The following is a 93236-nucleotide window of genomic DNA, read 5'->3' on the forward strand; positions in this document are numbered from 1 at the left end:
ATCGCAAAGGTACAAAATAAAAACGCCACGATGACAAAATAGCTCGTGGCGTTTTTATTTTTATTCTTCAGTAAATGGTCTACTTTCTTTTTTGACGACGTACCATTTCTTTCTTGATCAAGGTAAACTCGCGGCTTGCTTGTCCAGCAACAGAGGTGTTTTCAGCTGCACGACGGAACAGATAAGGCATAACTGCCTCTACAGGGCCATAAGGGACATATTTGGCAACATTATAACCAGCATGTGCTAGATTGTAAGAAATGTTGTCGGACATACCCAATAACTGAGCAAAATAGAAATGTTTGTCTTTAGCGTCAATTCCGTTCTTTTCCATTAATTGCGCTAAATACTTACAGCTATACTCGTTATGAGTACCTACACAAATCGAAATAGCATCACGGTTTGTTACAGCATATTCAACGGCTAGATTAAAGTCTTTATCTGTGTTCTCTTTTGTTTCATGAACAGGCTCACAGTAATTTCCCTCATGGGCACGTTGTCTTTCTTTTTCCATGTAAGCGCCACGAACAAGCTTTACTCCTAATAGATAGTTACTTTGACGAGCCGTTTCGGTTGCAGTTTTCAAATTCTCAAGCATATCTTTACGATACATTTGGAATGTGTTGTAAACGATACATTCTTGCTTGTTAAAGCGCGCCATCATGTCGTAAGTCAGTGCATCAATTGCATCTTGAATCCAAGATTCCTCAGCATCAACAAAAATACGAACATGCAGTTCAGAAGCTCTGCTACACAAATCAAACATTCTTTGGTGAACTCTTTCAAATGCAGAAGATTCTTCGGCAGTCAGTGGAACTTCACTTTGTACTTTTTCAAGTAATTCAGTACTGCTAATACCTGTTACTTTGAAAACGGCGAAGGGAATAGCGCTATTGTTCTGCGCTTTTTCAATAGTTTTAAGGATTTCTTCTTTTGTAAGCTCAAAACTAGATTCACTATCTTCTCCCTCCACGGAATAGTCCAAAATTGTGCCAATCTTAGCTTTGTCCAAATTTTCTATTGCTTTATTGCATTCCTGCAATGTTTCGCCTCCACAAAACTGTTCGAATACAGTAGATTTAATCAGCTTTTTGATAGGAAAATGAAGAAAAATGAACAGTTTGATAAAAAAAGTTCCTAACTTTACAAGCCAGTTCTGATTCATACTTGCAAAGATGAGATACATCTTCTTTAATTGTAAATCAGATTTGTCTGAAAATGCGATAGACATGTCCTCAAAGGATATTTTATCGGCCTTCATCATCGGTTGTGAAATGGATGTTTTAGTCATGTTCAAAGACGAAAAATCGACTAATATGTTGTTAAATGGTGATGGAGTTTTCAAATAATGTTTTAATTAAAAACCCGTTAGTATCACATTGTTAAGTAGTGTGTTAATTGCTTAAAATTAATTAAAACGTGCAAATATAGTATATTAGAATAATACAAAAATACATTGGGGTAGGATTTTTTTATCAATCCCTTGCTTTGTTAGAATTTACAGTTCTTTTGGTGTTAGAATTGGAACCTATCTCAGCTCAATTAAATTGTCATTATGAAGCAAAGATAATAGTAATCTTTGAAGTTGTGTGATGCTTTGTTGATATCCTAGTGTATCGTGTAAGTTTATATTTTTTTACTTGAATTAATACTGTTTGCCAATGAACGCAAATTTAGACGTAGTGCCGATGCAGGAATGGATTAATACTGACGGCAAACCCTTAATTATTGCAGGTCCTTGTTCTGCTGAAACAGAAGAGCAAGTACTTGAAACAGCCAACCGAATCAAAGCGGAAGGTTATGCACACATTATGCGTGCAGGTGTATGGAAGCCACGTACTCGTCCAGGTAGTTTTGAAGGCATGGGAGAACCAGCTTTACAATGGTTAGCTGAAGCAAAAAAACAAACTGGATTACCATTAGCCATCGAGGTAGCAAATCCTGAACATATTGAGTTAGCATTGAAATATGGTGTTGATGTATTGTGGATTGGTGCAAGAACAACTGTGAACCCATTCAACGTACAAGATTTAGCTGATGCCCTTAAAGGTGTAGATATTCCTGTATTAGTGAAAAACCCAGTAAACCCAGATTTAGCTCTTTGGGTTGGTGCGTTTGAACGTTTGCAAGGTGCTGGTATCAAGAAATTAGGTGCAATTCACCGTGGTTTCTCTAATGCTCAGGAAACAAAATATCGTAACTCTCCAATGTGGCAAATGGCAGTTGAGATGAAGCGTTTGTTCCCTCAATTACCAATGATTGGTGACCCGTCGCACATGGCAGGTAAGCGTTCGTTGTTGATGGAATTGTCACAACGTATTCTTGACTTGAACTACGATGGTATGATTATCGAAACTCACCGCGATCCAGATAAAGCTTGGTCTGATGCTTCTCAGCAATTGACTCCTGAAGCTTTAGGCGAAATGTTGCGTGAGCTTGAGGTGCGTAAAGCAAACTACGGCGTTGAATTTACAGACGAATTGGCTGGCTTGCGTGCTAAAATCGATAATATCGACCGTGAGTTGATGGAAGTTTTGGCTGCTCGTATGGCAGTAGTTGAAAAATTAGGTGAGTACAAACGTGACAACAGTGTTGCAGTATTGCAATTGGATCGTTGGAAACAAGTACATGCTGACCGTGCAAAACAAGCTTCTGGCTTAGGTTTGTATCCTGAATTTGTTGAAGAATTATTCAAACTTGTTCACTTAGAGTCTATCAGAAAGCAAACTGAAGTTATGCACTCTTCTTTGGCATAATTTAGCTCTGAGCAATAAATAAAAAAGTGGTTGTCATGAAAATGGCAACCACTTTTTTTTCGGCATTGATTATCTCGGGAAAAAACTCTATTTTGCTTTCTCCACACGATACCCGTATAGTCTATGAAAAAAGCCCTACTGATTTTATTCAATCTTCTGTTTTTTAACAACTTACTGACAGCTCAAATATCCAAAACTGACGATAGTAATGGTGTATTTTGGAAGCCTATTGTAGAAATGGACAATAAGCTTTATCCTTCTTATGTGCTTGCCAATGTCAATCGTAATTATTTGAAAGATAATGATACGCCTCAAGATAAGAAAACCTATTTTGGCGATAGTGAAGGGCAATTTGGGATAGAAATTACCTATTTAAAATTGGGGCCTGCTAATGTAAAATTGGTTATAGAATGCCCCCAAATAATGGAACCTAGCTCATTTTCTATTTACTTAAATGGTAAAAGTTCGAAATATCAGATTTTTCCAGAAATTGCCTACAAATGGGATGTTTTGACCAATATCTCGCAGCCTTTTCCTGTCAATGTCAATTACTATGTATATGTCAATGATGTACTAAAGGAAAAGCAAACCAAAATTGTGACTGTCCGAAGTATCAATGATTGTCCGTTTATTTTTATCCATAGACAGAAAGTTACACATGATATGAACTTCATGTATGCGGCTTATGTCAATGAAAATCATCCTGTAATTACGAATCAACTAATGCCTGAAATTATGAAGACAGGTATTGTAAATAGTATTACAGGATATCAAACAAATGATAGATTAGAGATTATTAGGCAGGTGTTTGCAGTTTGGAACGTGTTGCGACAAAGAGGCGTAAAATATAGTTCTTTAGTATCGTCGAATAACGAACCTGCACAAAAATATCCTTTGGTAGTTCATCAGTTTGTGAGAAGACCTAGTGAATCATTGGCTTCACAACAAGCAAATTGCGTAGATGGGACAGTGCTATTTGCTTCTATCTTATACAGAATGGGAATTCACCCATTGATTGTGACTACTCCCAATCATTGCTGGTTGGGCTTTTATACCAATGCTCAACATACTGACACTATGTTTTTGGAAACTACCATGATGGGAAGTTCTTTTTCTACAGATCAACTTGAATCAGCAAAAAACTTGGATGTATATAGCCCAACACTAGATCGATTATATTCGGATTCTTACAAAACATTTTTATTGGCTGTTAGAGCTGGGTTTTCGAATTATTCGAAAGATAAAAGTAAATTTTTAGTGGATTCGAAAGTGAAATTTTTACCCGAAAATGCGGATATCGAACCTTTACAGTACCAGATTTTTGAAATTGAACGGTATAGGAGAGAAGGACTATTGCCAATAATCTCAAATTAACTAAAAGTAAGTTATCAATTAATAGTATATCAGTTATTATAATGCACTAATAATCAGAAATATACAATCAATGTATGCCACAGATATATTATTAGAGTAATCTTTGCTATTGCTTATATCTTAGTCATTATTCAGCAGTGAAGAACGCAATACTTTGCGTCTTAAGCCGAGTCAAAAAAGCGGTCGAAAAATAGTTTTCGACCGCTTTTTTAATGAAAAGTTATGGAATCTTCCTAGTTTCAAAATTCGGGATGACTCATGTTTCTTTGATATCTATTTTAATAAATTTTTATTCATGTCTTACTACTAATTTTTCTACTACGGGACTCCCTACATTTTGACTTACACGAACGAAATACATTCCTGAGCGAAGGTTTTCTACAGAGATTGTAATGTCGTTTTGATTTCCTGCTAAAGCTTCTTGTTGATAAACAGTTCCATCCATTCCCATCACAGTCAGTTCATTTGCACGGGCTGATACCTCAGGGCTAAGGTTTACTTTAGCATAATTGGTAGTTGGATTTGGATATAATTGCAAACTAATAGCGCTTGCATTTTCTTGTGTATTTACCTTGAAATCAGTAACTGATAAAGAAGCATTATTGGTATGTGCTACAAAACGGATGTTTTGAGTTCCTCTTGGTAATTCACTAATGTTAAAAGACAGATTTTGCCAAGCGCTATTTGACTCTATGAACAGCACTTCTTTTGATGTTAATAGTTTTCCGTAAGCATCATAAGCTTGATAGCTAAATCCAGCATTGTCCGATAATGTTTTCGCTTGAAGATTCACCGTATAATTAGCGTTGTCGTTAGTCACACGATAATCAAACCAAGCACTAAAATGATTGGCGAAGCTCTGAGGATTTAGTATTAACGCACTTTTTCCTAATTCGCTTCTAAATTGGGTAGATTGAGCTGGTGTTGCTTTCCATCCAAACGTCTCTATTCGCTGTCCAATAATATTGATAGATGTTATTAGCGATAAATAAATGATAATTGCAGAATGCAATAAATTTTTTGGTACGATTATTGCGATTCTTTTGTACGAAGACGCATATTTGTCCGAATGGGATGGCGTACATGCAGATACACCAGACCCAGAGCTTTGACGAGCAAAGCTTACCAGTAAGTTTGTCATAAGTAGGAGCGGGCAAAATTGTTCAACAGGTATTAGTTTGTTTTAAGGGCAACTAATACACTGTACAGAATAATTTATTCAATAATGACCGTGCAGGGTCAAATTGATTAAGCATTCTGAAAAATTATTCTATACTCAGCTAGTGCATTCAGTTTGAGTGTGCAGCTCAAAATAATGTGCTAGTTGAGTTAATTTTTGTTTTTCAATGTGCAGTCGAAAAACGGTTATCATGGTTTTTGTGCAGAAAACCATATTTAACAAATATATCAAAACCTTTTAAAAGAAGAAGTACCAGTCTATTGGTTATTTATAAATAATTAAAGGAAGAAGCCAAAATACTTAAATTTAAGTATTTTGGCTTCTTCCTTTAACATTAATACACTAAATATAAGGTTTGATAGACTTAGAATCCAATAGACGATTATTGGTGAATAAGGGATTGGCAACGATGATAAAATGCTTATTTGGGAATACTTACACAATGATAATAGTAATGTTTAACAAAATTTAAGGTATTTTTAATCTACCGAAAACTCATCTAAGATTCTTGTATTGTGGAAAATAAATCCTAATAAAATTTTGAAATATATTGCTGTAAATGAGGTGTTTATGTATAATTGAAGTTGAAAGTGTCAATTGCTTTTCTATTTTTGCTGAGATTTTCCGAACTTTGTACGTAAAATAAAAATACAATAAAAGCAGGTCAAAGATGGTTAGAAACTTAGAAAACGTTTTGTAACTTTATTCGACCTTAAAAAAGCATTGCTTTTGTACAATTAACATCAATTTTATCATGAAAAAATTAGTTCTTTTTATTGCGCTACTACCTCTAGTATCGTCTTGCGTAAGCAAGAAAAAGTTTGCTGAGGCACAGGCTAAGCTTGTAGAACTTGAGAAAAGCAGAGACGAAGCTCTTGCTAAAATTAAATCTGACGCTGCTGATTGCGATAAAAGAGTAGGTGACTTGCGCGCTGACTTGCAATCAAAAGACAATGATTTGAATGCAAAAACTAAACAAGTGAAGGATTTGTCAGATCAAGTTGATTACTTGAAGAAGACTAACACAAACTTGTTAGATCGTTTGTCTGACTTGTCAGTGGTAAGTAAATCTGGTGCTGAAAGCATTAAGAAATCTTTGGATGCGTTGAACGATCAAAGCAAGTATATCCAAAACTTGAACTCTTCTATCCAACGCAAAGACTCTATCAACTTGGCATTGGTAATGAGCTTGAAACGTTCATTGGCTGATGTTAACGATGATGATGTAACTGTTGAAGTGAAGAAAGGTGTTGTTTACATCTCTATCTCTGACAAAATGTTGTTCCGTTCTGGTTCATCAGAAATCAATGCAAAAGCTGAAGCTGTGTTAGAGAAAGTAGCTAAAGTTGTAAACGATCACAAAGAGCTTGACATCTTGGTAGAAGGCCACACTGATAGTGTACCTATCTCTACAGACTGTGTGAAAGATAACTGGGATTTGAGTGCTAAACGCGCTACTTCTGTTGTTCGTTTGTTGCAATCTAAATTTAGCGTTGCTCCTGAACGTATGACTGCTGGTGGTCGTTCAGAATACTCTCCAAAAGAAAACAATGATAACTCTGCTGGTCGTAAGTTGAACCGTAGAACTGAAATTATCGTAACTCCTAAATTGGATCAATTCTTCCAATTGTTGACTAACGGTAAATAATTTTAATTACCATGTAAAAAGGGTTGGAAGTGATTCCAACCCTTTTTTATTTTTGTATGATTAGGTAACAATGCAAAATGAGATTGAATTGTTGGGCCTTCAGAAATCAGCTATGAACACTTGAAAAATACTTATTTCCCAAGAAACATGTTTACAGCTAAGTGCCTATTGCAGGTAAAATTATAGCTGTCATATTTTGATACTATCCTTCTGATTGTAAGAACCTCAATTAACAAATATACTAACCAATACCAATAACATCTTGATTACAAAAGCGCTGCACCAAAAACGCCAGCACTATCACCTAACAATGGTTTTACGATAGGCGTTGTGATTTTTTTATCATTAAAAATATATTTCTTAATTCGCTCATATCCTTCTGTGTAAAGCAAATCAATATTTCCTACACCACCACCAATCACAATTAAGTTAGGGTCTAAAACATTGGTCAATGTAGAAATCGCACGACCAAAATATTCAAGTAGTCTCTCGATAGTTGCAGTAGCGACTGGGTCGATACCTGCCTCGTGGCGTTCAAGTATTTCTTTGAGTTTTAATGGTTTTTCTGCATTATCGGCATAATACTTTTCCAATGCAGGACCAGCAATGACTTTTTCGACACAACCTGATTTGCCACAATAACATGGTTCACCATTTTCTTCAAGGATATTATGCCCCCATTCACCACCAATGCCGTGTTGACCTCCAATTACTTTTCCATGAACCACTAATCCACCACCGACACCTGTACCCATGATGACACCAAATACTACTTCTGCATTAGGATAGTCTTTACCTGCACCCATCAAAGCTTCTGCAAGTGCAAAGCAGTTGGCATCATTAGCAAGTTTGACTGGTATGCCCAACACCGCTTCGAGATCCTTATTCATAGGATTTCCATTCATGCAAACCGTATTACAGTTTTTCATAGTTTGAGTAGCGGGATCAAGAACACCAGGTGTGGCAAAGCCAATTTTCTGAGGTCTTTCGCCAAGTTCATCGGCTACTAAATCGACTAATTTTTTGATTTGAGAAATAATATGCTCATATCCTTTGTCTGCTTCGGTCGGAATCCTCTTACGAATCAACACATTCATATTATCACTGCTCTCTAGTACAGCACATTCGATTTTGGTTCCGCCCAAATCAATACCCCAAAGTTTCATTTTCTTAAATTTGTTAGAATAATTAGTTTAGATAGAAATTGAGTAATAGTCATTGTTAATAGCTAAGTATGAGTTGAATTATGAATTAATAGTATAGGAAGGAAAAACTATCTATTTCGGATATCGGATTGTGGAAATGTAACTTACTTTTTAAATTAAATTTTGTAAAAAATAACGGTATAATTCCATACTTCCGAAATCAGAAATCCAAAATCTGCGATAGCTTGAAATCCTTCGTACACTAACTACTAACTCACAATTCATCACTCAAAACTCAGCATTAATACTAATGAAGCTCTTTCGATTATCTTCTGTTGTCGTCGTCATCCATCATCGACAGATAACTCATATAACGACTTGCTGCTATTTTGCCCTCTCCAACAGCTTCGATTACAGCACATTTGGGTTCATTGATATGCTGACAATTGTTGAATTTACATTCTCCCATGAGCGCTCGCATTTCTGGGAAGAAATGAGAAAGTTCTTCTTTTTCAATATCAATGAGTCCTAATTCTTTAATGCCTGGCGTATCGATGATAAATGAATTGTCTGCTAGCTCAAACATGGTGGCAAAGGTAGTTGTATGAACTCCTTTGTTGGCAAAATTGGAAATCTCTGAGGTTTTCAAGTCCAAATGTGGAGCGATTTTATTAACCAACGTTGACTTGCCTACACCCGAATGACCTGAAACTAAAGAGATTTTGTCTTTCAATAATTCTCTGAAACCTTCTATTCCAATATTTTCTGGTACAGATGTGAAGATACACGGATAGCCTATTTCTTCGTACATTGCTGCCATATCTGCAAGCTCATCTTTTTCTTCTTCCGAAAGTAAATCTACCTTATTGAAAACAATCGTTACTGGAATCCTGAATGATTCTGCTGAGACTAAAAAACGGTCAATAAAGCCCTGTGATGTTCTAGGATAATTAAGCGTAGCAATAATAACCGCTTGGTCAAGATTGGCAGCCAAAATATGCCCTTGAGCAGTTTTGTGTACCGATTTACGAATGATATAATTTTCTCTTTGTTCAATTTCGTAGATAATCACCGTATTTTCAACGGTATCTTCGATAGTGAACATTACTCTGTCGCCTACAGCGAGTGGGTTTGAAGTTTGAAGTCCTTTGATTTTGAACTTACCCTTCAAACGACCTTTCCAGACGTGCTTGTCTGAGTCGGCCATTACCTCGTACCATGAGCCAGTTGAGCGTATGACTAATCCTCTGTGCATATATTAAATCGTAAGAAAAGTAATGCATTCGAAACGTATTTCTTCTTGCAATTACTTTTCAGTGAGTCACTTATTCGTTGTTTGAATAAGATTTTTTACAAAATTGATAATGGTTTGAGTGCTTCCAATATTACTTTTAACATAGGTTAAAATCTTGTCAGAAACCTCTTTTCGTTTGTTGAAATCTTGATATAAACTGGTGAAAATACTTTCAAAAGTTTGAGTGTTATCAATTACCTGAGCACCTCCTATGGAAATTAAATCCATGGCCTCTTGGAATTTTGTATATACGTTATTTCCAAAGAAAATCGGAAGTCCAAACGTTGCTGCTTCGAGCGTATTATGTAAACCTTTACCATAAGCTCCTCCAATCCAAGCATAATCGGCGTATTGATAAAGCGATGAAAGCATTCCTATATTATCGATAAATAGTACTTCGGCGTTACTCAGTTCTTTACCATTCATAGCTTCAGAATAGCGAATATTTGGCTTTTTGAGCTGTTTTTGCCACTGTACTATTTCCTCTGGGTGAATTTCGTGTGGCGCAATGATTACCTTTAAAGGATGTGCAAAGCTATTGATAAGAGGACAAATTACCTCAAAATCTTGTTGCCAGCATGAGCCAACAATTAAAGTTTGAGTATCGTTTTTAAACTGTTCTGCAATAGGAATTACTCTTTTGTTTTGAGCAATTTGAGTAACTCGATCAAAGCGGGTATCGCCTGCGATACTTACATTTTCTTGAATTTGAATACCTGCCAAAAGAGAAGCCGACTTTTCATTTTGTACAAAAATATGACTTAACAATCGTAAAATACTACGATTGAATTCACCATAAGATTTAAAGTAAACCTGATTTTCTCTAAATATAGTCGAAAATGAAATACTTGGAATGTTGGCTTGTTTGAGACAATTCAGGTAGTTATACCAAAACTCATACTTTACAAAGAATGCCACCGTGGGATTAATAAGTTCCAAAAAGCGCTTAGCATTACTTGGAGTATCGGCTGGAAGGTAACAAATAAAATCTGCCCCTTCGTAATTTTTTCTAATCTCGTATCCAGAAGGGGAGAAGAAGGTTAGTAATATGTGATGATTGGGAAATTCTTTTTTGTAAGCTTCAATCACAGGACGACCTTGCTCGAATTCCCCCAAACTTGCACAATGAAACCATGCAATAGAAAGTGGGCTTTGTGATTTTTGACGAGCTTGTGTTAGTTGATATTCGAGTTTTTCGAAAAGTCCCTCTCGACCCTTGAGCCATAGCTGAGCCTTTTGATTGAAAGGACTTACCAGACGAATTAGCCATTGATACAGCTCAATCGATAAATTATATAGTACTTTTGCCAATGCGTTTTAGAATTGTATCATGAAATTTGAATCAAATTTACTAGGATTTCGTTTAGCAATAAAACAATTATAAAAGACAAACAACAAAAATACCATAATCCTTGATAGAAAAATGATAATTAGGTCATAGATAGGTTATCATTTTGGTATCAGTAACACATATTTTACCCCATGAACTGGAATCAATTAACCACAGTAGAGCAATTACAAGCCATTAAAGAAGAGTCATTTAATCAACCAGTGTTGATTTTTAAACATAGTACTCGTTGTTCAATTTCATCTACAGCCTTAAGTCGTGTTGAGCGTAATTGGAAACAAGAAGCGGTTGGCGAATTAAAGCCTTATTATTTGGATTTGATTGCTAATAGACCTATATCAAATGCTATCGTAGAAGAATTTGGAGTAGAGCATCAGTCGCCACAAGTGATTCTAATCAAGGACGGAGCAAGTGTGTATGATGCTTCACACTTTGATATTCGTTTTGAAGAAATTGCAGAAACAGTCTAACGATTTCGGATTGACGATTAGAAATTAAATGGCTTTTGAGTTTAATCTTTGCAAATCGCTGACATCAGAAATTATAAAGGCTACCTAATGCAAATAGGTAGCCTTTATAGTTTTTATACCAAAAATATTTGGGTAAAATGGATGAATTTCTTTGAAAATTAGGCAAGTATGCCCTAAGAATACTTTCTAATAACGGCTACACTGCTAACAAATAACATTCATTTACCTATAGCCACTGAATATCAATTACTTGTTCAACCTCTGGATGAAGGCTCAACGATACAGGGCATTTGTGAGCTGTATTTTCTAATTTTTTAATATGTGCATCGTCCAAGGCAACATTTGTCTTCATTTTCAGGTTAATCTCTAAGCGAGCGATTCTGCGCGGAGGTGTTTGAGACATAATTTTGGTAACCTCAACCTCCGAGCCAGCTAATTCAATACCATCTCTTTGGGCAACGATTGCCATCGTTGTAAGCATACAAGTCCCCGTGGCAGTAGCTACCAAGTCGGTTGGAGAAAATGCTTCGCCTTTGCCCATGTTGTCGGTAGGAGCATCGGTAATGAGCTGATTGCCTGATTGTAAGTGAGTAGACTCTGTACGAAGTTCTCCAAGGTAAGTTGTTTTTACTGTGGGCATATTAATAGAGTTGTTATGATGATTGTAAGAAAAAGGTAATTTTAATTGAAAATAACCAAGCTCCAAAATAAATTGCTTTATATTTCGTATTGCTTAAGAAGCATTGGCTTTTGTTTTTCTTGAATACAAAGGTCAATATTTGTATTACCGAAATTTCCTGTTTACTTTTCCTAAAATTACTCAAAAACCTTGATTTTTGATGATTTTAGGCTAAAATGAAAAGTTTATCGTGAAAAAAACTACCCAATATTTAGCAATGAGTTTACTGTTGATGGCTTGGTCAAATTTGTCACAAGCGCAACGTAGAAATACTCCTGCCAACACAACAACAACAACAACAACAACAACCAAGTCTGCAGCGCCTAACCGTGCGCCTTCTGCCAAACCTAAAAAAGAGGTGGATGAAGAAAACTTTAACTCGATTTTCTCGGTGGGAATCACTACCAATACCAATTCTGGATTGTTGGGCGGTTTTATGGTACGCAAAGAAATCGTTATCGACAATGGTGCGGCACGTAGACAGATGCACTATTTCAACGTCGAATTGGTGAATGTAGATAATTACCAAGAAAGTACACTTCATGCTGGAGGCAACGGCTCAGGTTATGCTTATGGCAAAAAGAATTACTTGTTTGCTTTACGCCCGCAGTACGGTCGTGAAATAAGCTTGTTCCGAAAGTCTTCAGATGGAGGTATCAATGTCAACGGATTTATCGCTGCTGGACCAACACTTGGTTTCTTGAAGCCGTATTACGTAGATGTGTACTACGGAAGAGGCTATTTGGTAAGCGAACCTTATGATCCTAATGTTCATTCTATCAATAATATTGCTGGAAGTGGAGGCTTTTTTAAAGGATTTGGTAATATGAAATTTACACCAGGAATCAATATCAAAGCTGGTTTGAATTTTGAGCTAGATGCTTTCCGTCAGAGCAACATTAGCCTTGAAGTGGGCTTTTTAGCTGATATTTATAGCAAAAAGGTAGAAATTATGGCACTTTCTGATAATCAAAGTGTCTTTACTTCGGGATATTTGACAATTTTCTTCGGGGGTAAAAAGTAAGTTCGTATTTTTGCACATTGTTGAATCAAAAATAGGGTAGAGTTTGTTAGAAGTATAGATTACTTTTTCAACATACCTCAATTTATTGTAATGATAGAACTTCCAGTAGTAGCTCCTAGTGCTACCAAGCATAACAAAAAACCAGATTGGTTGAGAGTAAAATTGCCAATCGGTAAAGAATACGCAAAAGTTCGTAGTATTGTCGACGAATATAAGCTACATACCATCTGTCAATCAGGGAATTGTCCAAATATGGGCGAGTGTTGGGGAGCAGGTACGGCTACTTTTATGATTTTGGGTAATGTTTGTACTCGTTCATGTACATTTTGTGCGGTGGCTACTGGTCGTCCAAACGAATATGATGCTGATGAGCCACGCCGTGTAGCTGAGGCTATTAAGTTGATGGGAGTAAAGCACGCTGTTATTACTTCAGTAAACCGTGACGAATTGAAAGACCGTGGCGCTGAAATTTGGTATCAGACTGTAGTGCAGGTAAAACAAGAGTCTCCAACAACTACCATCGAAACGCTGATTCCAGATACTAAAGGTAATTGGGATGCCCTATATCGTATGATTGAAGGTGGACAAGAGGTGGTTTCGCATAACATGGAAACGGTTGAGCGCTTGTATCGCAATGTTCGTCCTCAGGCAAAATATGCGCGTAGTTTGGAACAAACTAAACGTACCAAAGAATTTGGTAAACGTACCAAAACTGGTATTATGTTAGGTTTGGGAGAAACTAAAGAAGAGGTTTTTAAAGCGATGGACGATTTAGTGGAAAATGGCTTAGACGTTTTGACTTTGGGACAATACTTACAACCAACTAAAATGCACCATGAGGTAATTGAGTGGATTCACCCAGATACTTTTGCCATGTATAAAGAAGAAGGTTTGAAAAGAGGTATCCAGTATGTTGAGTCGGGTGCATTGGTTCGTTCAAGCTATCATGCAGAAAGACATATCTAAGTATTAGTGCTGAATTATGAGTTGTGATTTTTTAATATTTCATGACTTTTATAGGTAATAACAATTGAACTATTGACCTAATTTTGATGGTTCAAGAACTAGATAAAATAGAAAAGCTTTACCTTCGGGTAAGGCTTTTTTTATTCATACTCCTGTAGTCAGCCAAGAAATATCTAAACAAAGCCACCTTCTTCAAGTTACTAAAAGAAAACGTTATCCATGAGTACAGCATCAGAATCCTATTCGTCAACGTATGATTTTATTATAGCAGGAGGAGGCTTGGCGGGTCTGTCGTTGGCTTATTATCTATCCCAATCTAGTTTAGAGAACGCTAAGATTCTAATTATTGACCAGTCAGAGAAAAAGGAAAATGATAAAACATGGTGCTTTTGGGAAGCTCAACCTAATGCCTTTGACGAAATTGTCAGACAAAAATGGAATGGCGTTTGGTTTCATGGAAGTAGAAATTTTAGTCAATTTTTACCCATTGACGAATACCAATATAAGCTAATTAGAAGTGCTGATTTTTACCAGTTTATTTATAAAGCTATTTCTCGAAAAAATAATATTAATATATTGATAGATAAAGTATTATCTGTAGAAAAAGATATTGATAATAAACCACAAGTTAAAACTGTAAAAGGTATCTATAAAGCCTCACAAATAGTTTTTGACAGTACTTTCCGTTCACCCTACACAGATACTCAATATAGCCAAATGCTTCAGCATTTTAAAGGTTGGGTTATCGAAACTGATGAGCCTTCCTTTGATGAAACCAAGCCTACCATGTTTGACTTTAATGTAGAACAGAACGATGAATGCCGATTCGTTTATGTATTACCTTATAGTAAAACCAAAGCCTTAGTTGAATATACTATTTTTTCAGATAATTTACTGGAGGACTCTGTCTACGACAATGAGTTAAAGGATTATATCACCCACCAGCTAAAAATAACTCATTACCGCATTGAGGAGGTAGAAAAAGGAGTAATTCCGATGTCTGATGAGCCTTGTATTCAAATACCAGATCATGGCATTGTTCGCATAGGTACGTCTGGGGGCTATGTGAAGGCGTCGACAGGATATAGTTTTACCCGTACTCAACGTATTTTGAAGAATCTTGTTCGAGATTTAGAGCGAGCAAAGGGCAATTTTGATTCTTTTGAAAAAGAAAAAAAGGCATGGCGGAAAGGTACATATATTCCCAATTGGAAAGCATTATTAGATAGTATTTTGCTAGATGTAATGCTCAAAAATCGCCATTCGTCAAAAGATATTTTTACTTGTTTGTTTAGTAAAAATCGACCAGTCCAAATTTTGAAGTTTTTGGACGAAGATACAAGTCTATTAGAAGACTTGGCTATAATGCATACTGTTCCGATAATTCCATTCTTAAAATCTGCATTTGTAGTTATATTTAGGAAAATAGGTAATTTTTTAAGATAATTTATCTATAATCTAGTAGTCAACTAAGCTAAATTGTCATTTAAAAATATTAGTTGTAGTTTTGTAATACAATTCTGACCCTTGGCTGTAAGCACTGAGCTAGATACAAGAATTTTGAGAGTTTTTCTTCTTATCCTTGTCGATAATTCTGCTAGTAGGCTTTTGTGCTTGGGTCAAATATTTCTGTAGAATTTCAAAAAAAAATAATTGTAGAAATGGCATATCTTTTCACCTCTGAGTCAGTTTCTGAAGGACACCCAGATAAAGTTGCTGACCAAATATCGGACGCCCTTATCGACCACTTCATGGCGTTTGACCCTTCATCAAAAGTAGCTTGCGAAACATTAGTAACCACAGGTCAAGTGATTTTGGCAGGTGAAGTAAATACTAACACTTACTTGGACGTTCAGAGTATTGCACGTGAAGTAATTCGTAAAATTGGTTATACAAAATCTGAATATATGTTCGAAGCAAATTCTTGTGGTATCCTTTCGGCTATTCACGAGCAATCTGCTGATATTAATCAAGGTGTTGATCGCAAGAACCCAGAAGAACAAGGTGCTGGTGACCAAGGTATGATGTTCGGTTATGCTACAAAAGAAACCGAAAACTATATGCCATTGGCATTGGATTTGGCTCACAAAATCTTGCAAGAGCTTTCTTACATCCGTAACAATGAGCCAGCTTTGATTGGTTATTTGCGCCCAGATGCTAAGTCACAAGTAACTATCGAATATTCTGATAACAACGAACCTCAAAGAATTGATACAATCGTAGTGTCTACTCAGCACGATGATTTTGATTCAGAAGAGGCAATGTTGGCAAAAATCAAAGAAGATATCATTGCTATTGTTGTTCCTCGCGTGAAAGCAAAATTGACTCCTGAGCTTCAAGCTTTGTTTAGCGATGAAATTACTTACCACATCAACCCAACAGGTAAATTTGTAATCGGTGGTCCTCACGGAGATACAGGTTTGACAGGTCGTAAAATCATTGTAGATACTTACGGTGGTAAAGGTGCTCACGGTGGTGGTGCATTCTCTGGTAAAGACCCTTCAAAAGTTGACCGTTCTGCTGCTTATGCTACTCGCCACATTGCGAAAAACTTGGTAGCTGCTGGTCTTTGTGACGAAGTATTGGTTCAAGTTTCTTATGCAATCGGTGTTGCTAAACCTTGTGGTTTGTATGTAAACACTTACGGTACTGCTAAAGTTGATTTGACTGACGGTGAAATCGCTCGCAAAGTAGAAGAAATTTTCGATATGCGTCCTTACTTCATCGAACAACGTTTGAAGTTGAGAAACCCTATCTATTCTGAAACTGCTGCTTACGGTCACATGGGTCGTAAAAATGAAGTTGTTACAAAAACGTTCAAGTCTCCAGATGGTAAAGTTGTAGAGAAAGAGGTAGAGTTATTTACTTGGGAAAAACTTGACTATGTAGATGCAGTAAAAGCTAAATTTGGTTTGGCTTAATACTTACATTTTCGATGAGGCTGTTTAAACTTTTTTGAAAATATATTTTATTGATTAATTCTTCGCTTTACTTTTTGTCTTGATACAAAAAGTAACAAAAAAATCAAGAATTTATAAACTCGCTGCGCTCAAACAGTATAAATTCATTGCTTACGCAAGCAATTTTATGAAAGTTTAAACATTTTCGATATTAAACATGAGTCATCCCGAATTTTGCATTGCGAAGTAGCACCAGAGCATATTTTGGATGGCAGTTCTCAATCGATAAATCGGTGTCAAAGCATTTTGGCACCGATTTCCTGTTCTATGGGCATATTGCCTGATGATTATCTTAATAATAGATGGCTAATTCCTGATGAGTTTCATCAAGAAGTCATAAATAAGCGTGACAATGGCTAATAATTTAAGGGTATTTTCGAAGAACCATAACCTAGGAGATTCAATAGCTAGCTCGGTTTTGGCGAATCTAAAAGCCTGTTCTACATTCCATCGGTGCATGTAGCTATGACATATTTCCCAAGCATCCTTAGCTGATTCTACAGGCAAGGAAGTTAATAAATATAGAGGTGATTGATGGTTTTTGGTATCTCTTACTATTACTAAAGACAAGTTAATATCTTCAAAACTAGGGTGTTGTACTTGAGCCCAAGCAATAGAAATGTTCTTGAGAATCTTTCTCTGAGAATCGAGAGCAATTTTTTTACTTCTGGCTTTAAAAGAGCGAGCTAGAAGATGGGTTTGCTTTTTACCTTTGGTTGAGTGTATAAGTAAATGATTCTTCTTCCATCGAACTAGGAAATCTTGCTTAAAGTGTGTAAACCGCAGCGGCGGCCGCCACTCGATAGTCCACTCATTAGCGTAACCACGGTCAAGTACATGCAGGATGCCTTTGCCTACTTGTTTTTGTAGTTTTTCTAGCATCCGAAAAATAATGTTTCGACCATATTCTTTGTATTTGCCTCTGGTAGTCCACCAACTCATCTGACATACACTTACAGACTCACCCAAAGCTGAGAGCAACGTACTTGTCCAATGATAACCAGGAACACAAATACGTTTATTAGGAGGAGAATAGTATCCTTTTTTAATCCTTGTTAGTCGTTTTGCTTTTGAGCTTTCTACACTACAAAGTCCCTCCAAAAACCAAGATTCAGCCTTTTCTAGCCGACTATCATCCCAAAGCATCAGCGGGCGTTTTCCTTGTTTTGCTAATGATTCAAGCCTTTTTCGAGTTTGATTAAAGAGAAAATTATCAATAATGGTAGATGTCCATTTTTTGGAGCGTAACAGATTACTGATGCGCTTTGTCCCAGCGGGAGCATGTGCAAAGCCACAAATGTATCCACCTAACTCGCTAAGTAATAGCCCCATAGAGTTGTGTCGATGTAATAAAATGGCAACTATTAAATCATAAAAAGTACGAACTAAACGCTTATCCAGAACAGAATCTAACGATAATTGGACATCTGAAAGATAAAGATCAAGTTTATGAAGAAGTAAATGAGAGAGTCTTGACTTACTGGATTTTATGTCATTATTTTGTAGAAATGCTTTATGCATAGAAACCTCCTGTTTGTTTGTGTTTGTCGTGATTCACAAAGTAAACAAGGAGGTTTCATTTTTAAAAATTTTCCCGAAAAATTCGGGATGACTCATGTTTTGTTATTAGTAGGTCAAAAAATTATCGATAGCTTTCTAATTTCATTAATGGTGTTTGTCCATTAAAAAGGGTTAATTCTCCACCGACGATATCAAAGCGATTAGCTTTGCCAAGTGCTTCAATAAAACGAGTTTCAGCTTGTAATTTATCGCAAGCCATTTTGGTACTTATAATTTGGCTGAAAGTAACGTTTGTGCCATTGGCCTCTAGGTCTCCTCTCAGTCTGTTGCAACCTCCTGTTCCTGAAAATCCTTTCAAATCTCTAGCAATTGTAAGATATGCTGACTTTGAATTAGTTCCTTCCCAAGCATTTCCAGTATAATAGGCAGACAAAATCCATTGTGATGCCAATGGAAGCTTTGGTAATTCGGGTTCTTGCTTAGATACTACTCTTACCAGTGTCCATTTGGTGTCAGGAGCATCGGCAGGAGGGTTTTTTAATTTAATTTCTTTTACCTTTATCTGATATTCAAACCCTTCAACAAACTTAAAACGGTCTATTGCACCTGAGTAGGTTTGCCATTCTTCTTCGGGACTATATTTTACTTGAAAACATTTGAGAAGTGCTACACCATTACAATCTACTTGATGTGGCGCAATCCACACAGATTTGTAATTGCCTCCTCCGCTTGAGCGACGCACTACACGAGTCACACGATGCTTACTACGTTTTGATTGATGTTTTTTACGGCGAGGACGTGCATCAACTAATAAGATGCTACTTAATAATAGCGATAAGGTTAAAATCCAATATTTCATGAAAATTTAATGGTTTAAAAAACCTTGTATCTTCACGATAGGGATGATACAAGGTTTTTGAAAGTAGTCGTATTTACGCAAATTAGTAAAACTCCTTTAGTTTATCGATAACAAATGGTAATTTTCGAGTCGTCTGGGTATAATATATTCAAGATGAGAGACAGTAAAATAAAAAAAAGAGGCTACCTTTTGGGGTAACCTCTTTTAGTTTTATCCTATTTCATCCAAATTAATGGGTAAAGTTCGAAGCCTTTTACCTGTCAAATTGAATATTGCATTACAAAGGGCTGGGGCGATAGGCGGTAAGCCTGGCTCGCCAACACCTCCTGGGTCTTCAGTGGAATCAATAATATGAATTTCCGTAGCTGGCATCTCGTTGATACGCATTACATTATATTCATGGAAATTAGTTTGTTCGGTAATGCCATCTTTGATTGTGATGCCATTTTTGATGGCAGCTGTCAATCCCATTACGATATTTCCTTCTGTTTGAGCTTTGATATTGTCAGGATTTACGGTCATACCACAGTCAATAACCGATACAACTTTTTCTACTTTAACTCCTTTCCCTTGTTTCGAAACCGTAATGGCATGAGCTACTATAGTACCAAACGAACGAGCGATAGCAATTCCAATAGCTTGATTGTTAGGGAGTTTCTGGTGGTAATTCGATTTTTTAGCTAAAGTTTGTAAAACTCTTGAAAAACGTGGTGAATCTGCTAACATTTCTAATCTAAATGCTAGTGGGTCAACTTGAGCAACATGTGCTAGTTCATCCATGAAAGATTCTTGTCCAAAAGCGGTAGTCGATGAATATACCGAGCGCCACCAAAGGATAGGAATATCTGTTTCTGCTAAGTTGAAAGAAAGCTTTCTATTGTTAATATCATAAGGACTATCTTCAAAGTTAGCTGTCTCGTGGGCCCAATCATCAGCTTTGTCCTTGAGCGGTACTCCAAATACCTGATGTTGAATAGAAGAGCCAACAATTTGGTGATGATGAGCCACTAAAGCACCTTTTTCATCAATAGCACCTTCTAATCTGTCGAGCATTCCCGGACGGAATGGCCCTTGGGTCATATCGTCTTCACGTGTCCAGATTACTTTAATTGGTGCGTTGAGTTGCTTAGAAATATGTGCAGCTTCCATCACGTAATCAAAATAGGCTTTTCTACCAAAAGCTCCACCCATAAATGGAACGTTGACCTTGACATTTTCAGGCTTAATTTTCAAATAAGCTGATAATTGCTGAATCAAACCATCAGGTCCTTGAATAGGAGCCCAGACTTCCACTTTGTCCCCTTGTACCCATACAGTTGCATTTTCTGGCTCGAGAGGGGCGTGTGCTAAGAAAGGAGTTTCATAAGAAGCCTCTAATTTCTTAGTTGCTTTTTGGAACGCACCTTTAAAATCACCTACTTTTTCTGGATAATCAATACCGTCATTTTGTGCCAATTGACGAAGATTAGCATAATAGGCGTCTGTCGAAATTTTGTTAGAGCCCTCAGCATCCCATTGAATTTTAAGAGCCTTTCTTGCTTTCAATGCTGCCCAATAGGTATCCGCTACAACAGCAACAGCTTCTACAGCACGATGAGGCATTTTGCGTTCGGTTTTTACGACCTTTTTCACGCCTTTCACCTTCATTGCCTCTGCGCTATCTATGCTTTTGACTTTGCCCAAAATCGTTGGAGAGCGTTGGATACTTGCATATAACATCCCTGGAACTTCAGCATCGATTCCAAAAACAGCAGTACCATTAATTTTAGAAGGAATCTCGGGTCTTGGTACAGATTTTCCTAAAAGTCTAAAATCTTTTGGAGCTTTTAGCTTGGGGTTTTGAGGTACTTCTAATTTTGAAGCTTCTTCTACCAACTCCCCGTAGGTATAAGACTTGCCAGAAGGCTTGTGATATACTTTACCTAACTGAGCGTAACAGTCCGTAGTAGGAACATTCCATTTTTTAGAAGCAGCCGTAATCAACATTTCTTTTACCGCTGCACCTGCTTTACGCATAGGTTGCCAACGTGTGCGAATAGAAGATGAACCACCTGATAACTGCGCACCATATTTACCTTGACCGTCGGTATTGCGGATTTGTACTTGAGATAAATCTACCTCCAGTTCTTCTGCCAACAATAGTGGTAAAGATTGATAAGTACCTTGCCCCATGTCTGGACGAGCATTGAAGAGAATAATCTGCCCGTCGTCATTAATTAAAATATAAGGGTTGAGTTCTAAACCCAATAATGAATTTGATGTATCAACTTTTGTGATAGTCGATGCTTGGCTTTCTTGCCAAGGTAACGAAAAGCCAATAGCCAATAAGGCACCAACTTTTCCCGTAGATTTTAAAAAGTCTCTACGATTTGAAGAATCCTGTGATTTAGTCATGACGGTTTACGAAAGTTTAAGATAGACGTGAGAATTTTAGAATGTTTTTGGATAAACCTCAAAGATTCGTTATTTGCCCGTCGAGTTACCAGAATCTTTCATCAACTCTGCTGCATGATGAATTGCTTTACGGATACGTGGGTAAGTGCCACAACGACAAATATTACCTGACATAGCCTCATCAATATCTGAATCGCTTGGATTAGGATTAGTTTTTAGTAAAGCCACCGCCGACATGATTTGTCCTGATTGGCAATAACCGCACTGAGGTACTTGTGCTTCAATCCAAGCTTTTTGTACTGCGTGGTCGGTATTGTTAGAAATACCCTCAATCGTAGTGATTTTGTTTGTAGTCTTTACTGTAGAAACTGGCGTTGAGCAAGACCGAATTGGTTGTCCGTCTAAATGAACAGTACAAGCACCACAAAGTGCCATTCCACAGCCAAACTTAGTTCCTTTCAAACCCACATAATCACGAATCACCCACAAGAGAGGAGTGTCGGGGTCTGCATCTACAGTATATTTTTTGCCATTTACGGTAAGATTGTACTTTGCCATGATATGCGAAAGTTTAGGAGTTGATTAGTATCTGGAAGCATTATCTCTAAAAGAGAACCAAGAAAATAGTTTTGAATAAAAGTGCTTTCTTGATTTTCAAATAGACCTTATTTATATAAAAATACAATTCTTACTTACTTTGTTCAAATTTTTTAGATGAAAGGTAGCGGATTCCAGATTGCGGATGTTTGATTGAGGATTTGTTACAATATTTCAAAACAAGAGTCATCCCGAATTTTGGGAAAAAGTACACAAAGGCTAGGTGTTTATTTACTGTTTATGAAAAAAGGCGGTCGAAATGAGTTTTTCGACCGCCTTTTTTCATGCTATATTTCAACATGATATCTCTTTAGACGCAAAGTATTGCTAAAATCCATACTAAAAATAATCACACATGCGCTCAATCTCTAAATTTAGAGTAGACTCATATTTGAAAACAATCACTCAATACTACCATTCGGGTGTGACACCCCCACGAACTCTCGAATTGAGAGAAATACGTATAATAGGAGTGATTCTTGAGGTTGGAGTATCTTTGGTAAATGTGCCATTTTCGAGTCTGTAGCCAAATTCTAAACGGAAAATACGAGCAATGCCATCGATACCATAACCAAATTCAGCATAGTGAAAATTCTTGTTGGCAGTGTACATATAGTTGGCAAAAAACTCCTCACGTAAAGCTAGCTTTCGAGCGATATTTAATCTTGAAACCAAAAACTTACGCATACCCACCATGGTCATAATATCGATATAAGCTCCGTTGGTCGAGTACAAAAATGGGTCAATAAATTTCTTACTCGCTCCCCAAATATAGTTGTCATAAAAACCAACCAATCTATGTGTTGTAAGCATATTTCCAATCGAAATCATATTGTTATTTCCATTAAAATGCTTGTAGTCGGCAAAGGTCATATTCTTTACGTCGAAAAATGTACCTGCTTGAGCGATATAATTGAAATTGGTATTTAACGAAATTGGGAAGTTATGTGTAATACCTAATTCAACGGTATGGAAGTCAATGTCTGTATTAAGAACTTCGCTGAATGCACCACGATATTTGAACATAATTAATGGCGACGAAGACAAATCGACCATTCGGATATTGTTACGATATTGCTTTTTGAGCGTAGGGCGATAGTTTACCTGAAAACTGACCGAAAAAGCGGTATTGGTCTTAAATTCTGTATTACCAATTTCTTTATTTTCTGGGTTATTAGGCAAATATGGCGTATTCTGGAAGTTAATCCAGTAATAATTGGTAGTGTTTTCTAAAGGGAATCTTCGAGCCCATTCTGCCGAACCACGAATAGCAAAAGTATTCGAAATACGTTCTACTAAGTTGAAATTGATAAACTCTTTCTCGTAAATTTTTACGTAGTTTTTCTTCAACAACAATGTTGATAACGAGTTTAGGTCGAATGCTATGGGTGTATCTACATTATATTGTGATACGAATTTCCCGCCAGTTACACTTATATCATCTTGCTGGGTTTTCCAACGAAGTTTTAGTGTTCCTGAAGACTTATTTAAGTTGTAGGAATATCGCCAAGTGGGGTCTATTTCGAACCAATCATAGCGAGCTTTTCTAAAACGGTATAAAGCGCCTGTATTTTGAACGAACCCTTCGACAGTATTGAAGTTGAAGTCTAAAACAGGAGATTTATAGTAAATTTCATGAGGGTAAAAACCTCTTGTGTTATCTCCCCAAAAATATGAGCGACTAAATAAAACACTTCCGATACCAAACTTAAGATTGGTTTGACGATAGGTAGAATACTCGTCAGGTTGTGGAGGCAATGTTGATTTTGAAATAGCCGAAATAGAAAGATGAGGAAGATAGGTTTTTGTTTGGTAAGATTTTTTCAGATTATCCCACCATTCTTGTGATTGTGATTCAGGTAAGACTTCTAAGTTTACGTTATCATATCTTTTTAGTCCAGTACCAATATTAGCATCACTCCAAGTGTTTTCCAGATTAGAGCCAAGCGTTCCCATGACTTGTTTAAACTGCTGAACTTCAAAGTTACGTTCTTGGATATTATAAACTTCACGAAATTGGTGTTCCGCAGGTCTTACAATGGGGTCAATATTTCCTAGTTGATAATTCCAAACGCGTGCTACGTATTGGTATTCACCCTGAAACCCCATGAGCTTACCAGTGGTAGATATTTGATATTTTTGAGGAAGAACCACAGATTGAACAGATTCAAAATCTATTTCAAAATGATACTGAATAGCATAATGATTGACCGAAACATCTAGTCCGACAATCCAGCCTTCGTCTTTGGACAAAGCAATTTTTCCAGAAAATACCTTTTCGTCATTATTGTGTCTGGGTGTAATTTCAAACCAATCAGCTTCTTTTCCAGCCAGAAATGTGTTGCCAATCCACTTGAAATCATAATAGTGAAAGGCCTTAGGCGAGAGTGGCGAAATAGCTTTGGGTCCTACTTCGGCCTTATAGAAATTGGGATTTACAAACTTGTCGGCACGTGCTTCTGCATGGTAATTGTTGCGAGCTGCCTTAAAATCAAACACATAGCTATAGGCAGAATCTACCCGAAACTTACCATAAGACTCGGATTGATATGCTAAATTTCCCTCTATACCTTCTTTTTTTAGAAGACCTTTCCAAATACTTGGAATTCGATTCCATTTACCAGTATTTTGAATAAAAATTTCAGCAGAAAAATTAGCCTGTTTTTTGTCATGCTGATTAGCAAACAAAATAGCTTTTTCTATAGCTTGATGAGCATATAATGAAGAATCAGTGGTATTGATTTGAAAGGCATTAGCAGTATAAACTTGGCAGCATATAGATAATAGTAATATCAGTGGCCGAATGAATTCTTTAAACATAAGGACTTGCAAAGCAAGGCTTTGCCTCAATGGTTGATATGGAGCGTATCTCCAAAATTTAATAAACGGAAAATTACCCTCTTTTAGTTTTGTTTGTCTGAAAAAAATGTGATATTTAATCTAAAAGAAAATTTAAGCAAAAAGGCTTATTTTTTCATGAAATAATACCATTACTCTTAACCTAGGACTAAATTACTAAATAAAAAAAGTCAAAGCAAATTTAAGTACTTCTTCGATAGTGGCCAATGAGAAAGCTCATAACAGGAACAAATTCTAATCTAAGATTAATGTCAGTCTCCCGATTGAAAGTAAAATAATAAGTAATTTTGTGCGTTCGATTTTTATTTAGATTCTTTCCAAACTGTTCGGACAAACTAACACTTTGTTGTTAGTGAACAATTAACCTTAAAAAACCAACAACCACATGCAAAGCACTCAGTTAAGCCTTATCGTTAAGAAACTGACCGAGTTTTACGGCACTGAATTTAACAATTTCACATATCAGTCACCGCTATCACCGACCCGAACCTACGCTAAGGATAGCATTTATGATTTTGTGAATGACCTTATCCAAGAAGCCAGAAAACAACAGTTTTTAGTCGTCGAAAACTACGCAGACGCCAAAGAGTTCCACGTTCTAATCGAGCAAAGCTCTCATCCAATTATATTTTTTGATGATTCTCATGGAGAGATTAGACCAGTTTTAGCATCCAGAAAGCTTAAAGATGATGCGCCTTTCTTTTGGCGTATTTTGGATAACGAAACAGAGGCTATTGCTTCGTCTTCCTCTTTTAGACCAGCCACTGTCTCAAAAGCTCCCGACAAATCGAATAACGGAAAGGTTAGATTTTTGAAGGTCTTTCCCCTCGAAAACATTTCGGAGGCTAATGCCTTCGAGCAGTTATCTCCTGTACAGAGGCTGTTTAATATGCTTCGTAAGGAGAAAAAAGATATTACCACTATCTATATTTACGCCATTGTAGTGGGTATCATTAGCCTAACCTTGCCACTTGGTATTCAGGCCATTATCGGGCTTATATCTGGAGGTCTTTTCTTTAGTTCTGTTTATGTCTTAGTAGGTGTCGTAATACTTGGAATTGTCTTTTCGGGTATCCTACAAATTTACCAACAAACGCTCGTCGAAATTCTTCAAAGAAGAGTTTTTGCCAAAGCTGCCTTCGAGTTTACCTATCGTATCCCTAGAGTCAAATCTGAATCCTTATTAGGGGTCTACGCACCAGAGTTAATGAATCGTTTTTTTGACATTCTCAATGTTCAAAAAGCACTTCCCAAAGTACTTATCGACGTTACAGCAGCCGTAATCCAAATTTTGTTTGGAGTTATCTTGCTATCGCTTTATCACCCTTACTTCATTGCATTTGGGGCTATTATGGTCATTGTTGTATCATTGGTAGTCTATTACAATGCACCCAAAGGACTCGAATCTAGCTTGATTGAATCAAAGTATAAATATAAAGTAGCGCAATGGCTTGAAGATATTGCTCGTACGTTATATGCTTTCAAATCGGCTGGTTCTACCAATTTGCCTATGCAACGCATGGATTATTTGGTTAATAACTATCTCAAATACCGTAAAAAACATTTCAATGTATTGTTAATACTTTTTGGGAATGCGGTATTCTTCAAAGCATTTATTACAGGTTTGCTCCTGATTTTGGGGACAGCCTTAGTTATTGACAGACAAATTACGCTTGGGCAGTTTGTGGCCTCTGAGATTATCATTGTACTAGTAGTAAACTCTGTCGAAAAATTGATTGGTAGTATCGAAACTGTATTTGATTTGCTAACAGCCGTTGAAAAAATGGGTACAGTTACCGACCTTCCTCTAGAGCGCCAAACGGGCTTAAACTACGATTTTAACCAGCACACAGAAGGAATGGCTATCAAGTTGCAAAACTTGAGTTATAAATATCCAGATGGAAATAAGAAGGTTTTGAAAAACCTGAATTTGGATGTTCAGCCCAACGAAAGCATCTGTATCACTGGTACCAATGGTTCGGGAAAAGAAACGTTGCTCAAAATCTTATCTGCTATTTTTACTGAATACGAAGGCTCAGTGTCTTATAATGGTATTTCTATTCGTGACCTCAACCTTAACGCAGTTCGTGATGCTATCGAGCGTAATCTTGCAATAGACTTGATTTTTGATGGTTCGTTAATAGATAACGTAGTTATGGGGCGCAAAAACATCACTTTCGAAGATTTGCAATGGGCGCTCCAAAGCCTCAATATGCAGGACATAATCGCTGAGTTGCCAGACGGACTCAGTACCCAAATGATTGCAGGAGGCAAGCGTTTTTCAGAAAGCTTTATAGCCAAAGTATCGGTGGCGAGATGCGTAGTCGAAAAACCAAAGTTGTTGATGATTACCGACATCTATCGCGAGCTACACAAGGCCGAACGTATGAAATGTATCTCGTTTTTGACCGACAAACAAAATCCTTGGACTTTACTCACTATCTCAAACGACCCAATGGTTATGGCAGCTTGCGATAGGGTTTTAGTAATGAACGAAGGTGAAATCGTATTGGACGGGCCATTTGATGAGCTTATGAAAAACGATAAGTTTATGTCATTGGTGGATTAGTTGTTGAACAGGAGGCTTTGAGCCAAAACAATTATTTCAAACGTAATTTTAAGAATTTACTCATGTTAAATATATCAAAACAAAAAGTTCACGACCGTGTTCATGAGGAGTTTGATTTATACTCTCTCAACACTTTACATACGCCACGGTCAGCGGTCATCTTAAAAAGATGGCTTATCGGAATTGGGGTTGTTTTGTTGCTTATTATGTTTTTGCCTTGGCAACAAAACATCAATGGAAAAGGCGATATTACAGCGCTTACACCCAAAGACCGCCCGCAAAATATTCAAAATATCATTGCAGGTCGAATCGAAAAATGGCTAGTTACAGAAGGTGACTTTGTCGAAAAAGGCGATACGATTTTAGTGGTTTCCGAAATCAAGGACGACTATTTTGATAAAAACCTTTCAGTAAGATTACAGGAGCAACTTGCTGCCAAAAAATCTGCTATCGAAAGTTATCATGTCAAAGTAAAAGCCCTTGAATCGCAAATTGTGGCTTTGCAACAAAACCAACAATTTAGTTTACAAAAAGCTAAAAATAAGGTAAAACAAAATCAAGCCAAAGTAGTGTCGGATAGTACCGATATGTTGGCAGAACAAGTACAAGTCAATATTGCTCAGGTGCGTTATGATCGTGGCGAAGACCAATACAAAAATGGCGGAATTGTATCGTTGAGCGAACTAGAATCTCGTAAGCTCAAATTGCAAGAAACAAAAGCAAAGTATGTTTCGGTACAAAATAAATTGTTGGTTTCTCGTCAAGAGCTCATCAATGCCCGTATCGAACTGAACTCTGTAAATGCAGAATATGCGGAGAAAATCTCAAAGGCTGAATCTGATAAAAGCACAGCCTTGTCGTCAGTAGCTACTGGAGAGTACGAATTGTCGCAATTACAAAACAAAATCTCCAATGTAGATTATCGCCTAGGACAATATGTTGTTCGTGCCCCACAAGATGGCTTTGTGGTAAAAGCCTTGAAAGCAGGTATTGGCGAAACCATCAAAGAAGGGGAGTCTATCTGTACACTTCAGCCGTCTAATCCAGATACAGCAGTGGAACTTTATGTAAAAGCCATGGACGTACCACTTATCCAAGAAGGTCGTGAGGTGCGCTTGCAGTTTGAAGGTTGGCCAGCTTTGGTGTTTTCAGGGTGGCCGTCTACTTCGGTAGGTACTTTTGGCGGTATAGTAAAAGTTATCGACCGAGTAGATAGCAAAGGTGGCGAATACCGTATGTTGGTAGTTCCGAAAAAAGGTGAGGGGCCATGGCCAAAACAACTTCGTATGGGGTCGGGTGTAGTAGGCTGGGTTATGCTCGACAATGTACCTATTTGGTACGAAGTGTGGCGTCAGCTCAATGCCTTCCCTGCAAATTTGAAGAACGAACCAGAAGAAAAGAAACCAGAAAAACTCGCTAAAAAAGAAGATAAAAAATGATAAAGATGCAGAATAACACACATAATGGTGCTTTTCTTGTCAAACCTTTCTTTTTTATTCTTGTACTCTGTAGCCTTACTGGCTTTAGTGTATCTGCTCAGACAGTATTTAGTTTTGAGGATTTTAAAAGTTTGGTGCTTAAAAATCACCCAACGGTAAAGCAAGCCGATTTGTATCTGCGCGATGCCGACACCGAAATTATGCAAGCCAAAGGTCAGTTTGATCCTAAACTTAGCTCCACGCTCGACCGCAAGGCTTTGGGTGGGAGTGAGTATTATAATCGTTGGGAAAATGCCTTGAAAGTGCCTGTTTGGACAGGTACAGATTTAAAATTAGGGTATGAAAATCGTACAGGTAAAAAACTTTTACCCGAAGAATCGCCCGAATTATTAGTCGCAGGAATAACAGTACCTATTGGGCAAGGCATGATTATCGACGCACGTCGTACAACCTTGAAACAAGCACAATTGGCAAAAACAATTTCTGAAGCAGAACGATTGAAGTTAATAAACAAAACCGTGTTATCTGCCTCAAAAGCCTATTGGGAATGGTGGTTTAGCTATCAGCAATTACAGTTTATTCAAGAAGGTTTGAATTTGGCCAATACTCGATATATAGCGACCAAAGAACGTGCTACCATTGGCGAGCAAGCTGCGATTGATTCTGTAGAAGCCAAAATTACTTTACAAGACCGTCAGGTAGCGTTAGAACAAGCGTATGTCGAATTACAGAATACTCGTTTGGCTCTTTCCAATTATTTGTGGGACATCAACGAAAACCCATTGGAATTACCTGAGGGAGCTATTCCCCCTAAAATTCCGACTCGAAAACTCGACGAGGTAACCTTACAGAATCTAGTTACTCAAGCAAAAGTACAACACCCTGAAATTGTAAAATTGGATGTCAAAATCAAACAATTGGGCTTAGAAGAAAAACTAAGAAAGGAGTTGTTGAAGCCGCAGTTGAATTTCAATTTTAACTTTATTACCAAAACGCTTAATAGCAATTATGGTCCAGAAGGCGGTATCTCTTTTGATAATCATAAAATGGGTGTTGAATTTGTGATGCCAATTTTTTTACGAAAAGAGAGAGGTAAATTAGAGCAAGTACGTATTAAGCAATTGTCGACGGGTTTTGAATATAATTTGGCAAAAAGAGAAGTAGTCAACGATATTTATGCCGCTTACAACGATGTAAAAAACCTCGAACGCCAGCTTTCTATTCAGCAGCAGGCAACTAGTAATCAGGAACTTTTACTAAAGGCAGAACAACGTAAGTTCGAAATAGGCGAAAGTACACTTTTCCTAATCAACTCCCGTGAAAGTAAGTTTATCGACATGAAAGTCAAAGTTGAATCTTTGCGAAGCAAATATGAAAAAGCCCTCGCAAGTTTAGCGTACTACTCAGGTTTAAGTGAATTATAACTCTTAGCCCTACAGTTTAAGCTGTGGGGCATTTTTTTTGCCTTGCATTTATTCTAGTACTTTTGTGGTATGAACGCTCCTTTATTTAGCCCCGAAGAAATCCAGTTTATACAAGAACATCTCAACGACGAGCCCAGCAAGCTAATGTTGCAGGCGCGTCGTTATCCACATTTGCCCATAGCCAAGTTGGTTCAACAAATTCAAGCTCGTCAGAAAGCCCAACACAAATTGCCCGATTGGTATGCCAACGCCAAGTTAGTGTTTCCTGCAAACCTTTCGGTAGAGCAATGTTCGTCGCAAGTAACAGCACAATTCAAAGCAAGTTTGATTCATGGCGAAAGCTTAGCCGATTTGACTGGCGGAATGGGAGTTGATACGGCTTATTTGGCACAAGGTTTTCAAAAAGCTTTTCATTTTGAGCAAAACCAAGAGCTTCAAGAGATAGTGGCGTACAATTTTGAGCAATTGGGATTAAATCAAATAGCCTTTGTTCTTGGTAATTCAATGGATTGGCTCAATGCACAGGACGCTTCTCAAACGCATTTTTCATGGATATACCTCGACCCGCATCGTCGTGATGAAGCAGGAGGGAAGGTTTTTGCCTTGAGCGATTGTGAACCCGATGTGGTGAAATATCAAGATTTGCTTTTTCAATTTTCTGAAAATATTCTGATTAAAGCATCTCCTATGCTCGACCTCGACCAGTCTATTCGAGAATTGAAGTGTATTAAACAGATTTGGGTAATTTCGGTAGATAACGAAGTGAAGGAGGTTCTTTTTCACTTGAAATCAAACCATACCGACGCTCCACTGATAACTTGTGTGGCTTTATATAAAAATCAGGATACTCAAACTTTGAGTTTTTACAAAGAAGAAGAAGCGCAAATTGCTCCGAGTATTGGTCAGCCCGCTCGTTATTTATACGAACCAAGTGTAGCCTTGCTAAAAGCAGGTGCATTTAAACTTCCTTGCGAGCATTTTCATTTACAAAAAATAGCACCACATAGTCATTTATATACTTCAGAAGTTTTTCAGCCTGATTTTATGGGACGTTCTTTTGAGATTTTGGCGGTTTGCAAACTAGATAAAAAAGCGATTACTCCATTTATTTCTAATAATCAGGCAAATATTACTATCAGGAATTTTCCTTTAACAGTAAAACAGATAAGAGAGAAACTAAAAATACAAGAAGGAGGGAATACCTATCTTTTTGCTACGACCGATGCTCAGGGACAAAAAATTGTGATAGTTTGTCAAAAGGTGACTTCCTAAAGCGATATAAGTCTTATAGCTACCAAATACTCAAATAGTTGCTTGAAATCAAACCGAATAAGCACTAAATTCGTTGGTAAGACACAATCAAAATTTTCGAAATCATGAAAAAACTTCTCATCTTATCTATTCTATTAATTATTGGCAAATCGGCATTTAGTCAGGTTTTTACTGGAACTCTCGAAGTTGACCGTGCCAATAAAGAAGGCTTATACACAACGGTATCAGTCGATGAAAAATATGTAAAAGAATCTTGGGCTCAAGAATTAGCCAAATACGGTCGTGTCGAAGATGGTCGTAGTGGAGTTTATCGTATTACAGGAGCTAATATTCCAAGCATTTCGAGCCTTCCATTGATGGTAGTCAGTAGAGTATTTTATGATAAAGGCCGTACCAAAATATTTGTTTCTTTTGGATTCGAAGACCAAATCTATATCAATGGAGGACATTCTCAATATCCTCAAGCCGAAAAGTTTCTGAATAACTTCGTGGACCTTATTACTCAACAAGAAAATGTAAGGATTCAGCAAAAAGCTTTGGATGATATAAATGACAAGCAAAAGAAATTTGCTAAAACAGGAGATAAACTTGTAAAATCGATTGAAGATAACAAAAAGGAAAAGGAACGTTTGTTAAGAAAAATTGAAGAAAATGGTGTAGCTCTAGAAAAACTCCTTTCGGATGTAGAACAAAATAAGAAAGATCAAATCAAAATTCAGGAGGAAGTTGCCAATCAGCAAAAGAAATTAGAAGAAGCCAGAACAAAATTGCCAAAATAAATAACCCCAAAAACTCCTAATCAAGTCTGTTTTGATTAGGAGTTTTTTTTGTGACCCATCCAAAAATTCCATTTAGCCTTCTAAAACTGCCGTCCGTTTATTTTCGTCTTGATAATTCTAGGTCTCCACATAACTTTCGAACATCAAACAAGGCAAAACAGCTACAATATCCCAATAATTAACTAAATTAGGCTGTAACCTTTGATTTGAAACTAGCATCAAACCTCGTAACAATTAATACTTACTATCATGAACGAAAGACTTTATCGCAATCCTTCAAAAGCTACTTTGGGGGGTGTTTGTGCAGGACTCGCAGAAAGATTCGGAATAGAAACTGTTATTATTCAATTAATATTTTTCTTCGGAACAGTATTATCACATGGCTTCTTCTTTTGGATGTACATCATCCTTTGGATAGCCTTACCAGTCAAAAATACTTGGGATACTACCGTAAACGATGCCACTGCTTTCAACTTTAATAAACCTGACATGAAAAAAGAATCGAATAAAATTTGGGGTGCCGTACTTATCGGCCTTGGCTTAATCTTCTTCTTGGACGAATGGATTCCGAGCTTTGATATGCATAAATTATGGCCTTTGGTGCTCATCGGTGTAGGTGGTTATATCATCTTCAAGGATAGAAAATCAAATGGCAATAACGACAATTACGGTCAATTCTAATCTTCAAAACCTTTAAGCCATGAATTCAAAAAATATATTTGCAGGAGGTTTTCTAATTTTATTAGGTATCCTCTTCCTCGGAAAAGAATATGGGTGGTTTCATATCCACTGGCACGATATTGCTCGAATGTGGCCACTGCTGTTGATATACATGGGCTTGATGGCCTTTGTTGGCAAGACCAGTCGCTCTGCTACGGTTATTTCGATTGTAATGATGGCAATTTTTATCCCTCTGGTATTGGTCAAAAGCTGTGTCGATGATGTAAAGTCAGAAGTTTTTGATGGCGATAGAGATTTTCATTTTCGTTTTGACGATAATGACAGTCATGACAATGATAACAACGATAACAATGACAACGATAACGATGATAAGTCTTCTTATGGAACAGGAGGTAAACAGCATATCATTGAGCCGATGAACTCATCCATCAAAACTGCTAATTTTGAGTTAAATGGCGGTGCCGCTGAGTTTATCATCGACGGAGGAACTTCTGAATTAGTTGAAGCTGATGCTGATTTAGATTTTGGTAAAATCTCATTGGGAAAAACAGGAGAAGGTGATAATCCTAATGTCAATTTTAAACTTTCTGGTAAAAAAGAGGGTATCAATTTTGACAGCGATCGTCACAATAAAGTTGACTTGAAATTTAATCCCAATGTGCTTTGGAACATGAAGTTTGAATTTGGTGCAGGTAAAGCGGATTTCGATTTGTCTACGTATCGTATCAAACAGTTGGACATCAAAACAGGTGTAACCAAAACCGACATCAAATTAGGTGATTTGGCTGACAATATGATTGTGAACGTAGAATCTGGACTTACTTCAATTGAATTTGAAGTTCCGCAAGGTGTAGGTTGTCGTATCAAAGTGGATGGAGGATTAAACTCGAAAAACTTCGATGGGTTTACCAAAAGAGGAGACTATTGGGAATCACCAAATTATGATAAAGCAAGCAAAAAAATCTTAATTAATTTTGAAGGTGGTTTACAAGACTTAAAAGTGAAAAGATACTAAGTATTACTGATGTCAGATTTTTGATATAAATAGAAAGGAGCTCTCATTGATTTGAAGAGCTCCTTTTATTTTTACTGATAAGAATAGTTAAAGAGTAAAAAAATCTAAAACCAGATATTCATTATCGAATCGTTTGACACAATTCAACCAATACTGAATTGGTTGATTTTGGGTGTAAAAAGCAAACTAATTTATTGTCTGCACCCTTTTTGGGAACTTCGTTTAATAGAATAAAACCTTCTGATTTTAATCTTGCCATTTCGGTTTCAATGTCTTCAACTTCAAAGGCAATATGGTGTATTCCTTCCCCTTTTTTCTCAATAAATTTAGCAATGGGACTATCAGGGTTGGTTGCTTCCAAAAGCTCAATTTTTGTTTGACCTGTCTGGAAAAAAGAAGTCAAAACACCTTCTGACTCTACGCCTTCCTGTTTGTAAGGTGATACGCCCAATAATTTACTAAATAAGGTATTGGATTCAGATAGGCTCTTTACCGCAATACCGATATGTTCAACATGTTGCATCTTATGGTTTTGTTTTGATTTTCGATTAAACATTTATCTTTGACAAATATCTAAAAACTATTATTTGATAGCCACAAAACTATCTCAACTTAGCACAAATAGATTTTAATAGTAATAAAATATTTTTGAACATTCACCATCAAAACAAATAAGCATGCTCATTGTTATATTTGATTCGATTATATAAATAATTGAATAATAGGTATTTGTGTTCAATACTGTATGCTTATAACTCAAAACTCTCCGTATGTCTAAACGTAAAAGGAATCATTCTCAATCAACTTTAGGTACTTCCCCTGGAACACTTACTTATGTTGGGGAAGATGTAAACTATGCTACCAAAATCACTTGGATTGAATATAATAATGAGGAATATAAAGTGTGTCAAATTCCGCATTTTGCAGATTTGAATCAGCTAGAGTTAAGCAAAACGAAACGACATTGGTTCAATATCGACGGTATTCACGAGCCACAAGTGATTGCAACGATTGGCGAAATCTTTAATCTTCATCCACTTATTTTGGAGGATATCATGAATACTGAGCAAAAGCCTAAGTTTGAGTCTTATGAAGGGAATCAGCTTTTTTTTACTTTCAAAATGCTCAATTATAACGCTACTACACGAGAGATAGAAAGCGAGCATTTGAGTTTAGTCTTGATAGATAATTGTGTCCTTTCATTTCAGGAAGAGCGAACTACTGATATTTTCTTACCTGTTCAAAATCGAATTATAGCATCGGCTGGTAAGACTCGTAAAAATGGGGTAGATTACTTGATTTATTGTCTAATTGACTTGGTGGTAGATACTTACTTTATGTGTCTGGATTGTCTTTCTGATGAGATTGAGCGATTGGAGGAGGATATTATTGAAGATGCCAAACCATTGGCAATGCGAGAGCTGTACGGTTTAAAGCGAGAGGAAATGATTTTGCGAAAATCTATCTATCCATTACGTGAAATGATTGCAACTCTCCTTCGTGAAGATTACCCTAGTATTACGCATTATACCTCACTTTATTTTAGAGATGTACTCGATCACACGTCACAATTAATTGAAAATATAGATTCACATCGAGATTTGATCGCTTCTTTAATGGATTTGTATTTATCGCAAGTGAGTAACAAAATGAACAATATCATGAAGGTACTCACGGTGATTTCAGTCATTTTTATGCCGTTGACATTTGTGGCTGGTATTTATGGGATGAACTTTGATAATATGCCCGAATTGCATTGGCAATACAGTTACCCAGTTGTTTGGATAGTTATGATTGTTATGGTTATCCTAATGCTGATAGGGTTTAAGCGAAAAGGGTGGCTGTGATCTAGTAATAAATACTCATATTGGAAATTTGTATAAAATGTGATTTTACTCAGTTAGAAAAAAATATTTTTTTATGTTTTTGTAAGATATGACTTGTTTTGTAAACCTAATTTGAGTAAAAATATACTTTTTTAACAAAAATAGGGTGAATATGAATCCTCTATCATTATTAAATAGTATTTTGGCTTATAGAACTGTTGATTTATAAAGCTTTTAACTACAAAAAGTACAAAAAATAATTACCATAAATCAAAAAATATTTTTTATTCTAAGTTTGGTTGCAAAATCAATGTATTTTTTCAAAAAAATATTAATTTCTAAAAAAATAGGTTTTAAAAATCTATAAATCTTCTCAAAAAAGATAAAATTAAAGATTTTTAGGGTTGTTTTAGAAGATGATGAGATTTTTTAGGTGAGCTTTAACTGCTTGATTTTCTGATACTTTAGTCGGATATTTGAATCATAAAATGGTCTAAGTAACCAACGGTTTAGACAATCACAAAAAATCTTAGAAGAGTATGGAAAGCGTGTTTGCTTCGATTTTGTTAATCTCGGGTCGTCCGACTCAACCATTTACTGGTGTACCGCCAGTAGTGATGGTTATATTCATGGTAGTTTCTGTTGCATTGATAGTGTTAGGTTTAGTAATTTCTAGAAAGCGTCAATCATGGTTGGAGCATTCACAAATTACAGAAGGTGAAATTGTAGAGGTAAGTAAACGTTACGAACGTAGCGACAAAATGGGGCAGTCTCCAATCTATTTTCCTGTAGTATCATTCAGCTTCAAAGGAAGAACATTTAAGATAGAATCTGAAACTGGCATGCCAAGAATTAGTCAAGTAGGTGAAAAAGTTGAGGTTCGCTTCAATCCTGAAAATCCTTATGATTCTACTTTAGGTACGTCGAGTATTCCTGGGACAAAACCTGGTTTATTTTTTGTTCTTGGAGCTCTGTTATTGGTTGCAAGTGCAATTCTAACGGCTCATGCTCAAATGCCAATTGCTCTTAAGTAATTTTGGATGCCAAATAATAAAAAAAAGGTGCTAGTGATAGCACCTTTTTTTATGCAAGTATTTGCAAATTTATGCAAACTATAGGATTTCGACAGATTTACCTTTGAAAGGTTGTAGGATTTTTTCATTTGGATTAAGGCTTGTAACCAGGTAATCCAAATCATCCACATCACATACTTTGTAGTTTTCGATCCTATTCATTTTTTCCTCAATCACACAGCTTACCGTTTTTTTGGCAACGCTCATCATTTTTTGTTTCAATAACGATTCTTCATACTGTCTGATAGCTAATCCTTTTTGTGAATGAATGCTATTGATGCCCATGAAGTAAAGGTCGGCATTAATATGCTCTAAATCTTGCATTGTTTTATTGCCAAGAGTTATTTGATATCGCTTGTAAAATGAGCCACCTAGCAAAATTACTTCTATTTTGGGATGTTCAGCCAATGCAGTTGCCAAATGAGGATTGTTAGTAACTACAGTGATTTCCAAACTTTTAGGTAATTGTTCGGCAATATAAAAGTTGGTTGTACCTCCATCCATCAATACAATAGAATGGTTTTCAATGAGTTTTTGAGCCTTTTTTGTAATGATATTAAACTCATTGTTGGCAATACCCAAACCACGACTTGCTTTCATTGATAAGTACGAATTGGCAATAGCCCCTCCATGTACTTTTTTCAAGAGTCCTCGGTCTTCTAGCTCTATAACATCTCTCCTTACACTATCATACGAGACATTTAATATTTGTCCCAGCTCTACTAATGTTACTTTCTTGTCAGTTCCTAACTTTTCTAGAATTAGTTGTTGACGTTCTTCTTTAAGCATAACTTTAAACCTTTAAAGGCCCACGCTTGCGTAAGATTGCAAGCGCTTCTATTTTATTATAGTAAGTAGTCAAATTTACAATTATTTCTTACTAATATCCTAGAGTAAAATGTTTTTTTTCGCAAAACTTTGAAAAAAGGTCTCAAACTATTGCAATTTTTTGCAAATTCACTTGCAATAGTTTGAGAAGTTTTTTATACCTTTGTCTTGTAATAAATTAACCATTTTTATATCTTTAGAAAATAATTAGTATTAATAATTGGATAGTAAGAATAATGTTCTGAAGGGTTATTAAAAAACGGTGACAGCTATGCTGACACCGTTTTTCTTTTTTTTCTACACTTGGAAAAAAACTCTCTTGACTCGCTCGCTCACATTTGTCAAAATTTCATAAGGAATGGTGTCTATTTTTTGAGCCAGCTCTATTATGGATAAATCTTTCCCAAAAATAATTACGTCGTCGCCTTCTTGTACATTAGGTACATCTGTCACATCTATCATACACATATCCATACAAATATTGCCAATTACCTTACAACGTATCCCATGTACTAGCACTTCGCCATTACCACGGCTAAACCCTCTATCAAAACCATCAGCATAACCAATGGCAATCGTGGCTGTTTTGGTTTTTCGGTTGAGAATACCTTTGCGACTATAACCTACGGTTTCGTGGGCTTCGACTGTTTTGATTTGAGAGATAACCGTTTTGAGTGTTCCTACGGTTTGTAATTGCGCTTGGTCTTCAGGAGTAGCTGCAACACCGTATAGCCCAATTCCCAAACGAACCATATCCAGACGAGCCTCAGGAAAGCGAGCTATTCCTGCGGAATTGGCTAGGTGTCTTGAAGGGAAATAACCGATTGCTTCAGAAATTTCATCGGCCATTTCAGTAAAAAGTGCTGCTTGTTTTCTGGTAAAATCGTCATGTTCAGCACCATCGGCACCAACCAAATGACTAAAAATGGTAGAAACCCATAAGTTTGGATTACAGGTCAATACCTCCAAAAGGGCTGGTAATTCATGTTTTTCAAAGCCCAAACGGTGCATTCCCGTATCGAGCTTGATATGGATTTTGGCAGTAAGATGGTGCTCATCTATGTATTCAGAAAACTCTCTTAAAATTCGCTTGCTGTAGATTTCAGGTTCAAGATTATGCTGAACAATCTGCTCAAAATCGTTTGGTGATGGGTTCATGACCATTATGGGTAAATAAACACCATTTTGTCTCAATGCAACACCTTCGTCTGCATACGCTACAGTTAGATAATCTACTCCATGAAACTGTAAAAGGTTGGCTACTTCGGTGCTTCCTGCCCCATAAGCAAATGCCTTAACCATTACCATGATTTTGGTTTGTTGACCGATTTTATCTCTGTAATAATTAAGATTGTGTGTAATAGCATCTAAATTGATTTCGAGAATGGTGCCATGGGTTTTCTTAACTAATTTACTGACAACCTGTTCGAAGCCAAATTTGCGTGCCCCTTTCACCAAAATCACACTATCTTTAATTTCTTTTATTAATTTACTTTCAAGAAAATCTTGGGTAGATCTGAAAAAATGTAACGCTCCTTGATGTACTCCATTTTTGGCAGGAATCGAAAACAAACTGCAATTGCGGGTAATGATTTCACCTATTCCGATTACCATATCCAAATGCTTAGCTTTGACCAAATGTGCAATATGTTTGTACAGTTCGCCTTCGATAACGCCTGTTTCTAACAAGTCGCTCAAAATCAGCACTTTTGTTTCTCTTTGCTTTTGCTGATTTAAAAAGTTGAGCGCTATAGTCAAACCTGCTAAATCATTGTTATACGTATCATCTATTAGATAGTTTCCTCTGACACCCTGCTTCATTTCGAGTCGCATCGAAATCGGGCGAAGGATTTGTAGACGGGCTTGGATTTCTAATTCATTATAACCCAAATGAATCATTGAGACAATACAGTGAATGGCATTTTCAATAGAGGCTTCGTCTGTAAATGGTACGTCTAGTTTCATGGCATGTCCACCTTGAAACGGTAAGTCCTCTTTTTCGGTATCTGGGTCATCTAACTGTAAAGTTACAAGCGTGTTTTGTAGCCCCACTTCCCAGTCTACTCTAATTCCGAATGGTAGTACTCTCGACCATGAAAGGATTTTACAAGAAGGATTTTCAAAAATAAACTCCTTCTTTACTATCTCATCTATCTCAACATAATCGGAGCAATATATGAAGGTTTTTGCTTGTGCAAATAGCTTCATTTTCTCACGAATTTTCTGACTAGTTTCTGCAAAAAACTCATTATGAGCTGTACCAATATTAGTAAAAATCCCAATAGTAGGTTGAATAACCTTTTGCAAAGCCTTCATTTCTTCAGGACGAGAAATGCCTGCCTCGAATATTGCCAGTGTATGAGCTTTGTTCATTTGCCAGACAGACAAAGGAACTCCAATTTGCGAATTATAACTTTTAGGACTTTTGACAATCTGGAAACGATTGGCCAATAATTGCGACAACCATTCCTTTACTACTGTTTTACCGTTACTACCAGTGACCCCAATTACAGGAATTGCAAACTGAGCACGATGCTGCGCAGCCACTTCTTGCATCGTCAAAATACTATCTTCGACTTGCCAAACTTTTGCTTCTGGCATGTGTGAAAGCTCACGCATGACTCCTGTTGTGCAGGCGGATTTTTCGACCACAAATTCACGTACGCCTTTGCGGTACAAATCATCCAAATATTGGTGCCCATCATGATGAAGCCCTTTTATGGCAAAGAAAATGGAAGAACTTGGAGATGAAAGCTGTCGACTGTCATTCAGCAAATATTGGGCTTGAGTACTAATGGGGGCTGTTTGAAATTTCATTGCTACAAAATATCCAGAAATTTTGAGTGATTTGCGATTGAGCGCAGTGATTTTACGACTTTTTAGAAAAACGCATTCGAAAGTATCACTTTTAGCTCAATCTATTATTAAATCCTTATGAAATAGCAACAAAAAAAGTGAGGCAAATATTACCTCACTTATCTTAATTTTACGTTAGAAAATGCTAACTGGCTTATGATAAAGCAGCTACACCTGGCAAAACTTTTCCTTCCATGTATTCCAACAATGCACCACCACCAGTAGATACATAAGATACACGGTCGCCATAACCAGCGTTGTTTACAGCCGAAGCCGAGTCGCCACCACCGATTAATGAGAATGCACCGTTTTCTTCAGTAGCTTTTACTACTGCATCAGCGATAGCGTTGGTACCAATAGCGAAGTTAGGGAATTCAAATACACCCATTGGGCCATTCCAAAGAACTGTTTTAGAGTTAGCAATTACCTCGCTAAACAATTTTACAGATTCAGGACCGATGTCAAGACCTTCCCAGCCATCAGGAATTTCGCCACGACTTACGATTTGACGATTAGCATCGTTGCTAAAGTTGTCAGCACAAGTATTGTCTAATGGCATATAGATTTTTACACCTTTAGCTTCAGCTTTTTCCAACAATGATTTTGCTAATTCTACTTTATCAGGTTCGTTGATAGACTTACCAATTTTACCACCCTCTGCTAAAGAGAAAGTATAAGTCATACCACCACCAATAATAAGGTTATCTACTTTGTCTAAAAGACGTTCGATAATCAAAATTTTATCTGAAATTTTAGAACCACCCATGATAGCCGTGAATGGACGCTCAGCACTTTCTAAAATCTTTTTAGCATTTTCGATTTCTGCCAACATTACATAACCACATACGCGGTCTTCGAAGAATTGACCTACTACTGCTGTAGAAGCGTGTGCACGGTGAGCAGTACCGAAGGCATCATTTACCCAAACATCGCCTAATTTTGACAATTTTTCAGCAAACTCAACATTTCCTTTTTCTTCTTCTTTGTAAAAACGAAGGTTTTCCAACAAAAGGATTTCACCTGGTTGCAAAGCAGCAGCTTGATCGATAGCCGATTGTCCGATACAATCATCAGCAAATTTAACTTTGCGACCAAATACTACTGACAATGGGTTTACTAAGTGCTTCAATGAATATTTTTCAGTTGGACCGTCTTTTGGTCTTCCCAAGTGTGACATCAAGATAACCGAACCACCATCGTTAAGAATTTTGGTGATTGTAGGAATAGTTGCCTTAATACGAGTATCATCAGTGATTTCGAAACGCTCATTCAATGGAACGTTAAAGTCAACACGGACTAACGCACGCTTGCCTGCAAAATTGTAGGAATTGACAGTCTTCATTTTTTCTCTTTTGTTAATAGTTGTTTATAATTGGGAGATTTATGAATCAACAAAGAAAAATTACGAAACGTCTAGTTATTTCAAAATAATATTACGTAAAATTAAGATTTTGTAAAATTATTACAATATCGATGCTTCGTGGATTTTCCTTTAAAAATCTTCGAGGCAAATATACATTTTTCAAGAATAATTCACGAAAAAACACAATCATTTGAGTATTTTTAATTAGAGATTATGTAATAAGTTACATTTTTTAAAAGAATATTAAAATAATACCAAAGCTAGCTTCGGTATTTGTACTATTTTGAGTAAAATATTTTAAGTCTTCTTCATTCCTGAATTATTCGGGTGGCTATTCCGTTCTGTTATTGCAAATCTTACATTTGTAGCTCAATTCAATCTTATGATACCAATCGATAAAAAGGAACTCCCTCCCAAATATTATTTAACCTATTTTCAGTATCTGTTAGACTTTATCAAACAGAAATATGCCCCAATTCTCAATGAGCAGGAAAATGCTTTTATTCAGGCATTTGAGGCGCTCAGCGAAGATGAACAATGTTTGTATATCCGTTTCTCAAATCGTCGTGGATCATTCTTCAAAACAGATAAACTGAAGTATGCTGAAATCGAAGATATAGATGCAACACTTGATGCTTTGATCGCTCAAAATTTTCTATCTGCACTCAATCATGAGCATATTACTTGGGCAGGAAACGTTTTGGATATACTTAATAAGCCAGAACTGATTCAGTTAGCCAAAATGCTGAATCTGGATGTTAAAGGTAAAAATGCGTTCAAAAAAGAGGAATTACTCGATTGGCTTTTAGAATCGGCTTCGTTTGACGAAATGGTGGCGTGGCTCAATCCTGAAATTTCAGAAAAACCTGCTATCATAAAAGTTAATTATGAGGAAGAAGTTCAAATGCTCAAGTTTTTATTTTTTGGAAGTCGTTATGGAGATATGACCGAATTTGTGGTGCGAGATTTGGGTTTTCAGACTTATGAGCATTATGATATGGACCAATTGGTTCCGCATTTTCAGAGTAGACAAGAAGCGGAAGATAAATTTAAAGTGAGTTTAGCAAGAGAAGATTTTTATGAAATGCAGGAACAAAATATTACGCCAGAAGAGATATATCACTGGTTTATGACTTGGACCGAAAAGCATAAGGAATCACTTGCTGAAATAGCTCAGCCTAGTTATGCAAGGTTTGCTTTGAAGGTTGGAAGTTTTTTTGAAAAAGCCAAATTGCCTGACCTAGCTTTGCCTGTATTTCGACTTACACACGAACCTCCTTCAAGAGAAAGACAAGTAAGGATTTTACATAAAATTAAAAATCTAGAAGAAGCACAAGCGCTTTGCGAATTGATTTTGTCAGAGCCTCAAAATGCTGATGAACAGTTTTTTGCACTTGATTTTTTCAATAAACTAGAGGCACAAAATGCCAAGAAAAAAGTTAAAAAGGCCGTCACTGATAAACTTCATGAAGCAGATGTGCTAGCTTTGGATAAATCGTGGCAACGTCAAGTCGAATTTGGGGTAATTGCGCATTACGAAAAGCTCAATAAAAAGGCCGCATTTACCGAAAATCACCTTTGGCGAAGTTTATTTGGCTTGCTTTTTTGGGATATTATTTTTGATACAGAAAGTATGGCAATCCATCATCCGCTCCAGCGCTCGCCTTCAGATTTGTTTAAACCTACATTTTTTGAAAAGCGTAAACAAAAGATGGAAGAACGTCTCGAAATACTTGACGACCCCGACGCTTGGAATGTCTTTTTGAATCAAACCTTCTTTGAAAAATATGGTATTACCAATCCGTTGGTGGACTGGTACGGAGGTTTGTTTCCCTTGGTGATTACTTTGTTAGAACGCCTTTCGAGTGAGCAGGTAAAAGCAGTGATGCTTGAAATGGCTCGCAACCTCCGTGAAAATGTTAGGGGCTTTCCTGATCTATTTATTTGGGACGATGGCGACTATCAATTTATAGAAGTAAAGTCTCCTACAGATAGTCTTTCTAACCAACAACTTTATTGGTTAAGGTTTTTTGAGAGCATAAATCTACGAGCTAAGGTGCTCAGAATAGAATGGAAAAAGCCTGATACAGAGTTAATAACGGCATAATGTAGGCTTTATTAACACGGAAAAGTTTAATTTTTTCTTGAATTAAAAATAATAAATTCTTGGCAAATTCTTATTTTTTGTACAATTTCAAGATTATTACCTTGTTTTGTTATATATAAGATTTATAGTTTTGATTATTCGAAGAATCTGTAAAATGAGCTTGGATTTATCAAATTAATCTTCTAAATTCATTCTAAGGAAATCGCCCAACAATGTATTTCAGTCCTATAAAAGAATAGGGCTTTTACAGAAAAAATAAGTTTGGAGTCCGAGGAGTTAGCCTTTTGATGAAAGTATCGTATCGCTAGTTCCCAACTCCAAACTTGGGCAAATCCTACTCAGCGTCAATAGCACATCACATCAGATATATATACTGTTCAGCCTTATATTTTATATACTAAAATTAAGCAGTGCGACGTTGAGGGGAAAATGATCTTTTAACCTAAAACTAGAGTGCGTATGAAATTACAGGTGCATTCAATTCACTTCGACGCAGATAAGAAGTTGTTGGAGTTTATCCAATCAAAGTTAAACAAATTGGATACGTTTTACGACAAAATCACAGGTGGGGAAGTTTTCCTTCGACTCGACAGAGGGGAAAATACAAAAGTGAGAGGTAAGACGTTAGAAGTGAAAATCAGTTTGCCGGGGGCTACACTATTTGTGCGGGAGATGGCTACAACTTTTGAAGAGGCGATGGACATTGCGATTGAAGCTTTGAAAGTTCAATTAAAACGATTTAAAGAAAAAGTTCAGGAGAAATCATTAGGCAGTCGCCAAGTTTTGATGAATTTGTCAATGGCTTCTGAAAGCTAAATATTAAAAGCCCAAGCGAAAGCTTGGGCTATTTTTTTATATCTGTAATGATTTGTTAGTCCTTAGTATTGTTCGACTATTTGATTCTGTTAAAAAAAGCATTGAAGAAATAAAAATGATTTCTTACAGATATAGACCAGTACTGCCAATTATGAGCGCCTGGGCGTTCAGTGTATTCATGTGGAATTTTGTTATCCATAAGTTTTTGGTGCAAAGCACGATTTACGCCAATAAAGAAGTCATCAATCCCACAGTCAATCAAAATAGTTTGAGTAGGAGCAAAGGTTTGATTGATTACTGCATTTTTTTCCCAAACATCTTTATTTTCTTCATATTTCCCAAGTCGTCCTTTGATGTTCCAGTTGTTAGGAAATGGAACAATATCTACTCCACCACTCATACTTGCCATAGCACCAAATAGCTCAGGATGACGAGTGCCCAAATACAAAGCACCATGTCCGCCCATACTCAAGCCTGTGATGGCTCTTCCATTGGGTTCTGCTTTGGTTTTGAACTTGTTATCAACAAACGGAATGAGTTCTTTTGAAATATACGATTCATATTGATAGGATGCCGCTATTGGACTATCGAAATACCAACTATCATATCCACCGTCTACACACACTGCAATTACCTGATACTGGTCTACAAGTTGTTGAAAATCTGGTGAAGACTCTACCCATGAACGATGATTGCCACTGTAGCCGTGGAGGAAGTAAATAACAGGAAAACGTTTGTCATTAGATGTCGTATAGGCTTGGGGCGTTACTACAACAATAGGACTTTTCTTTTTCAAAAACTGACTATTTACCTGAATCGTATCGACGGTGGCTCCAAATCCAATAAATTGGACAAACAGCAACAGGAAAAATAATATGCTTTTTTTCATAGATTATTAGAAATAAGATGATGGAATTGTTTCTTCAATAGATTTTTTGAAACAAAAATAGCTTAAATTTTATACAAAACAGATTTTGCAAATTTCTCGTTTGGATATATTAAACAGCATTCAAAAAGATAATTTCAGTAATATGTTACTTGGTGCGTTTTTTTACGGATAGATAGGGATAAGAATTTATGACAAAATCTGTTAATTTGATTAGAGTCATCCCAATAATCAATTGAAGACTCTTTAGCTATTTTAAACCCAATTTATTAATTATGAAAAGGCGTTCTGCTATCAAAAACCTCTCAATGGCCGTAGGAGCTGCTATTGCTTGGCCTTCGTGGGCTCAGGCTTGGACACCCGAAAGTCTCTCTCAAACGACTCAACCCATTCATGCTGGCTCGCTCGATTTATTGGGCGAAGTCGTAGAAACCATCATTCCTGAAACGACAACCCCTGGTGCAAAGTCGCTGAAGGTTCATGCGCTAGTAGACCGAATGATTCGGGACTGCTATGGTTCAGAAGCACAACAGGCGTATGCTCAAGGATTAAATTTATGTAATGAATTTTCGGAAAAAATGAATCAAAAATCTTTTTCGCAAGCTTCGAAAACTGAACGTGAAAAAGTATTAAAAGAGATGTCTACTTCGGATAGCCCCGTAGCAAAGGACTTTGTAGCACTTGTTAAAGGCTTGACTATTAGAGGGTATTTGAACTCGGAGTACGTCATGACCAATATCCTGCATTTTAATATGGCTCCAGGGTATTATCATGGTTGTGTCCCTGTAAAATAGTCTGAAAAACATATTCTTGTTATCTCACCCATTTTATTATCCGAAAAATCACATGTCATATTTTAATATAGATTCAATTAAAGAAAGAACTTTCGATGCCATAGTTGTTGGCTCAGGAATAAGTGGTGGCTGGGCTGCCAAAGAACTAAGCGAAAAAGGACTCAAAACCTTAGTGCTTGAGCGTGGTCGTGATGTCAAACATGTGACCGACTATCCAACGACCATGATGAATCCTTGGGAATTTGAACATCTTAATCAAATACCTAAAGCAGTTAAAGATGCCAATCCTATCGTTAGCAGATGTTATGCCTTTAACGAGGATGCGGCGCATTTTTTTGTTAAAGACAACGAACATCCCTATGTCCAAGAAAAACCGTTTGACTGGATACGGGGCTATCAAGTAGGAGGCAAGTCGTTGATGTGGGCACGTGGTACGCAACGCTGGTCACAATATGATTTTGAAGGTCCAGCAAGAGATGGTTTTGCCGTAGAATGGCCAATAAGCTATAACGAGTTGGCTCCTTGGTATAGCCATGTCGAAAAATTTGCAGGAATTAGTGGCAATAAAGATGGCTTGTCTCAATTACCTGATGGAGAATTTTTGCCTCCGCATGAGCAGTCTTGTGTTGAGAAACATTTTTCTCAACAAATGGCAAAACATTATAACAATACTCGCCCTGTGATTATTGGTCGTTGTGCACATTTGACCAAGCCTCAACCTATTCACTTGAAACAGGGAAGAGGTCAGTGTCAAAACCGTTCTTTATGCCAAAGAGGATGCCCTTATGGTGGATATTTTAGTAGTAACTCTTCAACAATCCCTTGGGCGCTCAATACGGGTAACATGACCTTACGACCAGATTCGGTGGTGCATTCAATCATATTTGATGAACAAAAAAATAAAGCTACAGGTGTTAGGGTAATAGATGCCCATACCAAGCAAATGACCGAATATTATGCCAAAATCATTTTTGTGAATGCGGCTTGTTTGAATACCAATTTGATATTGCTTAATTCTACTTCGCACCGTTTTCCGAATGGTTTGGGTAATGATAATGGCTTACTTGGTAAATACATTGCTTTTCATAATTTTAGAACGACAATTACCGCAGAGTATGAAGGGTTTAAAGATACCATGTCTGATGGGATTAGACCTAATGGTAGTTACATACCACGTTTTAGAAATGTGCAAAAGCAAGAAACCGACTTCTTGAGAGGATATGCCGCAGGTTTTGGGTCGAGCAGAAATATTGCGTATGATACCAGTGGTTTTGGAGACGATTTGAAGGCTAATTTAGATAAAAGAAACTATGGAAATTGGCAAGTAGGCTCGCACATGATGGGCGAAACGATTCCTAAAGAAAGTAGCTTTGTGGCACTAGATAAAACCTTGAAAGATGCTTGGGGAATACCTCAGTTGCGTATTTCGGTAGGGTATGATGATAATGATGAAAAAATGATTCGAGATTTTCATGAGCAAATGACCGAAATGCTGACTATTGCTGGTTTTATGAATATTAAAACCCATGATAAGCCAGATAAAGCTCCTGGCTTGGATATTCACGAAATGGGAGGTGTTCGTATGGGAAAAGATTCTAAAACATCTATGTTGAATAAGTGGAATCAGTTTCACAATTGTAAAAATGTGTTTGTGACAGATGGTGCTTGTATGACCTCGGTGTCTACACAAAATCCTTCTTTGACTTTTATGGCGCTTACGGCAAGAGCTGCTAATTATGCTGTTTCGGAACTGAAAAAGAAAAATCTATAGACCCAAAGATAAGTTTTGCCTGAAGAGCTTTTATGATTTTTTTGATTTAAAAAATAGATTTTTGCTACAAGACAATTAACTTGTATTAAGGAATGAAATGAGGGAAAAGAGAGTCTTTCTTCCCTCATTTTTATTTTAGGAAGTGCCCTCAATTTAGTGGAAAAGCTTTAAACATGTAGAGGAACAAAAGTAAATCAACTATCTTTTCCTAATACTTCCATTATATGTTTAATCTCTAAAACATTTAACTATGAAAAATAATAGACAGCAATCTATAGACTTTTTGCGAGGCTTAGTCATGGTAATTATGGCTATAGATCACATAAGAGATTTGATGTTGACTTCTGAAATATCGCAAGACCCAACAGATTTAGCGTCAACTACGCCAATTTTATTTTTTACCAGATGGATTACTCATTTTTGTGCTCCAACATTTGTATTCTTATCGGGCGTATCTGCCTATTTATCTTCTCGTAAACATCATGATTGGGAAGCTACTAAGCGATTTTTGATTACTAGAGGACTCTGGTTGATTTTACTTGAATTTACCATTATTGGATTTGGAATCTGGTTCGATTTGCAGTTTAGAAGTTTCCTTTTCCAAGTAATCGCTTGTATAGGTATGGGCATGATTTTATTGGCTTTTGTTTTCAAACTTTCCCCTAGAGTATTAGCTATCGTATCTTTAGTGTTAATTTTTGGGCATAATGCTTTGGGATTGGTTCCCGCATTTGAAAATCCAGCGTTAAAGTTCCTATGGGCACTTTTTATCAGCCCCAATCTATTTCCAATTGGTACCGACCACATGGTGATGATCATGTATCCAGTATTGCCTTGGTTTGGTATTATGTTAGCAGGATTTGTAGTTGGACGACTCTATGAACTAGAGCCTGTCGCCCGAAAAAAGAACTTAACTACCTTATTTATATTTACTTTGATAGCATTTGTAGTAATTAGAGCTATCAATATTTATGGAGATCCTAGACCTTGGGTAGTTCAAGTAAATCCATTTTTTACAGTACTATCTTTTGTAAATACCACTAAGTATGCTCCGTCGCTGCTTTTTACACTTATGACGCTCAGTTTTGCCTTAGGAATTTTACGATTGACAGACGGAATGAATAATGCAGTGATGCGTTTTTTTACTGTTTATGGAAAAGTACCTCTGTTTTATTATCTCCTTCATTGGTATATTATTCATTCTCTAACGCTGATTATGGTCTTTATGCAAGGCTTTACTTGGGAGAGTTTAGAGTTTGGTATCTTTAAGTTTGGGCGTCCAGCTACTGGCTCAGGTGTGTCATTAGGAGGTATATATTTAGTTTGGATAGGAGTGGTGCTATGTCTTTACCCTTTATGCTTATGGTATGGCAAATACAAAGCCTTGCATCCAGAAAAACAATGGCTGAGGTATTTGTAATGAATCCATAACATGGAAGGTAATATTAAGGTTATGTGAAGTTTTAGTTGGATGCACTAGAATCAGTCAAGAACCAAATAATTTCGTGTTGCAATTAATTTTACTGCACATGAAAAGAGCCATTTACCTTCCATTGTTAATCATTACTTTGTGGGCTTGCACCAATTCAAAGGCTATAGAGCCTACAGCTTGTGTCGTCACTCAAAATATAGCTATTAGTTTTAAAAACGATATCATTCCTATATTACAAAAAAACTGTTGGTCGTGCCACAATGCTTCCAACCATTCTGGCGGTTTGGTACTGGAAACATATCAACAAGTTTCGGAAGATGCCCAAAGTGGTGAGTTATATGATGCAATTGTGCCTCTCAACGGCAATCCACCAAGAATGCCCAAAGGAGGTGCCTTGTCTGAATGTGACATAGCGACCATCAAAAAATGGATTGATAACAAAATGCCCAATAATTAAAAGAGTATTTTTGTGTTAAGTTGTTGACTAATAGTTTTTAAGATCACTTTTAGTCTTAGTGGTAATCGACCTAGAATATCCTCAATATATATATGAAATTTATGTGCTATCTGTCCTTTTGATGGGCGTAAAGTTCTATTTTATTCAATTCTCTGTATAAGTTTATCTGAAGAATAAACATCGATACTGCCAATTTTTTCTTTTTGAAACTCCTCCATATTCCATCCCATATTGGTGTCGAATGGCATCATGTGTTCAAACTTAGTAGGTATGAGTTCAACTGTACAATCCCTAGAATAAACAACCAAAAGTGAATGGGCAAGTCCAGGCTTAGAGTCCATGATTGTGATGCGTTGATAGGAGGAATTTTCCTTTAAAAATGACTTAACGGAAGAATTGAGATATTTTTCTAGATTCCTAGAACATGGAGTCTGTTGTGTTGTTTCTGCTTGACAAGCCAAAGCTAATAAAGGAAGGAGTAGAATTCTTTTCATAATAAAGTCTATTTTGGAGTACTAATAGTTCTTTTTACTTTAACAATAATCAAACAATTCAATGTGTTATCTCAATCCTGCTTTTACAGCTAAAACTTAAAGTTGTTAAGCTAAATTTCGAACATTTAGGTTAATTTATAGGTATATTCGAATAAAAGATTGTCCTTTTTTATTTCAATCCTGAATTCGTAATGCGTACATCAACAGAACTCAATCGTCGTAACTTCCTAAAGGCTTCTGGGCTTTCGGGAGCTGCTTTTATTCTTGGTTTATCGGCTCGTGCTTCTGAGTCGTCAGAACAAGCAATCGAAAACCTTAGTTTGCTCGAAGATTCTTTTGAACTAACTCCTTTTGTCATCATTGAAAAATCAGGGAAAATTACCATCATGAATTCCAAGCCCGAAATTGGTCAAGGAACATGGCAGGCTATTCCTATGATAATTGCGGAGGAGTTGGAGTTGGGATTAGATCAATATGAGATTAAACAGACGTCTGGCGATAAGAAATTTGGCGGGCAAACGGCAGGAGGTAGTTCTTCGGTGCGTACAAGCTATGCTACCTTGCGCAAAACAGGAGCGGCCGCTCGTGAAATGCTCGTACAGGCAGCAGCCCAAACTTGGAGCGTTCCTGTTGATGAGTGTTACGCCGAACGTGCCAATGTTTTCCATAAACCTAGTGGTAAAAAACTGGCTTATTCAGCTTTGGTCGAAACAGCTTCTAAGCTGGAAGTTCCTAAAGAACCCAAATTAAAAGATAGTAAGGATTTTAAGTTAATCGGAAAACAAACACAGCGTCAGGATATTCCTTTAAAAGTGAAAGGACAAGCCACTTTTGGAATGGACGTAGAAGTGCCCAATATGGTTTATGCTTCCGTAGAACGCTGTCCTGTTTTTGGCGGAAAAATTAAGCAAATTGATGATTCTCAAACATTAAAAGTAAAAGGCGTACTACAAGTAGTGCGTGCTGAGAGAGTTTTAGGTAAAAATAGATATGAAGTTGTTGCGGTAATTGCATCCAATTATTGGGCTGCATTGAAAGGTCGTAAAGCGCTAAAAGTAACATGGGATTATCAAGGAAATGACCAATTTAGTAGCAAACAATTTGAACAACAGTTACGTGATTTATCTAAAAATGAAGGGGTTGTAGATCATAACCAAGGAGATTTTGATAAAAACTATGCTGAAGCTCCAGTAAAATTAGAAGCATTTTACGAAACGCCAATGGTGTCACATTCACCAATGGAACCAATGAATTGCATTGCCAGTTGGACGGGCGATAAGGTAGAAGTTTGGGCTTCGTCTCAAGGACCAGATTTGTTGAGAAATAGAGTCGCAGATGCCTTTGCGATTCCTGCTGATAATATCAAAGTTAATATTTTCTTTAATGGAGGAGGTTTTGGGCGTCGTTTGTACCAAGATTTTGCTACCGAGGCTGTGTCTATAGCCAAAGCTGTTGGGAAACCTGTCAAAGTTATTTGGACACGTGAAGACGATACCACACAGGGGCCGTTTAGACCAATGACTTTTTCTGCTTTGAAAGGCGCACTTACAGCAGATGGAAAAGCTTTAGCTTTTGAACATAAAGTTATATCTCCTTCAATTAATGCCACTCAGAATAAAAATTACGATAAAACGAAGTCTGACAATACCATGACAGAGGGTATTAGTGAGCAACAATACGAAATTCCTCATATCAAAAACTATTACGTTCATGCCGAAACGCATATACCAATGGCGGCTTGGCGTGCAGTAACGAGTACGACGTTATCTTTTGCTCATGAGTGTTTTATTGATGAAATGGCTTATAAAGCAAATAAAGACCCGTTTGACTTCCGTTTGGATATGTTACAAAAAGATACCGACACCAAACGCGTAATGCTCAAACTCAAAGAAGTGTCACAATGGGGTAAGCCACTTCCAAAGGGGTGGGCTCGAGGTGTAGCGCAATGGGAGTTTTTTGCAGGTTTGGCAGCACAAGTGGTAGAGGTTTCTCAAAAACCAAGCGGAGGCGTAAAGATTGAAAAAGTATATGCTGTTATTGATTTGGGCACAGTAGTGAATCCTGATACCGTAAAAGCACAAGTAGAAGGAGCCGTAACTATGGCTATTGGGGCAGCTACCAAAGATGCGATTACTTTTGAAAAAGGGCAGGTTCAACAATCTAATTTCCATGATAATAGGATGGTGAGAATTGAAGAAATGCCTATTGTTGAAGTACATATTTTGGCAGAGGGTGGTCCTAAAATTAAAGGGGTCGGTGAGCCAGGGCTACCTCCATTTGCACCAGCCTTAGCCAATGCAATTTTTGCTGCAACAGGTAAACGTATTCGTAGAATGCCTTTTGACTTGGATAAAGTGTAAGCTAAAATTGGTGAAAGTATATAACCCTATTTTTATTGTTGTTTATGGAATCGCTTGAAATTATTATTCTGGCTGCTGGAAACTCAAGTCGGCTTGGTCAGCCCAAACAATTGGTGGTTTATCAAGGCAAAACCTTAATTGAACATATCGTCTCAAATGCGTTGATGGTTAGTCCAAATGTAACTGTAGTACTAGGGTCAAATGCAAAAAACATAGAGTGGGTACTGAATCAAGCGCAGTTATTCCCCAAAATCGTCTATAATTCAGATTGGGAACAAGGAATGGGCTCTTCGATAAAAACTGGGGTTAGTTCCTTGACTAATAAACAAGCGCCCATAATGATATTATTATCTGATCAACCAGCAGTACAGACAAATTTGCTTTGGCAAATGATACACCTGTATCAGGAAAAAAAGCCTGAAATTGTAGCTTGTGATTATGGAGGGAAATTAGGTGTTCCAATGTTGTTTTCTCCACAAGTTCGACATGAATTGTTAATGTTGTCTGGAGATCAAGGAGCACGAAGTTTTTTACAACACTACAGCGATACCACTCTTACTGTCCCCTTTGCTTTGGGAGTATGGGATATTGACACACCCAAGGATATGGCTGAACTTGTGAACAAAAAAGTTAGATAAGTTACAAATAAGATAGCATTATTACGCATTAGCAATTTTCTTTTAACTTTGACAAATCTTAGACGAAGCAGAAGGATGAAGCGAAATGATAAAAATGGTTTTGTACAATTTATCTAAACAAATATTGATCTCTAAAAGCTGAGGGACTGAGTTCTTCGGCTTTTTCTTTAATCAGACTTTCAAAGTGTTTATTTTATAAAAAAGAAAGCTGCAAGGTAGTTACCTTACAGCTTTGCCATATTGCTTCTTGCTATTATTTGATCACTAACCTATTAGATATAGTTTTCGATACAAATATATATAATGCTTAAGGTATGAAAATCATGAATGTTGCGAAAATTATTATTTGGTATGTAAATAGCTGTTTTTGGGTTTCGAAAAAGCAAGTGTTGTAAAAATAATATAGATATAATCCTAAATTATTGAGATGAGATATTTTATTGAATGTGCGTATTTAGGAACTAACTATGCTGGTTGGCAAATACAGCCCAACGCATTGACAGTTCAGGAGGAAATAGAAAAATCTTTAACCATTTTACTCAAAGAACCGACCAGTTTGATGGGAAGTTCACGAACTGATGCAGGTGTACATGCCTATACGCAAGTAGCGCAGTTTGACCGAGAAAATCCAATTTCTGATACTTTGCAGTTGATATATAGGTTAAATAAAATATTATCTCAAAATATTTCTATAAAAAAAATCTACGAAGTACCCGACGATTTTCATTGCCGATTTGAAGCTACTTATCGTAAGTATGAATATCGGATATTAAGAAGAAAATCTCCTTTTTATCAAAATATGGCTTATCAATTTGAAATGCCCTTGGATGTTTCTAAAATGAATGAAGCAGCCCAAATTTTGTTTAAATACGAAGATTTTGAATGCTTTAGTAAATTACACACAGACGTAAAAACATTTAATTGTACCATGATGGAGGCCGAGTGGATTCAAGAATCAGAAGATTTACTGGTTTTTCATATCAAAGCCAATCGTTTTTTGAGAGGAATGGTACGTGCTATTGTGGGCACTTTGCTGGAGGTAGGTTTAGGAAAATTGAGTTTAGATGGTTTTGAAAAAATTATTACCGATAAAAATCGTCAAAATGCTGGTCGCTCGGTACCAGCACAGGGCTTGTTTTTGATGGAAGTAAATTATGATTTATAAAAAAGGGGGATAGGTGAAAAGCAACTTTCACCTATCCCCTAAATCTTTATTTTCTCAAAATTTGCATGAAAACATCTTCTAGTTTCGACGCCATTCTAATTTTAATATCATAAGCATCTACATTTAATCCTTTGGCATTGAATTTCGAAATCCAGATTTCTTTAAATCCTAATTTCTGAGCTTCGGCAATACGCTGTTCGATTCTATTCACTGCTCGAACTTCGCCTCCCAAACCAACTTCGGCTGCGAAACAAACGGTATTGGGAATACTAATATCTTCATAAGATGATACAATAGACGTACAAACAGCCAAGTCTATCGCGGGGTCTTCTACTTTGAGCCCGCCAGCAATATTCAAGAAAACGTCTTGATTTCCCAGTCTAAAACCCCCTCGCTTTTCAAGAACTGCCAGAATCATATTTAAGCGTTTGGCATCAAATCCTGTTGAGCTTCGTTGCGGCGTACCATAAGTGGCAATAGATACAAGCGACTGAATTTCAATGAGTAAAGGGCGATTTCCTTCTAGCATAGCACCAATCGTAATACCAGAAAAATCCTCGTCTCGTTGTGAAATTAGTATTTCAGAAGGATTTGTTACTTCTCTCAATCCAGACTCTAGCATTTCATAAATACCTAGCTCGGAGGTGCTACCAAAACGGTTTTTGGTGGTACGTAAAATACGATATGCCAAATGACGGTCACCCTCGAATTGTAGCACGGTATCTACCATGTGTTCCAATACTTTGGGACCAGCCAAGCCACCATCTTTGGTAATATGCCCAATCATAAATACTGGTGTACCTGATTCTTTGGCATATTTCATTAGCTCAGCAGCACATTCTTTTACCTGTGAAATACTACCTGCACCTGCTTCAATAAAAGATGATTGGAGTGTTTGGATAGAGTCAATAATCAAAATATCTGGTTCAAATTGTTCGATTTGTTTAAAGATATTTTGTGTCGAAGTTTCTGTCAAAATATAGCAATTATCACTTTTGTGTGCTAGGCGTTCGGCACGCATTTTGATTTGCTGTTCAGATTCTTCGCCCGAAACATATAATACTCGGTAATTACTAAGAGTCAAGGCAATTTGAAGCATCAATGTAGATTTACCAATCCCAGGCTCACCACCTATCAATATCAATGAGCCTAACACTATGCCTCCGCCCAAAACTCGGTTTAACTCTTGGTCTTTGGTTTTGATACGAGGTTGTTCTTCAAAATTAATTTCTTGAATAGCTCTTGGTTTGGCAGCAACTTTCAACGAACTACTTGATTTCCATGAGCCTTTGGTAGGTTCTTCTTTTTGGATGACTTCCTCCACAAAAGTATTCCATTCTCCACATGATGGACAGCGCCCCAACCATTTGGGTGCTTGATGTCCACAATTCTGACAAAAAAAAGAGGTTTTAGTCTTAGCCATAAAATTATTGTATAAGTTAGTGGGCAAAATTAGACCAATCTTGCCCGCTCTAGGCTCTAAGCAAAATGCCGTAAGCTAAAAGTTCAAAAGTGTTTCTAATGAAATCATGAATACATTTTACTCAATTAGATAAATATTAATCTCAAAATGGGTGACGAGCAAATTTTAGCTGTCATGATAATATCCAAGACAATTTTTGCAGGAAATAAATATCATTTTCTACGAAATTGGATGAATTTTTGTGTTTAAAACTTATCGTATGAATTAAGGTTTTGATGTATTTCAAAAATGTATGCAAAGATACCGTTTACGAAATTATACGAAAAAAATGATTTATACTTGTATCACTAACACATCAGGTATCGTTATTTTCCCAGTTTGAGTTGAACAACTAAAAGATTATCACTAGTCGCGCAACATTAACTTTAAATAAAATTTACTTATGAAAAAGACATTTGGATTCCTTGCCCTGTTTATGCTTTTAACAATGGTTTCAAAAGCTCAGTTCTTTACACTCGGTATTAAAGGTGGTGTAAATCTAGCACAATTGAAATTGGGAAATGAGTTGACCATGAATTCTCTTGGCGCAAATTTTCAACAAAGCTTAGACACAAAAACTGGTTATGTAGGCGGTGTATATATGCGTATTGGTAATAAAGTTTTCATCCAACCTGAATTTTTACTTTCTGCCAAAGGAGGTAGCTTAAATATCTTGAAGGGGGGAAGCACAGCGGACAAACAGACAGTTGATATTGAGTACACCAATATCGACATTCCTGTATTGCTAGGCTTTAGAATGGGACCTTTCCGCATCAATGGTGGTCCTTTAGCATCTTTTAATGTGAGCAAAGGAGCTACGTTGAACGAAACGATAAAAGCTTATACTCAAAATGGAACGGAAGATGCTTTCAAAAAAGCTTCGTATGGTTATCAAGTTGGGGGGGGATTAGACCTCGGATCTCTTTCGCTAGATGTAAGATATGAGGGGAGCCTTTCGGATGTAACCTCTGCTCAATTTACGAATGACATGAAGTTTACACAAAAAGGTAATTTGTGGCAACTAACTTTAGGTTTGAAGATATTGTAGGTATTTAGTGGGATTCACAAGGTGAACCATTGTACTGTTTACTAAAAAAGGCGTTCGAAAAATTCATTTCGAACGCCTTTTTTGATACTATATTTCAACATGACACCTCTTTATACGCAAGGCATTGCGTTTCTACTAGTAAAATGTAGATTAAAGATAATCACTCATACACTCAATCACTAAATTGGTATGACTTATGTTTTTTGAACTGTTTGAGATTATTTTTAGAATAATTCAAGAAAGATGGTATTTTTTTGATAATTCATAAACTAAGCTTTTTAGGAATTATGTTCTTTTGTAAAACGATTCTCAAAAGACCCAACTTCCATCATGATACAAACTACCTTCAAAAACCTTTTGCAAACAGAGCTCAAAAGCTTAGTTGAGCTAAAACATTCCGAGCGACCATGGCACATGCCATTGATTGCAGCTTTTTGTGCTAGTGTAGCTCTTTTTTCGGGTTTGTATCTCGGACAGTTGAGCAATGGACTATTGGTTTGTTTGGGAGGCCATGTGATTTTGTATATGCCCTCATTGCCCTTAACCAATCGAATGATTACAATGATTGTGTGTTCTTTTGGGATGGTATTGTCGTTTACGGTTGGTATTGCCTTTAGTTTTAATCCATGGGTTTCGACTGTTGTTGTAGGTATTTATGCTACGTTGGTACACTGGGTAGTGGGGCATTTTAAATTGAAAGCACCAGGAAGTTTTTTCTTTTTGTTGATAGCCGTAATGGCTAGTTGTATGCCTTTTGGCTGGAGCGAAATGCCTCAAAAAATAGGTCTGATTGCCATGGGAACAATGTTGGCGTGTACCATTACTTTTATTTACAGCTTAATACTACTCAATACGCAAAAGATAGTAACACATCCTCCTGTTACGATAGCGATTACCGTTCGCCGTCAGCGCTATCATAATTTGGTACAATCGATGGTGGTGGGTGGCTTTGTGATTATATCGCTTGGCATAGGGCATTTTTTCGCATTGAAAAACCCTTATTGGGTTGCTATATCGTGCTTGGCAATTATGCAAGGTATTAGCCGTCGCCATGTGCTACAACGTATTATTCATCGAATTTTAGGAACAACTCTAGGACTTGGTCTTTGTTGGCTGATATTACATTTTCAACTTCAACCGCTAACCTTGTGCTTGAGTATAGTTACCTTAATGTTCATTATTGAAACCTTAATTGTGCGGAATTATGTATTGGCAGTGATTTTTATTACACCCATGACCATCTTTTTGACCCAAGTTGCCAATCCTTATTTCAACAATACGGATCTTCTTTTTACTTTTCGATTACTGGATATTGTTTTGGGGAGTCTGTTAGGAGCCTTGGGCGGTTGGTTGTTGTTTCACAATCAGTTTAAATACCAAACTGCCAAGCAAATACAACGAGTTAAATTACTCACCCAAAGACGTCATTCTACCCGAACAACGATTTGACATTGTTGAGAAGAAAACGTTATCGGGAACGTTTGCATAAATAATTCAATGGTAATATTTGGAGAATGCTTTGTGATTAACCTACATTTGAAAGTAGTTTTTTAATATAAAATATTATTTTTCTTATGTACAGACCTCTAAAGGCATCAAGCGATTCCGAGTTACTATCTCTTTTGATGGAGGATAGTGATGCAGCTTTTGAGGAAATTTACCGTCGATATTTTACCAAATTATATGCTTTGGTAAAGCGCCGTCTTTGCGATGAACAGCAAACTGAAGATATTATCCATGATTTATTTTTGAATCTTTGGATCAGTCGTCATAAAGCCAACATAGATAATTTACCTAACTACTTAATGAAGAGCGTCAAGTATCGTGTGTTAGATGCACTCGACCACGATACCGTACGCCAAAACTTTCTCGATTATCAAGTTTATGTTCCCCAAGAGCATAATTCTACAGAAGAAAATATACTCTATTCCGACGCCCTCCGTGTGTATAATGAAAATTTGATGATATTGCCTGAAAAATGCCGAGAGGTATTTGTGTTGAGTCGCGCGGGATTATCTCAAAAAGAAATTGCCCAAAAACTAGGTATCTCAGAGAATACCGTAGAAAACCACATTGCCAAAGCACTACGACTTTTGAAGTCTGGCATGGCCGAATATTTGACACCTAATACCCTGATTCCTATCCTTTTCTTCTTTTTTTGAAAAAACATTAAAAAAAAATCACATTTGAGTAGTGGAAGTCTTTTGCTGAACCGACTTATAGATGTAAGGAGTTGATAAGACTTTATTGATAATAAACAGTAATAAAACATGAGCCATCCTGAATTCAAAGATGATGACGATATCATCAAGTCGCTCAGAGAAAAATATACTCCTGAAGAAATAGAAAGACTTTTAGATTGGTACAATGCTTTCGACGAAATCGAACCTTTGGAAGAGGATTTACCTAAGGTCGAAAAGAAAGTATGGGAATCCTTACAAGTTGAACGTGGTATTACTCCTGAAGTAGAGGAGGAAGAAATACAAAGTTCAGTTTGGAAAGATTGGTGGAAACAAAACTGGTTGATGCTTTCGGCTGCGGCAGCAGTCATTGCTATCATTATTGGTATAGCTACGCAACCACAATCTAAGGGGGATATTGAAAGTTTGGTTGGAATTCCAAAACTGTCAAAGACAGAAAAAAGCCTTTGGGAAACTGTTACCAATTCGGGAAAAGCCATTCAAGAAGTAGAATTACCTGATGGAAGTAAGGTTTGGCTAAATCCTTCTACAAGTATTATGTACAAAATTGTCAAAAGCGAATCTACGCGTGAGGTGTACCTAGAAGGAGAAGCCTTTTTTGATGTAAAACCCAATAAGAACCAACCGTTTCATGTTCGTAACAAAGGACTAAATGTTGTGGTATTGGGTACGAGCTTCAATGTTGTTGCTTCTGCCAACAAGGATAAATATGAGGTTGCGGTAGTAACTGGAAAAGTAAGGGTGAATTACCAAGAGGAGGAAGATAAAATAAACCAAGTCATTATTACACCTCAGCAACAAGTAGTGATTCAGAAAGAAGAAAATATCCTTGAAACGCATGACTTTACTGTAGAACAACCAACGCATAAACAAATTTGGGAGCCTATTACCCTAAGTTTTGACGAGGTGTCTTTAAATAAAGTAATAGCAGAGTTAGAATCTGAATACAAGATTGTGATAAGAACGCCAAATACTGCTATTAGAAAATGTACCTTATTCGGAAATTTCAACAATCAACGACTTCCTGTAATCATGGACATTATCTGTAGCTCGATTAGTGCTACTTACCAGATTGAAGGCAACGAAATTATCATCTTGGGTGATGGTTGCCAATAAAAGATTAGTATCATAGTCCGTTTTAGCGATTTATTTAAAAGAAAAATCTTGGTGTGATGACCAGCAAGAAATTATTTACCAGATGATTTCTTATTCATACAAAGACTATCGATTAAATAAAGTAGCTACCTATAAAAAAAGGCCTGAAGTGTTACCAGCACTTCAAGCCCGTAAGCCTCCAAGAGCATTTACCAGATGCCTTTAGAGGTATTGTAGATTTCACAACCAAATCGTACAAAGCAAATTTATGGAAAAACAATTTATTAAGACAACATTTTTCAAAATCATGAAGATGACTGTCATTCAGTTAGCCATAGCTATTGCCTTTATGGTGGTATCTTATGCAAAAGATGCCAGCGCGCAAGAAGTTTTGGCAAAACCTGTGACTGTTTCAGTAAAGAACAGCACGATTAAGGGTGTGTTGAAAGAATTAGAGAAAGAATCAGGCGTTTCTTTCATCTTTAGTTCTAAGCAAACACTTACCCAAGCAAATAACCTGAGCCTTATTGCCAACAATGAAAGCCTGAGAACGGTCCTAAACCGCTTCTTGAATCCTCTCAACATGAGCTATAAAGTGGTGCATAATTCTATTGTACTGACTGCTTCGAACGGACTAGAAGAGAAGTCGGGAATGAATACACCCATGCTCGAAACCAGTCTCACAAAAGCCCCAGCCGCCGATCCTGTTAAAGGAAAAGTCGTGGATTCAGAAACTGGCGACGCTCTTCCAGGAGTTACTGTCAAAGTAAAAGGTACAAATAATGGTGCCACCACCGACTCACAAGGTCGCTTTAGTATCAATGCGCCTAAAGGTGCCACTTTGGTATTTTCATTTATTGGAATGAAAACCCAAGAGGTGACCATTGAAGGTAAAGGTGAGTTGAGCATTTCGCTTGCACCTGAAAACAGCATGCTTGCCGAAGTATCAGTAGTAAGCGATGGTTATGGGGTAGTCAAAAAAACAGATAATACTGGTTCAGTGGCATCTATGTCATCACGTGACCTTAAAAATATCCCTATCACAAGTGCGGCACAAGCTATGACAGGTCGCATGGCTGGGGTAAGTGTTGTTACAACCGATGGTTCGCCAGATGCCGATGTCGTAATTCGTGTTCGTGGTGGTGGCTCAATTACTCAAGATAACTCTCCTTTATATGTTGTGGATGGTTTTATCGTAAGTAGCATCAAAGATGTACCGCCCTCAGATATTGAAAGTATCAACGTATTGAAAGATGCAGCAGCCACTGCTATTTATGGAGCACAAGCGTCCAACGGGGTTGTTGTTATTACGACTAAAAGACCAAAAGCGGGTCGTACAACGGTTTCGTATAATGGTTTTATGCAGTTGAAAACCTTACCTTCTGACCGTGCCTACAAAGTACTTTCTCCTTACGAATATGTGTTGGTCAATTACGAAAGAGCCAAATTACGTGGTACTACAGACGTAGCCAATATGGAGAAATTCTTTGGTAAATATGGTGACTATGATTTGTATCAAGGTAAAAAAGGTACAGATTGGCAGAAAGAACTTTTTGGTGCTCCTCGTACAACACAATCTCACAATGTTAGTATTAGCGGCGGTACTGAAATGACAACCTTCAGTTTGAGTTTGACCAACAACACAGACCAAGGCTTGTTGACAGGTTCGGGTTATACTCGTAACGTTATCAACTTTAAGTTAAATCAAAATATTAGCAAGAAGTTAAAATTTGATGCTTCGGCTCGTATCACGAACACCGTAATCGACGGAGCTGGTACTTCTGGCTCGGCACAGTTGAACATCAAAGATGCCGTTCAGACTCGTCCAACCAATGGTATTGCCGATGCTTTGGATATCGATTTGACCACAGCAAGTAGTGACGACGATTTTGCTTCATTCTTATTGGCATTGGTAAATCCTAAAAAATTAGTAGCACAAGACTGGCGTAAACGTACAACTCAGGACTATGTATTGAATGCAGGTTTGAGTTGGTCAATTGTCAAAGGCTTAGATTTTAAAACAACATTAACAAGCTCAAAATCGTATGATAAAGTTTTACGTTATTATGGTCCATTAACTAGTGAGTCCTTCAACAACGGTAGTAGTTTGCCTATTGGTGAAAAAACTAACTATGAAATAAACTCATTGCGTTGGTTGAATACCTTGAATTATCAAATGAAAGGTATGGGAGCTCACAAGCTAGACTTCTTGTTGGGTCACGAGGTTTATTCAACAGGTGGAAATACCAGTTTCTTACGTGGCGAAGACTTCCGTGCTTCTATTACTCCTGAAGAGCTATTCGCTAATATGTCGTTTGGTCGTACCGACCGCCAATACACGACTGAAAATACCGACCAAAATCGTGTATCAGGATTTGGACGTATCAATTATCAATTCAAAGACCGCTATTTAGCAGCTTTGACATTCCGTGCAGATGCTTCAAGTAAATTTAGTGCTGCCAATCGTTTGGGTTTCTTCCCTGCTGTAGCATTAGGATGGAAATTGTCTGAAACTAAGTTGTTGAAACAAATGCGGGATCTCGATGAATTGAAACTTCGTGTTTCTTATGGTGCAACAGGTAACGACCGTATCGATGCTACGGCTACACAATTCTTGTTTGAAGCAACAACTTTAAGAGGACCAGGTTTTGGCAATGTAGATAACGTGTATTATACCCCAACAGGAACTACATTGTATAACCCGAACCTAGTTTGGGAAACGACCATCAACCAAAACGTAGGTCTTGATTTTGGTTTCTTCAAACAACGTTTGGTTGGTAGTTTGGATTTGTATCATAACAAAACAAGCAATTTGTTATTGCAATCTGCGATTCCTTCGAGCTCTGGTTTTACCAAACAATGGAATAACGTAGGTAGTACTTCAAACCGTGGGGTTGAATTATCATTGACAGGATACATTATTGACAAGCCAGAGGCTTCATTTTCTGTGAACTTAAACTTCGGTATCAATAAGGCTAAGGTAGAAGCATTGGATGGAACTCAGGAGCGTTTCTTTCAATCTAACTGGGCAAGTACCGACTTACGTGACCAAGATGACTTCTATGTGAAAGTAGGAGGTACCTTGGGAGATGTGTATGGATATGTAGCAGATGGTTTCTACAAAATAGATGACTTCTCTGGTTACGATGCTGTAGCCAAAAAATATATCTTGAAAGATGGCGTAACTAACTCGACTGCAATTACAGGGAATACCTCTATCCGTCCAGGTTTTATGAAGTTGAAAGATACCAACGGTGACGGAGTCGTAAACAGCCTAGATCGTCAGGTAATCGGTAACACTTTACCAAAAGCACAAGGTGGTTTTGGATTTAATGGTCGTTACAAAAACTTCGATGCTTCTATCTTCTTCAACTGGTCTTATGGTAACAAAATTTATAATACAGGTAAAATCCAATACAACCAGTTCCGTCGTGTGACTTATGGTAACTTAACCGATATGATGAGTATCAACAATCGCTTCACGTATTTGGACGTGGATGGAAAATACACAGGAACACCAGGTGAAATTGTGACTGATTTGGAGCAATTAAGACAACTAAATGCTAATAAGACAATTTGGTCACCTCTTGGCTTGTCTGATGCACAAGCGGTTATTTCTGACTGGGCACTTGAAGATGGCTCATTCATTCGTTTGAACAACCTAAACATTGGTTACTCTATTCCTAAGCACCTTATTGCAAAGCTTGGTATGTCTCAGTTCAGAATTTATTTTACGGGTAATAACCTTTACCTATGGTCGAAATACTCTGGCTATGACCCCGAAGTTAGTACTACCAGAAGTGGTTATTCAGGTTTGACGCCTGGGGTAGATTATTCTTCATTCCCACGTAGCCGCTCGTACACACTTGGTGTAAATATTACTTTCTAGCCTTTGTTAAAAGTTTGAATTGAACTTTTGGTGTGTTTAACCTAAAAATCAGACTCAAGCCTCGGCAAAAGTCTATTCAATGTATTATGAAAAAGAAACTCCTCATACTCGCAGTGATAGCTTCTGGTTTTCTAACGTCTTGTAAAGACTTTTTAGAACCAGATTCATTATCAACTTTTGATGTAAACTATATTTATTCAAACCCAGATGATGCCCGTAAAGGTGTAAATGCTATTTATGAATCATTTGGACAAGATGCGTTTCGTTCTCGCCTTTCAAATAACATGGCGGGAAATACCGACATCGAGCACCAAAGTGGCTGGAGCAGTACTGCTGACCGTTATCAAATTTGGGATTTGAATGCCCTTGCTACTAATGGCGACCTTCGAATTGTATGGAATGCAGCCTACACTTCGATTCGTAACTGTAACATTGCTATCGAAGGAATTGAAGCCAGCGATGCGCTAAAATCTACTGACGCGGCTACTTCAAGAAAAATGTACCAGATGCTTGGCGAAGCTTATACTATGCGTGCCTATTGGTATAGTATGCTGACTTTGTATTTTGGAGATGTACCCAATGTGCGTCAAGCGCCAAAGGCAGGAAACAACTTTTTCTTACCCAAAGAAGATCGTAATGTGATTTTGTCACAAGTCATTGATGACCTTATCAAAATCGAGGATAAAATGCTTTGGGCTGATCAAAATAGCTACAGTATTGAACAAATCAACCGTGAATATACCATGGGGATGATTGCTCGTTTGGCACTTCAGCGTGGAGGGTATTACCTGACACCTGCCATGCAAATGGAGCGCAAGTCTGACTATTTGGATTATTACAAAATTGCGAAGACCTATACCGAAAAATTGATTTCGCTAAAAGACCGTGCTTTGCCGACGGATTTCAAACAGGTATTTTTAAACGAATCAAAATTTGTGACTCCTTCCAACAGTGATGTATTATTTGAAGTACCATTTGCCATTGGTAACGGTGATGTAGGTTGGAATATCGGTATTACCGTAGAAGGTGGTACAACGGCAGCTCACAGCTATGGTTCGGGTAATAACTATATGGCAATACCTCCAACGTATTATTTCTCATTCGATACTTTGGACGTTCGTCGTGATGTAACCTGTGCTCTTTACAAAATCAATACCAGTGCACAAGCTGTGTTTGTTACCAACTCTATGAACATTGCACAAGGCAAATGGAGTCGTTGGTTTTTGGACAAAGCTCCTGGTGCTTCTACTGCAAAAGGTACTGGTATCAACTGGCCAATGATGCGTTATTCGGATGTATTATTGATGTTGGCAGAGGCTGAAAATGAATTGAACGGTCCAACCGAAATTGCACAAAGTGCTCTAAAACGTGTCCGTCAGCGTGCGTTTACTTCTACTTATTGGCCAACCAAAGTAGACGATTATATTAAGTCAATATCAACTTCAAAGCAAAGTTTCTTTAATGCCATTGTGGACGAGCGAGGCTGGGAGTTTGGCGGTGAAATGATTCGTAAATATGAATTGATTCGCTGGAACTTGTATGCACCAAAAATGAAACAAATGGTAGAAGATTTGAAACTCATGGCTGATGCTGCTCAGACGGGTACGGGTAAATTTTCTGAATTACCAGATTATATGTACTGGAAACGTGATGCAAGTGGAACGTTCAAATTGTTGAACCCAAGCCGTAAATATGTAGGTACTCCAGATGCAACTTGGACACGTGTATCGTTCTTGGCAAGTTTGAAACCGACTCCTACAACCTATGCTGACTGGATTATCAAAGATTGGGAGAAATACTACAATGGACCAGTAGCAGGTGTATCTCGTTATATTTTCCCTATTCCTGCCGAAGCTATCACAAACAGTCAAGGCAAATTGGCAAATGATGGATACGGATTCTAGGCTTGTAAGGTTGAATGCAATAGGCTCGTAGTTAGTTTGTTGCATTCAATTAATACAATTGGTTTTCTTAAATGAACAGGAGTCCACACAAGGAAATCCTTTATTTCAAGAGCTTTTTTAACAAAGAAAATTTATGAAAAAGTCATATATCAAACAGAGTATTTTGTTAGCAGTATCGGCTTTGGGTTTACTTTTTGCTTGCAAACCCGAAGAAGAGATTACTGCGGAAACGCGCTTATTTCGCCCTGTTTTAAATAAAGATCTTTCGGCCAAAAACAATACTATTATTGTGAATATGGCCAATATCAAAGCCGCAGTGGGTTATACTGTGGAGGTCAGTAGAGATACCTTCAAAACGGTAGACTACAAAGTTGATGTTGATACCAATTATGTGGTACTTGATCAAACCTTGTTGAAAGGAGAGTCACTGTTCTGGAATACACAATATCAAGTTAGAGCTACTGCTCATGCTGCCAATACCCAATACGATAGTAAAGTATCGGATTTGGGTGGTGTAAGAACAGAGAAGTTTCCCACTATTATGATTACACCAACCGCTTCCGATGTGATTGACGTAGCGGCTCGTGTGCGTTGGACTACGGGCTCAACGGTTATTGCTAAAATTAAAGTCTTTGCCAAAACCGATTTAAAACTGGCAACGCCATTAGCATCGTATGATGTCACTGATGCTGAGCAAAAAGCGGGAGCAAAAATTATTAGTAAATTGGCCCCTTTGACTACTTATCAATTAGCTATTTATAGTGCCGATGGAGCTATTCGTGGTTGGGATAATTTTACTACTATTCAAAGAGCTGTTGATACATCACAACCAAATGTAATTGACTTATCTGAAAGTGATGATCCAAATGCCCTAAATACGGCTTTAGCGAATGTCGTAGAGGGTGGTATCATCGTCTTGAAAAAAGGGGCAACTTATGTAATGCCTACCAATAGCTTTACAAAGTCTGTTACTATTACGAGTGCGTATGGCTTTGGCGACCAAAAAACAATAATTACAACCTCGGGTGGTGGTAACATAGGAACGGGAGCAAATATTACCTATCTCCGTTTTTCAAATATTGAATTCATCGGTGCTGATATTGCTGCTAGTTATATTTTCAACCCGAATATCAGTACGACTACAACCATCGGAGAATTGTCATTCGATAATTGTGTAATTTCAAATATGCGTGGCGTATTACGTATCCGTGCCAAAGTATTTATTACAAATTATATTATCAAAAACTCCATTGTACATCAAATTGGTAACTACGGTGTATTGACCACAGATACTGATGGCGATGCACAAGCAGCGGTTGATAATATCTTGTTACAAACTTCAACTTTTAGTAAAATCAATATTTTCTTAGTATCTCGTCAAAACTCAAAATCTGTAGTTATCGAAGATTGTACTTTGAGTGAGATTGCTACAAACCAAGGTTCGCTGTTCCAATGGAGAGGTGCTGCTGGTGTTCGTAGCAACGTAACAGGAGGTATTCGTATTAGTAACAGTATTTTCGGTCATGCTTGGGATCAGTCTGGAACGAGCTTATTGACAGTTCGTGGTAAATCTGCCGGTTTAGAGGCAACTGCTTTTACCGTTCTCAATACCTACACAACAAGTGATTTTGGGTACGTTGTTGGTACTGAAATTCCTGGGTTACCATCAAATGCCTACATTAAAAAAGCAACTGATTTATGGGTAAGTCCTTATTCAGGATTAAACTTCAATTTTAAAGATACTGCTTTCTCTGGTCGTCGCGACAGTGGTGACCCTCGTTGGAGAGTGAAATAAAACTTGACTGCCCCCGAATTTTCGGGGGCTTTTTTCCTTCCAAAGATTATGAAAAAAAAATCCTTTGCTTTGAGTTTCTTAAGCTTACTTCCTTGTCTATTTCTAGCTTGTCATACTGCTAAAACACAATCTACGGTTGTTCAAACAGTTTCTACAGAGTTTCCTAAAGATTCTGTAGCAGAAAGGATGCTTCTGTACCAAAGAGATAATGGCGGTTGGCCACAACCTGGCGGAGATGCTATTAATTATTCACTCATAATTAAGCCAGAACTTAGGAAAAAGCTTTTGTCTGAAAAAAAAGTATATGATACCACTATCGATGACAAAGCAACTACTAGAGAGATTGCCACTTTAGTAAAAGCCTATAGTCAAACCCAAAATCCTACTTATTTACAATCAGCCGAAAGAGGTATCAAATACCTGCTAGAAGCGCAAAATAAAGCAGGTGGTTGGGGGCAGTTTTATCCTGATACTTCTGGTTATCATAAGCATATTACCTACAACGACAATGCCATGATCGATGTCATGAAGGTGATGAGAAGCACAGCAGAAGCGAAAGATGAATATGCCAATCTCTCACCAGCGTTACGACCTTTAGCACAACTAGCAGTTGACCGAGGAATCCGTTGTATCTTGAACACGCAAGTTCGCCAAAATGGAACCCTTACCGTTTGGTGTGCTCAACATGACAGACTTACACTAAAACCTGCCAAGGCACGAAAATTTGAATTACCATCGCTGAGTGGTGCTGAGTCAGTTGGGATTATTAACTTTTTAATGGCCATAAAAAATCCATCAGACGAAATCAAGCACTCAATAAAAGCGGCTGTTGCATATTTAGAATCGGTAAAAATCAAAGGAATAAAAGTGGAAGACATACCCGCTCCATCACTTCCAAAGGGTAAAGATCGTGTAGTGATAGCAGACCCTAATGGAGAAATTTGGGCAAGATTTTATGATTTAGAAACCAACAAACCCTTCTTTGTCGGTCGCGATAGCGTGCCCAAAGCAACTTTAGCCGAAATCGAACATGAACGTCGCATTGGATACGGTTACTACGGCGAATGGCCCAAAAAACTCATTGAAGTTGATTATCCCAAATGGCTTGCCAAATGGAATAAGTAAGACTATGTTTTAATTTTAGAAGTCATTGAAAATGAAAAGGTATGTATTTGTTTTTCTGAAATCCTATTGTTTGAGCCGCAGGCGAGTTGGGTCGCCACTCCGATTAGGATTTCTTGACTTTCTTTTGCGGCCGCCGCTGCGGTTACTTTTCTTGTGTCAAGACAAGAAAAGTAAGGAGTGGCGAAGGGAAATTTTGTTTTTCCGATAAATACCAAATAAAATTTTAAACATACTCTAAGCTCAGTCATTATGTCATAGAAATGATTTTGTTATTACTATTTTAAGAGCTTTTTAGAAATAGCCCAATGCTGATACCCCAAAGCTCAAACCCTATTTAAAACCTATTCAAGATGAAAATTTCTTCTTTTTTCCAAGTGAGAAAATATATTTTTTCACTTGCTGCTCTCATATTGTGTTTATTGTCAGAAACCCATGCCCAACAACTCGCTTTTCCTACCGCAGAGGGTGGAGGACGCTTTGCCAAAGGCGGTCGTGGAGGTAGCGTATATGAAGTAACGAACCTCAACGATTCGGGTGTTGGTAGTTTGCGAGATGCCATAAGCCAGCCAAATCGAACTATTATTTTTAAAGTTTCGGGAGAAATAAAACTAAAAAGTAGACTCGTAATCAAACAGAATAATATTACGATTGCAGGTCAAACAGCTCCAGGAGATGGGATTTGTATCACAGGATATACCCTTAATATTTCGGCATCAGATATAATCGTCCGATTTCTTCGTTGTCGCTTTGGCGATGAAAATGCTTCTGAAGATGATGCCATGAATAGTTGGAATGGACCGTTTCAGAATATTATTGTAGATCACTGCTCGTTGAGCTGGTCGATAGATGAAACGGGGACATTTTATGGCATTCGAAATTTTACCCTACAATGGTCTATTTTGAGCGAAAGCTTATATAACTCAAAGCATGATAAAGGGATTCATGGTTATGCAGGGATTTGGGGAGGAGCAAATGCTACTTTTCACCATAACCTTTTAGCGCATCATTCCTCACGAAACCCACGATTTGGTGGCGCAAGAAAAGGGTATGTGCCATACGACCCAGCTGATGAATTGGTAGATTATCGCAATAACGTGGTGTATAACTGGGGAAATATCAACTCTTCTTATGGCGGAGAAGGGGGCAAAATCAATATGGTGAATAACTACTACAAAGCTGGTCCCGCAACGCCAGGTAACTTGACCACCAGTTCGACCTCCAATAAAAGAAATCGTATTTTAAATTATACCAATTTCTATGTAGATGGAACAGATACTACATGGGGAGGGAAGTTCTATATTGATGGCAATTTCGTAGCAGGGTATCCCGACGTGACGGCCGACAACTGGGCCAAAGGTGTGCAAAAAGATAGTTATGTTAATGCGGATGCGCTCATCAAAGCGGCTCGTCAAGAAAAACCTTTTGATACAGCACCCGTTCGTACTCACACTGCCGAAGAGGCATATTTAAGAGTATTGGATAGCGCTGGAGCTATTTTACCACGTCGTGATGCCATCGATATTCGTATTACTCGTGAAACCCGTACGGGAACTGCTACGTATGAAGGCGCTACTTATGCGCTTGTTACAGGAACAGGAATTTCACACCCTTCTGGGATTATTGATAGCCCTACCAATGTAGGTGGAATTCCTAAATACGGCAGTAATACCGCCTATACCGATGCCGATAAGGATGGGATGGATGATACATGGGAATTGACAAATGGTCTTAATCCCAAAGATGCAACTGAAGGAAACAAAGTAGCGCCTAATGGCTATACGCAACTCGAAAACTTTCTTAACAGTATCTCTAAAGATACAGGTACTGGCGAAATTGCTGGCGGGACCAAAACCGTAGATTTGATGGGTTATGACGCCGTAGTAGCATTGGACGAATCGGGTTCTCACAAAACACTTCAAGCAGCAATTGATGCTGCACCTGTCAATAGTACAGCTCCTTTCCGAATTTTTATTAAGAATGGAAAATATCTCGAAAAAGTAAATATTCCCTCTAACAAGCCATTTATATACTTGATTGGTGAAAGTGCAGCCAAGACTATTATCTCTTGGAATGATTATTCAGGAAAAGCAAATCCCGCAGGTGGAACGTATGGAACAAGTACCTCTGGAACTTTGACGATTAAGTCAGATAACTGTGGGTTGTGGAATTTGACGGTAGAAAACACCACAGGGGATGCTCCTCAAGCTTTGGCGGTGTCCTTAGAAGGAGATAAAACGGTTGTAAAATCATGTATTTTTCTAGGAGGTCAAGATACAGTACTAAGTAATGGTGACGGAAAGCGCCAGTATTTCAAAGATACTTATATCGATGGTGTGGTGGATTTTATTTTTGGTAGTGCCACCGCCATTTTTGATTCTTGTATTGTATATGCCAAAGACCGTGTCGATAAATTAGCGGGCAGCTATATCACAGCCGCCAATACTCCCACTACCCAAACGTACGGTTATGTGTTTCGAAATACCATTTTGCCTGCTAATAATGGGGTTACCTCTTATGTCTTGGGACGTCCTTGGCAAAATGATGCCAGCACATCCGATGTTGCCAAAAAAGGAAATAAGGTTGTTTTTTTGAATAGTATTTATGGCAATAAAATAGTTAAGCCAGAAGGTTGGTCAGTTTGGGATACTGGAACGAATACTAGCTTGATTACCTATGCCGAATACAAGCCCAAAGGATTTAATGGCGCTTTGGCAGATGTGAGTAAAAGGGTTTCTTGGTCAAAACAGTTGACTGATGCTCAAGCTTTGGTTTATTATGATAATTCGAAAATATTTGGCACTTGGGATCCTTGTACAGTAGCCAATGTTTGTTCAACAGCAAAAGGGGAGTTGGTCATGTTAAATTTTAAAGTTATCAAAGGGGCTAATTTGTCTACACCAACAACTTTTACTTGGAATACCGCTTGGAATATGAAAGATATTCAATTCTCAGTATATCGAAGTGTAGATACGAAAACCAATTTTGTCAAACTCAAAGACATTACCAGCACTACTGATACACTTTGGAATTATACCGTAAACGATAATGCTCCAGAGGCAGGAAAAACCTATTTCTACGTCATTAAAGCGACTAAAAATGGTTACAAAGAGTTTAATACCGACACTGTTTCGGTAACTTCTTTGCCTACAATCACACTCAACGGGACTCCTGCGGATTTTTTACAAGGACTAGGCGCACCATCAGCGGCGCAGGTATATACCGTAGCAGGTGAAAATTTACCATCTGCGCTTACTATAACTGTACCTACTAATTTTGAGATTTCTATAGATGCAGGAAAAACTTGGAATTCCTCGACTGTTTTGCTCAACCCAACTAGTGGAATTGTAGCAACTACCTCAGTATTAATTAGGCTCAATGCCAAAACAGCAGGGAGCTACACAGGCACTATTACTCATGCGAGTACAGGAGCTATTGCTAAAACCTTGCAATTGACTGGTATTACCCAGACAGAAGCATTGGCCTTTTCACAACGATTGGCATTATGGTCTATGAGCATATCCGATGCGGATAGTGCCGCTGTTCGTGCCAAAGGGATAACAGTTAGTAAACCTGCCCTAAAAAGATTGTATCTCTCTAACGGCTCGGTGATTCCTGCTTATTCTAGTTTGCATGGTCAAGCTTTTGCACCTTCTGCCGATGGTGGAGGCTTATGGACTACTGCAGGTGGTGGCTGGGGAAATAACCTTTATCGAGGGTCTTATGAGCAAATTGTAATTAAATGTAATACTGATTACACACTCAGAATAGATTCTTTACAGCTGAAAACAGCCCTATACGCTGCTGCAACAGGTAAGTTTGCCTTGGTGTTTTCAAAAACTGGATTCAAAAGTGACTCATCCGAAGCAACTGCTGGTTTATTGGCAGGTATCCCACTTGTTGCAGGAGCTAATGGTAAGTTTGCTACGCCAATTGTACCCAATGCCGAGCCAAGTTCGACAGTTACTCGCTATCAATTTGCACTCAATGGTTCAACGGGTATTAATCTGGTAGCAGGAGATTCTCTAACGTTTCGTCTTTATTACAGTACTGGTAGTTCAAGTGCAGGTCGCTATGCCAAAATCAAAGATTTAGAGCTTTTAGGAGTTAGTAAGGCTATCCTAAAACCTACCATGGCACTGACTCAGGCGCTCCAAGATTTTAATTACATGATTGGAATGACCAATGAGTCTCAAAGCTATACCGTAACGGCCGAAAACCTACAAGGGGAAATTCAATTAATTCCTTCCGCTTTTTTTGAATTATCTTTAGATAAAACCACATGGGTGAATGCTGCTTCTGTGCTGAAAATTACACCAACGAATGGGATAGTTTCAACCAAAGTATATGTTCGTTTTACGGCAAGTACAGCAGGTAGTTATACAGGAACCATCACGCACAAGGCTACTGGAGTACAAGATATAACGGTAAATTTGAAGGGTATTGTCACAAAACCTTTGGGTATCGATGAAATAGGAAATCATGCCTTGATGCTCAGTCCTAACCCAAGTGTCAATGAAGTACAGGTGTGTCATCCTGCCGAAAAAGCTGAATTGCGCGTCATCGATTTGCAAGGCAATAGCAAAGTATCGCAATCATTGAATGGACATACTACCACAACAACCCTAAGTTTGCAAGGCTTACCATCTGGTGTGTATCTGGTCCAATGGAGTACTGGTGAAAAAAAGGCTACAAAAAAGCTGATTAAAGAGTAGTTAGCTTTAGTGCAAAAACTTCAAATAGCGCTCAGATTTTCTGAGGTAGACGAAATAAATATGAAAATAAAGATTTTAATAGGCTTATTACTATTGATGACCTTTTGGTCAACTGCTCAAAAGTATGATTTTGTGGTGGCACAAGATGGCTCTGGGCAATTTCGAACTGTACAAGAAGCATTTAATGCTGTGCCTGATTTTCGTAAAAAACCTACGACGATTTACATCAAAAAGGGGATTTATCAAGAAAAATTAGTGCTTGCTGAATCCAAAGCAATGGTGAAAATCATAGGAGAGAGCCTGACCGAAACGATTATTCAATATGATGATTTTGCCCAAAAGAAAAATATCTTCGGAGAGGAGAAAGGGACTACAGGTTCGTCAGGGTTTTATGTATTTGGCAATGAGTTTTCGGCACAGAATATTACTTTCCAAAATATCGCAGGTCCTGTCGGGCAGGCGGTTGCAGTTTGGGTAAAAGGCGATAAGGTACAGTTCAGAAATTGTAGATTTTTAGGTTTTCAAGATACTTTGTACACTTATGGTTACGAAAGTCGACAATATTACTACAATTGCTATATAGAGGGAACAGTCGATTTTATCTTTGGTTCGTCTACGGCTTTATTTGAAAAATGTACTATTTACGCCAAAAATGATGGTTATTACACTGCTGCCTCTACGCCTCAAAACAAAGAATACGGCTACGTTTTTAAGAATTGTACCTTTACTGGTAGTGCCCAAGCAAATACTTTTTATTTAGGTAGACCGTGGCGACCGTATGCAAAAGTGGTAATCATGGAGTCGGTGCTCGACAAACAAGTAAAACCTGAAGGTTGGAACAATTGGGATAAAGTATCCAATGAAACTACTTCGTATTATGCCGAATACAAAAATACAGGCATTGGTGCTGAAACTTCGAAGCGAGTTAAATGGTCGCATCAACTCACAGAGGAGGAGGCAAAAAAATATACCAAAGAAAATATTTTCGGAGATTGGAAGGTTGATGAATAGACAGTGATGTTAGGGGCATTTTGAAAAATGTACTGAAATATTTACAGGCGTCGTAGAAGTAGTAGAACACCAACTTGTGTAATCTATTGCTTCTACGGCGTTTTACTTTTATTATCAAAAAGCAATGACTTAGTGTAACATGATTTTTCTCAAAAGTTGTACAGGAAGCATACCATTATCGGTTGCTTGGTCATGAAATTTGCGAAGTGAAAAGTATTTTCCCTGACGTTTTTTGACGTCTTCCCTTAAAGCTAGTAATTGAAGTTTGCCCAATGAATAAGATAGATAACCAGGGTCAAACGTCCCACGAAGTGCTTCTTCGTAGGCTGGCTTTTCTTCATAATAGCAGTTAGCCATAAAGAATTTTGTGCCTTCTTTAACCGACCAGCCAGCGGTATGCTCTTTGATAGATACGACCAAACGACACAATCTCAACAGGGATTCTGAGAGTTGAGCCATTTTGTATTTAGCCATTATCTTGGGGTCTTCCGATTTTCCGTAGCCTTCTTCAAGCATCATTTGTTCGGTGTAGTGTGCCCATCCTTCTACAAAAGCATAGCTACCAAATAACTTTCTGGTACGACTTACTGAGGAGGCATTCAAGTGCAAAAACTGCACATAATGTCCAGGATATGTCTCGTGGATAGAGATTACCTCAGTTGAATATTTGTTAAATAAGGTTAACCATTCTTCTTTTTGAGCCGAAGTCCATTTGTCCGATGGTGGGGTTACATAATAATAGGCTTCAGATGCTTCTGCTTTTTCGAAAGGTCCTGGCGTGTCCATCGCCGCAGTTGCACCGACCATAAACGCAGGTGTTTTGACCACCTTTGCTCTTACTTCGGATGGAATAGTAATAATGCGATGGTCAATCAAAAACTGTCTAATTTCCTCGCATTTATTTTTTGTAAAAGATACCAGCGAATCAGCTTTTGGATACTCTTTTTGAATCATTTTAAACACTTCTTGAGGCGTTTTGGTCGAGTCAATAACTTTGGCTGCTTCGGCAATTTCTTGCTGTTCTTCTTTCAGTTTTTTTAAACCTATTTTTAAAATTTCCTCAGGAGTTGTTTCTAACAACTCATTATACTGAAGCATTTTGATATAATTTCTTCTACCAATAGCATACTTTCCATGCGCACGAGGAAGTGTATGTTTTTGCAGATAATCAGCAAATCCTCTCAGGGCTCTACTGGCTATTTTGGTAGAATATGCCAAAGAATCCTTTAGGTTTTTTTGATACACCTTCTCAAAAGCCTTTGGAATATCTTTTTCTACATATTCTGCTGTACTTCTAAAAGCATCTATCGAAAGCTCAACCTCTTCTTTGTAGTTGATGGAGGTCATGTTTTGCTTAGCTGTAACCAAAAAATTAGGGAGCTGTTTTTCAAAATGAATCACAGCTTTGGCTCGCTGGTCAATACTTGCGTAATTTCTTTTAACGTATGGTGTCAGGTCAATAACGCCTAGGTAGGTCAATGGTCTTTCTGCAATATGAAGCACATTGTATTTGTGAAGAGAGTTTTTGACTTGACTTACAAGAAGATAGTAGTCTATCAAATTATTTTGAGAAAGTTTAGTGGTGTCAAGACTTTCAAATTTTGCTAAGAACTCATTCAAATGAGTGGCTTCTTTGTCAATTCCTTCTTTGCTAAAATCAGGTAACTTCCCATCAAATTGATGGTATCCTTGAGCGACAGCCACTGTAGGGTGCCCCATCAAGTAGTTTTCTATAAATTCACTAGATACTTTTTCAAATTTTTGATCTTCTGACTCAAATAATCCGCAACTAGTAAGCAATAAAATCACAAGAGCAAGATGCGTAAGCTTGCTAAAATGCTTCATAATACCCGATGAGTTTAATGACAATTTGTGCAAAATACAGATTTTTGACGCATGATTACGAAAAAAAAACGAAAATTCGTGAAAGATACCCTTTATTAGGCTGTTCTAGGTTTGAAGACCCAGTAATTCTGACTAATTTTGCACTCTTTACGAAATCGTAGTAGATTACTATTCATGCAACTATTGCCCCGAAACTAATCTTGGGCAAAATTATCAATCAAGTACAATGCTATCAGAACAAGAAATCCTCCGTCGCCAGAAGCGCGAAGAGTTGATGAGATTGGGAATCGACCCATATCCTGCCGAGATGTTTGAAGTTAACGTAACGGCCGCTGATATTCACAAGAATTACGAGAACAATAAACTAGATTATAAACAGGTCTCAATCGCTGGTCGTCTGATGAGCTTTAGAATTATGGGTAGTGCCTCTTTTGCTGAATTGCAAGATAGTACTGGCCGTGTTCAGTTGTATTTTAGACGTGATGATTTGTGCCCTACGGAAGATAAAACACTTTACAATACAGTATTCAAAAAATTATTGGATATTGGTGATATTGTAGGAGTAAATGGTTACGTATTCACTACACAAACTGGTGAAATCTCAATTCACGTAACCGAGTTTAAAATCTTAAATAAATCTCTTCGTCCTTTACCAATCGTAAAACGTGATGACGAAGGAAACGTTTATGATGGATTAACAGACCCAGAAATTCGTTACCGTCAGCGTTATGTAGATTTGATTGTCAATCCAGATATCAAGGATATTTTTATCAAACGCTCTCGTATTGTAACAACCATGCGTTCAATGTTTGATTCAAAAGGCTGGTTAGAGGTGGAAACACCAATTTTACAATCTATCCATGGTGGAGCTTCTGCACGTCCTTTCAAAACTCACCACAATACATTAGATATGCCTTTGTATATGCGTATTGCTAATGAATTGTATCTAAAACGTCTTATCGTAGGTGGTTTTGATGGGGTTTATGAGTTTGGTAAAATGTTCCGTAACGAAGGTATGGACCGTACTCACAATCCTGAGTTTACATCTTTGGAGTTTTATGTGGCTTACAAAGATTACAACTGGATGATGAATATTACAGAAGAAATTTTCGAAAAAGTAGCAATTGCTACCAATGGAGATTCTAAAGTACAAGTAGGGGAGAACCTTATCGAGTTTGCAGGTCCTTTCGAGCGTTTGACAATTGCGGGCGCCATCGAAAAGTACACTGGTGTAAACGTAGAGGGTATGGACGAAACTACTTTGCGCCAACATTGTAAAGAGTGGGGCATCGAAGTAGATGGAACTATGGGTACTGGTAAGTTGATTGACGAAATTTTTGGTGAAAAGGTAGAAGCTAACTTGATCCAACCAACGTTTATCATGGACTATCCTGTAGAAATGTCGCCATTGACGAAAAAACACCGTAGCAAACCAGGATTGGTAGAGCGTTTTGAATTGTTTGTTAATGGTAAAGAAATAGCTAATGCTTATTCTGAGTTAAATGACCCTATCGACCAGCGCGAGCGCTTTGAAGAGCAATTGCAATTGGCTGAACGTGGTGATGAGGAAGCAATGGCGATGGATGAAGATTTCTTGCGCGCTTTGGAATACGGTATGCCTCCAACTGCGGGGATTGGTATCGGTATCGACCGTTTGACAATGTTAATGACTAATCAAACTACGATTCAGGAAGTATTATTCTTCCCTCAGATGCGTCCAGAGAAAAAAGCAGAAGTATCGACAGAAGCTGAATATGAAGCAATTGGTGTTCCAACTGATTGGATTCCAGTTTTACAGAAAATGGGCTTTATGACGGTTGCAGGTTTGAAAGAAGCGAATCCAAACAAAGTATTTAATGATTTGGGTGGTATGCGTAAAAAAATGAAATTAGATATTGCTATTCCAACTAAAGACGAAGTCTTAAAGTGGTTTGAGTAAATTTTACTACGGTTGACAAAGATTCCCTTTGTCAACCGTGATATAAATAAAAAAAGCTGAATTTTGATGTGACTCAAAATTCAGCTTTTTTACTTTGTAACGATAAACGTTTAAAGATTTATCATCACAGACAACTCAGTACTTATTATGATAATTTTCTAACATTCACCGCGTTCAATCCTTTTTTACCATCTGTAGTTTCGTAAGAAACAGAGTCGTTTTCACGGATTACTGCGCCACCAAGGCCAGTTACGTGTACGAAGATTTCTTGGTTTGTTTCATCGTCTACGATAAAACCAAATCCTTTAGATTCGTTGAAAAATTTTACTTTACCAGTTTGCATAAAAAAAATAAATAAAAATATAAAAAATAAAAAAGTGCTAATGCTGACTTTTGCTTAAAACAAAGCCTTCACATGAAAAATCCCAGCTTATGGAGTCTGGGATTCTATAAGACTATATATAGTTTGAACATTTATGTCTTGATTTTCTATAGTTACTTTGTCTAAAAAACTAACGACAAATAATCAAAGACAAGAGACGCAAACTATCTGATTTTCTTCACATTAACGGCATTTAAGCCTTGCTTTCCTTCTATAGTCTCGAATGAAACCTTGTCATCTTGACGGATTTGTGTACCACCTAACCCAGTTACGTGAACAAAAATTTCCTGTGCAGTTTCATCATCTACGATAAAACCAAATCCTTTACTTTCGTTAAAGAATTTTACTGTACCTGTTTGCATGATTAAAAAAAATAAAAATTGATAATAAAAAACTTTAGTAAGCCACTAAAGGCTCACATTAAATAGTTCGAAAAAAACTAACAATAAGTTTTTAAGTTCTTGATAATCACAGAGGGACAATACTAGAAGGAATTGTAAACTCTTGAAAACTGGTAACTTTTGGACTTCGGAGATCGTATAATTAAGAACTATTATTTCTCAAATGTAGGTATAATTTTATACAATCCAACTTTTAGCATTCTTTTTTTTTGAAAATGAGTAAAAATACCTGATATTTAGATTAGAAAAGTTATATTTTCTATGGTAATGTTAAAAAAATAAGCATTTAAAATTCAATAATTTAACCATTGATTCAAAACAAAAAAGGCACATAGTTGACCTAAGTGCCTCATTTACAAATTGTTTGTGAATATAAGTTTTGTACAAAAAGCTTACTAAGCTTAGTAGATTTTCGTATATTTGTTCATTGATAGATTGGTCGTCTATCAGCAATATAATCTTATCAAAAAATTGATTAAATAATCCCTATTTTACTACCATGCTAAAATTCAAGTACTTTGTTGAACAACACGTGTTTGGCGTATGCACACGAATGGGCGAAAAATTTGGTATTGCTACTGGGAGTATTCGCTTGTACTTTATTTACACGACTTTTCTAACAATGGGTTCACCCATCATTATCTATTTGATATTGGCTTTTTGGATGAACATTCGCAAATACCTTCGCCAAAGAAATCACCCTACGGTTTGGGAATTATAATGATTTTGGTAAATCGCTGAATTTCTTGATACCATTCAAAAAATGCGCTTTTACGATAGAATTGGGATGTATGAACTTGTATCCATTCTTTCGTATAAGTGCTTTTCTTTTTTTGTGCCAGCTACCAAAATTTGCATAGAAGTTAAAATGCGCTTTGATGACAGCAAAACAATCTTGCCAGCCACCATCTAGCATAAACTTAACACCTGCGATACCATCTAGTACCAGTCGCATCAAAATGTTTAACCATAGATGTTGTGGTGGGTGATTTTTGTAAAGAAGCGCTAAACCATTACGGAAGTTAAGATACGTTTTTCTTGGATTAGACTTATGCAACGTTCCGCCGCCTACATGATAAACTGTAGACTCAGCTGAGTAATAAACCTTGTAGCCTGCTAGGTGTATACGCCAACAAAGATCGATTTCTTCCATGTGAGCAAAAAAGTCTCCATCGAATCCGCCAACTTCATGAAAGGTAGTTGCACGGACAAACATACAAGCACCTGTAGCCCAAAATACTTCACGAGTGTCGTCGTATTGACCATGGTCAATTTCTAAATTATTAAAGATTCGCCCTCGACAAAAAGGGTATCCTAAGAAATCAATGAAACCTCCAGCCGCACCTGCATATTCAAAAGTATCTTTCTTATTAAAATCTAAGAGTTTAGGTTGACAAGCAGCAATGGAATCATCTGAGTCCATGAGTGTAATAATTGGCTCAATCCAATTATCGCATACCTCAACATCCGAATTGAGCAAGATGTAATATTCAGACTCCACTTGTGCTAGAGCTTCGTTATAACCTTGTGCATAACCATGATTTTCAGTAAGTTCGATTAGACGAACAGAAGGAAACATCGTTTTGAGAAGAGGAATAGATTGGTCTTTGGAAGCATTATCGGCTACGATGATTTCTGCTAATGGTGAGTGAGAAATTACAGATGGTAGAAATTGTTTCAGAAACTTTTCCCCATTGTAATTTAAAATAACAACTGCAACTTTTTTCATTTTATAGTGGTGAATCAAATTTGTAACTAAACTTCCCCATTAGCAGTACCCATAGCACCGTGTAAGAATTATAATACAAAGTTGCAATAAGATTTTTTCTGAAACAAAAACTAATCTTTGAAAAGTCTAAATCATTTTATCAATCGCTTTTTGAGTAGGAGAGGGTTTGATACATTGGCGGTGTGGGATTAACTGAAAGACGCATGAAATACTTATATTTGCAAGCTTAAAGGCTGAGTATGTGAGCCGATTTGATTGCATGAACTAGATTTTGTTACGTTATGTATCAATAAATCGTGTTGAATTTCCTATTTTTAGGCATACTCTATGGCTAGCAGGCTGAGAGAAATTTCTCAAAACCTTTTCTAATTTGATTATAGCTGTTGCTACCCAAACACTAAAACTTCAAACTAAATGTCTAAAAACACTATTTTTCGTAAAAAAAACATTCAGAGTGTACTGAGCCAAAGTGAAGACGGTCATTCGTCGGGTTTAGTAAAAGTACTTGGCGTAAGAGACTTGACATCCTTCGGTATAGCAGCAATTATTGGTGCAGGAATTTTTAGTACTATTGGTAGAGCGAGCTTTGAAGGTGGGCCGGCGGTATCGCTACTTTTTGTTTTTGTTTCGATAGCCTGCGTATTTACAGCGCTTTGTTATGCACAATTTGCCTCTATGGTGCCAGTATCTGGTAGCGCTTATACTTATGCTTATGTGTCTTTCGGAGAAATATTTGCTTGGATTATTGGTTGGGCTTTGATTTTGGAATATGCTGTTTCAAACATGGTAGTAGCCATATCGTGGTCTGAATATTTTGTAGGAATGCTAACAGGATTTGGTATTCACTTTCCTGATTATTTGACTATTGACTATGGAACAGCAAGTAAAGCTTTTGAGGCTATTCAACGTGGCGAGCAAGCGACTGATGTAATGAAAGTAGCAGCTGCGGCTTACGAACATGCTCCAACTCTTTTTGGAAATGCAAAATTATTGATTGATTTACCTGCGGGAGTAATCACTATTTTAGTGACAGGTTTGGTATATATTGGTATTAAAGAGTCACGTACAGCGAGTAACGCTTTGGTTGTGTTGAAGTTATTGGTGATTTTCTTGGTGATTATTCTCGGGGCATTTTATGTAAAACCTGAAAACTGGTCGCCATTTGCCCCTAACGGTGTTAAGGGTGTTTTGGGAGGTGTGGCTTCTGTATTTTTTGCCTTTATTGGTTTTGATTCTATCTCAACAACAGCAGAAGAATGCCGTGATCCACAAAGAGATTTACCCCGTGCGATGATTTACTGTTTGATTATTTGTACTGTTCTTTATGTAGCCATTACGTTGGTATTGACGGGTATGGTAAATTATACAGAACTAAAAGTAGATGATCCATTGGCGTATGTATTCCAAAAAATTGGCTTTGATTTTATTGCAGGTGTAATTTCTGTATCAGCGGTTGTAGCCATAACAAGTGCCTTATTGGTATATCAAATGGGACAACCTCGTATCTGGATGTCGATGAGCCGTGATGGATTGTTGTGGAAAAAATTCTCTGAAATACATCCAAAATTCAAAACTCCAGGCTTTGCGACCATCATGACAGGTTTGGTCGTGGCGATTCCATCTTTGTTTATGGATATGGGATTTTTTGTGGACTTGACTAGTGTAGGTACTTTCTTTGCGTTTATTTTGGTTTGTGGCGGTATTCTGTATTTGGATTACCAAGGTTTGTCGAAGGATGCTACTTTTAAAGTACCTTATATCAATGGTAAGTACATCGTAGCTACCTTGTTTATTATTGGATTTGGCTATGCTATCTCGCAAGGAACTTTTGTGGAGCATTTACAAGAAAAACCACTTTTGGCTGTATTCTGGCTGGTTTGGATTGTATTATCAATTATGGCTTTCAGATTGAATTTTTCATTACTACCTGTACTTGGTATTTTAACAAACCTTTATTTAATGACTGAGTTAGGGGTTACCAACTGGGCTATCTTTATTATTTGGTTGATTATTGGTCTTGTGATTTATTTTGGCTACGGTTATCGTAATAGTAAGCTTGCCAAATAAATAACAAGCTGTTAATAATATATGAGTTATTTGTTAATAGTGTATCAGTTATTAGAATGTGCTCATAGTCAAGAGGATATCATCAAATTGCACCTCAGATATACTATTGATTACCCAAATATGATTCATTACTAATGGAGTGAATATATTTTAAATTTACTGATTAGTCATCTAACATATTAATATCAAAAAGGCGGTCGAAAAACAATTTTCGACCGCCTTTTTGATATTATATTTCGAAATGAACCCTCTTTTGACGCAAAGCATTGCGTCTCTACTAGTGAAAATGTATTTTAAATAATCACTAAATCACTCAATCAACATTCACTAAATTTCTAATTAGTCATTACTTCTACGTCCCGAAAGCATATTTAAGTAATACAATAATTGCGCTAACATACCAATCGCTGCTACTACATAAGTCAAGGCTGCCCATTTGAGTGCGTCCTTAGCCATTTCGTGTTCTCTTGGTGTTACTATATTTCTTTGTTGCATCCATTTGATTGCACGATTACTTGCATCAAATTCTACAGGTAAAGTAATAAAACTAAAGATAGTAGCCACCGCAAAAAGCGCTACGCCAATCATTAATAACAACTTGCTCCCAGTCGAATACATAATCATTACGCCAATCATCAATAGCATAGGAGTAAAGTTATTGGCAACACTCAAAGCTGGCACCATTGAGCTACGAAATTGTAACATCGAATAGGCTGTTGCATGTTGTACAGCATGTCCACATTCGTGAGCAGCAACGGCGGCTGAGGCTGCGCTGCGTCCATAATATACATCTGGACTTAGATTAACGGTTTTGTCTGCTGGATTATAATGGTCTGTCAGTTGCCCTTCTACTGATAAAACTCTGACATCGTAGATACCATTGTCTTGTAGCATTTTTTCGGCTACTTCACGACCTGAAAGACCATTGGCAAGAGCAATTTGAGAATATTCACTGAATTTACTCTTGAGGCGCCAACTAACTAACATGCCAATCCCACCAAAAATTAAGGAAATTAACCAAATTCCTGTCATAGTCTTGTTTGTTAAATGGTTTTTAAAAATGGTAAAATAATAGCCTTTTGGCTATCAGCTTTGGGATCATCATTTTCTAAATAATATGTTATTTCAGAAAGTCGAGTCTTGTAAGTTATCATTATTGGAGACTCGATGATGATTTAATGATTAAAGCTGTTTGATTTTCTGTATTAAAGAGGTGGTTGAATATCCTTCTACCAACGAAATGGTTTTTACCTCTCCTCCTTTTTCTAAAACAAAATCTGAGCCAACGATAGTTTCAACGGTATAATCGTCTCCTTTGACCAAAATGTCAGGTTTTACCTGTTCAATAACCTGTAAAGGTGTCGGTTCGTCGAACAAAATGACAGTATCTACAAATTCAAAGGCCGCCATCATGCGAGAGCGAGCATATTCATTTACAACAGGACGAGTGGGTCCTTTCAAACGATTTACCGAAGCATCAGTATTGAGTCCTAGTACCAATTTGTCACCTAAGTTTCTTGCTTTTTCTAAATAATCAATATGTCCAAGATGAACTATATCAAAGCATCCATTGGTAAAAACGATTTTTTTCCCTTCAGATTGCCATTTTTCTACTTGATTGATGGCTTGTTCTAGCGTACAGATTTTATCTTGAGTCATCAGGTTATATTTTGCTTAAATTTGAAAATATGTCAAGGTTGTTATAGATGATTAACTTTCTTTTTTACTTGACTTTGAGGTTAAAAATAAGGTAACCAAAAAGCTAAGAGCGCCCAACAACAACAAGGCAACCATTTGTGAACCATGAATGAAGGTGGCTAGAATAATACCATTTTTTTGCTCTAAACCATACAATACGAGTGCGTTACCAACCAAGAAGTGATATGGGCCAATACCTCCTTGTGTAGGAGCAGCCATGCCAAAAGTCCCCATGGTCAAAACAGTCAAGCCAGCCAACATGCTCAAATGAGATGTTTCAGGGATGGCAAAAAATAGTACATACGCTGAGAAGTAATACATTACCCAAATAAGGAGCGTATAGAAAATAAAAAGCCCTGGCTTTTGCATTTTACCAATACTCAAAAGCCCATCTAATAAACCATTGATAAGCCCAACAACTTTACCTAACACTGGATGTTCTGCTAATTGGGCTTGATACTTTTTAAATAACCAAATACCTGCCACGCCACCAACAGTTGCTACGACCAATAGAATTACAATAAGCGTTATCTTTGAAGCAAATTGCTCCATAAAGAAATCTTTGAGCTTCGTGAATTCTAGGGCAAGGTTTAATAGAAAAATCACTAATAACATCACCAAGTCAAAAATACGCTCAGTAACTACTGTTCCAAAAGATTTTTCTATAGGAATATCGTCCGTTTTCTGTAAGGTTCCACAACGGGTAACTTCTCCCATGCGTGGAATAATATAGTTGGCAAAATAACCCGTAAGCACTGCCAAGGTAGTACGAAAAGTAGAAGGCTTGTAACCCAAAGGTTCCATCAATAGTTTCCATCTTATCGCACGAGAAATATGCGCTACTAAGCCCAAAATTCCTGATAAAATAATCCACCAATAGTTGGCATTAGCAAATTGATGAAGCATATCTGCAATGTTGATGTCTTTAAAAACAAACCACATCAAACATCCAGCTAGTCCTAAAGAGATAACATACTTAAGTATATTTTTCATGAAATAAATGTTGATAAGTGAAAAGAAGTTATTGGTTTAAAGTATATCTGTTATCAGAAAATAAGTTAGTGGGCAAAATAAAAATAATTTTACCCGCTTTAAGCTCAAGGCTTTATGCGGTAGGCTAAAAGTTAAATAGTATTTCTTATGAAGTAATAGAAACTTTTTTGCCTAATGCCTACAGCTTATTGCCTAAAGTGTATTAATGCAACTTTATTTTACACGATTACTTAAGTAATCGTGCAGGATTATATTTAAGTTATGTGTTTAGGCACTAGGCAACAGGCACAAGGCAAAGAGTGTTAAAATGTTTTTTAATAACCACAGCCATGCTTTTTCCAAAGCCCACCGCCGAAAGCCGTTACCTGAAAGCCCAAAGCTCAATCTTAAATTTTATTTTGCCTACTAACTTAAGTATGAGTGCTGAATTGTGAGTGATGAGTTTTGAGTGTAATTTTATGATTACTAATATTTTATCTCATCAATTTCTTAAATTTAATTTTGCACGATTACTTAATTATAACAAGGCTATTCATTTTATGTGAAACCAAATACAAATGGTGAACATAAGCCTATGTTCACCATTTGTAAGTCATATTAGATGACTAATTTGTTGTTATGGTCTGGGAACACCAGTTTCGGTTTGTGTTCGGCGGCTTCTTCGGGGGTCATTATCGCATACGCAATAATGATAGCAATGTCGCCTACCTGCGCTCTACGAGCGGCAGCTCCGTTGAGACAAACTGTACCAGAACCTCTTTCTCCTGTGATAACGTAGGTTTCAAAACGCTCACCGTTGTTATTGTTCACGATTTGAACTTTTTCATTTTCGATAAGCCCCGCAGCATCCATCAAATCTTCGTCGATTGTAACGCTACCTACATAATTTAGCTCCGCTTGCGTGATTTTAACACGATGGAGCTTTGATTTCATGACATGAATAAACATGACTTTATTGTTAAAATTTGCAAATATTTGAGTATGTAACAAAGTACAAGCCTCAATAATTGCACAAAGATAGTTTATGTAAATAGTTATTTGGTAATTAAGTAGACTAATTCTTAATAGATTGAAAGGCCAACCTCCCCCAAAAAACTATATAATAATATTGTCAATCAGACGAGTTTTGCCCAAAAATGCGGCAATACACAGCGCTATTTTACCTCCCTCTAAGCTTTGACTCAAAGTACCATTAAATGGAAGTAAGGTATCAAAGTCAGATATTTCGAAATACTCTAGCTCGATGCCTTCGACACTAGCCAAATAACTAGCTAAATTGTGTTTGACAACAGATACCTCTTGACCGTCTAATAAACCAGTTTTGGCTTGGAGTAAAGCTTGATATACAGCGGGAGCAACCGCACGCTGTTCAGGACTAAGGTTTCTATTTCTAGACGACATTGCCAGTCCATCCTCTTCACGTTGGGTTGGGCAGATTATAAGCTCAAGGTTAAAGCTCAATTCATTTACCATGCACGAAATCACAGCACATTGTTGTAAATCTTTCTGTCCAAAAAATGCCTTGTCGGGCTGAACAATGTGAAATAATTTTGAAACAACAATGCCTACGCCATTGAAATGCCCTGGTCTGAAAGCACCTTCCATTACGGTTTCTAAAGTTCCAAAGTCGAACTTCATAGTCGGTAATTGAGGATACATTTCTTCGGCCGACGGGGCAAATAAAATATCACATCCTGCGGTGTCTAACATTTGACTATCAGCTTCGAGAGTGCGAGGGTAAACCGCCAAATCATGTGCATTGTTGAACTGCGTAGGATTGACAAAAATACTACATACTACTACATCAGACTGGGCTTTGGCTTGGTTGATAAGAGAGATATGTCCTTGATGCAGAGCACCCATAGTGGGTACAAACCCCACTGACAGACTTTGATTACGAAGTTGCTTGAGATGTTCCTGTAATACAGAGATTTGATGAAATACTAACATCCTGTTTTTGTTTTAGTTAGTCTATAAAATCTAATGCCAACTATTGCAAAAGTTGGGTCGTTTGCTTGATCAAGATTGCAAAAAACGTTCAAAACTACAGGGTTCTTTTACATTCTTCGCAAAATGATTGTGGAATTTCCGTATTTTTTTTATATTTTTGCATAATTTTTTTCGAAATCTGTGCTTGTTTTTTGTTAGCGTTGATTGGTTGTAAACAAGGTTTGAGCGATTAATAGGAGATAAAACGCTCGTTACAACGCTTGTTAAATTTTAAACCAGTTAACACTTTTTAACAACTACTAAGCTCCTAACTACGACAACAATGTCTAAATTGCGTATCCTTTACGTTGCCAGCGAAGTTGACCCATTCCTTTCTACTACTCAGGTAGCTGATTTTGTAAGAAAATTGCCAGCGGCCATGCAAGAAAAGGGAATGGAGATAAGAATCTTAGTGCCAAGATTCGGGTTAATCAATGAACGTAAAAACCGTCTTCATGAGGTAGTAAGATTATCAGGATTCACCGTTCCAGTGGGTGATGATGATAAGCCTGTGACTATAAAAGTAGCAAGTTTGCCATCGGCAAAGTTGCAGGTGTATTTTATTGATAACGAAGATTACTTCCAACGTAAGACTGTTTTCACCGACAAAGAAGACAACTTTTATTCGGACAATGACGAGCGAGCAATATTCTTTTGCAAAGGCTCGTTAGAAACCGTAAAGAAATTAAGATGGGCTCCTGATATTGTGCATTGCAATGATTGGATGACGTCGCTTGTGCCGTTGTATCTAAAGACAACTTACAAGAACGATCCAATGTTCAAAGATGCTAAAGTCGTATTCTCAGTTTATAATAGTGCTTTCTCTCACAAGTTTGAAGCTACAAGCTTGTACGAAAAAGTAAAATTGATGGACATTGAGGATACTATGCTCGACAGTCTCAAAACGGCTGACTATGCTGGCTTTATCAAAATTGGAGCAGAGTATGCCGATATTGTGATTACCTCAGAAGAAGAAGTTACGGAGAAATTTAACACAATTGTTGATGAATTACCAGACAAAAAAATCGAGTTTGTTCCTGAAGAAAATATCGAGAGCTACTACAACCTTTACACAGATTTGGCAAGTGCGTAACCTTTGGGTACTCCTTGTTGGTGCGTTCTTGATGATGGCCTGTGATGATCCTGAAGAAATTGGTACAGAGCTTTTTGGTCAAGATATTGGTTTAGCTTATACTGATACATTGACAGTAGATGCGTCAACTATTCAATTAGACTCGATGCAGACATCTGGAATTCCATCAGTGTTTGTTGGTAGTATGAGTCACCCTGTTTTTGGAGATTATACCGCCAAAACGTTTTTCCAAGTAACCAATATTGATACTATCAAAATTGATACAGCGGGAACAAGTGCTTACAAGGCATCTTTGGTTGAATCAGTGGATTCACTAGCATTATATTTGGTATTCCGTCGTGTGGCGGGTGATACCAACAAAACTCAAACGTTCAAAGTCCACAGAGTGAAAAGTTCTGCGACTCCAACGGTGAGTAAGGTTTATAATACAGGTGATGTGTTGCCTGATTATGATGCAACTCCTCTTGCTACAGTAACTAGAAGCCCTTTACATCCAATCCGAAATGCGACTTCTACTTCTGAAGATACTTCAAAGTATAGTTATGTAAAAGTACCATTGCCAATGTCATTGGCGAAAGAAATTTTTGCACAACGTAACTTATCTAGTGCAAATGCAGTAGTATATGATAAATTCAAAGATATCATTAAAGGACTTGTACTGGTAAGCGAGAGTAGCCAAAATGCAGCACTTTCTTATTTTTCTGTAGGACAAAGTATGATGGATCTTTCTTATCACTATACTTATACTTACCGTAAAACAACTGGTGTAGATACCACTGTAAGCGTCAACAAAACTACTTCATTCTACTTGAGTAATGGTACAGCGGCGACAGGCGAGCAGAATGTAAGATGGACTAATGTGACAGTTAATAGAAAAGGTGCTTTGGCAAACCTCAAAAAACCTGCTGATGCGCTCAAATCTACTGACGCAGGTGGTTATGTGTACATGGATAATATTTCGGGTTTGGCTGTAAAATTGAAATTCCCAACATTGTTGAATTTGAAGAATAACAAAAATGTTGCAATCAATAAAGCTGAATTAGTCCTTGAACCAGATCAACCACTTTCAGGCTTTACTCGAATTTCAAATTTAGTAGCTATCCAAGAAAATGGTGCTAATCGCCCTTTACGTTATACATCAACGAATGGCTTTGTTTATGCAAACAGTGAGACCCAAATTTCATCTTATGCCACAAAAGCAAATAGTTATACCTTTAACGTAACTTCGGCTCTACAAAATATTTTATCAGGAAAAGCTACAGCCAATGGTTGGATTTTAACTCCAACATGGATAGGTTTAACCTCAAGTACTGCTACTTCTGTATCTGTATTGTCTAGCTCAAGAATCGTTGCAGTAGAGCCAGTTCAGGCGGTTTTCAATGCTAAGAACATCAAACTGAAAGTCTACTATACACATATTTCAAAGTAATAGTTGGCAAAATTTTTGCTACTCATTTAAAGCGGAGTACTCATCTAATGAGTGCTCCGCTTTCTTTTTTACAGTAATATATTGCCGTATTTTTTTGCCAAAAATCATGTAGGTTAAGGCAATTTGATTATTTTTACGCATCAAACACAAGAGTAAAGCAACTATAATCAATCAAATTTTCAAACTATAATCATTATACTATGTGTGGAATTGTAGCCTATGTTGGGCATCGTGACGCCGCACCTTTGATTCTCAAAGGTTTAAAACGTTTGGAATACCGTGGATACGACAGTGCTGGTATAGCCTTGTTGAACGGCGCTTTAAATGTTTACAAGAAAAAAGGTAAGGTAAAGGATTTGGAAGAGGCTATTGCCCATGAAACACTTCAAAGTACGATTGGGATTGGTCACACCCGTTGGGCTACACACGGCGAACCAAATGATCGTAATGCACACCCGCATTATTCTGCAAGTAAGAATCTAGCAATTATTCATAATGGTATTATTGAAAACTATAGTTCTATCAAGAAAAACTTGATTAAAAAAGGACACGAGTTTCACTCTGATACCGATTCTGAGGTATTTGTACATTTTATTGAAGATATTCAAATCAATGCTGGGTGTACTTTAGAAGAGGCAGTTCGTTTGGCGATGAAAGAAGTGGTTGGAGCGTATGCCATCGTGGTTATGGATGCGACTAATCCAACTCAGTTGATTGCTGCTCGTAAAGGTTCTCCATTGGTGATTGGAGTAGGAGAGAAAGAGTTTTTCTTTGCTTCTGATGCTACTCCAATTATTGAATATACTCATGAAATGATTTATCTAAACGACTACGAAATTGCGGTAGTGCGTGATGGTGAATTAACGGTGAAAAATATCGATAATGCGTTACAATCTCCATATATCCAAACGGTAGAGTTAGAACTTGAAGCTATCGAAAAAGGAGGGTATGAGCATTTCATGTTAAAAGAAATTTTTGAACAACCTCGTTCGGTGGCTGACTGTCTTCGTGGTCGAGTAAATGCAGATAATGGGCACTTAGTATTGGGTGGTTTACGTGAATATACTGATAAACTTGCTAAAGCCAAACGTATTGTAATTGTAGCTTGTGGTACTTCATGGCATGCGGGCTTAGTAGCCGAATATCTCTTTGAAGAATTGGCACGTATCAATGTTGAAGTAGAATATGCCTCAGAATTTAGATACCGTAATCCAATCATCAAAGAAGGTGATTTTGTAATTGCGATTTCACAGTCTGGCGAAACTGCAGATACCTTAGCCGCTATTGAATTGGCTAAGTCAAAAGGAGCTACTATTATTGGGGTATGTAATGTGGTGGGCTCGTCTATTCCTCGTGCTACTCATGCGGGTGCATATACACACGCAGGTCCAGAAATTGGTGTTGCTTCAACAAAAGCTTTTACTGCTCAAGTGATAGTTTTGACCCAAATGGCGATTGCGGTGGCTCGTAAGAAAGGTTCATTGCATGAAGATACCTTTAGAAGGCTGTTGTTTGAATTGGAACGTATTCCTCATAAAATCGAAACAGTATTACAAAGCGACGGTAAAATCAAGGAGATTGCTGAGAAGTTTAAGGATGCTCGTAACTTTATCTATTTGGGTCGTGGCTATAACTTCCCAGTAGCTTTGGAAGGTGCTTTAAAATTGAAAGAGATTTCTTATATCCATGCAGAAGGCTATCCTGCTGCTGAAATGAAGCATGGACCTATCGCTTTGATTGACGCTGAAATGCCAGTGGTGTTTATTGCGACAAAAGATAGTTCTTATGACAAAGTAGTTTCTAATATTCAAGAAGTAAAAGCTCGTAAAGGTCAGGTAATCGCAATTGTTACAGAAGGAGATAAGTTAATCCCAACTATGGCAGATTATGTTGTTGAAATTCCTGCTATGCACGAAGCTTTGATTCCATTGGTATCGGTAATTCCATTGCAATTGCTTTCGTATCATATTGCAGTAATGCGTGGTTGTAATGTAGACCAGCCTCGTAACCTTGCTAAGTCGGTAACGGTAGAGTAGGTGTTAGTGCTGAATGATGAGTTGTGAATTTTGAGTAATCAATATTTTATACTCAAAATGAGATTACAGTATTACCTAGTTCGAGACTATGTCTTGGACTAACTTCTACGGCAGTTTATAAACTGTATATAAAAAAGTCCTTCGTAAAATACGGAGGGCTTTTTTTATGCAGTTGTCTAGTCCTGAAATAGGTTGTCATCCAACCGACTTATTAAATGGAAACAAGTTCAAAAGCGAAACAGAAGCGTAGTCAACGAGATTACAGTATGGCTTT

At 37.4% G+C, this 93236-nt stretch carries 69 protein-coding genes; 42 read left to right on the forward strand and 27 right to left on the reverse strand.

What is annotated here, in order from left to right:
* Positions 1–79 precede the first annotated feature (79 nt).
* Positions 80–1291: a proline dehydrogenase family protein gene (locus QM491_RS04895; protein WP_283326136.1), complete on the reverse strand. Its 1212-nt coding sequence runs from the start codon at positions 1289–1291 to the stop codon at positions 80–82.
* A gap of 370 nt (positions 1292–1661) precedes the next feature.
* Between QM491_RS04895 and QM491_RS04900 the strand changes: the two genes are divergently transcribed.
* On the forward strand, positions 1662–2756 hold the full coding sequence (locus QM491_RS04900; protein ID WP_283326137.1) for a chorismate mutase: 1095 nt from the start codon (positions 1662–1664) through the stop codon (positions 2754–2756).
* Between the two features lie 123 nt (positions 2757–2879).
* Complete coding sequence (locus tag QM491_RS04905; protein WP_283326139.1) at positions 2880–4130, forward strand: hypothetical protein; 1251 nt, start codon at positions 2880–2882, stop codon at positions 4128–4130.
* 289 nt (positions 4131–4419) lie between these two features.
* On the opposite strand, the gene QM491_RS04910 is transcribed toward QM491_RS04905, so the two are convergent.
* Entirely contained in the window at positions 4420–5271 is an 852-nt protein-coding gene (locus QM491_RS04910; RefSeq protein WP_283326141.1) for a T9SS type A sorting domain-containing protein, read from the reverse strand.
* A gap of 793 nt (positions 5272–6064) precedes the next feature.
* On the opposite strand from QM491_RS04910, the gene QM491_RS04915 reads away from it, so the two are divergent.
* Positions 6065–6958, forward strand: coding sequence for an OmpA family protein (locus QM491_RS04915; RefSeq protein WP_283326143.1), 894 nt, complete (start codon positions 6065–6067; stop codon positions 6956–6958).
* 266 nt (positions 6959–7224) lie between these two features.
* Here the strand turns inward: QM491_RS04915 and QM491_RS04920 are convergent, their stop codons facing one another.
* From QM491_RS04920 to QM491_RS04930, 3 genes are all read right to left on the reverse strand, one after another.
* Positions 7225–8124, reverse strand: coding sequence for an ROK family protein (locus tag QM491_RS04920; RefSeq protein ID WP_166551302.1), 900 nt, complete (start codon positions 8122–8124; stop codon positions 7225–7227).
* 304 nt (positions 8125–8428) lie between these two features.
* A complete protein-coding gene (rsgA, locus tag QM491_RS04925) occupies positions 8429–9358 on the reverse strand; it encodes a ribosome small subunit-dependent GTPase A (RefSeq protein ID WP_283326145.1) in 930 nt (309 codons plus the stop codon).
* Between the two features lie 66 nt (positions 9359–9424).
* Positions 9425–10708, reverse strand: coding sequence for a 3-deoxy-D-manno-octulosonic acid transferase (locus QM491_RS04930; RefSeq protein ID WP_283326146.1), 1284 nt, complete (start codon positions 10706–10708; stop codon positions 9425–9427).
* A gap of 171 nt (positions 10709–10879) precedes the next feature.
* On the opposite strand from QM491_RS04930, the gene ytxJ reads away from it, so the two are divergent.
* Complete coding sequence (ytxJ, locus tag QM491_RS04935; RefSeq protein WP_283326148.1) at positions 10880–11215, forward strand: bacillithiol system redox-active protein YtxJ; 336 nt, start codon at positions 10880–10882, stop codon at positions 11213–11215.
* A gap of 226 nt (positions 11216–11441) precedes the next feature.
* On the opposite strand, the gene QM491_RS04940 is transcribed toward ytxJ, so the two are convergent.
* The gene (locus tag QM491_RS04940) at positions 11442–11855 is read right to left on the reverse strand and encodes an OsmC family protein (RefSeq protein WP_283326149.1); all 414 of its coding nucleotides are present in this window, start codon (positions 11853–11855) and stop codon (positions 11442–11444) included.
* Between the two features lie 229 nt (positions 11856–12084).
* Between QM491_RS04940 and QM491_RS04945 the strand changes: the two genes are divergently transcribed.
* The 4 genes from QM491_RS04945 to metK all read left to right on the forward strand — a co-directional run bounded on the left by QM491_RS04945 (position 12085) and on the right by metK (position 16805).
* Positions 12085–12918: a hypothetical protein gene (locus QM491_RS04945; RefSeq protein WP_283326150.1), complete on the forward strand. Its 834-nt coding sequence runs from the start codon at positions 12085–12087 to the stop codon at positions 12916–12918.
* A gap of 90 nt (positions 12919–13008) precedes the next feature.
* Entirely contained in the window at positions 13009–13884 is an 876-nt protein-coding gene (lipA, locus tag QM491_RS04950) for a lipoyl synthase (protein ID WP_166551307.1), read from the forward strand.
* 219 nt (positions 13885–14103) lie between these two features.
* Positions 14104–15330 (forward strand): lycopene cyclase family protein, encoded by a 1227-nt coding sequence (locus QM491_RS04955; RefSeq protein WP_283326151.1) that lies wholly within the window; start codon positions 14104–14106, stop codon positions 15328–15330.
* A 215-nt stretch (positions 15331–15545) separates the two neighbouring features.
* Positions 15546–16805, forward strand: a complete 1260-nt coding sequence (gene metK / locus QM491_RS04960; RefSeq protein ID WP_283326152.1) for a methionine adenosyltransferase — start codon at positions 15546–15548, stop codon at positions 16803–16805.
* A gap of 345 nt (positions 16806–17150) precedes the next feature.
* Here the strand turns inward: metK and QM491_RS04965 are convergent, their stop codons facing one another.
* From QM491_RS04965 to QM491_RS04985, 5 genes are all read right to left on the reverse strand, one after another.
* Positions 17151–18365 carry a hypothetical protein gene (locus tag QM491_RS04965; protein WP_283326153.1) on the reverse strand — a complete coding sequence of 405 codons (1215 nt, stop codon included), beginning with the start codon at positions 18363–18365 and terminating at the stop codon, positions 17151–17153.
* A 121-nt stretch (positions 18366–18486) separates the two neighbouring features.
* Positions 18487–19224: a DUF4377 domain-containing protein gene (locus QM491_RS04970; RefSeq protein ID WP_283326154.1), complete on the reverse strand. Its 738-nt coding sequence runs from the start codon at positions 19222–19224 to the stop codon at positions 18487–18489.
* Between the two features lie 210 nt (positions 19225–19434).
* A complete protein-coding gene (locus QM491_RS04975) occupies positions 19435–21618 on the reverse strand; it encodes a xanthine dehydrogenase family protein molybdopterin-binding subunit (protein WP_283326155.1) in 2184 nt (727 codons plus the stop codon).
* Positions 21619–21687: 69 nt separating this feature from the next.
* A complete protein-coding gene (locus QM491_RS04980; protein ID WP_283326157.1) occupies positions 21688–22176 on the reverse strand; it encodes a (2Fe-2S)-binding protein in 489 nt (162 codons plus the stop codon).
* 450 nt (positions 22177–22626) lie between these two features.
* Complete coding sequence (locus QM491_RS04985; RefSeq protein WP_283326158.1) at positions 22627–25035, reverse strand: DUF5686 family protein; 2409 nt, start codon at positions 25033–25035, stop codon at positions 22627–22629.
* Between the two features lie 424 nt (positions 25036–25459).
* Between QM491_RS04985 and QM491_RS04990 the strand changes: the two genes are divergently transcribed.
* From QM491_RS04990 to QM491_RS05020, 7 genes are all read left to right on the forward strand, one after another.
* On the forward strand, positions 25460–27643 hold the full coding sequence (locus tag QM491_RS04990) for a peptidase domain-containing ABC transporter (protein ID WP_283326159.1): 2184 nt from the start codon (positions 25460–25462) through the stop codon (positions 27641–27643).
* Positions 27644–27705: 62 nt separating this feature from the next.
* On the forward strand, positions 27706–29082 hold the full coding sequence (locus QM491_RS04995) for an HlyD family secretion protein (protein WP_283326160.1): 1377 nt from the start codon (positions 27706–27708) through the stop codon (positions 29080–29082).
* Between the two features lie 5 nt (positions 29083–29087).
* On the forward strand, positions 29088–30506 hold the full coding sequence (locus tag QM491_RS05000; protein WP_283326162.1) for a TolC family protein: 1419 nt from the start codon (positions 29088–29090) through the stop codon (positions 30504–30506).
* Positions 30507–30575: 69 nt separating this feature from the next.
* Entirely contained in the window at positions 30576–31778 is a 1203-nt protein-coding gene (locus QM491_RS05005) for a THUMP-like domain-containing protein (RefSeq protein WP_283326164.1), read from the forward strand.
* A gap of 104 nt (positions 31779–31882) precedes the next feature.
* On the forward strand, positions 31883–32557 hold the full coding sequence (locus tag QM491_RS05010) for a hypothetical protein (RefSeq protein WP_283326165.1): 675 nt from the start codon (positions 31883–31885) through the stop codon (positions 32555–32557).
* 249 nt (positions 32558–32806) lie between these two features.
* The gene (locus QM491_RS05015) at positions 32807–33238 is read left to right on the forward strand and encodes a PspC domain-containing protein (protein WP_166553581.1); all 432 of its coding nucleotides are present in this window, start codon (positions 32807–32809) and stop codon (positions 33236–33238) included.
* A gap of 19 nt (positions 33239–33257) precedes the next feature.
* Positions 33258–34253, forward strand: a complete 996-nt coding sequence (locus QM491_RS05020) for a toast rack family protein (protein ID WP_283326167.1) — start codon at positions 33258–33260, stop codon at positions 34251–34253.
* A gap of 121 nt (positions 34254–34374) precedes the next feature.
* Here QM491_RS05020 and mce read toward each other — a convergent pair whose 3' ends face one another.
* A complete protein-coding gene (gene mce / locus QM491_RS05025) occupies positions 34375–34776 on the reverse strand; it encodes a methylmalonyl-CoA epimerase (protein WP_283326168.1) in 402 nt (133 codons plus the stop codon).
* Positions 34777–35023: 247 nt separating this feature from the next.
* On the opposite strand from mce, the gene corA reads away from it, so the two are divergent.
* Positions 35024–36100 carry a magnesium/cobalt transporter CorA gene (gene corA / locus QM491_RS05030; protein ID WP_283326169.1) on the forward strand — a complete coding sequence of 359 codons (1077 nt, stop codon included), beginning with the start codon at positions 35024–35026 and terminating at the stop codon, positions 36098–36100.
* 518 nt (positions 36101–36618) lie between these two features.
* Positions 36619–37113 carry a DUF3592 domain-containing protein gene (locus tag QM491_RS05035; protein ID WP_283326170.1) on the forward strand — a complete coding sequence of 165 codons (495 nt, stop codon included), beginning with the start codon at positions 36619–36621 and terminating at the stop codon, positions 37111–37113.
* A gap of 78 nt (positions 37114–37191) precedes the next feature.
* Here the strand turns inward: QM491_RS05035 and QM491_RS05040 are convergent, their stop codons facing one another.
* The 3 genes from QM491_RS05040 to QM491_RS05050 form a co-directional block, all read right to left on the reverse strand.
* Positions 37192–37941: a DeoR/GlpR family DNA-binding transcription regulator gene (locus QM491_RS05040; protein ID WP_283326171.1), complete on the reverse strand. Its 750-nt coding sequence runs from the start codon at positions 37939–37941 to the stop codon at positions 37192–37194.
* Positions 37942–38277: 336 nt separating this feature from the next.
* Complete coding sequence (locus tag QM491_RS05045; protein WP_283326172.1) at positions 38278–40797, reverse strand: bifunctional UDP-N-acetylmuramoyl-tripeptide:D-alanyl-D-alanine ligase/alanine racemase; 2520 nt, start codon at positions 40795–40797, stop codon at positions 38278–38280.
* 193 nt (positions 40798–40990) lie between these two features.
* Positions 40991–42178 carry a phosphoglycerate kinase gene (locus tag QM491_RS05050; protein WP_283326173.1) on the reverse strand — a complete coding sequence of 396 codons (1188 nt, stop codon included), beginning with the start codon at positions 42176–42178 and terminating at the stop codon, positions 40991–40993.
* A gap of 403 nt (positions 42179–42581) precedes the next feature.
* Between QM491_RS05050 and QM491_RS05055 the strand changes: the two genes are divergently transcribed.
* The gene (locus QM491_RS05055) at positions 42582–44306 is read left to right on the forward strand and encodes a VRR-NUC domain-containing protein (protein ID WP_283326175.1); all 1725 of its coding nucleotides are present in this window, start codon (positions 42582–42584) and stop codon (positions 44304–44306) included.
* A 459-nt stretch (positions 44307–44765) separates the two neighbouring features.
* Positions 44766–45122, forward strand: coding sequence for a ribosome hibernation-promoting factor, HPF/YfiA family (hpf, locus tag QM491_RS05060; RefSeq protein WP_283326177.1), 357 nt, complete (start codon positions 44766–44768; stop codon positions 45120–45122).
* A gap of 76 nt (positions 45123–45198) precedes the next feature.
* Here hpf and QM491_RS05065 read toward each other — a convergent pair whose 3' ends face one another.
* A complete protein-coding gene (locus QM491_RS05065) occupies positions 45199–46011 on the reverse strand; it encodes an alpha/beta hydrolase (RefSeq protein ID WP_283326178.1) in 813 nt (270 codons plus the stop codon).
* A gap of 272 nt (positions 46012–46283) precedes the next feature.
* Here QM491_RS05065 and QM491_RS05070 point away from each other — a divergent pair, with 272 nt between their 5' ends.
* From QM491_RS05070 to QM491_RS05085, 4 genes are all read left to right on the forward strand, one after another.
* Positions 46284–46802 carry a gluconate 2-dehydrogenase subunit 3 family protein gene (locus tag QM491_RS05070; RefSeq protein WP_283326179.1) on the forward strand — a complete coding sequence of 173 codons (519 nt, stop codon included), beginning with the start codon at positions 46284–46286 and terminating at the stop codon, positions 46800–46802.
* 52 nt (positions 46803–46854) lie between these two features.
* Positions 46855–48573, forward strand: a complete 1719-nt coding sequence (locus QM491_RS05075) for a GMC oxidoreductase (RefSeq protein WP_283326180.1) — start codon at positions 46855–46857, stop codon at positions 48571–48573.
* A gap of 250 nt (positions 48574–48823) precedes the next feature.
* Positions 48824–49993, forward strand: a complete 1170-nt coding sequence (locus QM491_RS05080; RefSeq protein ID WP_283326182.1) for an acetyltransferase domain-containing protein — start codon at positions 48824–48826, stop codon at positions 49991–49993.
* Between the two features lie 109 nt (positions 49994–50102).
* Complete coding sequence (locus QM491_RS05085) at positions 50103–50462, forward strand: hypothetical protein (protein WP_283326184.1); 360 nt, start codon at positions 50103–50105, stop codon at positions 50460–50462.
* 140 nt (positions 50463–50602) lie between these two features.
* Here the strand turns inward: QM491_RS05085 and QM491_RS05090 are convergent, their stop codons facing one another.
* The gene (locus QM491_RS05090) at positions 50603–50956 is read right to left on the reverse strand and encodes a hypothetical protein (RefSeq protein ID WP_283326185.1); all 354 of its coding nucleotides are present in this window, start codon (positions 50954–50956) and stop codon (positions 50603–50605) included.
* A gap of 191 nt (positions 50957–51147) precedes the next feature.
* On the opposite strand from QM491_RS05090, the gene QM491_RS05095 reads away from it, so the two are divergent.
* The 3 genes from QM491_RS05095 (at position 51148) to truA (ending at position 55119) form a co-directional block, all read left to right on the forward strand.
* Entirely contained in the window at positions 51148–53316 is a 2169-nt protein-coding gene (locus tag QM491_RS05095; RefSeq protein WP_283326186.1) for a molybdopterin cofactor-binding domain-containing protein, read from the forward strand.
* Between the two features lie 44 nt (positions 53317–53360).
* The gene (locus QM491_RS05100; protein WP_283326187.1) at positions 53361–53954 is read left to right on the forward strand and encodes a nucleotidyltransferase family protein; all 594 of its coding nucleotides are present in this window, start codon (positions 53361–53363) and stop codon (positions 53952–53954) included.
* 427 nt (positions 53955–54381) lie between these two features.
* Entirely contained in the window at positions 54382–55119 is a 738-nt protein-coding gene (truA, locus tag QM491_RS05105) for a tRNA pseudouridine(38-40) synthase TruA (RefSeq protein WP_283326188.1), read from the forward strand.
* Positions 55120–55165: 46 nt separating this feature from the next.
* Here truA and radA read toward each other — a convergent pair whose 3' ends face one another.
* A complete protein-coding gene (radA, locus tag QM491_RS05110) occupies positions 55166–56542 on the reverse strand; it encodes a DNA repair protein RadA (protein WP_283326189.1) in 1377 nt (458 codons plus the stop codon).
* 442 nt (positions 56543–56984) lie between these two features.
* Between radA and QM491_RS05115 the strand changes: the two genes are divergently transcribed.
* The 10 genes from QM491_RS05115 to QM491_RS05160 all read left to right on the forward strand — a co-directional run bounded on the left by QM491_RS05115 (position 56985) and on the right by QM491_RS05160 (position 75361).
* Complete coding sequence (locus QM491_RS05115) at positions 56985–57629, forward strand: porin family protein (RefSeq protein ID WP_283326190.1); 645 nt, start codon at positions 56985–56987, stop codon at positions 57627–57629.
* A gap of 330 nt (positions 57630–57959) precedes the next feature.
* Complete coding sequence (locus QM491_RS05120) at positions 57960–59078, forward strand: FUSC family protein (RefSeq protein WP_283326191.1); 1119 nt, start codon at positions 57960–57962, stop codon at positions 59076–59078.
* A gap of 125 nt (positions 59079–59203) precedes the next feature.
* The gene (locus tag QM491_RS05125; RefSeq protein ID WP_166552570.1) at positions 59204–59791 is read left to right on the forward strand and encodes an RNA polymerase sigma-70 factor; all 588 of its coding nucleotides are present in this window, start codon (positions 59204–59206) and stop codon (positions 59789–59791) included.
* Positions 59792–59899: 108 nt separating this feature from the next.
* Positions 59900–60946, forward strand: coding sequence for a FecR family protein (locus QM491_RS05130; protein WP_283326193.1), 1047 nt, complete (start codon positions 59900–59902; stop codon positions 60944–60946).
* Between the two features lie 247 nt (positions 60947–61193).
* Entirely contained in the window at positions 61194–64814 is a 3621-nt protein-coding gene (locus QM491_RS05135; RefSeq protein ID WP_283326195.1) for a SusC/RagA family TonB-linked outer membrane protein, read from the forward strand.
* Positions 64815–64900: 86 nt separating this feature from the next.
* Entirely contained in the window at positions 64901–66718 is a 1818-nt protein-coding gene (locus QM491_RS05140; RefSeq protein WP_283326196.1) for a RagB/SusD family nutrient uptake outer membrane protein, read from the forward strand.
* 133 nt (positions 66719–66851) lie between these two features.
* Complete coding sequence (locus tag QM491_RS05145; RefSeq protein ID WP_283326198.1) at positions 66852–68513, forward strand: DUF4957 domain-containing protein; 1662 nt, start codon at positions 66852–66854, stop codon at positions 68511–68513.
* 48 nt (positions 68514–68561) lie between these two features.
* A complete protein-coding gene (gene pelA, locus QM491_RS05150) occupies positions 68562–69638 on the forward strand; it encodes a pectate lyase (protein WP_283326199.1) in 1077 nt (358 codons plus the stop codon).
* A 350-nt stretch (positions 69639–69988) separates the two neighbouring features.
* Positions 69989–74350: a pectinesterase family protein gene (locus tag QM491_RS05155; protein ID WP_283326200.1), complete on the forward strand. Its 4362-nt coding sequence runs from the start codon at positions 69989–69991 to the stop codon at positions 74348–74350.
* A gap of 60 nt (positions 74351–74410) precedes the next feature.
* The gene (locus QM491_RS05160) at positions 74411–75361 is read left to right on the forward strand and encodes a pectinesterase family protein (RefSeq protein ID WP_283326201.1); all 951 of its coding nucleotides are present in this window, start codon (positions 74411–74413) and stop codon (positions 75359–75361) included.
* A gap of 129 nt (positions 75362–75490) precedes the next feature.
* On the opposite strand, the gene QM491_RS05165 is transcribed toward QM491_RS05160, so the two are convergent.
* The gene (locus tag QM491_RS05165; protein WP_283326202.1) at positions 75491–77206 is read right to left on the reverse strand and encodes a DUF885 domain-containing protein; all 1716 of its coding nucleotides are present in this window, start codon (positions 77204–77206) and stop codon (positions 75491–75493) included.
* A 226-nt stretch (positions 77207–77432) separates the two neighbouring features.
* On the opposite strand from QM491_RS05165, the gene lysS reads away from it, so the two are divergent.
* On the forward strand, positions 77433–79145 hold the full coding sequence (lysS, locus tag QM491_RS05170) for a lysine--tRNA ligase (RefSeq protein WP_283326203.1): 1713 nt from the start codon (positions 77433–77435) through the stop codon (positions 79143–79145).
* A 145-nt stretch (positions 79146–79290) separates the two neighbouring features.
* On the opposite strand, the gene QM491_RS05175 is transcribed toward lysS, so the two are convergent.
* Together QM491_RS05175 and QM491_RS05180 are read right to left on the reverse strand one after the other, a co-directional pair.
* Complete coding sequence (locus tag QM491_RS05175; protein ID WP_166552560.1) at positions 79291–79488, reverse strand: cold-shock protein; 198 nt, start codon at positions 79486–79488, stop codon at positions 79291–79293.
* Between the two features lie 203 nt (positions 79489–79691).
* Positions 79692–79889, reverse strand: a complete 198-nt coding sequence (locus QM491_RS05180; RefSeq protein ID WP_095166461.1) for a cold-shock protein — start codon at positions 79887–79889, stop codon at positions 79692–79694.
* A 538-nt stretch (positions 79890–80427) separates the two neighbouring features.
* Here QM491_RS05180 and QM491_RS05185 point away from each other — a divergent pair.
* The gene (locus QM491_RS05185; RefSeq protein ID WP_095166463.1) at positions 80428–80649 is read left to right on the forward strand and encodes a PspC domain-containing protein; all 222 of its coding nucleotides are present in this window, start codon (positions 80428–80430) and stop codon (positions 80647–80649) included.
* On the opposite strand, the gene QM491_RS05190 is transcribed toward QM491_RS05185, so the two are convergent.
* Positions 80644–81657, reverse strand: a complete 1014-nt coding sequence (locus tag QM491_RS05190; RefSeq protein WP_283326207.1) for a glycosyltransferase family 2 protein — start codon at positions 81655–81657, stop codon at positions 80644–80646. The genes QM491_RS05185 and QM491_RS05190 overlap by 6 nt on opposite strands.
* A gap of 414 nt (positions 81658–82071) precedes the next feature.
* On the opposite strand from QM491_RS05190, the gene QM491_RS05195 reads away from it, so the two are divergent.
* Entirely contained in the window at positions 82072–83724 is a 1653-nt protein-coding gene (locus QM491_RS05195; RefSeq protein WP_283326209.1) for an APC family permease, read from the forward strand.
* Between the two features lie 339 nt (positions 83725–84063).
* Here the strand turns inward: QM491_RS05195 and QM491_RS05200 are convergent, their stop codons facing one another.
* The 5 genes from QM491_RS05200 to panC all read right to left on the reverse strand — a co-directional run bounded on the left by QM491_RS05200 (position 84064) and on the right by panC (position 88365).
* Positions 84064–84756 (reverse strand): zinc metallopeptidase, encoded by a 693-nt coding sequence (locus QM491_RS05200; protein WP_283326210.1) that lies wholly within the window; start codon positions 84754–84756, stop codon positions 84064–84066.
* A gap of 150 nt (positions 84757–84906) precedes the next feature.
* Entirely contained in the window at positions 84907–85383 is a 477-nt protein-coding gene (gene rfaE2 / locus QM491_RS05205; protein WP_283326211.1) for a D-glycero-beta-D-manno-heptose 1-phosphate adenylyltransferase, read from the reverse strand.
* A gap of 51 nt (positions 85384–85434) precedes the next feature.
* Positions 85435–86415 carry a lysylphosphatidylglycerol synthase transmembrane domain-containing protein gene (locus tag QM491_RS05210; protein ID WP_283326212.1) on the reverse strand — a complete coding sequence of 327 codons (981 nt, stop codon included), beginning with the start codon at positions 86413–86415 and terminating at the stop codon, positions 85435–85437.
* A gap of 597 nt (positions 86416–87012) precedes the next feature.
* The gene (panD, locus tag QM491_RS05215; RefSeq protein ID WP_283326213.1) at positions 87013–87363 is read right to left on the reverse strand and encodes an aspartate 1-decarboxylase; all 351 of its coding nucleotides are present in this window, start codon (positions 87361–87363) and stop codon (positions 87013–87015) included.
* Positions 87364–87510: 147 nt separating this feature from the next.
* A complete protein-coding gene (gene panC, locus QM491_RS05220; RefSeq protein ID WP_283326214.1) occupies positions 87511–88365 on the reverse strand; it encodes a pantoate--beta-alanine ligase in 855 nt (284 codons plus the stop codon).
* Positions 88366–88687: 322 nt separating this feature from the next.
* Between panC and QM491_RS05225 the strand changes: the two genes are divergently transcribed.
* The 3 genes from QM491_RS05225 (at position 88688) to glmS (ending at position 92962) form a co-directional block, all read left to right on the forward strand.
* Entirely contained in the window at positions 88688–89497 is an 810-nt protein-coding gene (locus QM491_RS05225; RefSeq protein ID WP_166552552.1) for a glycogen/starch synthase, read from the forward strand.
* Complete coding sequence (locus QM491_RS05230; RefSeq protein ID WP_283326215.1) at positions 89409–90926, forward strand: DUF4270 family protein; 1518 nt, start codon at positions 89409–89411, stop codon at positions 90924–90926. The genes QM491_RS05225 and QM491_RS05230 overlap by 89 nt, the downstream gene beginning before the upstream one ends.
* A 200-nt stretch (positions 90927–91126) precedes the next feature.
* Positions 91127–92962 carry a glutamine--fructose-6-phosphate transaminase (isomerizing) gene (glmS, locus tag QM491_RS05235; RefSeq protein ID WP_283326216.1) on the forward strand — a complete coding sequence of 612 codons (1836 nt, stop codon included), beginning with the start codon at positions 91127–91129 and terminating at the stop codon, positions 92960–92962.
* The last annotated feature ends 274 nt before the right edge of the window (positions 92963–93236 follow it).

Source organism: Flectobacillus longus (assembly GCF_030056705.1).
Classification (GTDB): domain Bacteria; phylum Bacteroidota; class Bacteroidia; order Cytophagales; family Spirosomataceae; genus Flectobacillus; species Flectobacillus longus.

Excerpts from the sequence above, each read along its gene's own strand:
- QM491_RS05005 (WP_283326164.1), top strand. The coding sequence starts at position 30,576 with ATGAACGCTCCTTTATTTAGCCCCGAAGAAATCCAGTTTATACAAGAA.
- QM491_RS04970 (WP_283326154.1), bottom strand. The coding sequence starts at position 19,224 with ATGAAATATTGGATTTTAACCTTATCGCTATTATTAAGTAGCATCTTA.
- QM491_RS05015 (WP_166553581.1), top strand. The coding sequence starts at position 32,807 with ATGAACGAAAGACTTTATCGCAATCCTTCAAAAGCTACTTTGGGGGGT.
- panC (WP_283326214.1), bottom strand. The coding sequence starts at position 88,365 with ATGTTAGTATTTCATCAAATCTCTGTATTACAGGAACATCTCAAGCAA.
- metK (WP_283326152.1), top strand. The coding sequence starts at position 15,546 with ATGGCATATCTTTTCACCTCTGAGTCAGTTTCTGAAGGACACCCAGAT.
- QM491_RS05090 (WP_283326185.1), bottom strand. The coding sequence starts at position 50,956 with ATGAAAAGAATTCTACTCCTTCCTTTATTAGCTTTGGCTTGTCAAGCA.
- QM491_RS05070 (WP_283326179.1), top strand. The coding sequence starts at position 46,284 with ATGAAAAGGCGTTCTGCTATCAAAAACCTCTCAATGGCCGTAGGAGCT.
- QM491_RS04900 (WP_283326137.1), top strand. The coding sequence starts at position 1,662 with ATGAACGCAAATTTAGACGTAGTGCCGATGCAGGAATGGATTAATACT.
- QM491_RS05020 (WP_283326167.1), top strand. The coding sequence starts at position 33,258 with ATGAATTCAAAAAATATATTTGCAGGAGGTTTTCTAATTTTATTAGGT.
- QM491_RS05130 (WP_283326193.1), top strand. The coding sequence starts at position 59,900 with ATGAGCCATCCTGAATTCAAAGATGATGACGATATCATCAAGTCGCTC.
- QM491_RS04905 (WP_283326139.1), top strand. The coding sequence starts at position 2,880 with ATGAAAAAAGCCCTACTGATTTTATTCAATCTTCTGTTTTTTAACAAC.
- QM491_RS05230 (WP_283326215.1), top strand. The coding sequence starts at position 89,409 with ATGAATTACCAGACAAAAAAATCGAGTTTGTTCCTGAAGAAAATATCG.
- QM491_RS05165 (WP_283326202.1), bottom strand. The coding sequence starts at position 77,206 with ATGAAGCATTTTAGCAAGCTTACGCATCTTGCTCTTGTGATTTTATTG.
- rfaE2 (WP_283326211.1), bottom strand. The coding sequence starts at position 85,383 with ATGACTCAAGATAAAATCTGTACGCTAGAACAAGCCATCAATCAAGTA.
- QM491_RS05065 (WP_283326178.1), bottom strand. The coding sequence starts at position 46,011 with ATGAAAAAAAGCATATTATTTTTCCTGTTGCTGTTTGTCCAATTTATT.
- QM491_RS04975 (WP_283326155.1), bottom strand. The coding sequence starts at position 21,618 with ATGACTAAATCACAGGATTCTTCAAATCGTAGAGACTTTTTAAAATCT.
- QM491_RS05155 (WP_283326200.1), top strand. The coding sequence starts at position 69,989 with ATGAAAATTTCTTCTTTTTTCCAAGTGAGAAAATATATTTTTTCACTT.
- QM491_RS04955 (WP_283326151.1), top strand. The coding sequence starts at position 14,104 with ATGAGTACAGCATCAGAATCCTATTCGTCAACGTATGATTTTATTATA.
- QM491_RS05045 (WP_283326172.1), bottom strand. The coding sequence starts at position 40,797 with ATGAAATTTCAAACAGCCCCCATTAGTACTCAAGCCCAATATTTGCTG.
- hpf (WP_283326177.1), top strand. The coding sequence starts at position 44,766 with ATGAAATTACAGGTGCATTCAATTCACTTCGACGCAGATAAGAAGTTG.
- mce (WP_283326168.1), bottom strand. The coding sequence starts at position 34,776 with ATGCAACATGTTGAACATATCGGTATTGCGGTAAAGAGCCTATCTGAA.
- QM491_RS05010 (WP_283326165.1), top strand. The coding sequence starts at position 31,883 with ATGAAAAAACTTCTCATCTTATCTATTCTATTAATTATTGGCAAATCG.
- QM491_RS05145 (WP_283326198.1), top strand. The coding sequence starts at position 66,852 with ATGAAAAAGTCATATATCAAACAGAGTATTTTGTTAGCAGTATCGGCT.
- QM491_RS05160 (WP_283326201.1), top strand. The coding sequence starts at position 74,411 with ATGAAAATAAAGATTTTAATAGGCTTATTACTATTGATGACCTTTTGG.
- lysS (WP_283326203.1), top strand. The coding sequence starts at position 77,433 with ATGCTATCAGAACAAGAAATCCTCCGTCGCCAGAAGCGCGAAGAGTTG.
- QM491_RS05125 (WP_166552570.1), top strand. The coding sequence starts at position 59,204 with ATGTACAGACCTCTAAAGGCATCAAGCGATTCCGAGTTACTATCTCTT.
- QM491_RS04985 (WP_283326158.1), bottom strand. The coding sequence starts at position 25,035 with ATGTTTAAAGAATTCATTCGGCCACTGATATTACTATTATCTATATGC.
- QM491_RS05140 (WP_283326196.1), top strand. The coding sequence starts at position 64,901 with ATGAAAAAGAAACTCCTCATACTCGCAGTGATAGCTTCTGGTTTTCTA.
- QM491_RS05115 (WP_283326190.1), top strand. The coding sequence starts at position 56,985 with ATGAAAAAGACATTTGGATTCCTTGCCCTGTTTATGCTTTTAACAATG.
- QM491_RS05200 (WP_283326210.1), bottom strand. The coding sequence starts at position 84,756 with ATGACAGGAATTTGGTTAATTTCCTTAATTTTTGGTGGGATTGGCATG.
- pelA (WP_283326199.1), top strand. The coding sequence starts at position 68,562 with ATGAAAAAAAAATCCTTTGCTTTGAGTTTCTTAAGCTTACTTCCTTGT.
- QM491_RS05120 (WP_283326191.1), top strand. The coding sequence starts at position 57,960 with ATGATACAAACTACCTTCAAAAACCTTTTGCAAACAGAGCTCAAAAGC.
- QM491_RS05185 (WP_095166463.1), top strand. The coding sequence starts at position 80,428 with ATGCTAAAATTCAAGTACTTTGTTGAACAACACGTGTTTGGCGTATGC.
- QM491_RS05050 (WP_283326173.1), bottom strand. The coding sequence starts at position 42,178 with ATGAAGACTGTCAATTCCTACAATTTTGCAGGCAAGCGTGCGTTAGTC.
- corA (WP_283326169.1), top strand. The coding sequence starts at position 35,024 with ATGTCTAAACGTAAAAGGAATCATTCTCAATCAACTTTAGGTACTTCC.
- QM491_RS05180 (WP_095166461.1), bottom strand. The coding sequence starts at position 79,889 with ATGCAAACAGGTACAGTAAAATTCTTTAACGAAAGTAAAGGATTTGGT.
- panD (WP_283326213.1), bottom strand. The coding sequence starts at position 87,363 with ATGTTTATTCATGTCATGAAATCAAAGCTCCATCGTGTTAAAATCACG.
- QM491_RS04990 (WP_283326159.1), top strand. The coding sequence starts at position 25,460 with ATGCAAAGCACTCAGTTAAGCCTTATCGTTAAGAAACTGACCGAGTTT.
- QM491_RS05135 (WP_283326195.1), top strand. The coding sequence starts at position 61,194 with ATGGAAAAACAATTTATTAAGACAACATTTTTCAAAATCATGAAGATG.
- QM491_RS04995 (WP_283326160.1), top strand. The coding sequence starts at position 27,706 with ATGTTAAATATATCAAAACAAAAAGTTCACGACCGTGTTCATGAGGAG.
- QM491_RS05190 (WP_283326207.1), bottom strand. The coding sequence starts at position 81,657 with ATGAAAAAAGTTGCAGTTGTTATTTTAAATTACAATGGGGAAAAGTTT.
- QM491_RS04910 (WP_283326141.1), bottom strand. The coding sequence starts at position 5,271 with ATGACAAACTTACTGGTAAGCTTTGCTCGTCAAAGCTCTGGGTCTGGT.
- QM491_RS05040 (WP_283326171.1), bottom strand. The coding sequence starts at position 37,941 with ATGCTTAAAGAAGAACGTCAACAACTAATTCTAGAAAAGTTAGGAACT.
- QM491_RS05000 (WP_283326162.1), top strand. The coding sequence starts at position 29,088 with ATGCAGAATAACACACATAATGGTGCTTTTCTTGTCAAACCTTTCTTT.
- QM491_RS05075 (WP_283326180.1), top strand. The coding sequence starts at position 46,855 with ATGTCATATTTTAATATAGATTCAATTAAAGAAAGAACTTTCGATGCC.
- QM491_RS05175 (WP_166552560.1), bottom strand. The coding sequence starts at position 79,488 with ATGCAAACTGGTAAAGTAAAATTTTTCAACGAATCTAAAGGATTTGGT.
- QM491_RS05035 (WP_283326170.1), top strand. The coding sequence starts at position 36,619 with ATGGAAAGCGTGTTTGCTTCGATTTTGTTAATCTCGGGTCGTCCGACT.
- radA (WP_283326189.1), bottom strand. The coding sequence starts at position 56,542 with ATGGCTAAGACTAAAACCTCTTTTTTTTGTCAGAATTGTGGACATCAA.
- QM491_RS05080 (WP_283326182.1), top strand. The coding sequence starts at position 48,824 with ATGAAAAATAATAGACAGCAATCTATAGACTTTTTGCGAGGCTTAGTC.
- QM491_RS04920 (WP_166551302.1), bottom strand. The coding sequence starts at position 8,124 with ATGAAACTTTGGGGTATTGATTTGGGCGGAACCAAAATCGAATGTGCT.
- QM491_RS04915 (WP_283326143.1), top strand. The coding sequence starts at position 6,065 with ATGAAAAAATTAGTTCTTTTTATTGCGCTACTACCTCTAGTATCGTCT.
- truA (WP_283326188.1), top strand. The coding sequence starts at position 54,382 with ATGAGATATTTTATTGAATGTGCGTATTTAGGAACTAACTATGCTGGT.
- QM491_RS05195 (WP_283326209.1), top strand. The coding sequence starts at position 82,072 with ATGTCTAAAAACACTATTTTTCGTAAAAAAAACATTCAGAGTGTACTG.
- QM491_RS05085 (WP_283326184.1), top strand. The coding sequence starts at position 50,103 with ATGAAAAGAGCCATTTACCTTCCATTGTTAATCATTACTTTGTGGGCT.
- ytxJ (WP_283326148.1), top strand. The coding sequence starts at position 10,880 with ATGAACTGGAATCAATTAACCACAGTAGAGCAATTACAAGCCATTAAA.
- QM491_RS05095 (WP_283326186.1), top strand. The coding sequence starts at position 51,148 with ATGCGTACATCAACAGAACTCAATCGTCGTAACTTCCTAAAGGCTTCT.
- QM491_RS05100 (WP_283326187.1), top strand. The coding sequence starts at position 53,361 with ATGGAATCGCTTGAAATTATTATTCTGGCTGCTGGAAACTCAAGTCGG.
- QM491_RS05055 (WP_283326175.1), top strand. The coding sequence starts at position 42,582 with ATGATACCAATCGATAAAAAGGAACTCCCTCCCAAATATTATTTAACC.
- glmS (WP_283326216.1), top strand. The coding sequence starts at position 91,127 with ATGTGTGGAATTGTAGCCTATGTTGGGCATCGTGACGCCGCACCTTTG.
- QM491_RS04965 (WP_283326153.1), bottom strand. The coding sequence starts at position 18,365 with ATGCATAAAGCATTTCTACAAAATAATGACATAAAATCCAGTAAGTCA.
- QM491_RS04940 (WP_283326149.1), bottom strand. The coding sequence starts at position 11,855 with ATGCCCACAGTAAAAACAACTTACCTTGGAGAACTTCGTACAGAGTCT.
- QM491_RS05210 (WP_283326212.1), bottom strand. The coding sequence starts at position 86,415 with ATGAAAAATATACTTAAGTATGTTATCTCTTTAGGACTAGCTGGATGT.
- rsgA (WP_283326145.1), bottom strand. The coding sequence starts at position 9,358 with ATGCACAGAGGATTAGTCATACGCTCAACTGGCTCATGGTACGAGGTA.
- lipA (WP_166551307.1), top strand. The coding sequence starts at position 13,009 with ATGATAGAACTTCCAGTAGTAGCTCCTAGTGCTACCAAGCATAACAAA.
- QM491_RS05225 (WP_166552552.1), top strand. The coding sequence starts at position 88,688 with ATGTCTAAATTGCGTATCCTTTACGTTGCCAGCGAAGTTGACCCATTC.
- QM491_RS04980 (WP_283326157.1), bottom strand. The coding sequence starts at position 22,176 with ATGGCAAAGTACAATCTTACCGTAAATGGCAAAAAATATACTGTAGAT.
- QM491_RS04895 (WP_283326136.1), bottom strand. The coding sequence starts at position 1,291 with ATGACTAAAACATCCATTTCACAACCGATGATGAAGGCCGATAAAATA.